Below are 115,343 nucleotides of genomic sequence, written 5' to 3'. Positions count from 1 at the left end.
AGAGTATATTAATATTTCCACCAAATAAAGAGTCAGCTATTGGATTTTTAAATATTATAAATAATAATGAAATTATAAGGCTTGAAGCAAAAACAACAGCTAACATAGAATAAAAAGACTCTTTAATCTTTGATTTATCATTTTCAGCTGATAAAAATCTAACCATTGTATATGGAAGACCTAAATTAGCTATATTTGGAATTAAAGCAATAGTTGTATTTACTTGGGCCCATATTCCATAGTCAAATACTGAAAAGTTTTTAGTTATTATTGGAATAAAAATCAGTCCACTAATTGATATAAGTATGTTTGTTATTCCAACAAGCCCAATCCTCTGGACAAAACGTTTATATTCATTCATTAACTCACCAGTATCAATTACAACTATTAATATATTATTTAATTAGAATTTTTATATCCAATTATCCATTATAATTATTCAAATCAGATGATTATATTACAAATTATATTTAGAAATTATATTTAAAAGTTATATCTAAAAATTAAAAAATTTATCCATTAAAAAATTTATTTATCAAGGAACTATCTATTAAAAAATAATCTATTAAAGATTTATCTATTAAGTAGATATCTATTAAAAGCTTATCTATTAAAAAATTTATCCAAACTTGATTTTTTATATTTTTTAAAGAAAAAATCATTGTCATATTCAGTTATATTAAAATTATCAATAGAATTAATTATTTCATCAACATCATTAACTTTCATAACATAATTTTTATCAACTAAACTATCCATATATTCAGCACCAGGTAAATCCAATATAAATGTCTTACAATTAAATAATAATCCTTCATAAATAGCTGTTGAAAATACTCCAATTTGATACTCGCTTTTTGAGAAAAGTTCATATAATGAAATTTCACTATTGTCAATAACTTGAAAATTATCTAATTTTTGAGCTTTCATTAAGCTATCATAATTAGTTTCCCAGTTTGAATATTCTCCAGGATGTAATTTATAGATAAAGTTATATTGATCACAGCCCTCTATCTTTTCAAACTTTTGAGCTAACTCATATGCAAATTCAGATAAGTATTTTCCTATAACTCCCTGAGAAATAAAAAGTATTTGTTTACACTTTTGATTATTAATATGATATTTTATTGTTTCATCTAAGTAAGGAAATCCAATAGATATGATATTTTTTTCATTAATCGGATAATTAGCTACTTCCTTCCAATAATCTCCAAAACTTAATATTTTATCTGGAAAATATTCCAGACCTTTATCCTCTTTATTTGGATAATTATAACCTAAGTGATATTCACTAATAGTTCCATGTTGTAATTCTACTACTTCAACTCCATTATTATGAGCAGCAGCTATCATAGCTTTATTTTCATAAGCAACAACAACAAAAACATATTTTGGTTTTCTTTTTTTAAATAATTTATCATATTTGTTATATTGATATTTAAAATCTAAAATATGACTTCTAAATATATTAAAAAGATCAATTTCAATATTAAAATTAGATATAAGTTCTCTTTGAAGATTGTATATTTTATTCTTTTCACAAGTTTTAAGTTTTAAATTGGTTTTTTTCTTATGAATATAAGAACCAAAGAGGATTCTATCATTATATTTAGTGAATTTACCTTTTTTTCCATGATGATTATTTAAATAAGGGCTTTCGATTAACTCATAGCTATATCCAAAATCGTTGAGATAATCTTCTAGAAAATAACTGTATATATCTTTATAATCTCCATTATGTTTCACTTTTCGAGGATGGTCAAAGATTATAACATCTTTATCATATTTACCATTTAATGGGTTTGAAAACAAGCTATTTTTAATAAAAGGGAGAAATGAAAATATTTTATTTTTAAGCGTCACTTTTCCTTGTTGAGGTGATCCAAAAACCCCAATTTTTCTAGCTATTTCATAATAAACATAGACTCTAACTAGTTGCCATGCGTAAACCCCTTGAATCTTCATATGATTTAAATCATATTTTTTCTCTAGAGAAAATATAATATCACATACTTCTTTGATAGTTTTTTCTGGCTTTTCTAGTTTTTCTTGTGTAATTTTTGACATGACTGATTTTCCCTTATTTGAATCTATTTATTTTTAAAATTTGTTTGTTTATTTTTAATATGTAATATTAATATTATAATGATATTATAATGATATTTAATATGATATTTAATATTAATATCTGATATAAATTAAAAATATGTAAATAAATATAAAATTAGTTATTTATAAAAGATACTATTAAAAAGATTCCTTTTCATCCAACTTATTCAAATTCTTATTCTAGCATAGAATATTTCAATAAAGTATCTTCTTTAATATCTATTTTTGATTTTTTTCCTAGTATTTTATCTAATTCAATAGGAGATATCCCAGTTCCGGGGCGTTTAAATGTTAACATAGATTCATTTATAACTTCACCAGCCAATATATCCTGATTAGCTACAATAGAACGTCTAGCTTGTTTTCTAGATTCTCCTTCACATTCAAGAGGAACTTTATCATAACGACCATTTATCAATTTTATAAACTCTATATTTTCTTTAAATTTCTTTATATCGTTAGGGTCCATTGCATGATAATGATCATTTCCTTTTAAAGTTTTATCAAGAGTATAATGTTTTTCTATTATATTAGCTCCATATAAATATGCAGTTGTAAGAACAAGCATTTTATCATCAGGACGAGTATGATCAGAAAAGCCAATATCATAATCTTTAAAATTATCTTTAAGATATTTAATCATTAAAAGATTTGAATCTTCATATTCAGTTGGATAGGATAGTACACAATGCATTAAGCCAATTTTTTTATTTCCCTCATTTTCAATAGTTTTGATAGCTAATTTAACTTCTTCAATAGTAGCTGCCCCTGTTGATAATATAACAGGTTTTTGCTTTTTAGCTATGGATCTAATGAAAGGAATATTTGTAAGATCAGATGAAGATATCTTATAAACATCCATTATTTCATCAAGATATTCGATAGAATCAAAATCAAAAGGGGTTGATAAGAATAATATTCCTAGTTCATTACAATATTTTGCAAGCTCTATATATTCCTCTTTTCCAAAGCTATCAAATTTTTTGAATAATTCATATTGAGAAGTGGTTGGTTCTTCATTAGTATCCCAATAAGATGGAGAATTTTTTGAAGCTATAGTATCTGCCTTATAACTTTGAAACTTAACAGCGTCTGCTCCAGCTAATTTAGCTTCTTTAATCATTAATTTAGCTGCATCCATGTTAGAAATATCTTCTTTTTTAGCAATATCATAATAATTTACACCGACTTCAGCTATCAAAAATGGTTTTTTTTGGAATATATTCATTTAAATCTCCTTTTAATATATAAAATCCTATTATTGTTTATATTAGTTATTATTCATACTGATATTATGTTTATACGAGTTATTATTTATAATAATATTATTTATACTCTTTATTAATTAAATTAGTTATTTGATATTTCAAATAGAAATAATATTAGTATATATCAATAAGAAAAAATATCAGTATGAATAATATCCCTCTGAATAACATCAATAAGAAACAATATCTCTATTAATAATATCAGTATGAATAAGAAACAATATCAATATGTTTTTTGTACTTATTTTTAACAATATCCATTATATTTTCAAAACCATGCTTTAAATCAATATTTAGCATTCTTTTATTCATTTCTATTCTTATATTAGTGTTATTAATAAGATTTTCCATAGTATCTATTATTTTCTCTTCATTAATGTCTTTTCCAAGCCCTAAATTTATAAATCCATTTTTAGCATTAGCAAATGTGTGTGTTAATTCTCTATTATTTTGACATAAACAAATACATGGAACTCCAATACTAGCTATTTCATACATCGTTCTTCCAGCAGATGTAAAAATTAAGTCTGCTTTATACATATACTCACTAATATTTTTAACATTCTCAAATATTTCTACATTAGAATGTATATTAAATTCATTTTTTATTTCTTTTTTATCTTTATATCCAAGACCTAATATAATAGTAATAATACCATTGTATTTACTATTTAATATTGCATTTAAAGTTTTACGGGTTAAATCATTAGGATCAGTTCCACCAAAAGTTAGAAGAATTTCATTAACACTATCATGTTTTTTAATTTCTTTTTGTTTTTGAAAATAAAATTCATCTTTTAAAATATAATACTTATAACCAGAATAAACATTTTTTGAAGGAATCTGATGTTCATATAATGCATCAAAAACAATATCTGCAACCTTTGCACCATCACCTATATCTTCAAAATTGACTACAAAATAATTATTTTTCTTCAATAAAGAAATATACTCATAGCTAGTGTTTAAAATATCATTTATTACAATATCTGGATCATATTCTTTTATTTTTTCCATCAAATCATCATTATAATTTCCATCACCCTTATTATCAATAAAAATACCTGAATTAATAATATTATCAATATTAGAATTGGAATTAGAATTGAAATTATTAGAGTTACTATTATCAGATTCAGAATTAATATGATTTTTAGTAGATTTATGAGTTAGATAAGGATAGTTATAGCTTTCAATAATCTCAATTCCTAATTTTTTATCTTCGTCTAAAAGAAAAAGGACTTCATGATTAGGTAACTTTGATGCAATAGCTAATCCTCGATAAATATGCCCAGTGCCAATTTCATTAGTCGCATCAGTTTTTATAACGACTCTTTTCTTATTAATTAATCTTTCAGCTACCCACCAATCTTCATAATTGTCAATATCTATACTCTCATGAGGACTTAATTCAATTAAGTTTATATTTTCCCCCATTCTAGAATTTTCACTCAAAAATTCCCTTTTTGTTGCAAATATTCCACCAGTTTCCTTAAAAGTCTTTGGAAGGTATTGACGATTTACTCTTTCCTCATAAAGAGGATAATATTTTTTTTCTTTATCATCAAAACCCCAGTTAAGATGTCTATCATCTACTACACTAATTATAGTATCATTAGAATTATCAGAAAGTTTTTCTATTGTTTCATCAATTGTTTCAGTTTTTAATAGTGGTGAAGTTGGTTGCACAGTTATAACAAAATCAAAAATAGTTTTACAAGACTTTTCTTCAGTTTTAACAGCATCATATATAACAGGATCTAAAGGTATATCATCAAGAGCTAACTTTCCAGACCTTTTAATGGTTGATGCTCCAAATTTTTCAGCAATAAATTTAATCTCATCATCATCAGTTGTAACAATAACCTTATCTACATATTTCGATTTTAGTGATGTTTCAATTGAATAAGCTATCAAAGGTTTATTAGCTAATAACCTGATATTTTTTCGAGGAATTCCCTTAGAACCTCCTCTTGCAGGAATGATTACAATAATTTTTTTATCATTATACATCTTATTACCTATGTCCTAATTGCCATTATTAAGCTATATCATATTATTATATCTTCTTTATCATCTTTTATCATTACATTAAATTCTGTTCTTTTTTTGTGAAAACTATTGCTGATAATAATATCATCAATATAGCAAAGAATGAAATTACAATCAAGCTTAATTCAATAGGTAATACAGATTCTCCAAGTATTACTCCTCTAAGAGCATCAACTCCATAAGTTAATGGATCTAAATAAACAATAAAATTTAACCAATTTGGTAAATTTGTTACAGGGAATAATGCACCACTTAACAGGAAAATAGGCATTATAACAAAACTCATCACTAAATTAAACCCTTCCATACTATCCATAAATGATGCTATGAGTAATCCAAGCCCAGAAAATCCAATTGAAATTATAATACTAATTATAGTAGCTCCAATGAATATTAAAGGAGTCATAGGAACTCCAACTACAAATGACAATAATAAAAGTAACATAGCCTGGATTATTGCACCAGTACTTATTCCTAATGCTTTTCCTAATATTATAGATGTTCTTGAAAGTGGAGCAACCATTATTTCCTTTAAAAATCCATATTGTTTATCTATTATTATTCCAATTCCAGACATTATACAAGTAAACAATATAGTTTGAGAAATTATTCCTGGATAAATAAATGCCTCATACCCTCCAGTTGTACCTCCAAGCTTGATTGCACTACCCAGACCTACACCAAACACAAGTAACCACAATAGTGGTGTAAAAATAGCTGTAATTATTCTAGATTTATAACGAACATATCTTTTAGCTTCTCTCAACCAAATTGTATATATTCCCTCAAATTCACCCATCTAAACACCCCTTATTTTAACACTATCTCCAATCTTACGCCCAGTATACTTGATAAATACTTCTTCAAGACTTGGATGCTTAAGTTCAATGGAAGTAATCTTAATATTATTATCATTGGCTATTTTAACGATTTTTGGAATTAAATCTTCTCCTTTTTCAACCATTAATCTTATTTCATCATCTTTTTTTATTATATCTTTAACAAAAGGCTGATTCTCCATTATATCACATAATTTAGAAATTTCTGGAGAAACAAGAGTTACAGTATCTGATTTTAATTCAGCTTTAAGATTTTTTGGATTTCCAGATTTAATTATCTCTCCTTGATCTATGATAGATAGATCATCACAAAGATTATCTACTTCTTCAAGATAATGAGTAGTTAAGAGAATAGTAATATCAATACTATTTTTAAGATCCTCGATATACTTCCAAATACTTTCTCTTGTTTGAATATCAAGTCCTAATGTAGGTTCATCTAAAAATAGTAATTTAGGATGATGAACAAGACCTCTTCCTATTTCAAGCCTTCTCCTCATACCTCCAGAATAATTTTTGGTTTCTTCATCAGCTTTACTACCAAGAGCTATTAATTCAAGAACTTCATCAATTCTATCTTGTCTTACATCATTAGGAACTCCGTAAAGAGCAGCATGCATTTCAAGATGTTCCCTTCCAGTTAATATATCATCAAGAGCCCTTGTTTGAAAAACAATACCTATTGATTTTCTAACATCATTAGCTTCTTTTACAATATCATAACCATTTATTTTAGCTGTTCCACTTGTTGGAGCAAGTATAGTACATAACATTGAAATTAAAGTACTTTTACCTGCTCCATTAGGACCTAAAACCCCATAAACACTATTTCTTGGAACTTTCAAATTTATTGAATTAACAGCTCTAAAGTCACCGAAATCCTTTGTTATATTATCTGTTTCAATAATATAGCTCATTAAGACACCTTCCTAATTTTTATTCGAAATATTGTATTATTAATAATATGGTATCATTAATATTAATCCAGAATTAATATTAAATCCAAAAAGTTAACATATAATATAAATTTAATAATAAAGTTAATAATGAATTTAATAATTAAATTAACAATAGTTTAATAATAGCTTAATAATAATTTTAATAGTAAACTTAATAATATATTTACTAATAAATTTAATAATGAATATTTATTACATGTTTTATTCAATCTATTTTTGTTTTAACTATTTATTATAATTATAGTTAAATATTATTATATTCTAAGTGAAGTCAATGATTTTTTTATCAGTACAGATATTTTAATTTTTAAAAAATATTAAAAAATATTAAAAATATTGGAAATATTAGAAATATTGGAAATATTAAAAGTATTAGAAATATATAAAATTATTAAAGTATTAGAAATATTAAAAATTTTAAAAATAATATTAGAAATGTCAAAAATATATATTAAAACAATATGTTGAAGTACTTATATTATTATTTTAATTATATTTTCTGAAAAAGTAATGTTTAATAATGTAGTTCAATATACTATTAAAAAAAATAAGATTTTGCTTAATTATACAAAATAAAATTTAAATTATTATAAAAAAAGTTTAGATTAATATAAATAAATTTAAGAATGTTAAAATTTAAGAATACTATAAATAAACTTTAAATATTATAAATAAACTTTAATAATACTATAAATATCATTTTTATATCATTTTTGTAGGTGTTAGGATGAGTGGGATGAAAGATATTTCTAAAGAACTAATAAAAAGAATTGAAAAATTAAAAACTCCTATTAAAATTATGCATGTTTGCGGTTCTCATGAACACACAATAATGGAAAATGGGCTTAGAACTCTTCTTCCAAAGGAAGTTGAGGTTGTTGCAGGCCCAGGTTGTCCTGTTTGTTGTGTTCCTTCTCGTGAAATCGATGAAAGCCTTGAACTTATTGATAAAGGAGTGACTATAGCTACTTTTGGAGATATGTTAAGAGTTCCAGGATCAAAAAGATCATTAGCTGATGCCAAAGCTGAAGGAGCAGATGTGCGGATTGTTTATGGAATAAATAATGCTGTTGAACTAGCTCAAAAAATTGATAATGAAGTTGTTTTTATTGCAGCAGGATTTGAAACAACAGCTCCAACTACAGCTTCAGAAATACTAAATAAACCTCCAGAAAACTTTTCAGTGCTTTCATCCCATAGAATGATACCTCCAGCTCTTGAATTTTTAATTGAATCTGGACAAACAAACTTAGATGCATTAATAGAACCAGGACACGTTTGTACAATTATAGGTACAAAACCATTTGAAAAATTTTCTACTAAATACAATATTCCACAAGCTGTTGCTGGTTTCAATCCATTAGACATTTTGATGGCAGTTTATATGATACTTAGACAAGTAAATAAGGGAGAAGCTAAAATAGACAATGAATATAACAGAGCAGTTCGTGAAGAAGGAAATTTACTTGCTCAAAAAGTTATTGGTGAAGTATTTGACATTACAAGCCGTGAATGGAGGGGTTTCCCAAAAATTCCAAATTCTGTAATGGAAATTAAAAATGAGTTTTCAGAATATAATGCTAGGGAAAAATTTGATATTGAAGTTAAGGATGTTAAAGAAGCTCCAACAGGTTGTATTTGTGGACCAATTTTAAGAGGTGTTGCAAGACCAGAAGATTGTAAACTATTTAGAACTAAATGTAATCCTATGAATCCAATTGGTGCATGTATGGTTAGTAAAGAGGGTACTTGTAATATAGCCCATAGATATGGTACATTATAATATTAAAATTTGTAAATAATATTAAAATTGCAAATAATCTTAAAACCCATAAACCTCATTAAAATTTATAACTACAATAGAATTATTACAATTTATAATTACAATAGAATTATAATTAATTTCAAATTTTATAAGTATTTTTTTAAAATTTAAATATTTTTAAAATTTATATTTTTAAAAATTATAATTTTAAAATTTATAATTATTCATAATTAAAATTAAAATACTATGCTTATTAATAACATTGGAATGATTTAATGAATAAATCAAAAATAAAAGCTATTGCTGTGGATATTGATGGAACTATTACAGATAGTAATAGAAAAATTTGTATAAGTGCTATTGAAGCTATAAGAGCTGCTGAAAAGATTGGAATTCCTACAATAATTGTTACAGGAAATATTTTCTTTTATGCAACTGCAACTGCAACTCTAATTGGTACTACTGGAGGAATAGTAGCTGAAAATGGAGGAGTAATCTCTGAAGTAGATTCTGAAGGTATTGAAAAAATAAAAGTACTTGGAAATTTTCAAAAAACTGCAAAAGCTTTTAAATATTTAGATTCAGAAGTAAAAAAGAAATATAAAGATTATGAACTTAAAAAAGTTGATGATTCTGAAAGTAGACTCTCTGAAATCGCAATTTATAGAACTATTGATGAAGAAATTCTAAAAAATATACTTAGGGAATCTCCAGAAAAATTTAGTGTTGAAGTTTACGATACTCAATTTGCAATTCATATAACTGATATAAATGTTAATAAGGGATCTTCTTTAGAAAATGTAGCTAAAAAATCTGGTTTCAATGTCGACGAGATAATGGGTATAGGTGATAGTGAAAATGACATTGAATTTTTAAAGGTTTGTGGGCTTAAAGTAGCTGTAGCAAATGCAGATAAGATTTTAAAAGAAACAGCAGACTATGTTTGTAAAAATGAATATGGTGATGGTGTTAAAGAAGCTATTGAAAAATTCATCTTAAAAGGAAATTAATTTATATAGTTAAGTTAATATTTTAGTAATTTATGTATAAATAGGGATTTTTATGTTATTTGAAATATCAGAAAAAGCAGAAAAAGAAATATCAAAATATTCTGATGATTATGAAATTTATTTAGAATTAGAAAAAGTTTTGCAATTAGATGCTCAAAAAAATGATCTTAGTTTTGCTAAAGAAGAAATAAATATCGGAATTGGGATTAGAATAATATCTGAAAATAAATTAGGATTTGCTTATAGTTCAGATATAAATAAAATTGAAGATGTTGCTAAAAAAGCTTATTTAAATTCAAAGCTTAATGAAGCTGATGAAAATTTTTGTTTTGCTCAAAAAACAAAGTTAGATAATGTTAAAAATATTTATGATCCTAAATTTGAAAATTTAGATGTTAGTGAGGCAAGTGAATTTTTAGAATCTATCTTAGAAACTTGTGTAGAAAATAATTGTGAGCCTACATCAGGTAGCTTTGCAGCATCTCTTGAGAATAATCTAATTACTAACTCTAATGGAGTTTCAGCATTTAATAAGTTCACTGATTTTTCAGCTTTTGTATCTATCAATGCTGAAAAAAATGGTGAAAAATCCACTGCTTATGATAGTATCTCTTCCTGTAATTTTGATCTTGATGGTGAAAAATTAGCTAATGAAACATGTAAAGTTGCAAAAGATTCAATTGGAGGAGTTACTGTTGAAACCAAAGATACTAAAGTTATTTTAGATTATCGTGGGGCAGTTGGTCTTCTTAATACTTTTGTAAATGCTTTCAATGCAGATAATGTTCAAAGAGGCAGGTCTATTCTTAAAGATAAGGTTGGAAAACCTATTGTTGATACTAATATTTCCATATATGATGATGGAACTCTTGAAGGAGGATTAAACTCATCTATATCAGACGGTGAAGGAGTCAGAACAGAAAAAACCTGTTTAGTTAAAGATGGAATTTTAAAAGGTTTTATTTATGATATTTACACTGCTAAGAAGGAAAATTCTAATAAAAACACTGATGATGATATAAAAAGCACAGCTAATGGATTTAGAGGATCTTATGCAGGTACTCCTTCGGTTTCCCCTTCAAATATCATATTTGATTTTAAAGAACAAGTTGATATTTCTGAAATTGAGAATGGTTTTTTAGCTACTGATGTTTTAGGTGCTCATACAGCTAATCCTATATCTGGTGATTTTTCAGTTGAAGCCAATAATGCATTTTTGATAGAGAATGGTGAAATTTCAAAACCAGTGAAAAAAGCAATGATTTCTGGAAATATTTTCCAAGCATTATCTGATTGTAATGGAGTTAAAAGTGAGTTGAGACAGTATGGATCTTTTTTAATTCCTAAAATATTATTTAATAATTTGAGAGTGGTTGGATAGTCTAATATTATTAAATAATTTTTTTAATAGATGTTTATTTTAATATCTATTTGTTTTGATAATCTATATTAATGGATATTTATTTTAATAGCTATTTATTTAGTAATTATAATTTTGATAACTATTTATTAATAATTATCTATTTTACTAGTTATTTGTTTTAATAGCTATTTATCTTAACTGTTAATCGACTAACTGAATAGTGTTAAAGGTGAGATGATGGAATGTAATGATTATAATATTACAAGAGATTTAGAAAGAAAAAATCTTAATTTAAATCCTCTTCAAAGAGGAGGTGTTCTTCCAAGAGAAGCTAGAGAGGCATTACACGATTTTGGAGATGGTTATAGTGTTTGTGATTATTGTAGTGGAAGATTAGATGAAATAGCTAAACCTTCAATATCTGGCTTCTTAGAAGATTTGTCTAAATTTTTAAAGGTTGATGATGTTAGAACAACACATGGGGCTCGTGAAAGTAAATTCATAGTTATGCATAGTATATGTGAACCTGGTGATGTTATTGTAGTTGATGGTAATGCTCATTACACAACCCATTTAGCTGCTGAAAGAGCAGGTCTTGAAATTATTGAGGTTCCTAACTCAAGGTATCCTGAATTTAGAGTTGATATGGACGTTTATGAAGAAACTCTTAAAAATTCTATTGATGAATATGGTGAAATAAAACTAGCAGTACTTACTCATGTTGACGGAGATTATGGTAACCTAACCGATGCAAAATCTTTTGGTAATTTTTGTAATAAGTTAAATGTTCCCTCACTTTTAAACTGTGCATATTCTATGGGAAGACTTCCTATAGATGCTAATGGTTGGAACATTGATTTTGTTGTTGGTAGTGGGCATAAAAGTATGGCTGCTTCTGGACCTATAGGTGTGCTTGGAATGAAACATGAGTGGGCAGAAACATTATTAAAACGCTCCCCAAGACATACAAAAAAAGAAATTGAAATGTTAGGATGTACAAGTAGAGGTGCACCAATAGCTACTTTGATGGCATCTCTTCCTCATGTAGTAAGTCGTGTGAACAATTGGAATGAAGAAGTAGAATTATCTAGGTCATTTGTAGCTAAACTTGAAGAAATCGAAGGAATCACACAGCTTGGAATAAGACCAACAAATCATGACCTTGTGAGATTTGATACTCCTATTTTACATGAAATATCAAAAATACATCCAAGAAAAGGATTTTTTTTATATGAAGAATTAAAATCAAGGAATATAGTAGGAATAAAAAGAGGACAGACAGAATGGTTTAAATGTAGTACTTATGGAATGAGTAAAGATCAAAGAGATTATATTACAGATTCTTTTAAGGAAATTGTTGAAAAGTTCGCTAAATAATAATTATATTACTAATAATTATATTACTATTTTTTGAGAAGTGTAATAAAATGTTAACTGAAGAAGATAAATTGGAAATAGGAAAAATAGCTAGAAAAAACATCCGTTTAGGAATGTTTTTCAATGATCTAAGAATGGAATTAATGTCACTTTTAAACAATCCTGATGATGAAAAAGAGAAGTACTATAGCTGGAGTATATTAGCTCATGATTATTTTGTTGATGCTGGAAGTACAAATATGATAGAAGATCTCGTTGAAATACTTGATTCTAAATATAATAATCATGAAATTTGGAAAACTCTAGAAAAAAGCTTTATAGAGAAATATAATTTATAATCTTTTAAAGTTACTTTTTACTAATACTCAACATTTGTACTTTTTTATTCTTATATTATTCTTTATATTCCTTTATATTGTTTTTTATTATATAATTTATTATATTCTTTATAAATTTTTTATAATATTATCTATTAAAGATATATAAATATCTAAACTATTCTCAAAAGCTCCAATCTAAAATATGATACGAGAAATATTCATAACTTTGGATAAAAAATTAAAATAAAAGAAATTTTTCAGCCAATCAGAAAGTCAAATAAATATAAAAAAATAGTTACATCACATACTACTTTTTAAAATAAAATAAAAATTATTAAAAATTTTTATTTATTAATTTATTCTATATACCATGCTTGTATTTCTGGAAGAGTTATTTGATAATTAGCTTGAGAAGTGTAACTATAACTACCAAGAACTTCTCCCCATATAGTAATTGTATCACCCTCATATACATCAACAGTTCCATCATAATTAACATAAACTATATCATTATAGCTACCATCAGTAGCTAATCTGATTTCTGTTATTCCTCCAGTTTCCATAATCTGAACAACTTTACCAGTATAGGTTACATTTTTACCAATCATCGCATCAGGATTTTTATCTAATTTTTTAAATGATATAGATTCACATATATCTTTATATTCTGCTTCAGACAAAGTAGGCTTAAGAGGAACATTAGAAAATTCACCATATCCACTACTTTCTCCACTATTAAAGTATTCAGTGTTATTTGTAGATCCTAATCCTCCGAAAACGATACCAAAAACTAAAGATGCGATTACTAATACTAAGAACCATGTTATTAGTATTTTTCCCCATGAAGGCTTTTTCAATCCTCCTTCATTTTTATGGAATTTTTCACTTACTTTGGCATCTTGTTCATGGAATTGTTCTCTTAATTCTTTAATTCCCATTTAATTAAGCCCCCGGAGTGTAAAAATAGTTCCCATTATTTTCATTTATTCTTTTAGCATTTATATAAGCATCATAACAAACATACACAGCGAACAATAAAAGTAATATTGGGAAAATATAGAATAATATAATCCATATTATAAGAAATACTATTCCTTTAAGAATTTGACCATTATAAAATTGCCCTAAACAAGCTAAAAATAATGATAATATCACTGCAATAATACTACTTTTATGATATCTCCCTATCACTTCTTTATCATCATTAATAGAAGTATTATTCTCATTTTGGGGTTCGATTTTTTCTTCTTGAATGTTTTCTGTTTCGTTATTTATATTTTCATTGCTTTTTATTTCTTTTGATTTAGATATTTGAGTTCCACATTCTTTACAGAATTTAGAATTTTTATCTAAAGGGTTTCCACAATTAGAACAAAATTTGGGGTTTTCTTCGCCCATTCTAAATCACCTCATTTCTTTTTTAAACTTTTCATTAGTTATTAATGATAGTTCTATTCATTTGGTTTGTTAATCATCAATATATAATTCTTTATAAATAAAAACCATAATCAAACACAATATTTATTTTTCATCTAATAATTTTGGTGTTTTAGCATTCTTTTTTATTTACTTTCGATTTACAAATATATTAAAAATATATTTGTACTATAAAATACATATATATTAGTAACTTATGAATCAACTTGAGGTATAAAAATGTTTTTAAAAAGAATTGAAGTAGTTAATAAAAACGATGTAAGGCATTTTATTGTTGGAACCCCTATGGAAACAGTTGTTACTGATGTTAAACTAAAACCAGACCCTAGTAAAATTATTAAAACCATTGAATTAAGTGAAGAATTACTTAAAATTGAGTATGGAGACAATGAAGTTACATGGATCCCTATAAATAAAGCTACTGAATTACACTTTAAAAAAGAAGATTAATACTATAAAATATTTTTATAAATATTTTATTAAATTCAAAGCTAGTGAAACAATATAAAATGTGTAAAAGAATGTTTAAATAATTTTGAAAGAATTGTTAAAATAATTATTAGAATAATTGTTAAAAGAATTATAAAAAATGAGAAAACCAATATTAAAATGGTGATTTTTAAGAAGGGAAACTATTAAAGGTTTGTTTTTAATTTATCCCTTCTTTGGTCATTTTATTATAAAAAAGAGGTTGTCCGGTTGAATTGGGATTCATGATAAATCGCAAAAACTTTTGAGTGTTCATTATAATAAATGACCAAATATAATTTATAATAGATACTATATAAAATTTGTTAAAGTTGAGAAAATTAATAAAAAAAATAGTAAACAAAAATAAATTACAGAAATAAATTATTATTAATTAAATTTAATCATGCTAAATTTTATAAAGAATACGTCTAATTTTCTAGTTTTAGTTATACATATTAATTGATTTATTATATTTTTATTATAATTATTCCTATTTTTTTAAATTATTCATACTATTTTTTCTATTTTAGTTAATATTTAATCTTAATATTATATTTTAAAGTCATAAATATATTAAAAATAATTAAATTATGATCTTATTGAATATGAAAAAGCCATACAAAATATAATAAGAAAGAAATTAAAAAATTAATCAAATGAAAACTACACTATTAGCCATCTTAACAGCTAATTCATCACTTGTAGGAACAGTTAAAAAAATAGCTTTATTCCCTTCATCATTAACAATAATAACCTCTCTAGTATTATAAGGACCAGTATAAGCTTTTGAATTTCCAGAAAGTCCATCTAATTTAATCTCAGTGAAATTATTAGTCTCAACATACTCTTGTATCATAAAATCAATATTTTCCTTAGTCAAATATTCACTATATACTAAGATATATATTCCAACATCAGACTCATAACTCCTTGGAACACTAGAATTTGTAGAATCATTAGACATCCTAAAGGTAATATTTTCTGGAACAGAAATTTTAACATCACCAAAAGTCTCATTCTTCATAACACCATTAGCAAGAGAATCAAAATCATAATCAATACTAACTAAAGAGTTAAGTGAAGAATTAAACAAATAAAATAAACCTCCAAAAACTCCTGCAACAACAACAATCAAAAATATTATTAAAATAGCTATATGCTTATTTTTCATAAAAAGACACTCCCATAGATTATATAATACTAAATTACACTCTATAATTATATAAACATGATGATTTATAATTAAAATTTAACAAAATGATAACCAGTACAATATAAAAATTTTAGAAAAAAATAAAGGTAAGCTCTAATACAATCTACATCACAGAATGATATTTGATATATTAAATACTATAAAAATAAATACTATTCAAATAAAAAAATTTATTTAATATATTAAATAAAAAAGTTCCCTACAACAACAAATTAATTGATAAAGGATTAAAAATAGTAAAAGAATAAATAAGGATATAAAAAATAAATTATCCTTTAAATTATCCTTTAAATTATTCTTTAAATTATCATTTTAAAAAATTATTATTTTTTTCTAGCAATACATCCAATGCTTGCGAGTAGAACTAATAGTATGGCTATTATTGGGACTCCAGTTTGTTTCATTGAAGCGGTTGCTGATTCACTATTATATCCATTAAATCTTTCCCATACTGGTTTTCTCCCCTCCATTTTAGTTAAATCATTAGTATTTGTTGGTATCATATTATTATTGTTATCGATTGGATTGTAAATAGGGTTAATAGGATCTTCAGGATCAATAGGATCTTCAGGATCAGTAGGTTCTTCAGAATCAGGTTTTACATAATTAACTGCATAATTAAAAGATTCTTCACCAATAATTAAAGTTATATTATTTTCACCTTCAAAAAGATCCACATTAATTAAACTGTCATGAAATTCACCAATAAGAATATTATTAATATAAACTAAAACATTCATTGGCAATTTCTCAAAACCAGTTGAATCCTCAGTTCCATTTAAAACAAATTTAACTTTAAAAGACTGAACACCATTTTGATTATCTAAACCATCTTCAAAAACAACAGTATAATAATTACTTGCACTAGCCCCATTGATTTTAAAGTTAGGATTATTATTAGATCCCCACCAATTAAAATCCAAAACAGCATTACCAGTGTTTCCTATTGTGTAATTAAGTTCATCTTTATTGTTTTCAAAATAAGAATAAGAAACATTCAAATCACCCATATGATTAAAAATAGCACCACCATAACTTGCTGTGTTATTAATAAAACTAGAGCCTGTAATATTAACAGTTCCCCCATAATTATCAATAGCACCACCACCATTATTAGCAGTATTATTTATAAAGGTAGAATTAACAACATTAAGATTAGCAAAAACATTATGAATAGCACCACCAGCATCACCAACAGTATTATTTATGAATATACAGTTGATGATAGTAAGATTGGCTCCATTATAGTTTCTAATAGTATCATCTCCATATTCATTGTAACAATTTTTTATTATTAGGTTAATTAAAGTTAAATTACCTTTATTATTAATAAATTGTGAATTACCTCCTAGGTCAATAGTGGATTTTTTATTGGGATTTTTACTTTGTATAATAACATTTTTACCATTATTTATATCTATAACACCATGACCATTATATGTTTTGTTCTCTAAATTAACAGTAACATTATCCTGGTCATTAACTGCATTTTTAATTTCATCATAATCTTTGGCATCAACTTCTGTTGCGGTTGCTGAGTTTATCATGAATAGACTTATTACTCCAATTATTCCTATTATCAAGATATTTTTAATTTCCATTATTTTTCACCCCCTTTTTTTTATTTATTATAATAAAAAATTTTAAAGTATTATTATAATAATACTTAGATAAATATAGTGTATGATTTATTATATAAATATAATAGTTTTAATCATCCTTATAATAGTGAACAATTAAATGAAGAAATTTAAACTGTTATAATCTACAAAGAACCCTAAAGATGATTATTATCATGTTTTATAATATACTAACAAAAAAAATATTAAAAAATTTATAGAAAATTAAAATTAAATTTATTGATAATTTCACAAATATACCTAATTAAGTTAGGGAGAATAATAACATATAAAATGGCTCCTCTTTTTATTAATAGGGAGATTTATAAAAATATAGATAGTGAGAGTGTTTTATATATTTATATAATAATTCAGGGGGGTGAATTATGAAAAAATTATTAAGATAAAAAAGTATTACACAAGTAATATTCTCTCATCATCCATTTTCTATATAATCTCTTTCCTAATAAAAAATAATTAATGATACTATTAATTGTTTAATTGTATATCAATTAATATTACTATTAATTATGCTTAAATTAATTAATTATTTAAATTTATCCATTTGATACTGTTATATTAGTCCCTAATTTTATAAATAATCCATTTTAATTATTGTTTCCTATTTCAATAGCTCTTATTTTGAATAAATAAGAAATCCTGGAAAATTAAAATATCAATATAAGACTAAATTTTATGTTTTCATTTAGTAATCATTCGCTATTTTAATTAATTCCAAAAATCCAATCATAAAAGAAAATAATGAAGATTTTCAAAATGAATGGAATGCAATATTATTTTAAAAGAAAAATATATGATAATTTTTAAAATAACATGATTGAAAGTAATCATATATATTTTTCTTTTTTACAATACCGAATGTTCTTTATGTAATTTATAGTATATAAATTTAACTATGAATAAAGAATATGAAAATAGAATATCTAAATGAAATATTAAGATAGAATATGTAAATAAGAATTATTAAGAATATAATAAATAAAAATTAGAAATAGAATAATAAAAACTATTAAAAATAGAAATTAAAGGTAATAAAGAATTAAAAAAGTAAAATTTATTTAATATGTATAATTATACAAACATATTCTTACTATTATCATTTTTAGATTTATAGCTATTTAATCCTTCTTCAAAGTGTTTTAATTCTATTTTTTCTTTATCATCATATAAAGCTCTATGAAGTGCAGATTTTAATAATTTTTCTTTTATATCTCTTCCAGACATACCTTTAGACATTTGAGCAAGTTTTTTAGTTGAAACTTCAACTTCAAAAGGCATAGTTTCAATGAAATTTTCAATCATGATAATTCTTTCTTCAAATGAAGGCATTACAAATTCAAATTCATCCTCAAATCGACTTCTTATAGCATAATCAAGTTGTTCAGGGTTATTAGTTGCAGCTATAGTAACAACTCCCTCATGATTACTGATTCCATCCATTTCAGTTAAAAGAGCATTTACAATTTCAGACACATCTCCTCTTATTGATTGGAATTTTCTATGTAAAGCAATCGCATCAATTTCATCGATGAAAATTACAGAAGGAGAAGTTTTGTTAGCCATTTCAAAAAGATCATGTATTTGACGTGCACCATCACCAACATGATCACCAATCAATGAAGTTGCTTTAACTAAATATAATGGAACATTAAGCTCATTAGCTAATGACTTAGCTAACATAGTTTTACCAGTACCTGGAACACCATAAAATAAGATATTCTTAGGAGCCCATTCTCCAAAATTTTCAGGATTTTCTAAATATTTCATTACTATTTTACACTTACTTTTTGCTTTTTCCTGACCTATAACATCTTCAAGTGTTAAATTAGTAGAAATAGCTTTAATATCTTTAGAAATATTTTCTTCTGTTTTTAATATAATAGAAGTGTTTTCTCCAATTATTGAATTATCAGGAGACACTTCCAAAACTTTAAACCCATAATCAGGAAGTATCTTTTGATCAAATAGATAAGAGCCTTTATTAACATCACAACCCATCCATTGTTCTTTAGAATAATGTTCAAATAATTTTTCATCTGAAATTTCTAAACTATGAACATCCATAAGAGGAAAATTAAAAGGATAACCAACACTCTGAATTATAACCTTTTTAGCTTCTCTTTTAGATTCTGATTTATTAGTGTTTGATTTGTTATATATTACTTGGGACTCATGTTTTTTATTGTCAGATTTCAAGTATTCACCTATTAAATAATATAATTAGTAGATTATATAATTAAATTAATATTATTGAATAATATTATTAAATTAATATTATATATTAATTTATAATTAAATTTATTATTTTATATTTTCAAATAATAATATATATTGATATTACAACTATAAGAACTTAATCATTATCATTATTTTTAAATATTTTAAATATTTTTAACATTTCAATATATTGTTTAATATATTTTGATATATTAAATAATATATTTTGATATATTTTATTATTTTATATATTTTAATATATGATTAATATCTTTGATATTTAATTTAATATTTGATGAAGTTTATTTAAAATATTTATAATTTAAGATAAGTAAAATAGTTATATTTTAAAATAAGTATATATGAAAAAAATTTATTTAAATAATCAAAAAAAATCATTTGAATCTAAATAAGAAGTAGTATATAATATAAAATTTATTTAATGATATCTTGTAATAATAATTAAAAAAATAAAAAATGAAAGAAAGGTTAAATAATAATCTACTTAACTTTTCTTAAGCTATAAAACTTAACACTTGCAAGAGCTAACAGCTAATTTTACATCTTCAGCTTTAACAGTCTTACGACCAGCATGTTTTGCATAGGAAACAGCTTTTTGAGCAACAGAAGTTGCACATTCTTCTAAAGCTTCAGCTAATGCTTCTTTTGCATCTTCACTAATTCTGTCTGCGCCTGCATTTTTTACTATTCTTGCAACTGGTGCAATTGGTAATTCAGTTTTTTTCATATTAATCAAATCTCCACATTTATATATTTAATTTTCATAATAGACTTAAGCCTATTATAGTCTAATATTCTCTAATTCATAATATATAAATATATCGCTGAAATAATGAAAAAACAAGCAAAAATTTGAATTGTTTTTTGTTTTAATTAGAAAAATTAATCTAAAAAATAAGTGTAAATAATTTCATGCCATATTTCTGAAATTAATAGAATATAAAAAATTTATCAAGTTTATTAAAAATATTATTTTTATTGAATAAAATAATATTGAAAATGATTAAATACAAAAAATAATAAGAAAATAATATAAAAATAAAAAAATAAATAAAATTATTATTTACAACTTTTTATGACAGAACCACCAATCATAGCCACTAATTTCACCAGATTCCCTTTGTTTATTTCTTTCTTTTATTGCATCCATGGTTGGTATTGGTGGAATAATAACTTCATCAGAAACGATTTCATTTTCAGGCCAATTAGCAGGCATGGCTACTTTATTTTTATCACCAGTCTGTAAACCTTCAACGATTCTAAGAATCTCTTCTATATTCCTTCCCATTTCTTGAGGATAATGTAATATAGTTCTGATTTTGCCATTATTATCTACAATAAAAACTGATCTGACAGTTGTAGTTCCTTTTCCAGGATGAATTATTCCTAAAGAACTAGCTACAGCACCAGTGTCTGCAATTATTGGAAATTCTATCCCAACATCAAGGTTTTCTTTTATCCATTCAATCCATTTTATATGTGAAAATACTTGATCAACACTAAGACCAATCAATTCACAGTTAAGCTTTTTAAACTTTTCATAATTTTTTTGAAAAGATACAAACTCTGTAGTACAGACTGGTGTAAAGTCTGATGGATGGCTAAACAAAATAAACCATTTATCTTTAAATGCATCAGGAAGTTTCATCATTCCTTGAGTTGTTTGTACATTCAATTCTGGAAAATCATCCCCTAAAAGAGGAAGAGATTTTTCTTCTGTATTCATTTTTTATCACCTTTTTATAAAAATTTTTATAATAAAATTTTTATCATTACTAATAACTTAGAATATACTAATATATAAATTTTAGGCCAAACTAAATATTAAATATTATAAAAAAATCTCATTCAATACAATAAAACAGATATATGAAAAATAAACACCCATATCATCTTTAATAGTTCTAAAAAACTTTTTAAACAGAACAGCTATCTATTACAATAAAAATCAAGATTTAAAATGAAATGCCGATGTGAAAAGAATCTTATATTAATATTTTTTTGAATAATTATAATACTCTTCAATAGCTCTAAGAAAAATCTAATGTAACTTATAATACTAATATATTTTCAAGAATCTAAAAAAATATATAATTCAATTAATACCATCATTTAATGCATAACCATTTAATCAATGTCTTGCAAAAAGAGGGAGGATATTGCAGGAGATGCTTTTGAAAACTTATAAAAAGAAGTAGGTAGGAAAGTAATAACTAAAACTAATGTTAAAAACCCAAAATTGCTAGATGATAAACTATGAGCCTAATAACAACTATTATCTTAAATACTTTTTTCTTAGTATTTTCGAATTTCATATAAAATAGATTATTAATGCCCAATAAGAGCATCGCTTCAGGTAGGTTTAAAGATTAAAATAAATAATATTAAAATATATATTAATAAAGTGATTAAATGAAGGATAAACAATTTCAATTAACAGAAACATTACTTTACAAAGGAGTGGGTGGTGCAGTTACTGGTGAATTTTTAATAGATGTTGCCAACGAAACACTATGGGCAAGTCGAAAAGTTGTTGCAGACATTTTTGGAACTTCAAGACAAAATATTTCAAAGCATTTTATAAATGTCTTTCAAGAAGGAGAATTGAATGAAAAAGAAGTAAGTATAAATGCTAAAGAACTATTTAAAGACCAATCTGAGTTTAGCAACGAATCCTTGCTAAACTCTAAAAAAGGAGGTAGGCCTGAAAAATGGTATAATTTAGATGCAATAATCTCTGTAGGATATCGTGTTAACTCTAAACAAGCCACACAGTTTAGAATATGGGCTACTAAGGTTTTAAGAGAATATATGATAAAAGGCTTTGTTCTTGATGATGAACTCTTGAAAAATGGAACAAGGTTCGGTAAAGATTACTTTGATGAGTTACTCGAAAGAATAAGGGAAATAAGAGTATCTGAAAGAAGGGCTTATCAAAAAATAACTGATTTGTATGCAATCAGCTATGATTACAATGATAATCCACAAATCACAAGAGACTTCTTTGCTAAAGTTCAAAATAAGGTACTATATGCTGTAACTGGTAAAACAGCTCCTGAAATAATTGTTGAAAGAGCAAATTCAAATGAAATAAATATGGGATTAACAACATGGGAGGGTTCACCAAAAACTAAATTCATGCATCTGATATAGTAATTTCTAAAAACTATCTTTATGAAGATGAGTTAAAAATTGCTGATAGATTAGTTGATGGTTTCTTAACAACCGCAGAAATGAGAATAGAAACTCATAGAAAAAGAGAAAAACCTATACTATTAAAAGATTGGTCAGAATTATTGGATGATTACATAAATCTCAATGACTTTAAAATATTAAAAAATAAAGGAAACATTAGCAAAAAAGAAGCTTATAAAATAGCTAAAAAAGAATACAAAAAATACAGACCAATACAGGATAAAATATATCAATCAGACTATGACAAAAGAATCGAAGAAGTCAAAAAAGCTATGAAAAAAAATAAGGAGCTATAAAGATCATATAAGCAAACTTTCATAAAGTTCTTTCATTTTTAAAGCATCTTTATCAAGCAAAGGGGTTTCACAAATTACCGTAGCTTTCCAATCATTCTCTATGAAAGATTCAAGAAGCCATTTCAATTCAGGGCCATATTCTACCTCATCAAAAGTATGATGTCTTCTTTCACCAGCCTTTGTATATTCAATTTTAGTAAAATGACAATGCAATCTATCAATTTCGAGATTATCCTCTAATTTTGATAAAATACAATTATAATCATCTTTTTTCTGAATATATCCTCTTCCTCTAGCATGAATATGTGCAAAATCAATCGTTGGTTTAACACAATCAAAACTTGAACAAAGCTCGATTATCTCATCAATATTTCCAAGTTGAGATCTTTTACCAGTAGTTTCAGGTGCAAAGGTATAATCATAAATACCTTCATCATCAAGTTTAGAAATTACCCTATTTAATGCACTTTTTGCAATATCTAATGCATCAGAAGGATTATTTTTTAAGTAATAACCAGGATGAAATACAATCCTATAAGCTCCCATCCAATCAGCTACTTGAGCAGTTTTCATTAAAGTTTCAATAGACATATCAAGCTTTTTTTCATCAACAGCAGATAAATTAATATAATATGGAGCATGAATAGATACTAAAATATCCTCTTTAATTGATTCTTCTTTTAATATATTAGCAGATCTTTGACCAATTCTAAGTCCACGGCCTGCTTGATATTCATAAGCCCTCAAGCCTTCCTTAGCTATGTAGCTACAAGCTTTATAAGCAGCTCCCTTATAATCAATAGGCCTTCCAGCAGGACCAAAAATAACATTAGGTTTCATATTTATCACATTAAATAAAATAACATTAGGAACAAACTAAAAATGAACTTTGAAATAATTTTTAAAAGATTCTTAAATAGCTATTAAAAAATAATTATTAAATAATAAAAAATCATAAATGAAAAATAAAAACTTAAAATATAGAATTTAAAATAGAAGATTTAAACAAGAAATGAATTCTAATAAATTTAAAATTATAAAATTCCCATTGCTTTATTAGTTTTAGCTATTGATTTCTCATTATCAGATTCTAATTCAAGCATAGCTCTTATTGCATCAACATTTTCAGGTACAACATCTGATTCCTGGTGAACAGCTTGCATATAGAAAAGTTCTCCATCGACTATGTTAAGAGACTCTTTCCAGATTGGAATTTCAAATAAATCATTTCTACTTCTTCCAAGTTCTTTAGCATATTCCATAAACTCAGCAGTAGAGCCTAAGCCTTCTTTTGCCTCAAGTAAAAGAACTCTTGACCTATTTTCAAGAATATCTATAACATCATCTAAGGCAACATCATTTTCTAATTCAACCATTAAGTTATGTTGGTGCATTAGAGTTGTTGGAACAAGAAGTGCAACTGTAGTAATATTTGCCCCATACATTACAGTTTTCAAATCAGGCCCATGATGAGAAGGAACAGTTGGAGGATTAGGAACAACAGCATTTATAGGGCCTTTATTAACTTGAGAAGGATCTCCTCCTCGTCTTACCATTACAGCCCTAATTTTTTTTACTCCGCAAAGATCATCAATAGGTTTTAAACTACGTGTAAGGCCTGTAGTATTACATGAAACTACACGAGAGTAATCTGCACCATAAGAATCATCATAATTTGAAAATGAATTAAAAGATAGTCCAGTTAAGTCATGGTCTTCTCCACCTTGATATATAGCTTTTACACCAGCTTTTTTATATTTTTCAAGATTTTGAGGACCTATATTTCCAGGAGTACAGTCAACAACTATATCCGCATCAGATATCATTTCATCAACAGTTCCAGCTATTTCAATTCCTGCTTTGTCAAAATGCTTTTCTCTTTCAGGTATAGCTATATATAAATCATAACCTTTTTGAACTGCCATTCTAGCTTCAAAATCAGGTTTAGTTTTACTAACACCAGTAACCTTCATATCATCTTGAACTGAAACAGCATCAGCTACTCTTTTCCCTATTGTTCCATATCCATTTATAACTACCGATTTCATTACAACATTCTCCATTATATATTAAAAGAGTTATAAAAACTCATAGTATTTATTATTTCAATGATTATCAAATTATTATAATTATTTTTAATAATACTTTTTAGCAATAGTATTTAGTAACTGTTTTTAGCAATAATATTTTACTTTTTTAGCACTGATATCTTTTATTAATAATTTAAATAATATTTTAAATAATAATTTTTAATAAGTTTTTAATAGTATTTTTTAATAATATACAATTTAGTATTAAATAGTAAAATTATAAATTATCAAATTAGATTTTAGATAATATTATCTATCAATATTACCTATAAATAGATAACTATTTAAAACTACTTATTATGAACTACTTATTATATTTATTAATAAAATATTAATAAAAAATTAAATTTAGTCAATCAACAATAAACCATAATCATAATAAAATTTTTCACCATTTTCAACACCAATCATCTGATTATATCCATTATTTTTAGCTGTAGTCTGGACATCAATTCCACAAGCTTCCATTGAAGGCCTATGAAGTTTAGGATGAATACATTGACTTAAGTTACATCTTTCACATATTTTACATCTTCCAGCACCTAAAGCAAAAGCTTTAAAAAACTCAATATCCAATGCAAAGTATTCTAAATCAACAACAACTTTATTTATAGTCCCCATATCATCTTTCGTTCGAAGGAGAATTCCAACATCATAACATCTTAAAACTTTCTCCATCTCATCAGCCGTTGGAGTGTAAGGTGGACAACCAAGAGATTTACCATAGTTACTACAACCATATTTACATTTCAACAAAGTCCACATTCCAGTTTCAACAGTTCCAATATTGATTATCTTTGCTTCCATATTTTCAAGGTTGTTTGTGAGTTTTAGTAATTTATCCCATATTTTATCTATATTATCCATAAAATCCCATTTTTATATAATCTCCTATACAATAATCTTTTATACAGGATATTTAGTATAATAATAAATATTTATTATTAATATAATATTTATTATTTTAGAATATTAATAATTATTTAAAAATACAATAAATTCATTATAAATATAAATATTTTTAATATACAAATAAGAAACTAAAAAATAATGGAGATAAAGGATATAATAGAAATAATAGTAAAAGTATGATAGTAAAAATAAAATAAAAGAATAAAAATAAAAGAATAGGAACAACTTATTTTAATAAACTATATACATTAAAAATCATCTGCAAATCCCTATTTTAATAATATAACTACAAAAAAATAAAATTAAACATCCACTATATTAATAAAATATAATAATGCAAATATCTATTTTAATTCAAAAATAGTAAAATTAATAATAACCTATAATATTTAGGATAAATAATTTACAGAATGATTAAATAATAAAAGTATATTTTATATCCTTAATAAAGTTATAGTTAATAAAAATAAGCAAATACATTATTAAATATCAAATATTATACTAAAATATTTGAAAATGATTATATAATAATGCTTTTATAAAAATAAGAATAATATCCTCATTTTCTAAAATATATACTGATTTAAACCATTAAAAAAAATAATAAAAAAATAAAGGGAGAAAAAAAGAATTACAATTTTTTATTGTCTTTTTTTGAATGTTACGTATATTTTAAATTTAACTTGTTTTCCAACACCTAAATTCTTAAATTGAACCTTTAAAATCCTAGACTTAGCACTAAACTGATACTTAACTCCATTATTTTTAGACAATTTTTCCAAATACCAATTTTTAAAGTACTTAGTATACTCTTTAGAACCTACAGCAGATCCCACATTTTTAATGGTGTAAGTTTTACTATAAAGATTAAAACCTTTATACTTACCTACCTTAGCAATCTTAGTAATCTTAACAATCTGTATCTTAGCTTTCCCAATAACATCAAAAGATTTACTAACATTAAAACCAGCAAAAACATCACCACCAGCAAAAGAAACCTTCATAGTAGACTTACCAGCCTTTTTAGGAGTATAAGACAGTTTCCAAACACCATCACCATTAGTAATAACTTTATAAGTTTTACCCTCAACAACAACACTAATAACCCTATTAGCCAATGGTTTACCACCACTAGTCAAAACACCAGAAACAGTAATCGATTTATCTACTTTAACATTACTTGGAATAACAATAGAGGAAGTAGTAGCTAATTTACTAACATTAAAAGCCATATTTTCAACAAAACCAACATACCAATCATCACCCCAATAAACAAGGAATAAATTAAAGACACCAGAATGTTCAGGAGTGAAATTTAAACTCCAACCACCAAAAGAATCAGTAGTCACATAAAAAGACTCACCACCAACAATAACCTCTAAATTAGCATCAGCTATCGGAATAGCATTCTCATCAGTTAAAACACCAGAAATTAAAACAGTTTGATTAACCTTAATATTACCTGGAATGTTTATAGATGAATTACTAGCTAATTTAACAACATCAAAACTTGTACTATTACTAAAACCAGTATAATTACCAGTATCAGATTCAATATACCCAACAATAACATCATGAGTTCCTGTATGATTAGTTAAATGACTCACAGACCAATTACCACCAGTAGAATCCACAACAACATTACTATAAAATATACCATCAACAGTAACATTAACAAAACCAATCACAGTGAAATTAGCTAAAACACCAGTAATAGTAGCATTAGTTCCAACTTGAACATCAACAACACTAATACTAGAATTAGTACTATTTTTCAACACATTAAAACTTGTAGTGTTAGTGAAACTTGTATAATTACTAGTATCAGACTCAGTATAAGAAACTGTCATATTATAAACTCCTGTATGATTAGTCAAATGATTTACAGTCCAATTACCACCAGTAGAATCCACAACAACAGTATACGATTTACCATCAACAGTAACATTAACAAAACCAATCACAGTATAATTAGCTAATTGACCAGTAATAACAGCAGTATCACCAACATGAACACCATCTGGAACCACTATAGTAGAATTAGTAGTTAACTTACTAACATTAAAAGCCTTATTTTCAACAAAACCAGCATACCAATCATCACCCAAATAAACAAGGAATAAATTAAAGACACCAACACGTTCTGGAGTGAAATTTAAACTCCAAACACCAACAGAATCAGTAGTCACATTAAAAGACTCACCACCAACAATAACTTCTAAATTAGCATCAGCTATCGGAATGCTATTTTTATCATTTAAAACACCAGAAATTAAAACTGTTTGACTAACCTTAATATTTTCTGGAATGTTTATAGATGAATTACTAGCTAACCTAACAACAACAAAACTTGTAGTGTTAGTAAATGCTGTGTAACTCTCATTACCATTAAAACTAACAGTCACAGTGATATTACCTATAAGATTAGTCAAATAAGATAAATTCCAACCACCAGTACTATTAATACTAACTGAGTGAGTATTTCTATCAACAATAACAGTTAAAGAATCAGAACCATCACCAGTATAATTACTTAATTGACCACTAATAACAACTGTATCACCAATACTAACATCAGAAACAATGATACTAGAATTAGTATTAAATGCTAGAACTGCATATTGACTATCTAAAGTTGCAGCAACTACTTGAGTCCCGCTAGACATAGTCCAATTACCAGTAAAATTACCAAAATTATCAACAGTAAAATTCTGATTGTTATAAGTACAATTCACCACAAAATAAGGCAAATACTCAACACCACTATTATTCATACTAGTGTTCAGCACTAAAAACGCAAAACTAACATTATCACCAAAACGAAGATCATCCAAACTAGTAAGATTAGTAACATTCAAAATAAAATGATTAACCGTATCAACACCTAACAATAAGTCAGTTATATCATTAACACCCCACCAATTAAAATCAAAACTACTACCATTATCAAAACCAGCCATATTCACACCAGTATTAGCTATAATACGATTATACTCAACATTAACATTAACAAGAGAACCAGTCTTAAGACCACTGAAATTCAAACCAGCATTACTAGCAAAAATATTATTACCCCTGATAACAAAATCAGTCACATTAATAGCACTACTACCATCATTAACAAAATAAAAACCACTACCAACAGTAGCATTTATAGTATTATTCAAAAACAAAACACCACTAACATTACCATCATAAGAATAAACATACACACCATAACTAACTCCAGTAATGTTGTTGTTGGCGAAGGTTATATTGGTGTTGTTGCTGCTGTATGCAACCAGATAAACACCTCGTGATTTTCCTGTGATGTTGTTTCCATCAAAAATCAAATTACTAATACCCTTAGAATTAATACGAACACCACTAGAATTAATAATACCATTACCACGTATACTATTATTAATAAAAGAAACAAAAGAAATAGCCATACCATTACCATTAACAAAAACAGCACCAATATTACTAACAGAAGAAACAATAAAATTATCCTCAATAACAATATTCGATAAATCACCACCAGAACCACTAATACTAATACTAACACCACTAGTAGTAATATTATTACCAGTAACAGTCAAATCACTACTATTACCAACAATAGCACTAGTATAACCAGTAATAGTTAAATTAATAATCTTAACATTAGATGCAGTGATATTAAACAAAGTACCAGACCCATCTATTTTAACATTACCATACTCACCAACAATATTAACAGGTTTATTAATAATTAAATTAGTATTATTCACACCAGTATAATCAGTACCAGTACCAGCAATATGAATAGTTCCACCAGGAACAACAAGTTCAAGAGCTCTTTTGATTGTAGCTACAGCAGTATTCCAGCTATCTCCCACATTATCATCATCTCCACCAGTATTATTAACATAAACATCAGAAACAAAGCTAAAAGTCTGATTATCAATAGTAAAATTAAAAACAAAAGAAGATGTATCACTATCCAATTCCAAACTATTATTATTCCGTGCATCAGCAACAGTATTATTCAATGATGAATTTCCATAAACAAAAAATTCAGGTAAAAGAGAAGCATCAAAGCTTGCTTCAGAATCATTCAAACCAATAGTATAATTAAAAACACCATGACCACCAAACAATGACTGAATTATAACATTCACAACAAAATAATAATTAACAGTAACACCAGAAGGAGGAGAATTATCACCCCACCAATTATAATCAAAACTACTATTACTATAAGAACCATTAAAATTCACACCAACAGGAGACAATATACGATTATACTCAACAATAACATCAAACAATGAAAAATTAGTAGGACTAGAATCTGCAGAACTATCAAAACCCAAAACAGTATTACTAGCAAAAATAGTATTACCTCTGATAATAAAATCAACAACCTTCTTAGGCCTCTGATTAAAAGTAGTATCCACAAAATAAAAACCACTACCACCAGTAGCATTTATAGTATTATTCAAAAACATAAAACCACTAACATTAGTATTATTACCACCCAGATCACCCTGATAACTATTAAAGGAAATATACACACCATGACCCCCTCCTGTGATGTTGTTGTTGGCGAAGATTATATTGGTGTTGTTGTTTGTGTATGCCTCCAGAGAAAGACCATTGCCTGATGTTCCTGTGATGTTATTGTCAGTGCAGATTATATTGGTGTTGTTGCTTCTGTATGCAACCAGATAAACACCACTGCCTGATGTTCCTGTGATGTTATTGTCAGTGAAGGTTATATTGGTGTTGCTGCTGCTGTGTACAGACAGAGAAACACCATAGCCGTATGTTGCTGTGATGTTATTGTCAGTGAAGATTATATTGGTGTTGCTGCTGTTGGATAGCTCCAGATAAGTTTCTCTTCCTGTGATGTTGTTGTTGGCGAAGGTTATATTATTGTTTTTGCTTTTTTTGTCTGCATGCATATAAACACCATAATCTCCTCCTGTGATGTTGTTGTTGGTGAAGGTTATATTGGTGTTGTTGCTGCTGTCTGCCTCCAGACCAATACTATGGCTTGGTCCTCCCGTGATGATGTTGTTGGCGAAGGTTATATTGGTGTTGTTGCTGCTGTGTACAGACAGAGTAATACCAGTGCCTGATGTTCTTGTGATGTTGTTTCCATCAAAAGTCAAATTATTAATACCACGTGAATTAATACGAACACCATTAGAATTACTAGTACCATTACCACGTATACTATTATTAATAAAAGAAACAAAAGAAACAGCCATACCATTACCATTAACAAAAACAGCACCATAATTACCATTACTAACAGAAGAAACAATAACATTATCCTCAATAACAATATTCGATAAATTACCACCAGAACCACTAATACTAATACTAACACCACTAGTAGTAACATTATTACCAATAACAGTCAAATCACCACTATTACCAACAATAGCACTAGTATAACCAGTAATAGTTAAATTAATAATCTTAACATTAGATGATGTGATATTAAACAAAATACCAGACCCAGCTATTTTAACATTACCACTACTATTACCTTGTATAGTAGCATTACGAGTAACATTAATCTGACCCAAAGAATACTCACCATCATCAAGATTAATAATCACTTCATCAGGAGTATTATTATCAATAACACCCTGCAAACTCGCATTTGTAATATTACCACTACTAAAATAATACTCATCCGCACTAACACTAGACAAACCCAACAATAATAAAAAAGCTAATACTAGCACAAACGAAACAAAAAAATTATTCCTAAATATAATACCTTTCATCTCCAATAAAAATTAATACCTTTCATCTACAATAAAAATATAAATAAATACAATGTGAACACTCACTATATATTCAGATATATAAATATAAAAATACTCCTATATAAATATTACTATCAAAAAACAAACAACAATAGCTGCCTTAAATTAAAAATAAAAGAATATTAAAAAGAATTGAAAAAAAATAGAATTAAAAAAGCTTAAATAGATAAAAAAATATGGAATAAAAAGGATATATTAGAAAAAGAGCAATTTAGAACAAAAAATAAGAAATATAAAAAAAGAATAGAAAAGAATAAAAAGAATAAAATAAAAAAGAACAAAAAATTAAATTAAAAGTTAAATTAACTTAATAACTCCAACTTCTCAGGGAAATATGTATCAACAACATATTCAAGACCATACTTGGAAAATGATTGCTGTTCTGCTTTTTTACCAATTTTAAGCATTTTTTTAATTTCAGTTTGCCAAGTTGGATCTCTATATCTCGGATCATTAGCTAACTCTTTCAATCTTAAAACATCAATATCCTTTAAAGGATCGGTTGGAAGTTCATAGTTAACAATGTCACTAGCTGTAACTCCTAAAAATTTAGCATTAGGAGTAGCTAAATCATGATTAACATGTGCAAGTTTAGCACTTCCAGATATAATAACCATAGCTATGTGAAAACCCCAAGGGTCTCCGTCGTTACAAACATAAACTGGGAGATTTAATTCTTCATTAACCCTCTTTAAAAATCTTCTTGTAGCTCTTGCAGCTTGTCCTTTAAGCCCAACAATCAAGGTATTGAATTTTTTATAAGCTTCTTCTTGAACCATCCTATGAAACATCCCCATAGTCTCAACAGCGATGACTCTTTCAACATCATGATCAAGAAATTCTACTTCATCAATAGTAGGAGAAATTGTATATCCAGATTTACCTGATTTTAAAGCATCAATCTCAACATCTCCTTCTTTAAGAGTAATATTTCCATAAACAGATGCCCCATCTTCCTCTGGCATTAAACCTAAATCTTCACGGCTCATTCCTAAAGTTACTTCAATGTCTTCTCCAACAATATTAGATTCTTGCTGGTTATCAAAACCAATATCCCAACCTTCACTAACATAATACATCTCCCTTAAAGTAGCTGTTTTTTCTCTTTGAACAAGATCTTTACAGAAATTAGCTACTTGAACCATTTGCCCAATTTTTTTAATTTGTTTCACATTTCCAAGAGATCTTTTACCATACCTATCTCCTAGAACAAAATAACGCTTAGCATCATCATAAACAATATTAGATGTACCACGAGATGGAACTTTTAAAGAAGGAATATCTTTTTTAATAACATCTTCAATAATCTCTTCACCTAATCCTTTAAGCTTATTATAAGAAACTTCTTTTCTTGATAAATTTTTATTATCTTTAACTTCAGACATAAATAATACCTTACCTTAAAATTATTCCATATTTTCTAATGTTTCTTCTGGTTTATTATCATCATTTTCAATAGCATCATCAAGATCAGATGCAAATTCCACTTCAACCTCTTCTTCAGCCTTATCAGGATTTTCACCTAAGAGTTCTGCAAGCGATCTTCTTGTTACTTTAGCTAAAACCTCTTGAAATTCAGGAACATCAGTTTCAGCAAGTTTAGCAGATTCTCTAATGATAACAGGAACATAATCTTCAAATATTTTAGACCTCATTGCTTCTTCTTTAGCTGCTTTTTTAGCTCTTAAATATTTTTGAAGCTTCCTAGCTACTTTCATTGTAGCTTGTCTTACTTCATGAATGATTTCTGGTTCTGGAGCTATACTTTGTTTACCAGTTGATAGATAAGGAACTTGTGTAGAAATCATATTAACAAATACAGTAATAGGAGTATTTTCCAAATCTCTTAAACCATATCTTTTCCAATCAATACTTTTTAAAGCCTCTGTAATAGCACAACTACCTTGATCAAAAGACAGAGGAACCCTATTTGCAAATCTCATAATTTCAGATTTTCTTTGATCATTTACAAGCCTTCCAGCATCTCCACCATAAGCAATTCCTGCTTCAATGATAAAAGCTACACCCCCTCTGTAAGTAACAGGTTTTCTTGTAGTAGCTGCAATAAACTCAGGTTTAAGAATCTCTTTCATACCATCTTCAATCTGATCATCACCAATAGGAATAAGGCCAGAAGTTGGAGGTGCCATAAAGTCCATTTTAGAGAAAGCATCAACAATTGCCTCAGCTTCTTCCCATTTCATATCTTTTGGTCGTTTATTCAAATCAATTCCAGTTAACTCTTCAATTTCGGCAATTCTCTTATTTGACATTCTTGAAAGAGAACTTGTAAGAAGACTCCTAAATCTCCTTTTATCTGTGTGTTTAGCCATGAAAATTAAATCATCAGCAGTTACTCCCCTTGGATGAGGTAATACTTCTTTAGGAAGTACAGGAACCATATCAGCAGCCCTATTAAATATGTATTTATGGCCAGTTGGGTCTCTAAATATTATCTTTGCATGAGGGTTACCAATCATAGTCCTTCTAATATATTCAAATGCCCCTTGTTCAGCTAAAGAATAAGAAACATCTTTAAACTCAAGTTCTATACAAACACCAGTATGTTTTGGATCATAACTTTTACGATTTAAAAGCATTCCTTTATTTTTCTTAACATCCATCTTAAATTCAAGGTCTGCTCCTTTAAGCTCTCCATCAACTTCCCAGGCAGATTTTACTCTTGCTGGTTCACCAGTAGTCATTTGAGATAATAGAACACAACCACTACATCCTAAACCTTGTTGACCTCTTGACTGAATGTTTCTAAATTTAGAACCTGCAAACATAGTACAATAAACTTTCATTATATAATCTTCAGGGATTCCAGGACCATTATCAGAATGCCTAAGAATATAATGATCTTTATCAACCCTTTTAAGATCAATTTTAATTTCAGGAAGAATACCTGCTTCTTCAGCTGCGTCAAAACTATTAGTTATGAGTTCGTGGAAAACGATTGTTAAAGACCTGATTTTCCCAGTGAAACCTAACATTTGCTTATTTTTTCTAAAGAACTCTGAAGGTGTCAATTCTTGAAAATTGTCAAAGAGTTCTGATGCTTGTTGTGACAAATTAAACCTCCTATTATAAAACTTTTAAATTATTTAATAATCATTATTAATAATAAAAACATAAACCAGTACATAATTAAATAAAAATATTTAACTGAAGTAAAAATGTTTAACTGAAAGTAATAATTAAAAACATATTGTCAAAATATCATATAAATAAATACATATAGTAGAATTTAATAATGTGATTACAAATTTGTAATATTGTTACTTATATACCCTATATGGCTTGTAACCTATATAAGGTTTTTGTAGTATATCATTAAATTTTTATAGATAAAGATAAATTAAACTATATGAAGATATTTTTTATAATATTTAATTTATTGAATTTTTTATATAACCATTAAAACTTATAAAGTAGTAAAAGTCTTTATAAATTAATGCAGTGTGAATCCCAATATGATGTGAATCTTTATAAATTAAAACCTTTATAAATTAATAATAATGAAAATATAAAAATTTTTAAAAAATTAAATTAATTGATTAAAATATAATACAATGATAATCTACTAAATATTACAAACACAATATAATGATTAAAAATAGCACAAAGCTAATTATCAATCATCTAAATCGTCACGAAATTCTATTTTATCATCTTCAATTCCAACCATCGATTTAAATTCTTTCATTTTTCTATCACTTTGTTTAGATTCTAAAAAGCCATAAACAGATTTATGTTGTGAACCATTAAGAATCATTTCAACAGCTTCTTTTGCCACCATGACATTTTCAAGTTCACCAATAAAAGCAACAGTTTTACCATAAATCGCCATGTCCACTTCAGCCATACTGATTATAATCTCTCTAGTTCTACCATCTTTACCAATAATACGCCCTTTTTGTCTAGCTAATGCTTTTTTAGACTTACCTACATATAAGGTTAGTTTTATTATTTCCAAATAAATATCATCTTCATTTAGTTTTAAAGCTATTTCTGGGTTAAAACCTCTTCCAATAGCTTTAACTACATGATTAGTTTTCCAAACTCCAAGAGGATCTTCCATTTCCTCACTTGGAGAAACAATTACAGTTCCTTCCTCTCCATCTATATCTAACCATGTATGAGTAGTTTTTTCAATTTTTTGTTTAGTTTCACCATTTGTTCCTATTAAAACCCCTATTCTATCCTGTGGAATCTTAAGATATTCTGTTGTTGGCAAATTTTCACCTCTGATCTCTCTAATCTCTAATTATTGACATACTCTCCGACTGATTATTTTATGATGTTTCAGTCGGAGATTCTTGCTCTCTAACATTATTATTAATATTTTAAGCTACAGTTTCTTGTTTAGATAGAACTATTGTTCCATAGTGACACAATCTTAAATTCCCACTTATCCAGTGGTACATTCATTATTTATTCGGATAGCTTCGTTGAGAATGTTAATAGATGCATTAATATCCCTATCATGTTTTGTTCTACATTTTGGACATGTCCATTCCCTGATAGCTAATGTTAAATCTTCTTTTTTATATCCACATTTGTTACAAAGCTTTGATGATGGAAAAACTTTACTTATTTGTATACATTTTTTATCATACCATTCAGCCTTGTATTTTATCATATCAACAAGTCTTGACCAAGATATTTGGCTTATACTATGACTTAATCGCTTATTTTTTATCATATTTTTCACTGATAATTTTTCTAAACCGATTAAATCAAAATTTTTGATTAATTCTGTGGATAGTTTCTGATATTCGTCATTACGAATATCAAAGACTTTATTATACAATTTTTGTAATTTTTGAACAATTTTTTTCCAGTTGTTAGAACCTTTTACTTTTCTTGATAAATAATTTTAATTCATAAACAAATAACCATTAAATTATTAAAATCTAAAATTTAATACTAACTCTAAAAACTAATATTAAAATCTAAAATTTAATAATACAGCTTAATAATAATCTAATAATAATTTATTATTAGCAAACAACGATTTAGTTTGATAAAACATTGATTATTACTAATTTAATATAATTTATTATAATAATTTAACTATAATTTAATATAATTAATATAATATCTTTATATCTAGTATATAACTTATACTTATTTATTTCTATTCCATGTTTATTTTATTATTAAATATATTAGACTATTATATTACACAACTAACTATAATTAGCAAAATCTAATATATAAAGTAAATCTAAGAGCAAATGATAAGTAATATACTAAAATAACATGACCAAAATAATTTGACATACTCTCCGACTGATTATTTTATGATGTTTCAGTCGGAGATTCTTGCTCTCTAACATTATTATTAATATGTTAAGCTACAGTTTCTTGTTTAGATAGAACTATTGTTCCATAGTGACACAATCTTAAATTCCCACTTATCCAGTGGTACATTCATTATTTATTCGGATAGCTTCGTTGAGAATGTTAATAGATGCATTAATATCCCTATCATGTTTTGTTCTACATTTTGGACATGTCCATTCCCTGATAGCTAATGTTAAATCTTCTTTTTTATATCCACATTTGTTACAAAGCTTTGATGATGGAAAAACTTTACTTATTTGTATACATTTTTTATCATACCATTCAGCCTTGTATTTTATCATATCAACAAGTCTTGACCAAGATATTTGGCTTATACTATGACTTAATCGCTTATTTTTTATCATATTTTTCACTGATAATTTTTCTAAACCGATTAAATCAAAATTTTTGATTAATTCTGTGGATAGTTTCTGATATTCGTCATTACGAATATCAAAGACTTTATTATACAATTTTTGCAGTTTTTGGAGATTCTTTTTCCAGTTGTTAGAACATTTTACTTTTCTTGATAATTTTTTGTTTAATTTGGCTATTTGTTGTTCTATTTTAGTTAGGCGAGTGATTGGTTTTCTCTTTTCGCCGTTACTAAAAATCATCAAATCTTTTAAGCCTAAATCAATACCAACATTATCTCCAGTTTTTAACATTGGACTTACTGGAACATTTTTACAGTTTAGTACTGCAAACCATCTGTTATTTTCACATTTGACAGTACAAGTAAGTATATCTCCTTTAATCTTTCTATTATCTCTGTATCTAATTAATCCAAATCGTGGTAATTTTAATTTATTGTTTTCAAACCGTATGCTATTGTTATTGTTCTTTAAACGGATGCTTTGTATGGGATTTTTCCGTGATTTGAATCTTGGAAACTTATTTTGGTGCTTGAAAAATCGAACCATACTGTCTTTGAATATATCACAAGTCGATTGTAAGCTGGTACTTTCACTATCTTTTAAGAAAAAATGCTCAGCTTTAAGCACATTCAACCAATTATTAAGTGTCGAACGATTAACTTTAGGTCTATAGTTATAGGGATTGATTCTTGGATTATTAACAACTAAATTAAATATTAACTTGTTATAGTTGAGTAGTTGGTTGAATACAAATCGATTGTATCCAAAATTTTTGTATAATTTATCCTGCAATGATTTATTTGGATATATCCTAATTTTATAGGATTTAACTATTGTTTTCATAGTCTTTTTTGATTTTGTATGTATTTTGTCACTGTTTTTAAGTTAGCTCCAGCCGTTGTAGATATGAAGTACCCTATTTTCCAAAAAGCTTCCTTCCAAAGTTTTTTCTTAATTTCAGGATATTCTTTTTTAATTAAACGACTACTGGCCGATTTATACGCATTTACGAATTTTAATAATTGAGTTTGAGGTTTAGCTTTGAACAACAAATGTACATGATCTGATTCAAAATTAGATTCTTCTAAAACTATATCAAAGTTAGAAGCATTATTATTAAAAATTTCAATCAATCTATTGAAGATTTCAGGAGTGATAACTTGTCTTCTGTATTTAATTACAAGCACCAGATGATATGTCAACCTATATACTGAATGTTGATTCTTATCTAAATCATGACTCATAGCTACTTATATATATTTTAAAGTATTTAAAACCTTTGCTTCAAACAATGCTACTGAAATTCATCTATGACTGAAATATTTTATGATGTTTCAGCCATAGTATTCTTTCAGATCTAAGATAAAACCTAAAAAATTAAGAAATATAAAACTTAAAAAAGTAAGACTTAAAAAATAAAAATTAAGAAATATAAAAATTAAAAAATGTTTAATCTATATCTAAATTAATATCAAATTCTAATTTATTAATAATATCTTCTAACGAATATGAAGATCCCATTTTTTTAAACTCTTTATAAATATTTTTTATGTCTCTAACTAATAATTCATTAGCTATAGGATGATCTCTAACTACTGATTGAGAAACATCAATGATCACAGGGTACTCATCTTTATTTAAAATATTAAATGTTGATAAATCCCCATGAACCAAATTAGCATCATTAACAAATTTTTTTATTTCTAATAACAGTTTACTTAAAAAATCATCAACATCTTTTGGTTTTTGGTTTTTTACAGTTTGGGCTGGATCTCCGTCATCTGAACCAATAAACTCTAAAATAAGTACATTATTTAATGCAATAATCGGTTTTGGAACACTAACCTTTACTTCATAAGCTCTTGTAAGATTTCTAAATTCTTTATTAACCCAATTAGTAATAAGTTGACGTTTATTACTAGAACGAATATTGAATCTTGGATCACCTTGAATATAATACTGCATTTTTTTAAAATCGGAAGTAGCTATCCTATAAATTTTAACAGCAATATAAGAATTATTTATCACTCCTTTTAAAACATTAGCTTCTTTTCCAGTACTAATAGCTCCATTCAAAACATCTAAATGTCCTTGATTAGCTAATTTATAAAGGGTTTCAAGTGTTTGTTTATCAAAAATTTCACTACCAACCCTTCTATCTTCAACACTTTTTTTTCTCTTTTTAGAGATAAGTTTCTGAACTTTTTCATCAGCTTTAGCTATTTTAGGATCCATAGAAAACCTCAAAAAATGAAAATAAAATAATAATAACAATACCCACAATTCTATCAATATAATTAAAAAAATCTAATTTAGAAATCAAAAAAATGCATAAGGCCCTAATCAATTAACACGACAATAAATAAGTCTGAAAATTGTAATAATTTATAAGATGGTATTATAATAATTTATAAAATTGTATTAAATATTATTATAAAAGTATCAAATATATGTTAATTACATAATAATGAAAAAAATAAGATGAAAATAAATAATAAAAATTACATTTTTAAGAATCCTTTTCTTTCAAGCCAATTAGACTCAGTTCTAGTATATCTCCATATAACATCAGCTTTTTCATCTGATTGGAAATCCCATGGTTTTACAAGAACAACATCTCCTTCTCTAATCCATATCCTTTTCTTCATTTTTCCAGGGATTCTTGTCATTCTCACATGTCCATCTGCACATCGAACCTTTAACTTTCCATGACCCATGATTTGTTCTACAATACCAGGAATTTCTCCTTTTCTTGGGGTTCTTACTCTTCTAAATTCTTGTGTTTGTTCTTGTCTTGCCAAAAACTCTCCTCCAAATTAATCTAATTCATATCCTCTAATAAGATCATAATTACAATATATTATAATTACAATATAATAATTATATATTTAAATTATATTTATATAATTAAATTATATTCCTATATTTAAATTATATCTAAATTATATTAAAATACATATAAAATATAAAAAATACCTCTTAAAAATATTTTTCTAAATAATAGTGCTTATAATACTATTCAATAATAAATTTAAGAATATATTATGAGTTATACTATAAATAATATCTAAAATTTAAAATAGAAATTTTACAATACCTTAATATTTAGTATTTCACTAATTATTTTTAGTATGTTACAAATTATAATATTATACTTTATATTTTTTCATATATAATACTTTATAAATAATATAACTTTAAAAGCATCAAATAAAATAAAAAAAAGAAAATTCAAAATAATAAAAAGAAAATTCAGAATAATTATAAGAATTATAAAAATACTCATAAAATAGAAATAAAAAATCAATAGTAAAAGATTGAAGATAAATTATAAAAATACTTAACTAATTATCATTAACGTATCTCCAGCATTTACAGCATCACCCTCAGCTACAAATATTTCTTCAACAATACCATCTTCCTCTGCTTGGATATCGTTTTCCATTTTCATAGCTTCAATAACTGCCAAAATATCTCCTTTTTTGACTTTATCTCCTTCATTAACTTTAAGTTTTAGAATCATTCCTTGCATTGTAGAAGTTAAGCCTCCTTCAACAGGACTAGAAAGAGTTGAAGGGTCTACTTCACCAATTTCCATAAAACCAGTTGGCATTATCCTAACATCAAAAATATCTCCATCTACTTCAACATTATATTCAGTAGGAATAGCAAATTCTGATTCTTCCATGTTTTGTATTTTTTTAGGTTCAATTTTTTCCTCTTCAGCTTCTCCTCTTAAAAATTTAGTAGCTACTTGAGGATAAAGTGCTAAAGTTAAAACATCCTCTTCTTTTTTAATTAAACCCTCTTTTTCTCCTTCTTGTTTGTAATAATCATATTGTGGTTCAAGATCATCAGCTGGGCGATGTGTTATAGGTTTTTCATCTCCAATTATTTTTTTAGCTATTTTAGGATTAACTGGAGCCGGAGGTTGACCATATTTTCCTCTCATATACTCTTTGACCTCATTAGAGACTAATTTATATCTTTTACCACCAAGAACATTCATAACAGCTTGTATACCTACAATCTGACTAGTTGGAGTGACAAGAGGAGGATAGCCCATATCTTTTCTAACTCTTGGCATTTCATCAAGTACATCTTGATATCTATCTAATGCATTTTGCTCTTTTAGCTGTGAAACTAAGTTAGAAAGCATACCTCCAGGTATCTGATAAATAAGAACGTCAGTGTCAATTTTTTCAGTAATCGGATCAAGAAGAGAAGCGTATTTTTCTTTAATATTCTCAAAATACCTTTTAATATGATTCAATCTCTTAAGATCCAGTTTAGTATCATATTCAGTATCTTGTAATGCTGCAACAATACTTTCAGTCGGAGGTTGGGATGTTCCCCAAGATAAAGGAGAAATAGCAGTGTCTAATATATCTACTCCAGCTTCACAAGCAACATAATAACTGATTGGAGTCATTCCACTAGTACAATGGCAATGTAAGTTAACCAAAAGATCAGTTTCCTCTTTCAGCCTGGTTACAAGCTCATGAATATTTTTTGGACTTATCAATCCAGCCATATCTTTTATAGCTATTGAATCACATTCTAATGCTTCTAAATCTTTTGCAAGATCTATAAAATTATCAAGAGTATGTACTGGACTTGTAGTATAACTTAAAGTTCCTTGAACATGAGCACCCTGTTTTTTAGCTGTTTTAATTGCTGTTTCCATATTTTCTATATCATTAAGAGCATCGAAAACACGAAAAACATCAACACCATTCGTATAAGCCTTTTCTACAAATTTTTCTACAATATCATCTGGATAATGTTTATAACCTACTAAATTTTGACCTCTGATCAACATTTGAATAGGTGTCTTAGTGATCTTTTCTTTAAGTAATCTAAGACGTTCCCAAGGATCTTCATTTAAATAACGAATACAGGTATCAAAAGTAGCTCCTCCCCATGCTTCAATTGAGAAAAAACCCACTTTATCCATTTCTTCAGCAATTGGAACCATATCCCTAGTTCTCATCCGAGTAGCTAACAGAGACTGATGAGCATCTCTTAGGGCAGTTTCTGTAATTTTTGTAGTTTTCATAATATTTACCTTCCTTACAATCAGTTTTATACCATTAAAGATAATTTAAACAATGATTTTCATTTTTAAACAGCAAAATTTCATTTAAACCTAAAATTCCAATAAAACAACAAAATTTTATTTTAAAGCATAAAATTTAGATAAAACAGTGAATTTTATTTAAACTGTAAAATTTATCAATGAATAATAAGTATGAAAATCAAAAGTAATTTTCATAGATAATTTTTATAATATAATAATATATTGTTAAAAGTACTAATAATATTTATCTATTTTTATTTTTATATTATTTATTAAATTTTTATATTATTTTCAAATATTCATAATTATTTCTAATATTTACTAAAAGACTAATATTTAAACTAATATTTAATAAAAGTAATAATAATTTGAAAAATAATTTGAAATAATAATACTATTTAATCAAAATATTAACATAATAATTAGAATATTAAGATGAATAATAATTAAAATAGTAATGTAAATAATTAATTAGAATAGTAACATATAACCAAAATAGTATTATGTATATTAGAATATTACTATACTAATGAGAATAATAATAAATTAATTGAAAATGATAAAAATAAGATATAATGAAAAAATAATAAAAGAATATTTAAAATAATTAGAAATACCTAGAAGTATCTAGAAATAATATGAATATCTGGAAATATTTAATGATATTTAAAAATATCTAGGAATATTATGAGTAAATCGGAATATAGAAATACTTATAAATATTAGAAATACTTATGAATATTAGAAATACTTATGAATATTTGAAAATATTATAAATACTAGAAACATTGAAAAAAAAAGTAAAAAGATTTTTTATCTTTCTAATGTCCCATCAATAAAATCATTGACCTTTTTATAAGCTTCATCATCAGTAAACTGTTCTGGAGGATGTTTCATTGTATAAGAAGATATAGAAGTAAGTTTACCTCCAATTCCCCGACCAATAGCTAGCTTACAACACCTAATTGCATCAATTACACAGCCTGCAGAATTTGGAGAATCTTCAACACTTAACCTTAATTCAATGTTCATTGGAACATCACCAAAGGTTTTTCCTTCCATTCTAAGGAAACAAAGTTTATTATCTTTTTGCCAAGGCACATAATCACTTGGACCAATATGTATATCATGAGGATCCATTCTATCAGTAAGTACTGACTGAACAGCCTCTGTTTTTGATTCTTTTTTAGAATCTAACCTTTCTCTACTGAGCATATTAATAAAGTCAGTATTTCCACCAGTATTAATCTGATAAGTATGATCTAATTTTACTCCTCTTTCTTCAAAGAGATTAGCTAAAGTTCTGTGAGTAATAGTTGCCCCTATTTGAGCTTTTATATCATCACCAACTGCAGGAATTCCTTTTTTTCTGAATTTAGCTTCCCATTCATTATCACTTACAATAAAAACAGGCATACAATTAATAAAAGCAACACCCGCATCTAAAGCACATTGAGCATAAAACCTAGCTGCTTTTTCTGAACCTACAGGAAGATAGTTCAAAAGAATTTCCGCACCAGAATCTTTTAAAACCTCTACAATATCTGAAGACTCTTCATCAGAAACAATGAATGTGTATTCGTCTTCAAAATCTTCCATATGTGGAGCCACACCATCTAAAACATTCCCCATAGATACTTTTACACTACTTTTAGGAATATTCTCTTGAAATATAGTAGTACAGTTTGGTTTTGCGAAAATAGCTTCATCAATTGTTTTTCCTACTTTCCTCTTATCTACATCAAATGCAGCTACCACTTCAATATCTGATGGTTCATAATCCCCAATTTTCCAATGCATCAAACCAATAGCATCTTTTTCATCTTTATTTTCATAATAATGAATTCCTTGAATAAGAGAACTAGCACAATTTCCCATACCTACAATAGCTATTTTTATTTTATCCAAATCGAACACCCTTTTGTAACCCTTTTTGTATAAATATTATTGAATATTTAGTGTTTAATTAACTTTAATTAACATTTCTAGTAAATTAATTTTGTAAATCAACATATAAGTATTATAAATCAATTATAAGAATTATTAAAAAAATTAAAACATAGTAATAACAGAAATGCAATGTAATAATAATAGAAATTATTATCCATCCAAAATTGTAAGTTTATAAAATTAAATTTTATAAATATGCCAAATTATACATAATAAAAATTATAAATAATATTCTATATGAATAATATCCTATGAATAATACTCCCCATCATGAATAATATTACTATTGTCTAATCTTATAATCATATTACTATATGTCTTTTATATCATTTAAATATAATTGATAGAATATCTTTTCATATATCTTTTTATACATTCTTAAAAAATATATTAACCGAATATTAAATATATTATTATAAATATCTTCTATTATTATAAATATTTTATATTATTAAATATCTTATATTATTAATAATCATATTTTATTAAATTAATATCATATTATAAGACTATGTTATTATAAGTTAACATTTTATTAGATTAAATATTCAATTAGACTCATTAGACTTTATTAAATTAATATTATGTTAATCATGATGTTTTATTAAAATTAGCATTTATTAACTATAAATAGTAATTATAACAAAAACAATATAATTATAATAAAAATAGTGTAATCATAATGAAAATATTAACAATTAATTATATAATTCTAATTAGCAAAACAATTACTTATTTATGGAATCTTTAATGTTTTATTGAATATTTATTGTTATTAAACTTAATATTTTAAATTATTTTAATATTTTAGATTATATTATTAATAAAATTTATTCTAAAATTAAATTATCAGGTGTATAAATGAAAAAGGTTCTTTTAATAGCCTTCTATTTTAATCAAACTAATGCAATTGCATCAAAACGTTTAAGAGGTATAGCAAAGTACCTGCCACAATTCGGATGGGAACCTATAGTAATAGTACCTAAATCAAATATTAATTATGGAAATTCTTTTGAAAACTCCTTTGAAAGCTCTCTTAAAAATTCTTTTAAAAACTCAAATTTTAAAGTTATTGAAACCGATTATGAATATATGACCGATAGATGGTTTAATAAATTTAAAAATAAAAAGAATACAAAAAATGATACAAAACTCAAATCAAAAAATGAAATAGAAGAAGTAAATGAAAATAATATTAATGATAAAAACAAAATTATTTCAAAAAATAATCCAGAAGAAACTTCAAAACTTGCTTCAAAAACTACTTCAAAAGCTATTTCAAAAGCTATTTCAATTGCAGGTGAAATATTTGCATATCCCGATGGAATGAAATACTGGTATGAACCTGCTATAAAAGTTTCAAAAGAAGCAATTGAAGTTAATAATATTGAAGCAATAATCAGCTCTTCATGGCCAGTGACTTCCCATATAATAGCTAAAGACCTGAAAAAAAAATATAACCTTAAGTGGATTGCTGATTTAAGAGATTTATGGAATTTAAACCCTTATGTTAAACATACATTTATAAGAAATTATTTTGAGAAAAAATTAGAGATTGAAACACTTGAATATGCAGATGTTTTAACCACAACAACAGAATTAGCTTCAAAAAAGCTTAAAGAATTACATCCTCAAAAAAAGATTTGCACGATTATGAGTGGATATGATATTGAAGACATTACTAATAATAACACTCCCAAAAATCAGGAAAAGCTAAATTTTACATATGCTGGTTCTCTTTATGGGGGTAAAAGAGATCCAAAGCTATTATTTAAAGGAATAAGTGAACTTATACGAGAAAATAAGATTAATCCATTGTTATTATCCTTAGATTTTTATGGAGATAACTTTGGGCTTAAAGAAACAGCTGAAAAATATGGAATTGAAGATTTAGTAAATATTCATGGAACAATATCTCATGAAGAAGTATTAAAAAAGCAAAAAGAATCACAAGCACTGCTTTTATTATCTTGGAATAACAAGAAAGAAGAAATATTTTTACCTGGAAAAATTTACGAATATTTAGCTGCAAAAAGACCAATTCTGTCAATTGGATACAAAAAAGGATCTCTTAAAGATTTAATTGAAAAAACAGAGATTGGATATCATGTTTCAACATTAGACGAAACAAAAAATATCATTACGAAATTTTACAATAATTTTAATGAAAGCAAAATTTTAAGGTATAATGGAAATAGTGAAGTAAATAAGTATTCTATAATATCTACAGCTCAAAAGTTTGGAAGTATATTAGACTCAATTAAGTAATGATGATCAAATAATAATAAAATTAGTAATAATATAAAATAGAAATAGTAATAATAATTAAAATAAAAATAAATAAAGAATATAATTATAAAAATAAAAAATTTACAATTATAAATAAAGAGAATTTATATAATAGGTGTAGTTTTATGAATGCATATCTTGAAATAATTCGCCCAGGAAATGCTGTGATGGGAGTAATAGCAGTTGTCTTAATGGCAATCATAGGGGAAAATTATAATCTCCCAATAATATTAGGAGGAATAGCTGTTTTTCTAGCTATGGGAGGAGGTAATGTTATAAATGATTATTTTGATCATAAAATAGATGCTATCAACAAACCAAATCGCCCAATACCTTCAGGCAGGATTTCTCTTAAAAATGCTAAGCTATATGCATACTTATTGTTTTTATTATCAATAATAATGGGATTTGTAATAAGTTACCTAGTAAATAGCTTAATACCTGGAATTATTGTAATAATATCATCATTGCTTATGTATTATTATGCATATACCTTGAAAAAAATTGCTATAATTGGGAATATGAGTATATCTATTTTAACAGGTCTTTGTTTTATCTTTGGAGGATTTATAATAGGTCTAGAAACAATTACAACAAATATAATTATAATTTCATTGTATTTAGGATTTTTTGCATTTATTATGACTATGGCAAGAGAGATTACAAAAGATATGGAAGATATTGAAGGAGATAAAGCAGAAAAAGCAAGAACATTTCCAATATTGTATGGAATGAAAAAATCTTCCTATTTAGCTGGATTTTTAATGATTTTAGCTAGTATTTTAAGCCCTATTTTATATTTCAATGGAATTTTTAGTATTTATTACATATTAATCCTATTTTTTGCTATAATAACCTTTTTTTATGGAGCATATACCATATTAAAAGATCAAACAACCAAAAATGCTAAAAAAGCTTCTAAATTAGTTAAAATTGGTATGATGATTGCATTTATCTCGTTTGCAATAGGATCATTTTAGTAAAAACTTTAAAATAAAAATCACAAGTTATTATAAAAATTACCATTTGTTTCTTTATCTACTATTTCTTTGATAAATAATAACTTCACCAAATTTTTTAACTGGTGAAAAACCTGGAATATTAGTTTCGGGACTTATTGATATGAAATAAGTCGTATTATTCCCAATCATCATCTCAGACAGTTTATTAGGAGAATATTTCCAATTAACATAGAAAACTTCTTGTTTTAAATACCAAGTGAATGTTGGACCTCTTTCTGACCAAATTATTTCATTTTGATAATCTGGAATGTGAATTTTAATCCACTCAACAGCTTCTCGTTCATTATGAACTAAAGGATCATGTTTATTCATATCTAAATAAGTAAATGAAGATATTATAAATAGGATTATTAAAGCTATTGGTACTAAATTCTTTATTAGATTTTTATTAACATTAATGTTAGTGCTAGTATTAATATTAATATTATTGTTAGTATTAATACTAATATTAATATTATTATTTTTATTATTAGTACTATTATTTTCAATATGGTTATTATTTTCAGAATTATAATTATTAATATTATTGTTAGTATTATTATTTTTATTATTAATATTATTATTAATATTATTATTACTATTAAAATTCATTTTATTTAATATATTGGATATATTTATAGAATCAAAAGAATTTAATATTAGATTTAAAGCTAAAACGGATATAAACACAAATCCTGGGGCCATAGTTGTAAAATATCTATCTGCTTTAACAAGGTGAGCTGAAAAAAATATTAAATATGAAAAAAACCATGCAAACATCAATAAATCAAAGCTAAATTTATCATATTTCTGCTCTGAATCAATGTTTTTTATGTTTATAATCTTATTTACTATGTAAGATAAAGTGAATGCAGATATAAAGAAAATCAATTCACTATAAACAAAAGATATTTTACTGGCTGTTAAAAATGAAAGAAAAATGATTATTATATTAACAATGAACAGAATATAAAGGAGCTTGTTTGAAATTTTAATGTTTAAAAGTTTAATGTTTAAAAATTCAAATTTACCATTATTAAACCTATTAGAATCATCATATCTACTTTTTAAAAATTTAGCTGACTTATAAATCCCAATAATAATACCTATTAAAGTAATTATTATTACAACATAGGCTAAAATTTCATTTATACTATAAATAAATCTAGGCATATTTGTAAAATAGAAAAATAAATCATTTCCAACCTTTAAAGTAGAAGTAGTAGTAGCAGTAGTAATAGAACCAGTAGTATGTGAAGCTATATTTTGAGCTTGGTTTAAAAAACCAAAAGGTATATTGTTAATTAAGAAGTAAGCTAAAAAAGGGATGGTTGTTATAAACCCTAAAAATATTCCTAAAACTCCATTTTTCCAATATTTTTTAATGTTTAAAATAATATTGGGTTTAGATAATATATATAAAACCATGAGAGGAATAGCTAACCCTGCTGTGTATTTTGCAAAAAAACCTAATACAGCTAAGGGAAATGCTAAATATAAATATTTTTGGTTCTTTTCAATTCCCAAAACAAAAAAATATATTGATAGTATAGTTATTGAAATACTTGGAATATCAATAGTTCCATTAGCTACCCACAACATGTTGATTGAAATCCCTGCATAGATAATAGATCCTAAAACTGCCATTAGATTTCTAAATCTTAATCTTAAAAGAGAAAAAAATCCCAATACTCCGAGAATATAAAAAATTCCAGTTACTGCAAATATGCTTGTTTCACTAACAAATCCTAATTTAAACAATAATGAAGTTAAAAATGGTATTAGTGGAGATAAATAATTGACGTATTCGTATCCTCCAATTGAATATCCTGAAAATCTAAGAGCCTCAATTAAGTAAAAATAAACATCTCTATAAGAAGTTCCTAAAATCTCTTGAGAAGTATTAATCCATATTAAAAGTATAGTAAGGATAGAAGAAAATATTAGTATAAATAAAAATGAAAGTTTAATTTCATTTGATTTAAAAAAGTTAATTAATGAATTAATTTTTGTGACTTTCAATTGTTTTCCTCCATACTACAGCTGAATACATTAATAGGTTAATTTTAGATAATATTAAATTTAAATACAACATATCTAAATATTTATATAAATGTTTAGTAATTTTAAATGTTTAATAATATCAATATTAGGATATTAGTTATATTAATAGTTAATATATGTTATTAAATAATAGTGCTAATAATGATATTGAATAATTAGTACTAAATGATAGTAATATCTAATAATAATATTATATCGAATAATGATATTAATATAAATAGTTTATATAATATAAAACTGTGTTAAATTAGACACATTTAAATCAATGAAAAAACAATTTGATTAAAGAACATTCTATTACTCATAGTAATTTGATAATTCTTCTAAATTGGAGCTTGTATAAATGTCTGAAAATAATATTCCTGAAAATAATATTATTAATAAAATAAACAAAAATAAAATATATAAATACAAAATATATAAGCATAAAATAGATATACTGTTTATACTAATAATAGCTATTTTCACATCATCGTTAGTTTATTTATTAATAAATGCAAACGATCAGCTTGGAATATATTGTTCTGATGTATTTATTTACTTAACAAACTCATTAAACCTTGCAGGATACCCACTTGGTAAAACATCAAACTTATACTTATCTCCAGTAATATGTGTCATAACCTCTTTGATATTTAAATTAGGATACATTGATCAAATAGCTATATTCACAGTAACTGGTATATTTTTTCCAATATCTAGTATAGGAACATATTTATTATTCAAACTAAAATTAAATAGGATTACTAGTTTGTTTGGAGCCATATTATTTTCAAGCTTTTCATTAAATATACTATGGACAGCCAATGGAACAATGGATATACCAGCAATAGCTATATCAATATGGGTTATATATTTCACAATATTGGCAGTTAACAAAAATCCAAAATATTTTTTATTAGCATTCCCACTTTTTGTGATTGGTTTTTTCACACGTTATACTGTGGGTTTCATATTGCCATTAATGTTTCTGTATATCTTGTTTGAAATAGATATAATTGGGAAAATAAGTGTTTTAAGGTATAAAAACTTTAAAAATTTTAAAAAATCTATTTTAGTCTCTTTAAAAAAACTAATTAAATCAAATAGTTTTAAATATTTTTTAGTTGGAATATTAATAGCATTAGCTATATTTTCTTTGTTTTTAGTTTTTTTAACTAATAAAGGTACAGATTTAACTTTTATAACCCAAACACAAAATGTTGTTTCTGGAGATAAAGGTTCTTTCATCGATCCTGGTTTTAAACCTGAACCTTATTTTTATATAGAAAATTTAGGGAATTTTATATCATCAAATAGTGTAGAATTTCATGATTTAATCCCTGTTATTAAAAATCCCGGAATACTCTCCTATTTCGTGCTAGTTCTAATATCAGGAGGAGCTCTAATATATACTCTAGAATTAGTATTTAGGAGTATTAGAAATCACAGAAATAAAAACAATGATAATAATATAAACGATTATGAGAATAAAAATAATTATGAAAACAAAATCAAAAAATATTCTAATAAAGCCATTTATTTGAAAGTTTTATTAGCTATTATTATTACCATCACAATAATTTTTACATATAAACAGGTTTCTTCAATTATAAGTGAAATTTTATTCTTGATTAATATTTTGTTAATATTTAACATATTAAATTATATATTAAGTTCAAATAATCTAAATAACCTAAATAATTCAAATTCAGAAGATTATAATAATTCAAATAATTCTATTAAACCAATTAAAGATCTAAATTTCAACTTATTGATGATATCTTGGTTTTTTATATATCTAATATTCTTTAGCTTTAGTGATGTTAAAGTAGATAGATATTTTATAACAGTAATGCCTGTCATTGCATATTTTGGAGCATACTGTCTTGATTTTCTAAGTTCAAAGTTTATTAAATTTTTAAAAAGCTATAAAAATAAAAAACAACTTGGAAAAGCTTTTTCAATTAAAAATAATAAAGATAATAATTCTGAAAATAATAACCCTATTGAAAATAATATTAATAATAATAGTAATAAAAATAGTAATAATAATAAGAATAGTAATAATAGCACTAAGAAGAGTAATAATACTAAGAATAATAACAGTACTAAAAATAGTAATAGTATTAACAATAATTATGATAACAGTGATAAAGATTTAGTTCAAAGTTTAATAGCTATTATCCTTATATTAGTTTTTATTGTTTCTGCATTTTCTAGTGTTGGAATAATACCCTCCAAAAACAAAGATATTGACGGCCCTATAATAATTTCAGATTGGCTTAAAAACTATGACCCTAATTATGACAGCAAGGTTATTTGGACTTATAATACAAGATATTACACATGGTATTTGATGATGAATGTAGGGGCAGCATATGAGAAGGATATCCCAAAACTAGAAAAAAATAACGTGACTTATTATATTTCTAGAAATATATCTAAAGAAAATTATACAATTGAAAATTATACTATAATCAAAAAATACAATAATATTAATCTTTATAAAAGGAACACATAACCATAACCATAAAAAAATAATTCATGCAAAAAATAATAGACTATAATTAAAAAATAATAAGTATTATTGGTATTAATTAGAAAATAATAGATTATTATTATAAAACAATAATTAAGATAATTTAAATAAGATTATAATAATTTAAAAAATAATAGGTAAACAATGAAAATTTTACATATAGTACCAACATATTATCCTTGTTTAGAAGCTGGAGGAGTAGTTAATGCAGTTTATAAACTTAGTAAAAAACAAGCAGAAGAAGGAAATGATGTTTCTGTTTTTACAACTGATAGTTGTATTGAACGTATGAAGCTTGATAAGAGATATAATGTTGATATTGAAGGAGTTAAAGTTTATTACTTTAGAAATTTATCAAATTCACTTAAAACAAAATTTTTAATCGATACCCCATACCATTTACCTTTAAAGATAAGAAAAGAGATAAAAAAGTATGATATCGTCCATATACATGAACATAGACATTCTTTAGCTATTGCAGCTAGTCATTATGCTTCTAAAAATAATATACCCTATGTAATTCAAGCTCATGGATCAGTACTTCCTTTTTTCCAAAAAGAGAAACTTAAAGAAATTTTTGACAAATTATGGGGATTTAAAATTCTTAAGAATGCTTCTAAGGTTTTTGCACTAACCAATGTTGAAAAAGAACAATATTTAAAAATGGGAGTAGAAGAAGAAAGAATAGAAATTGTCCCATTGGGTATTGATATTGAAGAATATAGTAAATTACCATCAAAAGGTAATTTTAGAGAAAAATACAATATTAGTGAAAATGATAAATTACTTTTATTTATTGGTAGGATTCACAAAATAAAAGGATTAGACCTACTTGTAAACTCACTTGATGTTTTAAATAGAGAATATATAAAAAAAAATGTTGAAAATTTAAAATTAGCTATTATTGGTCCAGATAATGGGTTTTTAGCTGAATTGAAAAAAGTAATAGCTGATCTTGATCTAGAAGAAAATATAATTATAACAGGTCCTTTATTTAATAAAGATAAAATAGAGGCTATTGTTGACTGCGATATATTTATAATGCCTTCACAATATGAATCATTTACAACAAGTGGTTTAGAAGCTATGGCTTGTGGAAAACCATTAATTTTAACTAAAAATAATCATATTCACACATGGGTAGATAATAATACTGGTTTATCAGCTGAATATGATAAGAATGATCTTGCAGATAAAATCCAAAAACTACTGGCTGATGAAAAATTAATGGAAAAATTTGGAAAAAATGGATTAAAAGAAATAAAAGAGAATTATAATTGGGATTCAATTGAAAAAAAAATAGATTTGATTTATAGAGAATTGATAGAATAAAAATAATTATCTAATTATTTAAGATTCCTATCAAATCCTTTGAATTATTTGTTATGTTTTCAACATCAGTCTTGATGTTTTCAGCTGTTTTATTTAGCTCATCTAATTGTTTATCAATAGAATTGATTTGATTTTGAATATTAGTGTATTCAGCACTTCCAGGTTCATATTTTTTTAATTCTTCAGTTAAATTTGACTTTTCATCTAATAAAGAAGTTATATTATTTTTAGTTTGATTGATTGAATCAATTGTTTCTTGAGCAGGATTTAAATAAGACATCAAAGTACCTGCAGCAAAAATTCCTACAATTGCAACAACTATTATAACAACAAATAGTATTAAATATTTAAACATAGTATTACACCGAGCATAGCTATATTAAATCTAGCATTTTTATTATTAAATCTATGATCATATTACAATTCTGAATATGAATATCATTATTAAATATTTTTAATTATTATTAAAAAATCAAAGATTTCTTAATTTTATAAAAATAAAAATTTTTATAGTCATTAAAAATATTTGTTTTTTGTTCTTTTATTTATTAATTTTTAAACTATAAAAAAATTTCCATATAATAAATTTTTTTCTAAAAATATTAAAATAGTTAAAAAAGATAAAAATAATAAAAATAATAAAAATAATAAAAATAATAAAAATAATAAAAATAATAAAAAATAAATCTCATTTAAAACTATATAAAGTATTTGCTCTACTGATTTCACGTACTCTATATAAAGAGTCCAATCTTATATTTTTAACAAGTTTTAAATATTTTTTAGGTATTTTAAAGAATATTCTAACAGTAGTTGACTTTCCTGGTTTTAAAGCTTTGAGTTTAGCAGATGCAGTGTATTTTTTAAGTTTGGAGTACACTTTCCCAAAATTTTTAGCTCCTGGTTTTTGATACCAAATTTTGATCTTAGTAGCTTTTGAAGTCTTTGAACCAATATTTATAACTTTAATATCTAAATAATCAATATTTTTTTTCTTATAATTTGTGATTGTATTATAACCAGAAGTAACTTTAGATATACTAAGCTGTGGATTGTTTTCAACATAAACAAGATATATTCTGGTTCCATTTACAACATTTCCTGGTAAATCCATACCATACAAATATCCTTTTGTAAATGTAGCATTGAGATTTACTTTAATCAAATACCATCCAAATTTTTTATATTTATGAGATATCCACTTATTACCAATTTTTTTAGTCCCATCTCCAAAACTTACAGTAGCTTTTTTGATTTTTAAGCCACTAATATTAGTAACAACACCATTAGAAGAGCGTGTTATAGCTTTATAATAAATTTTACTTCCTTTAGCTACCTTAAAGGTATAATTTTCATATTTTTTATATTTAGTTGGAATCTTTTTTTTACTTTCAAGTGAATAGATTTTTGCTTTTGTAGTACTTTTTGCAGACAAATCTGTATATGCATCAGCATCAGAGTTAGATATCTCGATATCCCCATTTCCAATATAAATATCTGCAGAAACAGCCCCCATTGAGCAAAAAATACCAAATACGATTATTAATAAAAATAAAATAGAAAATTTTTTATTTATTTTGATTTTACTTGTTTTAATATTTTTTATTTTGATAATACCACCTACTTATTCATTCAAATAAGTTTAATTTTCTTAAGAAATGACCTTAAGAAACAATCTTTATTTGTGATTTTTTAAATCCTTTGAGATTATTCTTATAATTAGATTCTAAAAGCTTTTTATTAAAATTTACATAAACATACTTCTTATATTGACTATTTAAAACTTTTAATATTGTACTTTTTTTAGCTTTATCTGGATATTTAAGTCCATCAAGATTTAGAGTCATACCTGGCTTTATACTAGTATCATAATTTTTTTCCTTTTTAAGATTAACAGTTAATTTTACTGGAGATTTAGGCTTTTTTTGAGACCCAAACCAAAATAAAATGTAAATTTTACCATTAGCTATCTTATTACCATTGTTTTTAATATGAATACTATATCTATTGGTTTTTTTATTAAAAGATAAACCAGTGACAGTTAAATCAGCTTTATATCTAATATAATCAGATTTAAATGAAATTTTATTATTAAAATAATCATATTTACTTGAATAGTTAGAACCAAGCTTACCAACAATGTCATAATCATATTCAGGAACTTTATGATTATAATTAATTACAGCATATTTTTTATATTTTTTATTATTACTATTTAATTTAACAGTTATAGTAGTGTTTTTACCTTTAGCTAAAGCTTTAACTGTAAAATATTTAGAATAATTATGTCCTCCCTTAGTATAATATACTCTAAGCTTAGATTCCTTGGAAGTCACTTCTCCATTGTTTTTTACAGTGATTTTATATTTTGTTGAAGTTATTTTCTTAACATTAGAAACTAAAAGGTCTGCTCTTGGTTTAACATATATATTAATTTCTTTTGAAATTGATTTTATTACAGTAATATTTCCAGAATGATAACCATTATAACTTACTGTTGTTTTTGCCCAGCCAGTTTTTGCAGGATTAAAATAATAAATAGCATAGCCATTTGCATCTGTAGAAGACATGGTCCCAGTAGTTCCTGTTAACCATATCATAAGATACGCTCCACTAATTGGATGCCAAGTCCATACAGGATCTTCATCAATTTTTTTTGTAGGATAATATTCAAGTAATCTAACTTTAACTGTAGATTTACCATATAAATTAATAGGGTTATTTTTCGAAATAACCTCTATTTTAGGAGTATAATTATTAATAAGAATAATAGAACCATTAACAGAGTTTGCAGTATAATTTATTCCATTAATAAAAGCATCAAAACTCATTACATTAATAGGATAAACAGCAGGTTTATTCCACCACTGATAATATTTACCATCGCCATGATTATGATTTAATATAGCTTCACCAGAGGAGTTTGTCTTTACAATTGAAAAACCAGTAGCACCATTAATACTAATAGTAATAGAAACTCCTTCAATAGGATCACCCTTTTCATCAGTTACTTTAACATGTACTTCACTAATATCTCCATTTTTAGCAGGAGGAACTGAATAAATCTTAATAGTAACCTTTTCATTCTTAACTTTAAGTTGATTAAGTATTAATGACAGATTCAAATCATTAGTGCTATTAGCTATAACATTAACAATTTTAGTAACACTTATTTTAACATCCCAATAACCAGAATTAAGACCAGTGATAAACCAAAATTTACTAAAATCATCATAAATAGCTTCACAAAAAGAATTATTTAGATAAAAGATAACATCAGAAGCAATAGGATTACCAAAACCATTAGTAATGTTAAAAACCAAAGTATCATTTCCTTCTAAAATATTGACGGTAGAATTAATAGTTATTGTAACATTACGATCACCAATAGGAACATCAGTTAGATTATATAAAGTACTTGAATTAGTATTCTGACAATCATCAACTGACTGATCACCAGAAGTAATGTTAACATCAAAATAATCTGCACCAATATCATCACTTAAAGTAATATTAGCTGTAATATTACCACCATCATTGCCATTATTATCACTAACATTATCAGAATAATCAGTAGCTGAAACATTATTTAAGCATACAAATAATAAAAATATTATAAAAATGCCAATAATTAATTTATTTGTTTTATTCATACTATAATCCATAATAAATACCATTATTTTATTAATTCAATTAATTATTTACCTTAAACTATCTTAAACTCAATTTAAATTACTTATTTTTTAATAATTCAAATTTTTATATGATCTTTTAAAATTTTAATTTTACAATATTTAAATCGAATAAATATAAATATATCACTTATAAACAGCTAAACACCAAAACAAAATGGAAATAAATGATTTTGAATAACTAATATAATCCAAAAAAAATAATAAATCCAGAAAAAGAATAATTAAAAATAAATCTTAACAATAAGGTGTTTACAAAGTGAACATTTACTATATTATAATAAGATGAACATAGTATATAAACTTAACCATAAAATTAAATTGAAAATCTAATAGAAAAATTAAATAAGAAATTAAATTGAAAATTAAATAATAAAAAATTAAATAATAAAAATAATTAAATAAATTAAATAAATTAAAAATTAAATTTCATTTAAGTTTTATTAAAATAAAAATTAATAATTAAATCTATTAAATTAATATATTATTTAATATTAAATAATTTATTGGTTTTAATCATGAATAAAACAGCTATAATATTTTAATTTATTTTTATACTATCTTAAAATTTTTAAATTAAAAAATACTCAATAATGATGCTTATTGAATAGATAAAAAAATCCAAAAAATATTTAAATGTGTTATGTTTATAATTAAATATAATAAGTTTACTTGTAATATTATTTTAAATATTACAGATTAATAAGGTTCGTTTTATGATAGAAAAGAAAAAATTATTATTAGTATTTTGTTTATTAATAGCATTTAGCTTAGCAATAAGCCATGTATCAGCAGAAAAAATTGAAGATAATCCTGCAAAGTACTTTAACAAAATAAAAACTAAAAATAAGAAAACAACTTATTTTTCCTATAAACCTTTTAAAAAAACTAGTGTTTCTATTGGACAAGAATATACATTAAACACCTCCTCCAACGTTAATTACTATTATAATAAAAATAGTAAATTTAAAAAAGTTTTACCCTTCTATTATACATACACCTCACAAATAAAATACAAAGTAAAGAAAACAGAGAAAACCAAAATCTACAATAAAGGAAAATACAAATTAACTATTAAAACATTGAAAAACTCTAAAGGTAAATTCAGATACTTAATACTGGCAAAGAAAAAGACAAAAAACCATTACACAACAATTACAAATCCTTATTTTACTAATTCAAGAAATATAAACTGGAAAAATTCGGATATACAAAACATTGCAAAACAAATAAAAGCAAATGTTACTAGGTACAATTATACAAATAAAGACTTATATAATACCGAACTCGCAAATTCAGTAGTTAGATACTTATGGATTAATATAAAGTATGACTATAGCTATTCTAAAGATCAATCTGCTTTAACTACGCTTAAAAGAAAGAGTGGAACTTGTTTAGGAAAATCTATGTTAGCAGGAGCTTTACTGCGAGCAGTAGGAATTCCAACATATTTTGAAGGTAGCTTCCCAAAATCAGGGGCAGGACATATATGGCCAGTTTCTTATATTTTCTATAATACAAAATATCAATGGATATGTGCTGAAACAACAAGAGATTATTCAAATAACACTCACAATAATTATTTCGAAATTATAGGAAATCCACAAAAAGAAAGAGAACTATATGAAAAAAGTATAACAACTTTAAATAATCAAATAAAGAATTATGAGATATATTACTATTATAATGATAATAAGGAAAAAATAGAAAAAAATAAGCTGGAAATAACCTATTTAACTTCCTTAATAAATTATAATAATAACTCAGTGCAAAAATATTATTATGCAGTTACTAAAGAATTTTCATCTGATTGTTTGATTTTGATTAATATTTTTAATTGGATTTACCTAAAAACTTATTTTGAATTAAAATATCCATTTCAAAAAAATGCTATCGATTGGTGGATTATTAATGAAAGTGGAAAATATAATTTTTTCAAAGAATACACATTATAAAAATATATATAATATGTAAATAAATTAAAAAATCAAATAAGGTTGTTAGCTATAATATGATAATATATAATATGCTAATAATTAGCTAGAACATTACTAATGAATAAACAATAAAATATTCTATTTTACATTGAATTGAATATAATTAAATAATTAATACTAAAACTTAACACTAATTTTATTTCAACATTAAGTTTCATTTTCAAAATTAATTTTATAAATTAATTTTATAAATTAATTTTATATTAATATTAATTTATGCTAATACTAATTTTACAGCTACTATAATTATTCAAAAATATCTATTTAAAAAAGAATCTCATAAATTATATTCTTAAAATAATTCTTAACATTATATTAACAAGAATATATCATAATATTTAAATTAAAAAAAAGAGATAGTATAAACAATTAATATTAAGATAATCAAAATTTATATTAGTTATTAATAAAAAATATATTATTTAATTAATGTTACAAGAAAGAATGATACTATGAAAGTTGTAGCATGTGAAAACTGTGGAGCTAAATATCAAATCGACGATAATGAACAAGTCGATGATTATGAATGTTCTGTATGTGCAGGAAACTTAAACTCAGTTGAGGAATATCCTTCAAAACACTCCTTGAAAAAGCAAAATCATAGCAATCTTTATAGAGATGATTTTGATTCTAAAATTGTATATTGTAAAGATTGTGGTTTAAAATATACTCTTAAAAGTAATGAAAATCTTAAAGATTATGAATGTTCTAGTTGTTATGGAGATTTAAGATATATTGATGAAAAACTCAATGAAACTATTGATGAACCCCCCAATAATCTTGATAAATTAGAAGAAAGTAAAAACCATAGAAAAGAACAGATTGATGAAGAAAAATATAGAGATGATCTTGAAGATGTTATTTATGTTGAAAAGCCATTTTATGGTTCAAACACTTTAAATAATAAAAATGAAATTGAAGATTCTAATGAATATCAATTTAATAGTCAAGAAAGCTATAAAAAAGATACTGCCTATAAAAATAATGGCACATATAAAGATAATGGCCTGAATAATAATAAATATAAAAATGAGGCATATAAAAAAGATATAGATGATATAGATGATCTAAATAATTCTAATATTGTTTCTAATCCTAAACATAATAACGCTCCTAATTTTGATTCAAATATTATTTATCCAATGACTGAAACTAACCTTAGAAAGTTAGAAAAAAAATTGAGAAATGAAATTAAAAAAGATTTCTCAGAAAGTATATCTAAAAGCTATGGAAAAACACTTGAAAGAAACATAGACATCAATCAATCTTTATATAATGAAAATAAAAATAATGTGTCTATTAATACATATAACTATAAAAATGAAAATAAAACTATTGATGATAACACAAAAGATAATTTAGAAGAAAAGAAAAGTAAAGAATCTGAAGAATCTATATTTGATAAAATTTCAAAAAGAAATACAGAAGAAGAAAAAAAGAAAGGAAGTATTACAGATAAAACACCTAATCAAAAACAAGAATTAATTCCTCACCCAAATACAAAAAACACCTCTTATCATGATGTTTATATTATAGCAGGACTGATTATAGCTTTAATAGGTCTTTTAGACGTTTTATTATCTAAAAGGATTTATAGTGTTATATTTATAGTTATAGGAATTATTATATTTATCATTGGACTAATCAAAAATAATAATTATGTTTCTACAGAAAAAAGAGGTAGATTAATCAGAGAAAAGCTTTTAACACTCCCAGACAACTTTTATGTTCTTTATTATGTGAGAGTTCCAGATTCAAATGAAGGTATAAATCATGTTGTTGTTGGATCTTCAGGAATATTTTCAATTGTAAGTCAAAGTTATAATGAAAAAGAAGATAAAAATAAAACCAAAACTGAAAATGAAAATAAAAACTTAGTAAATAAATCAAATTTAGATGATTTAACTCTTTTAGACGAATCAGAAAATATTGATGTAACTAATAATATAAATAGTAATACAAATAATAAAAGTATGAATAAAAGTAATAATAAAAGTAATAATAAAAATAGAGATAATAAAAATAAAAACAACAAAAATGTGGAATATGATGAATATAATAACAATGAAAACAATAATACAATAAAAAATGTTACAGAAAGTAATATTAAAGAAAATAATCAAAAAAGACCAAATAGATTTAAATTCAAAGAAGCTGAAAATAAATTCCCACACAATAACAAAATAAAACAAAAATCAATCCATTTAAGCGAAGAATTAATCGATTTTTTAAATGAAAGTGGATTTCAAAACTTCTATGTTGAACCGTTAGTAGGTTTTGTAAACAATGAAGTTGCAGTTATAAATATGCCTTTAACTGATGAAGATCTATTTATTGATGAATTATTACAAAAGATAGTTCATGGGAAAAGACAGTTGGATGATAAAACTACTCATAGAGTTGCTGTTTTATTATCACAGTATGCTACAGAATGTTCTTCTTAATTAGATAAAAAAAGATAAAAAACTAGAAAAAGATAAAAAACTAGAAAAAGATAAAAACTAGAAAAAAATAAGAAATTAAAAAATAAGAAATTAATTTCAAATCCAGCAACAGCTTAAAAAATCAATAGATTATTAATTTAAGGTCATTTTATGAGTATAATAACAATTTTCTATAAATATTATCAAAATTTCAAAAAGAGAAAATATTCTAATAAGGTTAAAAAAGTAGCTAATGTTGTGGGAAATGATTTGAAAGTTAATGGCCCAAGTTATGTTACTCCAAAGACAGAATTAGGAAACAATGTTAATTTTAATGGAATTAAAATACAAGGTCATGGTAAAGTTATTATAGGGGACAATTTTCACTCTGGAATTGAGTGTATGCTAATAACTGACATTCATAATTATGATAATGGCAAATCAATACCATATGATGAAACAGTTATATCAAAAGATATCATAATAAAAGATAATGTATGGATTGGAAATAAGGTTACTATATTAGCTGGAGTTACCATTGGAGAAGGAGCTATTATTCAGGCAGGAAGTGTTGTTGTTAAAAATATACCTAAATATGGAATTGCGGGAGGTCATCCAGCTAAAGTCTTTAAATATAGAGATAAAAAACACTATGAACAGTTAAAAAAAGAAAAAAGATTCCATTGAAAAATACTAGAAATTTAAATAAAAATAATATTATGAAAATTTAATTAATTAAAAAAAAAAAAGAGCTATTATATATAAATAGTTGGATCATCAATTCCAGCTTCTATAAAAGCCCTTTTACGACGAACACAAGATTCACAAACACCACAATGATTATTTTCTCCAGTATAACAAGAATAGCTAATATCCATAGGAGCATCAACCCTTTTTCCAAGCTTAACAATTTCAATTTTATCTAAATCAATTAAAGGAGCCTTTATTTCAATTTTATTAGAAGAAATAGTCCCAATATCTATAAGCTCATTAAAGCTATTTAAAAACTCTTTTGAATTATCTGGAAATGTAGCTGCTTCTTCTTTGTCCCAACCAACAATTATTATATCTGCACTTTCACTTTCAGCAAAAGAAGTAGCTATAGCTGTAAAAACAACATTTCTACCTGGAACCCAAACTTTATTAGCTGTTTTTTTACTAACATCCATATTATCAATATCATCGAAATTTACCTCAGGAATATGATTATCATTAGTCAGTGCAGAGTTTCCAAGATTAGCTAACCATCGAATGTCGATTATTGTATGCCTCATACCTAATTTTTTACATATTTTCTTTGAAGCATTAATTTCCTGATTTAAACTTTTTTGGCCATAGTTAAAAGTTATTGCATGAATATCATAATCTTTTGAAAAGAAACTTGTTGCAACGGTTGAATCTAATCCTCCTGAAAGAACAGAAATTGCTTTTTTATTATTACTATTTTTAAACTTCATTTTCCCCAACAACTGATAATTCAATAAAAGCTTTTTTAAAAATAATATATTATTTATTCTTTTATTGATACAATTTATCATTTTATTACTAAAAATAATTAATAAACTAAATATAATTATTAAACTAATATAATTAATAAACTAATATAATTCTAAATATAATTATATATTAAACTAATAATTATTATTAAATATAATTTTTTTAAATATTATTTTTATAGATTTTATTAACTTTATAAATTTTATTAGTTTTATAAATTTTAAATAATGTTCTATTAATTTTAATTATATAATAAAAAAGGAATTATATAATAAAAACTAAAAATATGTAATAAAGAGCAGGAAGTTATATAATGGAAGAAATATTCAAAAGAAGAAGTATTAGGAAATATCGTGAAGGCGAAATCGAGGATGAAAAGATAGATAAATTGTTAAAAGCTGCAATGCAAGCACCAGGATCTAGAATGGGTAAAGAACCTTGGGAATTTATAGTTATTAAAAATAAAGAAACTATAAACAAATTGAGTGAAATGGATCATAATGCAAAGGTTTTAAAAGGAGCTAACTTAGCAATTGTACTTATAGCAAATATGGAAAATTCTCATTTCAAACATGTATGGCAGCAAGATATGGCAGCTGCAGCTACAACTTTACTATTGGAAGCAAGTTATTTAGATTTAGGTGCTGTGTGGGTAAACATTGCACCTAAAGAGGAAAGAATGAATTATATATCTAATTTATTCAACCTTAGTGAAAATTTAAGACCATTCAACATAATAAGTATTGGATATCCTGCAGAAGGTGAAGAAAATAAATTTATCGATAAATATCATGAAGATAGAGTTCATTATGAGAAATACTAAAATAAAATTATAAAATTATAAAATTAAACTAAAGTATAAAAACTAAAGTATAGAATACTAAATTAAAATATTAAATTAAAGTATTAAACTAAAGTGTTAAACTAAAATTACTAAATTTAAGTAATAAATTAATATACTAAATCAAGACTTACTACCCTTTTATTTTTTTCATTATTAATTGTATTACTATGGGTAAACCAGAGATAACAACAATAGCTATTACTAACAATGAAAAATTATCTTTCACTATAAGCAAATTACCAAAAAAGTATCCTATTAAAGTGAAAATTAGTACCCATGCTACACCACCAATTATATTATATGATAAAAATTTTTTGTATGGCATTAATCCAATTCCAGCTACAAATGGGGCAAAAGCTCGTATAATCGGTATGAAACGTGCTAATATAATTGTTTTTCCACCATATTCCTCATAAAAATCATGAGCTTCAATTAAATGATTTTTATTGAAAAGTTTAGAGCCTTCTTTATTGAATATTTTAGGACCTATATACTTTCCAATCTGATAATTAACAGTATCTCCCAAAATAGCTGCTAGTGATAATATAATTATTGAAACTATTAAATTCAGTGCCCCTCCTGCAGATAATGCACCTATTATGAATAATAACGAGTCTCCTGGCAAAAATGAAACAATTATTATCCCAGTTTCGCAAAAAACAACTAAAAATAATATTAAATATGTTAATGAACCAAATAAACTTATTACATATCCTAAGTAAATATCTAAGTTTAAAATAATGTCTATAATTTGATTTGTAAAGTCCATATTTTACCTATTATAGTAAAATCCTATATAAAATTATGTATAATCACCCACATATTCATTAAACTAAATCAATAATTTTTTATTTTAATTTAAATATTCAAATTAAAAACATATATAACCTACTATAACTTCTAAAATAACCTTTAAACTCATTGTTCAATTTCATTTAAATTAAACCAGTTTTTCATAAGCTCCCAATTAAATAATGCGACTCCGTCAGCACCCCCCTCTAATGCAGCTTTAGAATTTTCTTTTATTGTATCAACAGGTAGAGAAGTTTCATTATCGTCACTAACATAGACTTGAATTCCCATAGTTACTTTAGACCACCAAGCTAAACTTTTAAAATAGGATGCTGTTTCTTTAATCCAAGTAGAATTCTGATTATAATTACCAGAATAAGCCATAGGAATTATCACATCAACATACTGAGATAATGTTCTAACATCTTGACCATAATATCTTTCATCTTCTCTTTCAGGCATTACTGTTGCAGACAATGTTACATCCTTATTTTTAAGACTATCACTAACCATTGAAACAAACTTTGAAACAGCATTAGTAGAAGTAATTCCATTAGGATAATTATATTCATAAGCATTACCAGGATAACGAATATAATCTAATTGAATACCACTAATTCCAGGAATCTGAGCAAATTTATTTATCTGATCTATTTTAGCATTAAAATAATCATAATTAAAATCTTTTTTATTAGTATCGATAGGATTTACCCAAGTTCCATTATAAAAACACTGCACCCAAATATGAACTTTAATACCATTTGCATTAGCTTTTTTTGCCCATGAGCTGACATTTTTTTCTCCGAATATATCAACAGCACTAGAATGAATGAAAATATTTTGAACACCGTTTTTAGATAAATTATCTAAATCAACATCATTCATATTTTTTCCTTGAACCCAAACAGCATTATTAACACTATCTTTCAAAGCTACTGTTACAAAGCTACTTAATAAAAGAGCAGATATAAATATAATAAGTATTAATCCAATATGTCTTTTTTTAATGTTTTTAATATTAATTTTTTTCATTAAAGCTACCTAATTTAATTTATAATTCTATTGATTATAATTCTTCTAATAAATATTTATCTTAAAACTATAATAATTTATTGAAAAATCAATTAATAAAAAAATATTAAAAATAAAAAATAGCTAAAAATAAAAATAATTAATAAAAAAATAAATAATATTAATAAAAAATAACTCTACAATAAAAAAATTAAATTTAAAGCCTATATGTACAATCTATTATTGTTTTAAATAAGTTATTAGAAGAAATATCATAATTCTGATTATAATAATCATCATTTTCTTTATCAACAACAAGAAAAGACAATGCATTATTAATAATATCTTCAACATTAGTATATTTAAACATTAAACCCCTATTAATATAATATTGATCAACAGCCAAAGTTTCTCCAGGATAACAAGAAATCACAGGCGTTTTTAAAACTGCCGACTCCCTATTTATAGTACCTCCTGCACCAATAACTAGATCACATTGTTTAATTACACTAGATAAATCAATGGGAGGTTCAAGTATGTTGACATTTTTAATTCCTTCAAAAATATCAGCTTGCTGTTTAAAACGAGGCAAAACAAGAATGTTAGCATAGTCCTTTAAAACATCAATTATTGGAGAAAGAACTGATTTTTCAGAATCAACATCAAGATATGAAGCAAGTGAAGGTTCAGGTCTCATTAATATAGTTTTATTTAAATCAAGTTTAATATTTAAATCTTCAAAGATTTTTTCATTATATTCAAAATTTTTAAAGTGAAGCAGCTCACTAGTACCATCATAGCTTATTATTTTGTTTGGATCTACACCATACCTCATTAACTTCCTTATATCAATAACATTTGGGGCAATAATCCTATCACATAATGGCAATGTCATTTTATTTACTGCTTCTGCATATTCATTATCTATAATATATACATTAGGTATATTAAGACCAAAAGATACACGTGGTAACTCTACTGAATGTTTAGCTAAACAAACATCGATTTTTTCAGGAGCTATTATATCTACAAGCTCATTAACTCTATTTGTACTTTCTTTTAATTTTTTATATAGACCTAATCCTCCATGTTTACCAACAGAAATGAAATCAATATCATGAGTTTCCATTAATCTATGTATATCTCCAAAATCACGAGTAGTTACTATTACATCTTCACCTTGATCTTCAAAATATTTAATTATATCTTTAAAAAACATTACATGAGGAGCATTAGTTATATCTATCCAAATTTTCATGAAAAAACACTCCACTAATTATGTTCCATATTCAGAAATTAGATTTATTAGTTCAACACCATTTATTAGTCGAATATTCTTAATTTCATTGTATTTTTTGTTTTCAAAGTCTGAAGTTGTGATAAAAACCCCGTTTTCTGCATTACAATCATTTAATTTTTTCATGAAATCTTCAACCTCAATTTTAGAGATTATATCTCTGGACTGCCTAGCTTGCAAGTAAATTTTTCTAAACCCTAAAATATCTTCATTTATAACTCCTTCAACAATAATTTTATTATTATCTATTATTTTTAAATTTGTTTGAGTTTGTTTTCTTCCACCACCATAGCCCATTGATACTAATAAATCAGTAATTAATTTTAAAAAATTATCTAAAGGATAATCCACTATATCATTAACCATCACTACATTCTCCAACCTTAATTTTTTTATTATAAATAATATTAGCCATATAAAGTAAAAATCCCAGTAAAAAGTAGCAGAGAACATTAATTTCCATCAAACCAGTTTCGATACATATAATAGCATAGGTTAGAAGTAAACTATAAACAAAAATATAAGAAAAATCTTTTGATATTCTCATTATCTTATATCCTAACCCTAATATAAATCCAATAAGACACATACCGAGAACCACACCTAACCTTCCAAAATCAAGTAACATAGGACCAATAATAGTAGGAGTGATTGATACAGTACCTCTCCAAGCTATTAATTTACCAATAATCATCCTTGTACTAAGACCACTACTTCCGGGAATTGCACTAAGTATTAACTTACCATGAGTAATGCCAAAATTTCCTGAAACACTATCTATAAGATTTAAAACATTCATTGTGAAATTAACTCTAGATCTAAGAGATTCAAAAAGCCCTAAATTATTTGCAGAATTTTCTTCAATAGCTCTGAGATATCCAAAACCTGAAAGAAAGAAAAATCCAACAATTAAAACAATTATAACTTCCCAAATAGAAATTATTCTTCCATAGTACCCCATAATAAGCATCATGAGCATGACAGCACACAAATGTGTTCTATATCCTAGAGCAAATAGAAAAATGAAGCAATAAAAGATAAAACAAGAAATCTAAATCTTACTTGAGAAAAAGTTAGTTTATTATCTTTAAAACGCTGCAAATAAGAACTAGCAACAAGACCTACACCAGGAATCAACAAACTAATAGGCATAGTAAAAATAGGTATCAATTTATATCGCAAAGAAGGATTAAAAATAGGTAATCCTCCCATTGTAATAGTACAAATGAAAAAAGATAAGACACCACTAAGTATACAGACAAAACCAATTGAATAAAAATCATTATAATCAATCTTAATAAACTGATTTTGATTTTTACCTTTAAAAAAACACATTGGTAAAAATAAAACACCACCAATGAAACTAATAAAGGCTAAAAATAATGTAAATTTCAACTCAAAAGATAAATCAATTGTAGAAATCATTAAGAAAATTGAAAAAATAATTAAAAAGCAAAAAGGATGAAATAAATGATTATTTAATATCTTACTTCTTCTTAAAAAACTAATAAAGTCATTACTTGGATAAATGTTCTTAAAATAACTATTAAGAAAGCTTTTTTCAACAGATAACATAATTTTAAAAATTAAAACAAATAATTTAGAATTTTTAAAAGTTTTTTCAATGAAAAATGATACTTTAATTCCTAAAGAATAAAAAAAGCTCATAAAGTTCACTCCAAGATGAATTATAATTTTATGTTTCTAAAAAGTTTGTTTCTAAAAAATCTGTTTTAAAGAGTCTGTTTCTAAAAAGTTTTATTATGTAACTCTATTTACACTTAAAACATCATAACTATTTTCAATTGCATTTATTTGCTCTTGATTTGCATTATATATCCTAATATTAATTGTATCAGATTCACCATTTATATTTCCAAGAATCTTTGATGCTAATCTAATATCAGAATCATCTGCCATTACAAGAGCTAATTGAAGATAAGAGTTTTTAAAAGTAGGCCGAATAGACTCTTTTTTTAAATCATCATACATAATATTTGATAAGTTTTGAAACACATTATTATTCACATTATTAACACTAATTCTTGTTGAAATTGTGTAATTAGTCCCATTAGGAATTCCAGATACTAAATTTTTTAATGTTGATACACTTTGATGCTTGATTTTAATATCAACAACATTTTTATATTTATCACCAGTACTTTTTAATGTTATTTCTTTAATATAGATATCAGCATTATCTGCATCGTATGCTGCCATTATAGGCTTATTTGAATTGTTTGAAAGGATTTCAACTTTTGTATTTCCCCCTTTATAAACATCAACCCAAATAACTGTTCCATTTGCACTAATATCTTTACCTTCCTGATTATAACCTTTGATTTCAGCTTTAACTATTTCACCTTTGTGATATAATGTCGAATACTTATCAGGAAGATCCTTTATGGTCTGAGAATCAAAAATATAAGTCTCAACATCACCAGCATCATTACTAACAATTGTATAAACCGAGAATAATAAAGTTCCTATAATAAAAATTAAAATCACGATATCAATTATCGTAAACTGAGATATAATCGAACTTAACTTTTTCATAGTACTCAAACACCATTTTTTAAAGAATATAATCAAAATTTTAAAATTTATTCTTAAGATTTTATAGTCTAAATTAAAAAATTATAATCCAAAAGAGCTATTTCAATCTAAAATTTTCAATATAAAAATCAGAGCATATAGATTAAGATTTTTAAAATGAGAATAAAATACGATTTTAAAATACAAAATATACTTTAAATAATTATAGTGCAAACTTAAGGCAAATATATAAATAGTAAGTTATAAATAGTAAGTATTTATTTTTAAATTTTATAATATATATATATATATATATATATATATATATATATATATGAATATTAAAAATATATTATATAATAGTTAACATCTTATTATAAAATTTATTATGTATAAAATAATAAAATTTATATATATGTTAATACTAATTATCTTATATTACTAAATATTTATATCTCTGATAATATTCACCATTAAGTGGTGTGTAAATAATAATATATAAAATTTACTAAATTATCAAAAAAATAATGAAAAATATAAAGTCTTTTAATGTTCCTAGCTTTAGAATAACCTTTAAAAACTTTACAAGGCGTATTGTTTTTTAGTATTAAGAACAAAAATTTAAAATATTGATGTTTCTAAATATTTTAATTAAATAAACTTAAAAACACTGAAATAAAGTTATAATACATATAAACACTGATAAAGGAAATAATATTTATCAAAAATTTTTAAAATAGAGAATAATCAAATATATAATCAAAATAATAAGTATAATGTATATAATATTTAAAAAATAGCGAACAAAAAGACATTATCTACATCAAAGATATTAAATCCAAAATAATAACAAAATAATATTAATTATTTCTTAATCATGGAAATATAGAAAAATTTTTAATTTTTTGGTTAAAAATTTAAATACACTAAAATAAATCTTAGATTTCAATTTTTAAAGACTTATAATTTTTAAAGACTTATAAAAATATAATAATATCCTATAAAAACAGAAATGAAAATATCTGAAACATATGAAAACATATTTATAATTAAATTGTTAATAATCATGAAAATTAAGATATTCATGATCTTCATCAGTTAAAAAATCTATTTTATAAGGATATTTATACTTGATATTTTGATAATAGAACTTATTAGAAAAATTTGACTCTTTAAAACCTTGAAATATCTCATTAGGGACATTTTGATGTGCATATTTAGTACCATGTCCATTTCTAAAAATGACAAATAATGTTTTAGAAATACTATCATAATAAACTCTTTGAAAAGCAATATTATTAGAAAAATCCATAATAAACATCTCATTATCACTAAAAAAATACACCATTATTATAAATAATACCTATTACTCATAAAAAATACTTTAGTATCAATAAGGATGATTCCTTATTTATAAAAAATAATTTATTATCTTTAAAAAATACTTTATTATCATAATAAATACTTCAATATAATGATGTATTTTATCTTAAATTAGATATATACTGATTAATTTCAAAATTAGCTAGATTTAAAACTTCATTCAAAGGAATGTTTCTTTTAATAGCAATTTTTCTTATATCTTCATATTCAGGTCTTGAAGATATAATTTCTCCATCAATATAACCTATTTTAAATTTAATAGATTCAATTTCACCTTCAATATTTATATCTAGAGATATAAACTCCCTATTAGCTATTCCCCTATGAAAATTTTGAGAAACTCTTATTCCCAATGTACCAGTTTCTTTAAATATAATAGAAACTAATCTATCAGTATCTTCTTTTCTTGAAATTACCTTAATGATATTTCCTGGTCGATTTTTCTTCATTATAACAGGTATAACCAAAACATCACGAGCACCCTCTTTCATTAATTTATCAAAAAGATAACCTATGCTTTCACCAGATAAATGATCCACATTAGTTTCTATAACATCAATATCTTGAGATTTTATATTTGATTTAGCTCTAATAATCCTTAAAACATTAGGAAAATCAAAATCTTTTTTTCCAGCTCCATAAGCAATTTTATCAACTTTTACAAAAGGTTGAAAATCCATAAATTCATCACAAAGCTCAGCATATAATGCAACCCCTGTTGGAGTAGCTATTTCAGTATTAACTGGCCCTCCAAATGAAGAAATATTTCTCTCACTAATAATTTCAAGAGTAACTGGTGCTGGAACAGGAATCATACCATGAACTGATTTAACTGAACCCCCACCAACAGCAATTGGCAATCCAATAACCTTTTCTTTTTTATTGTTGAATCCAAGTTTACAAAAACCAAAAACAGAACCAAAAATGTCAGCAACTGCATCAGCAGCACCAACTTCATGAAAATTAACATCTTCCAAAGATTTTCCATGAATTTTTGCCTCAGATAAAGCGATCCTTTTAAAAACTTTTCTTGAAATATTGAAAATATCTTTTATCAGCTCCTTTCCAAAAATACTATTCTTTTTTTGAAGTTCAATCTCTTCAATATGGTTTATTTTAGATAAAAGCTCTTTATAAGAAATAGAATGATTATTATGATTATTATTATCAATAGTTTCAACTTCTAAAAAAATAGATTCGATTCCTGCTTTATTAACATTATTTACCTTAACATTAACTCCACCAAAATCATTAGCCATATATTCCATAACTAGCTTCATCTCTTGGGGATTACAACCTAAATCAATGAATGCTCCTCCAATCATATTCCCAGCTATTCCTGCATTTTGAGGATCTATTATTAGTACCATGATCTCCCTTTCCAAAAAATATCATAAATAATTTAGACATTAATTTTATTTATTATAATAAACAAAATTTTTAAAACTTTAAATTAAATATGTTAAACAATATAAATAATATTATTGAAATATTTTAATATAATTGAAATAATTTAATATAAAATAATGGAATCTTATAATAAATAAAAATATAATATAAAAATATAATAATTAAAAATTTAATAAATGAGAATTTAATAAATAAAATTTTAATAGATAAAAATTTATTAATAAATGAGAATTTAAAACATGATTAATACTTATATTATCTAAAACATGATTAATTTTTATAATATTATAACAATAAGTGAAATTAGAATTTATAAAGACATATATAAGATTATCTAAAGAATAAATTAATAAATTTCTGAATTTAACAGTTTATAGCCCTATGAGTGATTATCATGAAAAATAGAAAAAACAAATTTAAGACTAAAAAAAGAACTAAGAAAATCTTTGATAATATAAAACTCCATAGTGACTATGATTATTTTTATATGGAAAATCCAAATTATTTTCTAACATTTTGTGATGGTTTCGATGTTGAAAACCAAATAAATAATGGAATTGATATTGTAGAAAATATAATCATATTATCAACTAATTATAATGTAGAAAACAATTTTAAAACATCTCTTAAACATTTTGAAAAAGAAAAAAAGATTAAAAGTAATTTTAATAGTTATAATGAGTATAATAGCTATATTGCTCAACAATTTCCTGTTAATCAATCAAACCTTAAAAATATTAATATTGAAAATGAAAATAATAAAAATTCTGAAATTAACTCTAACAACAATATAAATTATTTTTTAGAAAATTCAGATAGTTTAACAATTATAAATTTTATGAATAACAATCTTAATCTTATAAAGTTAACTGATTATCTAAAAATAGCTAAAGTTAAAAGAGATTCAAATTCTCTTGAATTAAATTTAAACCAGATAATATATATAGATGAAATTTTAACTATGAGGGAACTTATAAGATTATATAAAATAGCAATTGAAACAAAGATTAAATATTTTGACTATTTAAGGCTACCAGAACATATACATGATGCTTTAAATAATAATGAATCTATAATTTTAGCTTGTAAATCACCAAGTGGATTTGATGAAGGAAAAGAACAAAATTTAATGGAATTAATTAATATACATAGTAATAAAAATATAGAAACTATTGAAAAAGAAGTAGTAAGAACAATGGTTAAAAGTTGCAGTAAATCATTGGACAAGATGGAACTATCTTTTGGAATACTTGATTATATATTAGCTGAAGGAATTACTATTGATTTACTTGTAGATGCTGGAATGGAGCTATGTGTTGGTATTGATGAAACTCCAGAAAAAATAAAAGAATTAAGGCTGAGATTAAAAAATCAAATATTAAAAGCACTCGAAGATATAAATGTTATTGCTCTTTTAATGTCAGCTATCAGATGTGAAGAAGATTTTAAGGCCAATAGAGTTAGAGAAGTCGATGTTAGTGATGATCCTGCTTATTTATATAGTGATGAAGTTTTAGGAATAGCTATATCTAATCAAATAGCTGGAACAAAAGCTACATTTAACTTCAAACGTTATGATGAAAAAAAACCTGGAATATTATCTAAATTAGGTCCAATGGTAGATGATATATTTGCTGGGCTTATAGCAGGTTGTATGTCTAAAATGTTTGAAGAAGAATATTAAACTAAAAAACTAAAAATTTTAAAAAAGAAAATCTAAAAAGAAAAGTTAAAAAATAATATTATATAAAAAATAAACAAATATATTAAAAATATTATTAAAAGTATTATTAAAATTATTATTGGAAGTATTATTGAAAATATTACTAAAATTATTACTAAGACTATTACTAATATTATTATTAAAATTACTAATAAGATATTACTAAAATACTACTAAAAAATCTATTAAAAAATCTATTAAAAAGTTAAGAGATTTATTAAAAGATTTATTAAAAAGTTTAAAAAGGAATTTAAATGACAGAGAAAGACAAACAAAAAGATGATTATTTCAGTAGTGAAAAATCATCAAAAATAAGATCCATAGCAGGTCTTTTAACATTTTCAACAATTTTACCAATAAATATATACACAAGTATTGAAGAGATGGCTAAAATGACTTGGTTTTGGCCAATGATAAGTACTTTAGTTGGTTTTTTCGCTTTAATAATTGGACTATTTTTAAATATACTGAATTTCCCTATTTTCGTTATTTCTGTCATCATTTATAGTTTTTTAATATGGTTTAATGGTTTTCATCACCTTGATGGACTTATAGATATTGGAGATGCTTTAATGGTGCATGGTACTCCTGAAAAAAAAATATCTGTAATGAGAGATTCTATGATTGGAACTGGAGGAATAGCTTTATTTTTCATTGTTGGGATTTTAACAATTGCTTTTTTAAATTCTATACTTTTAATAGGTTTTATATCATCAATCTTAATATGTGAAATGTCAGCGAAAGTTGGTTTAGTTAGCTGTGCAATTTCTTCAAAGCCAGGAAATGATGGAACTGGAAGGTACTTTATAAAATCAATGACAATACCAAAATTTATAGCTACACTAATTATAACATTAGCTATCGGTTATTTCTTTGGAGGAATTATAGGGGCATTTGGAGTTGTTGGAGGAGCATTTGGAGGAGCATTAATTAGTTTAATTGGAAAGAAAAACTTCAAAATAGCTACTGGTGATGTTTTAGGTGCCTCAAATGAGATTGGTAGATTATTTTCGCTTTTATTTATGTTGATAATAATATTATTACCTCAAATAAGAATATTTTAAAATTACCTCAAACTTATATAAAATAATAGATTTAGTAAATAATAAAACAAATATAAAATAATCAGACTCAAATAAACATAATATAATTAAAGTAAATCAATTTAAATAATTACACTAAAATAACTATAAAATAATTAAAGTAAACCAATTATAAATAATTACAGTAAATTAATTATAAATATTACATTGAAAAGGATATATTAGAATAAGAATATAATAAATCATATTTAATAAATAAATTGTGATAATAATGAATATTAATGTTTTAAGATTAGATCATAGATCAAAAAGAGATGCTAGAATAACCACCCACGTCTGTCTAACATCAAGAGCTTTTGGAGCATCAAAAATATATTTAGGTGGAGAAGAAGACGAAAAGCTTATGAAAAATGTTGAAGATGTTGTAAAACGATGGGGAGGAAATTTTGAGATCAAATATAAAAAAAATTATATGAATCTCATAGAAGAGTGGCAAAATAATGGTGGAGAAGTAATTCATCTTACAATGTATGGATCTCAAGTTCAAGATGTTATAGGCGAAATAAGAGAATCTTCAAAAGATAAGTTAATTGTTGTTGGAGGATCAAGAGTACCAACCAAGGTCTATAAAAAATCAGATTATAATGTTTCTGTAACAAAACAACCACACTCTGAAGTTTCTTCACTAGCTGTCTTCCAACACATGTTAATGGATGGAAAAGAATTCAATCTCGATTTTGATGATGCTATCTTTGAAGTAATCCCAACTTCTGAAGGTAAAAGAGTAAACATCAATGAAGAAAAAAAGAAAGAAAATATGATTGATAACTAGAATAAGTATAAACTATATAAAAAAAATTAATAAAAAAATTAATAAATAAAATTAATAAATAAAATAGTTATAATTAATTTGATAATTAAAAAATTATAATTAAAATAATTATGATTAGAATAATTATAATTAGAATAACTATATTAATAAATAAAATAACTAATAAATAGACTTCCCATGAGCAATAGCCACTATTCCTGGAATGTTTTCTACTTTTAACTTAAAAAATGCTTCAATACCCTCATATTCATAATCAACGATCTGTTTTGATTTGACAGAATCAGTTAAAAGAGCTGCTATTGGAGGAGTGACTACAAAAATGGATTTTTGATTTTTAAGAGACTTTACAGTTTTTTCACTTAGAGAACCTTTTCCAATGTGAATTCTAACCCCTGCTTCTGATAATAAATGTATTGATGATTCAATTTCATCTTTATTACTAGTAGTAGGAGCTATACCAGCGTCACTAACAGCAGTGTGCATTATAACACTACCCTCTAAATTAACAAGAATTTTATCTTTGGGTTTATCTTTATTTTCAATTATTTTTCTTTTTAACTTAGGTAATACTGCATCTCTACCTGTAAAGATGTTTCCTGAAATAAGTAATTTATCCCCTACTCTTAAATCATCTATATCTTTAATAGAAATAGGAGTTCTTATTTTTTTTATATCTTTCATAATTATCATTAAAAATTTTATAACCAACATTAATAATTATAATCAAGATTAATAATAAAAAATTAAAAATCAGCTCTCAAAATCCTATGAAATAATCAAAGATAAACTAATTTAAATGAAAGTTATATAGATATTATTATCTTATATTCAAGCTACTTTTAATCTCACGAATACTAGTTAAAAAATCGATTAAGTGAGTATATTTTATATGCCCCATTAGAACAATTCGGATAGCTTTTGGATAAGATGAAACTGAAACCATCCATCCTTTTTCTTCTAACATGTTAGCTAAATCATCGGTAGGTATTTCTGGGTGAGTAAAAGCTACAATATTTAACTCAGGTTCAACTATTAACTCAAAATCCTCTTTAAATAAAGCATCAGCTAAAAACTCACTATTAATCATACATTCATTAGCATTTTTAGCATAGCCTTCTCTACCCATATATTGCATAATTGCCCAAGTAGCTGCAGCTGGAGCACCTAAACGAGTTCCAACAATGGTTGATTGTTCTTTAGAAGTTAAATATGGAGATTTAACCGCCATAACATCTAAATATTTTTTTTCTCTAAAAATTATACCCCCAGAAGGAATAGGAGCAAGACCCATCTTATGAGGATCAACGGTTATAGAAGAAACCCCTTCAAGAGAAAAATCAAAAACAGGCATTTCATAGCCAAAGTCTTTTAAAAATGGAATAGAAAACCCACCAAAAGCAGCATCAACATGAAAATAAATATCATTATCATGAGCTAACTTCGATAAATCTTCAATTGGATCAATCATGCCAAGTTCAGTAGTACCAGCCACTCCTACAATAGCAATTGTATTATCAGAAATGTTTTTTTTAACAGATTCAATATCAACACGATAATTTTCATCTAAATCTGCTTCAATAAGTTTTAAATTAAGTAAATCAGCAGCTTTTTTAAATGAAAAATGAGCAGACTTAGGAACAATGATTTCAGGAATAGAATATCCATTTTCACTATCAATATTTCCAATATCCTTCTCTTCTCTAGCCATATTACGAGCAGCACGTATAGCCATTAAATTAGCTTCAGTTCCCCCAGTAACAACATTACCAAAGGGTTTTTCAAGTGAAAGAAAGGATCCAATATCTTTAATAACTTCATCTTCAAGAGTTTGAGTTCCTTTAAAAAGACCAGGATCTCCAAGGTTTGCATCTAAAAAATCACAAAATACTTCTTTAGCTAAAGGATCAGCACGAGTACACATTGACCCTAAAATTCTTCCATCAGAATATTCTAAATCTTGTTTTTTGAGTTTAGACAATTCTTCTAATATTTTTTCTTTTTCTAATGGTTCTTGATTCATTGAAATACCCTTTAGATATCAATCATTAAAATAATAAACATAATAATGAACATGATAATAAACATGATAATAATTAAATGATTGTATAAATGAATGATTATGTGATTAATTAACTAATTAATAAAATAAATAAAAATTATAGATTAAATTAAAAATAAATAATAAAAAGATAATCAATAAGATTTAATTAAATCTTATTTCTTTTGATTTCTTGCTGCATCTAAAATTAACTTTTGCTCAGACCTAGCTACAGTATGTCTTACATCACTAACAGCATCAGTGTTAGCTGAAACACTACATATTCCAAGTTCAACAAGTTTTTCAACGATATGTGGCTTACTGCCTGCTTGACCACAAATACTTGATGTGACTCCAGCTTCATTACACTTTCTAATAGTTCGCTCAATTAATTTTAAAACTGCAGGATGCTCTTCAGTATAATTTTTAGCCACTAACTCATTATTTCTATCAACTGCAAGAGTGTATTGAGTAAGATCATTTGTTCCTAGGCTTGCAAAATCAATTCCAACATCAATAAAATCTTCAATGATTAAAGCAGCTGCAGGAGTTTCTACCATTATACCAAAATCAACATCTTTATGAGGTCTAAGCCCTACTTCTTCAGCTATTTGTTTAGCTTTTATAAGTTCATCTGGACTTTGTGATAATGGAATCATAATTCCAATATTAGTATAACCTTGCTCATGAAGCTTTTTAATAGCTTTAAATTCTGCTTTAAGTATTTCTGGTTCATCAAGTTCTCTTCTGATACCTCTCCAACCGAGCATTGGATTATGTTCATAAGGTTCATCTTCTCCACCATCAAGAGTTTGGAACTCATCAGTAGGAGCATCTAAAGTTCTATACCAAACAGGTTTTGGATAGAAAACATCAACAACTTTTAAGATATTCTCCATCAATATTTTTACAAGTTCATCCTCTCTACCATCAAGAATAAATTTTTTTGGATGAACACCAGAAGTTAACATCATGTGTTCAGTTCTAAGAAGACCAACACCATCTGCACCAGTAGCAAAAGCTTTTTTAGCTGCTTCAGGCATGCTTACATTAGCTTTAACCTCAGTGACGGTGATAATTGGAGCAGATACTTGAGAAACAGCAGATTCATCTTGTACTTTTTCCTCAGCTATATGGAATTCTCCTTCAAAAACAAGACCTTTTTTGCCATCAATAGTTACTTTACTATTCTCTTTAAGAACTTCAGTAGCATTACCAGTTCCAACAACACAAGGAATTCCAAGTTCACGAGAGATAATAGCTGCATGACAAGTTATTCCACCTTCATCAGTGATTATTCCACTGGATCTTTTCATAGCAGGAACCATGTCAGGAGTGGTCATTGTTGTGACCATTATATCCCCATCTTTAATTTTGTCTAATTCATCAATCTTTTTAATGATTTTTACAGTTCCAGAAGCCATACCTGGACTTGCACCAAGACCTCTTACAATAACTTCCCTATCTTCAATATCAGATCCTTTATCTCCAACTTCAGACCCATTTTCATCTAAAGTAGTGATTGGTCTAGATTGTAACATATAAAGAGTGTTATCATAGAAAGCCCATTCAGTATCTTGAGGAGCATTATAATGATTTTGGATTCTTTTACCCATTTCTGTTAATTCAATAAGTTCTGCTTCTGATAAAACTCTTTCATTTCTTAATTCTTCAGGAACATCAACTTGTTTAGTTTCTCCACTAGGTAATTTTTCAAACATTACCTTTTTATCAGCTATACTAAAGTTTAATATTTCATTAGATTTTTTATCAACATAATAGGTATCTGGTGTTACAGAGCCAGAAACAACAGCTTCTCCAAGTCCCCATGAACCTTCAATAAGAGCTATATCTTCGCCAGTAGAAGGATTAACAGTGAACATTACACCTGCTTTTTCAGACTCAACCATTTCTTGAACAACTACAGCAATATATACTTTGGAATGTTCAAAATTGTTTTCTTCACGATAAAATATTGCTCTAGCTTCAAAAAGAGAAGCCCAACACTTCCTAACATAATCAATTACAGATTCTGCACCATAAATATTTAAAAAAGTATCTTGCTGTCCTGCAAATGACGCTTCAGGCAAATCTTCAGCTGTTGCAGATGACCTAATAGCTACAAGAACATCTTCAATTCCAACTTTTTGGCAGAGTGCATTATAAGCTTCAATAATAAGTGCTGATATATCTTCAGGAATATGAGTTTCAATGATAATTTTTTTAATTTTTTCAGCAGAATTTTGAAGTTCTTTAGTATTATTAATATCAATTCCACTTAATATATTCATGATATTATCAAATATTCCAGTATCATTCATAAATTTATTATAAGTTTCTGCAGTAACTACAAATCCCGGAGGCACTGGTATTCCTGCTTGGGTTAATTCACCTAAATTAGCCCCTTTTCCTCCAGCAATTCCAACATCATCCTTACTTATATTTTCAAATGTTTCAACATACATATTTTTCATCCTTGTTGAGTTTTAAATTTTTAATAATAGTTTTAGCCATTAAAAATGTTATTTTAAAGAATTTAAGCATTAAAATTGTTTTGTAATTTTTTGTAACTTTATATATTTATGAAATCTAAAATATAACTAGATATTACAATAATACAATGAATAATAATAATAAATTAAATTTATAAATATATCTAAATTTTATGAATTATATTTATAAAAATTTCTATCATATTATAATTATTTATACTATAATTATTTGTATTGCATAATTATTTTTATAGTATTATAATTATTTTTATAATAATTATTGTATAATTATTTGTTTTGTATAATTATTTTGTCGATAGTTAAATTTATGAGCTTATTTGACTAATTCTTCACCTTTATCAACTATAATTTTGCAGCTTACAGGTAATTTCATAGCAGCTCTTCTTAAAGATTCTTTAGCATCTTGGAAATTTTTTTTGTTAGTATCAATAGATAAAACTTTTTGATTCTTTTTCACAATAGCTTCTGAGCTGATAGATTTACCAAAAGATTTTCTCATACCATTTTGAACCCTATCTGCACCTGCACCAGTAGCCATTGGATTTTCTCTCACAATTTGATGAGGGAAAACTCTAATTTTCAAATGATAACCCATTCTTCCAGCTTTTCTTTGCATAAATCTGTTAGAAGCAATACGAGCAGCTTCAAGAGCATTATGACTAATATGAGCAGGATCTTTTACAGCTAAACTTACTTTTACTGGAAATTCATCAGTTAAATTTCCCATATCAAATTGAACTACCTTAGAACCAGGAATTTTTCTTATATATTCTCTTCTTGTATAAGCACGAACCATTAATAGTCCTCCATAATAAAATTGAATTATATATAATTATATTTCTATCAATAAATTAATAAAATACTTATTATATCAAATGGACATTGTTAACAACTTTTTAATTCATAATATTGCAATAATATGTGTTATATCCATATAATATAAAGTTTAAAACTTAAAATGTAATATTAAAAGCATAATATCAGCATAAATATTTTTATTTTTAAATTTAATATACATAACTAGATAGAATATGATTATTTATTTTTATAACTATTAATAAATGTTACTATAATAAATGTTAATAAAAAATTTATTCTAAAAATAAAAAATTTAATCATATGAATAATAAAATATTTAAAAGAAATAATAAAAGATTTCTCAGAAACTATATCTAAAATCTATGGAAAAACACTTGAAAGAAACAATAATAGAAATAATAAAAAGAATAATAAAAAATAATAAAAGAATAAAATTATAGTGTTAAAATCATTCCAATATCTTTTTTAATCTTAATAAAATGATTTCTGAATCCGTTCCCCATCTAATTGGAGCTTGGTATGTTCCAACTCCATCACTAACAACCAAATATTTATTATCTTCTTTAAAAATACCTCGAACATATTTAAACATTATTCTTATTAAAAATCTGATTGGATAAAATTGGCCTCCATGTGTATGACCAGAAAGTTGTATATCAACACCCATATTTTTAAATTCATCCCAAAACACAGGAAAATGATTAATAACAATATTAACATCATCAGAATTAATCATTGAAAAATCATTACTATTTTCAATTGAAACACCAGGTTTTAAAATTGAAGAAACAAAAAATCCATGTATAGACAAACCTTTAAACTCTATTTTATCATTAAATAATACTTTCAAGTTAGCATTTTCTGCTGCTTTAATAACATTTTCCAAACCAGGATAATAGTCATGATTTCCAGGAGTGAATATTATAGGAATTTTAGAATCCTTTAAAGGAGAAAAATCATCAACTTCTATTGGTGTTGACCCATCAGCTAAATCACCAGATAAAATAGCTATTTCAGCATCTGTTGAATTGATTTTAGAAACAATATCTTTTAAAAGTTTTTCACCCCTAATTGAACCTATATGAACATCAGAAAAATGAATTATATTTATTTCTTCTTTTAAATTTTTGATAAAAAGATCATATTCTTTTATTTTAATTTTATGCCCTTTCATATATCCATATATAGTAATTATTGGAATTATTAGACTATAAATTATAATTAAATAATTTATAGGTATTTTTACTATTAAATTAAGTAAATAAATAGCTATTGATAAAATCAGATACATTAAAGAAAACCATAAAAGAATCTGAGAAAATTCTGAAAGATATCTTGTAATTTTTCTTGTTTTTTCTTTTTCATAACCAGAAGAGATTGTATTGATTATAGATAATAAAATAGCTATTAGAAATAAATAATAAATATTTATAGATATAAAAAGATTTAAACTAATATAAGCTACAAAAAAGAGAATAAAACCAAAGATCATTGTTTTAAAAACTTCTTGAATTAAAAAATTTAGATTAATTTTCATGTAAATTCCTTTTTATAATTCTTTTTAATAATCCTATTTTAATAATTATTATCTTTTAATTATTATCACTAATAATTATTTTTTAATAATTTCCTTTTAATAATCATTTTTAACAATTTCTTTTTAATTATTAATACAAAAAATCTTATTTTAAAAATTCTTGTTTAAAATTTTAATTCAATTAAATTTAATTATCTAAATTATAATCTATGTTGACTACAGATAAAATTATCTATATGAATAGGTAAACCTTATTCTAAATATATAATTTATATCAAATCTATATTAAATCAATATTAATTTAATATTGACTTATTAAAATTAATTTATTTAATAATATAATAAAAAATAATAATAAAAATAAAAATAGAATAAGAATAGTAAAAAATAGAGATAAAGCAACAATAATTATAATAATAATTATAATAATAACTAATGGAAATAAAATAATAATTAATAGAAAAAATAGAAATAATATAATACATATAGATTACATAATTTATATAAAAAATAGGAATAATGGAAATAAAATAATAGAAAATAAGAATAAATAAGAGGAATATGAAAATAAGAGGGAGAAAATGAAAATAGCTATTACAGGAAAAGGTGGTGTTGGAAAAACAACCATATCTAGTACTTTAGCTTGTATATTATCAGAAAATCATGATGTATTTGCTATTGATGCTGATCCTGATATGAATTTAGCCTCTAGCTTAGGAATAACAGAAAAAATAGAACCTATTTCATCAATGCGAGATTTAATTAGGGAAAGAACAGGCGCAGATAGTGGATCTTCCTTTGGAGAAGTTTTTAAAATCAATCCAAAAATAACCGATCTTCCTGAAAAATTATCTTTTGATTACAAAAAAGATGGATCATTGAAAATAATGGTAATGGGAACTGTTGAAAAAGGTGGAGATGGGTGTGTATGTCCCGCAGCAGTACTTCTCAAAGCATTACTCCGAAATATAGTTGTAAAAAAAGAGGAAATTGTAATATTAGACATGGAAGCTGGAATAGAACACCTTGGAAGAAAAACTGCTGAATCTGTAGATGCCATGATAGTTGTTGTTGAACCTGGTTTAAAATCTATTGAAACTGCAGAAAGGATTAAAAAGTTAGCAACAGACATTGGTATAAAGAAAGTTCTTGCTATTTTAAATAAATGTTCTTCCTCAGAACAAAAGGATTTTGTAGAAAAAAATCTTTTAAAAATTAATATTGAGCTCATAGGAGCTATTCCAATGGATAATGATGTTGTTATGTCTGATATGGAAGGAAAGGCATTAATGAGTTATAAAAATTCAAATGCTCTTAAATCTATAAAAAAAATTGCATCTGAATTGGAAATACTATTAGGATAAAAGCAATATTGTAAAAAATACTATTAAAATAAGTAATACTATTAATAACACTATTAGAATAGTTAATACTATTATAAGGGCCAATATTATTATAAGAAATATTATTAAGATATATAATATTATAAGGAATAATGTTAGGATTATTATAGGAAATAATATTAAAATAATAAACTAAAAATGTGATTAAAATGTCTGAATTATCTGAAACAGAATTATTCGATGAACAATTAGAAAAAGCAAAGAATTTGCATGGAGAAGTTTGTGGAGGAATAGTTTCTGGAACTAAAATGGCGATTCATGCAATGAAAGAATTAAATATGGATTTTAATCAGAAAAAAAACAAAGACTTGATTGTGTTCTTAGAAATTGATAGATGTATGGCTGATGCTATTCAAGCAGTAACAGGATGTAGCTTAGGTAAAAGAACATTGAAACTTAAAAACTATGGAAAGTTTGCAGCAACTTTTTATAAAATATCTACAGGAGAAGCTATTAGAATAGCTAGCAATAAAAATGAAAAAAGTGAATATCCTGAAGAGACGATTGAAGAAAAAATTAAAAGAGTTAAAAGCACCCCTAGTGAGGAATTATTTAATATACAAAAAGTTAAAATTAAAATAGACGAAAATGAACTTCCTGGAAGACCGAGAGATGAAAAATTTTGCTCTATATGTAGTGAACAAATTATGGATAGTAAGCAAAGTCTTGTAAGTGGCAGACCAGTTTGTAAATCCTGCCATGAAGGATCTTATTACGAAATTATTTAAAATATTAAAATTTTAACAATTTTATAGTCATTCCAGTCCAACATTATTTTAAATAATAGCTTATTCAATTTATAGCCTATTCAGCTTAATAAACTATTTAATTTAATAGTTTATCCAATTTTAATCTATTTTAATCTATTTTAATTTATAGCTTATTCAAGTTAATGCTCTATTTTAATTCAACATAATAAACTATAAAATAAGATAGCTATCTTCTTACAACAGCTTTTATTTTATTGTTTGAGATAGTTTTTAATCCAGAAGTCTTAACAACTGAAGGTATAAATTTATAGGCTCCTTTTTTAGCATTAAACCTTAAGATAACTTTTGCTGAGTTTTTTGATCCGACTTTTAAATTTTTTATTTTTAATGTAACTATTCTAGTCTTTTTATTATAAACAACTTTTACTCCCTTACTAACTAGTGGTTTTTTATATGTTAAACCTTTAGAAACTTTATAAGTTACTAAAAATGTCTTTTTATTTGGACCAAGATTATTAAAAACAGATTTTAAATTTAATTTGCCTTTTGAAGTAGAATAGCCATTTTTAACTTTCAAAGAAGTTTTTACAATCTTTTTATCAGAGTTATTTGTAACATTCTTTGTAATATTTTTTGTAATATTTTTATTGTCAGAAGTCGTATTATTTTGATTGTTTGGATTTAGAACATTAAAAGTTGCAATTGCATAACTACCGGAATATTCACTGTCACCTGCAAAACTAACATTAACTGTATTTTTACCTGATTGCTGTACAAAATAGTTATACATAGCACTTACACCATTTTCATCAGATACTATATGGCCATTACAATGGCCGCCATTAATTGAAAAATCTATCATCTTTCCAGATAATGTATTATTACTCTCATCATATATTGTAGCTCTAATATTAACATAACCATTCTCAGTAGTATCAGAAACTTTATCAACTACAATATGAGTACTATTAGCAGCATTTACACTAGAAACTGAAAATAATACCATAAAAATACCAAGTATTATTAAGATACCATATTTTTTTCCTATTCTTTTTTTCATTATTTCAAAACCTATAATTTGAGTATAATTAAAGTATATAGTTAGAGTATAGTAATCTAAATTCTAGTAATCTAAATTTTGATTAAATCATGATAACAATTGTTATAAAAGATAAATCTAAAGTATTCGTTGTGTAAAAAAGTGTTAGTCAAAAGATGTTCTTAAAGATTATAATTGAATTATATTTAATAGGAATATCAGTTCTCTATGTTTTTTTATTGTTTTATTATATGTTTAAATCCTATAATTCTCAATTACCATATCTATTAACTAATTAAATTATTTTTCATATATATACTTTTCTAAAAAATTACTATTAAATAGAATTAAGGAATTTAATAACTGAATTTAATGATAAAATTAAAATTTACTACATTACAATAAACAGTTTTTATAATCTTATCTTAACTTTCTAACTAAGATATGATTAATCTTTCATATCAATAAAGATATATCTTGTAGATATATTTTGTAAGATATATCTTGTACATCAATAAAGATTAATCAATAAAGATATATAATATTAAAAACAAAAATATTTTTGAATATTATAAATTTGTTTAAATATTCTAAATTTAAAACTCTACTAATTTTATTTTAAAAAGATGTTTGATAAAATGAAAATAGATGCCGAAATTAAGATGGAATATAAAAATTCCAAAGATGCTGACATATCTTTAAAATCATTGGATATTGAAAATAAAGGTTATGTTGAATCTAATAAGGAAAATAATATTCTTACTTTTAAGTTAGAATCTGATTCTCTTTCTACATTTCTAGCTACAGCTGATGATTTAATATTTTCTGAAATATTAGTTGAAAAAATAATTGAATCGGCATCGAGTAAATAATAATAAGTAAATAATAATATTAAACATTTATTACTCATTGAACTATATTAGCAATCCATTGTATAATATTCTTATTATTTTATAATGTGTATATTATTCTGTAACATTTATTATTTATTAAATATGTTTTTTAATATATTATTTTATAATATAGGTATTTTATTATATAGCTATTTATAATATATTTATTTTATAATATATTATTGAAAATATACTTATATCTAATATATAGTTCAAATTATAATCGATTGAAACTATTCAATATCTAATTGTTATAACTATTAAAAAATCAAAGCTTCTTAATTTTATAAAAATAAAAAAATTTCATAATTATTAAGTAATACTTATTAAGTATTTTTATAATATTAAATATAATTATAAGTATTTTTTATAAGATCAAGTATAATTATAAGTATTTCGATTAGATATTATATTAAAAATAGACATTATATTGAAAACAAAAGCAAAAATAAGTTATTAAATATTTATAGGTGAAATTATGAAATTTTTACTTAGCGGGACAATAACATTTAATAAAAATGCTGAAGATGCAAAAGAAGATATAGCTAAATTTATTGATGAAGCAAATGAAAATATATTGCTCAAAGGTGTAAAAGAAGGTAATGAAAGTGAAGGAGCAAAAATAACTGATTGGAATATTAAAGATGATAAATTATCTATTAAAATAGAATCTGGTGGTAAAGTAAGATCCCATGATGGATTACTTAGAATTAAAAAACCGTTAACTCAGCTAATTGGTAAAAAATATCATTTAGGGATTAGAAAACTTCATATTGACAATTATCAAGTAATTATCCCTACTGGAGAAGGAAAATATGAAATTAATCACAAATTAGTTAGAAACCTTCCACAAATAGATGATTTTGAAATTAAAGATAAATATGTTATAGTCACTATTAAAGATATCAATGAATCTGAAATTAGAAAACAAGGTGTAAATAGGATTATAAAACATATAAGTACTAAAAAAGAGGATATAGATAAATCTAATAAAGAATATGATAATCAAGATATAAATGCTGCTGGAGAACCATCTGAAGATTTAAGTGAAAAAGATCTTACGTTTACAGTTACTAAAATTACTCCTGGAGAGATAATTGCTCGTAGTGGTGAGTTTCAAACTTATTTTGAAGGAGATGTTACTGAAAAAGCTATTGAGCTTGGTTGGATAAAAACATTCCCTGGAAGAGGTCAATGGTTTTATGGACCTCAAATGACAGCACTTCAAAGAGCTTTTGAAAAAATTTTAATAGATAATATAGTTGAAAAACTTGGTTTTGATGAATGTTTATTCCCTAAACTGATCCCTATTCCTACAATGGATAAAATGAGATATTTAGATGGACTTCCTGAAGGTATGTATTACTGTAGTGCGCCTAAACGTGACCCTGAAGTTTTTAACAAATTTAAAAATGAGTTAGCTATTAATAGAGAAGTTCCAATGGATCTTCTTAAAAGTGGACTTAAAGATCCCGCTTATGTTTTAGCTGCTGCACAATGCGAACCGTTTTATGAATTTCTCTCCCATGAAGTTATAGATGAGAAAGATCTTCCAATAAAGTTTTATGATAAAAGTGGTTGGACATATAGGTGGGAATCTGGAGGAGCTAAAGGAATAGATAGAGTTCATGAATTCCAGCGTATTGAGTTAGTATGGATAGATAAACCTGAAGAAACAAGTAAAATTAGAGATTCTACCCTTGAACTATCTCATGAATTAGCTACCAAACTTGAACTTGAATGGTATACTGAAATTGGAGACGATCCATTTTATCTTGAAGGTAGAAAAGTTGAAAATAGAGGAATTGAATTTCCAGATGTTCCAAAGTATGAAATGAGATTAAAAGTTCCTGGACAGGAAAAAGGAGTAGCTGTTGTTTCTGCTAATGTTCATGGAACTCATTTTACTGAAGGATTTTCTATTAGAGAAGCACACAAACATACACTTTGGACTGGATGTACTGGTTTAGGTTTAACTCGTTGGTTATTTGGATTTTTAGCTCAAAAAGGTTTTGATGAAAATAATTGGCCTGAATTGATTAAAACCCAATACAAAAAAACTAAAATTCCAAAAATATTAACCTGGCCCAAGTCCAAAGAATGATTATACACTGAATAAAACTAAGAATAATAAGGGTAATAATACTAATGACATAATAATATGATAATAAAATAATAAAATGCCAATAATCATAGTAATATAAATAGTGTTAATAATATTATTAATACTAATAAATTATTATTACTTTCTTATCAGTTTTCTATTAATTATTAGTTCTTTATTTGTTATTTATTGATTATTTATTGGTTATTTGATTTTAAACTTTATTTTTAGATTTTATTTTTATCTTTATTTTGGTTTTTATTTAATTTTTTTATTAATTCTTAATATAATTTTTTCATTTTTATTAATTCTTAAATTAATTCTTAAATTAATTACTAATATATAAACTAAAAAAATTATATTAAAAAATCATAGCTAAAAATAGTTAAAAAACATTAAATATAAATAATAAGTAGAACAATCATAATACAATGCTTTAAAAATTAGTAAATATCATAATATTAAGTAAATATCTAAATATTACTTATATAAATAATATTACTTATATAATATTTAAGGACTAAATTTAAAATTTTATAAAAATCAACAAAGGTATAACCATGAGTTGTGAAAAACATCCCAATAGAGATTCTGTAGCTAACTGTCAATTCTGTGGGAAAGAGTTATGTGAAGACTGTACAATAAATATTGCTGGAAAAAATTATTGTGAAGAATGTATGAGTGAACTTATAGGTCCAGAATTAACTAGTATAGCTAGTAATAAAAGTAGTGCCAAAAATGATCAACAAAAAAACAATTTTAACAATGAAAATAACCAAATTCCCAATGAACCAGAGATACTTCCAGTGCAAGAAAGAGTACAAACAGGAGAACAAAACTCTATAAATGATTCAATACCAGAAAAACCTTCTAGATCATATGATGGTCATGATGATCTATATAGTGATGATAGATTATACAATGATACTCATGAGAATAAGCCTATAACCCCTAACAATGAAGTTGAAGATAAATATGAAAAATATTTAGATGATCTCTATTTTGATGAAAAACCTCAAACTGAAATTAACATAAACAATGAAGCTAATTTAAACAATAAAGCTAACATAAACAATGGAAATACAGTTAACCTACAAAATGAACAATTTGAACCTCAATCTCAAAGAGAATTATCTTTAACTGAACAATTAGCTATGGATGAAGCAGAACATGGTTCAATTACTAAAGAACCATTCATTCAAGAAGAACCAAAGGAAAAAGAGGACAATTTCGAAGAAAATGATGCAAAAAATAGAAATGTTCCTATAATGGAAAATTTAAGGAAAACAAATGCAAATAATCCTCAAAAAGACATTAACACAGAATATACTCCTTCTTCACTTCATAGAAGAAATATTCATTATAAAAAAGAGGAGAAAAAACCTTTTTCTTCAGCAGAAACTATATTAACAGTAATATTAATTTTGTTGATAATAATTGTTGTAATATACGTAGTATACCTATTAACATTACATAGTCAATACCCAAATATTTTAGATGCTATAAACTCATTATTTTAGCTTATAATTGTCTAATTATTTTTATTATTTGACTATATTTAATATTTAATTAAATATTGGAAAAGATAACAATTATAAAAATATGATAAAATAATAAAAATATTAAAAATAAACTGAATAATAATACAATAATTAAATAATAAAAAAATAATAGAGCAATAAAATAATAATTAAATAATATTAGAATAATAATTAAAAAATAAAATAGATTATTCTAATAAAATTAATCATTCTTCACTTTCATTATTTTCTTCAGAAGATTGATCTTCACCTTCTTCTACTTTCTTTTCAAATTCATCAACGAATTCTACTTTTTCATAATCCATGTTATCCCAAATATCTTTAGAGATTCTGAATCTTGCAAAAGTAACATCCATGTATGATTTTTGATCAAATCTAGTAATTTCATCTAATTTTATACTAACTTTATCTCCATCAATTTTAATTTCAGTTTTATCAAGATCCATATTTGGATAAGAATAATGAAGTTGAATCATACTTTTAATTTTTTCTTCATCATCTTCAATTATGTCAGAAATAACAATACTGTATTCAAGATTTTTACCAGCTAAATCATGGTTGAAGTCTACTTTAACTCTTCCTCCACTAACAGTTAAAACTCTACCTTTATGACCTTCAGAAGTTAATTCCATTCCAACATGAGGAGTCATGCCTTGTTTTTTAAATTCTTTCATAGGAATTAATTGAATTAAGTTAGAATCCCTTTCTCCAAAACCATCAGCAGGAGAAACTTCGATTTCTTTTGATTCACCTACATCTAAACCAATAACAGCCTCATCAATAGCTTTAAGTAAGTGATTTCCTCCAACAATAATAGGTATTGGACCATATTCTTTATTCTCAACAAGAATTCCTGTTTCTTTAGCTATTTCTTCATTAGTAGTATCAAAAACCTCTCCAGTTTCTTTAATTTTACCAGTAAATTCTAATTTAATAAAATCGCCATTTTTTATTGCCATAATTCGATTCTCCTGTTATTTTCATTAATTTTTTCTTTAAAGTCTTCTAAAACACTTTCATTTTTATAATCTAAAACTCTTATTTTAGAAGGATAGTTATCAATATAATCATAAATTATATCCTTATTTATTTTAGTTTCTAATACACTTAAAACCCTATGGTTGAAGTGAGTAGAAAATCCATAGGATATACAATTTTGAATTTCATCAATTGATTTAAAATCTTTATTTTCCCTTGAATCGACTATTTTTTTAGCTGTTTTATTATCCATTAAATTTAAGTCTAATAATTCACTAAAAGAAAGATTATTAGCAGAATCAAGGATTGAATCAATATCACGAGACATATGTAATGGAGCCCTATTATTCTTTATTTCCTCATTTAATATATCTATTGTGGAAGAAGGCATCATAATAGTTACTTTTGAAAAATCTCCTTTCATAGTAGCTTCGCGGATTAAAGTTCCACTTACTCCCTTAACACGTTTTACAAATAAAAATTTATTTTTAAAGTTAAATCCTATTCGTTTTAATGACTTTGAAAGTGATGCAATAACATAATTGTCTTCTTCAAGTTTGCCTTCATAAAGAACCTCATTAGTATCCATATCAATAATTTTATATGGTTTTGGAGCAACACAGTGCCCTAAATTTATCCTATCAAGAATAATATCATAACCATCAAAAGGACGATATCCTCTTGGAATAAAGTCTGTATTTAATGCTTTGAAAGTTTTAGCTAGGCATAGCGAATATTGTCCAGAGCCCATTATTCCCATAGGAGGACCTTCAACAACAATATCAGCACCAGCATTTATAGCTGTCTTTGCTCTAGCTTGACGAGTCATAATAAAAGGGATTCCTCTTCCACTTCGTTCAAATAAGCCAGGAACAATAGCTACAAATAGTCCATTTGGAATTTTTTCTTTAGCTACTTTCATACAATGATAATGCCCATTATGAAGAGGGTTATACTCTGTAAAATCAGCTATTAACTGAATTTTTGATGAATTAGAAATATTTATATCATCATTGCTATTTGATTTATCATTATGACTTGATAACTTAATAGAATCTTTGTAATCATTAAAAAAGATTTTTCTATCTCTTTTGATTATTTTTTTTATAAATTCTTCTAATGTTTCTAGTTCATATGAAGGCATATTTTTATTTTATTTTTTTAATTATAACTATTTTACTAATATATTTCTAAATTATTGATAAATCTATTATTAATAAAATATTCCCTATATTAATTATTAGTAAAGTATTTCATATTTCTAGTAGGTCTATTATTGACAAAATATTTTCAACATTATAAAATAAAAATCTAAAGATAAAATAAAATAAAATAAAAATCTAAGGATAAAAATATAAATTATTAAAATAAATAAAATAATTAAGAATAATATGAAAAATTTTATTATTAAATAATGAATCTGGTGAATCTGAAAATATAACTTCTAATTAATATAAAGATATAGTTTCTAATTAATATGAAGATATAGTTTCTAAAATATGAAAATATAATTTTTAATTTATATTAACAAAATTTATAATAAATAATATTTGTGAAAAAATGAATGATTTAGTACTTAAAAACTGTAAACTTATAGAAAGTTTAGAAAATCATTACATTGGTATAGATAATGGAAAAATATCTGAAATATCAAGACAACCTTTAAAAACCGATGCAGAAGTGGATATAAATGGGAAAATTATTCTTCCAGGACTTATTGACCCACATGTTCATTTTAGAGACCCTGGTTTAACTTATAAAGAAAGTTTTAAAACTGGTAGCTTTGCAGCAGCTCATGGAGGATTTACAACAATACTAGACATGCCAAATACAATTCCTCCTACAAATACTGTGAAAGAATTTAAAAAAAAGAAAAAAATAGGAGAAAATAAGAGTATTATTAATTTTGGACTTCACAGTGGATTAAATAACCTAAATGAGATTAAAAAAATAGCTAACTTAAATCCTGCATCTTTTAAAATTTTTATGGATTTATATGATGATTTTGAAATTAAGAAGATGTTTGAAGATATTTCTACAGTTAATAAAACAAAAAAAATCCCAATTACACTCCATTGCGAAAATAGAGCTAATATTGAAGAAAATACAAAAAGAATTAAAAATTTAGAATGTACTAGGGGAAGTACAGCTATAGATTATAGTTATGCTCGAAATTCTGAATCAGAATATTTATCTGTTAAATATGCAGTTGATTTAGCTCAAAAATATGGTTTATCAATACATATTTGTCATTTAAGTGCAAAAAAATCATTAGAATACTTAAAATCATTAAAGTTAAAATCAATGAATAATTCTAATATAGAAATTACAACTGAAATAACCCCTCATCATTTACTTCTTGATAATAGCTCTTTTGATAGATTTGGAACCCTTGTTAAAACTAATCCTCCTTTAAGAGAAAAAGGAGAAAATTTAACAATAAAATCACTAATAGACATAAATATGATTGGAACTGACCATGCTCCACACAGAATAGATGAAAAACAAATGGGAGTCTGGGATTCAAGCCCAGGAATCCCAAATTTAGAAACAGTACTTCCACTTTTATTGACAGAAGTAAATAGAGGTAATATTGACTTAAAAATGATACCTAAATTAATGTCAGAAACCCCTGCAAAAAGATTTGGTATTGAGAATAAAGGAAAGATAGAAGTAGGGTATGATGCAGATCTAGTAATAATAGATTTAAAAGAAGAAGGAAAGTTTAATATTGATAATTTTTATACAAAAGCAAAGTATAGTCCATTTGAAAATTTTAATTATAAAGGAATAGCTACTATGACTATCTGTAATGGAAAAATTATAATGAATAAAGATAATATTGAATATGGTTATAATGGTAGTAATAGCATTACTAATAGTAATAGTAATAGTAATAGTAATAGTAATATATACTTGGAATCTGACAATCGAGTTAAGTATGTTTATGATTAAAATAATAAAAAATTCATTTAATAATTATTATAGATTAATTGATAATAGAGGTTATAATTATGTGTGAATCCAATATTTATAATAGTGATGGAGAATTAATAATGGAAGATGTAATGGTTGTTGACATTGAAGATGAAAAAATAACCATGGTCGATATATTAAATGAAAAAAAAATTGTTTATGGTAAATTTATTCGTTTAGAATTAGAAGAACATAAATTAATTATAGAAGAAACTTAAGAAAAAATTGAAAATAAAAAAATAAATTAAAAATAGATCAACCTTAAAATAATATTAAAACAATACTAAATTAATATTAATTAAAAACATAGAAAAATTAAAATATAAAAATGGAATATTATGTTAGAAGCAGTAACTATACAATTACAATCTTTTTTTATTGAATACGGAGCAATAGGAGTATTTCTTGGATGTATAATTGAAGAAATAATAGCTCCAATTCCCTCAACCATAATTATTTTAGGAAGCAGTTTTTTTATATTAGAAGGGCAAGCAATTGGGTTAAATTCAATCACAAATCTTATTTTGAATATATCGATCCCTGCAGCTCTTGGAATGACAATAGGATCCTTGTTTATATATGGTCTTTGTTACTATATTGGAAAACCTTTTATAAATAAATGGGGAAAATATCTAGCTATTAGATGGGAAGATATAGAAAAGACTGATGAAAAACTTCAAAATCAAAATAAAGATGAAATAATATTATTTGGAATACGTGCAATTCCAATAGTTCCAAGTGTTGCAATAAGTGCATTTTGTGGAATAATCAGGTATGATTTAAAAAAATATATTCTAATAACCTTTTTAGGAGGCTTAGTAAGAGCAACTGTTCTTGGATTTTTAGGATGGCAATTTGGAACTATTTATAGAGATATATCTAATCAAATCTCATTTTTAGAAGAGATAGTTGTAATAATTGGAGTTGTAGGAGTTATTGGATATATTTTGTATAATAAAAGAAAAAAAGCTAAAAAATAATTAAATAATAATGAATAAATAAAGTTAAAATAATCGTATAGTACTAAAATAAATAATATTAATATAATGATACTAGAATAAATAATGTTAAAATAAGTATATAATACTAAAATAAGTATATAATGTTAGAATAACTTATAAAGCTAAAATGAGTAATTATAAAACTAATAACTATATAAAATTGAAACAACTATACAACTGAAACAAATATAGAATATAAAAACTGTATAAAAATATAGAATATAACTATATTAAAAATAGAAATATATTAAAAAATAGTAAAAAGATTAGATGGATAAACCACCTAATTTTAAAAAATCTCTTTTTGTTTATTTAAATTCCATTGCATCTTTAGGACATGCCTCGATACATTGTTCACATAAAGTACAGAAACCAACGAGAGGTAAATTACCTTCATCTTTAAGTTTCAACATATCATATGGACAAACATCGATACAATCTCCACACTGATTACATTTAGATGGATTGAAAACAATTCTGTTTCTTTGAACAATTTCACCATTACTTACTTTATCAATAGGTGCTAAAGTTAGAGCCCCTTCAGGACATTTTGCAGCACATGCACCACATCTAACACACATATTGAATGATGGTTCTTTGTTAGTTTGTATTTCCCCAGGAATTTGTACACCGTCTTTTCTGACTACACGAATAGCTTCAGAAGGACAAGAAACAGCACAAGGTCCTAAGAAATCACATTTTTCAGGATTGTTAACAACTCCTTCCTCGTTTGCAGGCTTAGCATCTCCCCATTCGACATCTAAACTAATAGCATCAACTGGACAGAGTTTTTCACATAAACTACAAGCAGCACAAACATCAGGAAGATCTACTGTTAAATTAGATTTAGTTTCAATGAAATTTCCTGGACAAACATCAACACAAGTATTACAACCAATACAAGTATCTTCATTTACAGTAAATGATTTAATTTCTTTAGAACGTTTTTCAGGTCTTTTCTTTGATATAAATACTGCATCCCATGGACAAGTTTGAGAACAAATTCCACACTTAATACAAGTATCTTCATCAATATCTATTACTCCACCAACTTCTGGAAGTGTAATAGCATCAACAGGACATTCTGGAACACAAGTTCCACAACCAACACAATCTTTAATAAAGATAGGCTCAGTAATTTCAATTTCACGAGTTTTAGGTTCTTTAATTCCTGGAATTCCAATTACTTCAACAGGACAAATGTCTACACATTTTTGACACATTACACAAAAACCTTGTAAATTTAAAGCTCCTTCACAATCACAGAGTTTTAATGTTTGAGGAGGGCATATTTCTACACAATCTCCACATTCATTACATTTAGCTGGATTGAAAACAATTCTTGCTTGGGTGTCTCCATTCTCATTAATGAGTAATTCATCCACACTGAGTGCACCTTGTGGGCAAGCTTCGACACATTTAGGTTCTCCACCACAGATATCACAGTAGACGACTTTTTGGTCCTCTAATTCGATAGCTGCAGATGGGCAGGTTCCTTCACATGCTCCACACTTGATGCAGTCTTCTTGATTGACTACGATCATATGTTACACCCCTTAGATTTTGTTAATTAAATTGCCTTCACTATCATAAACTTCTATAGTAGCTAATCTCATTTGACTATCCATTGAGTGAGTAGCACAAGATAAACATGGGTCGTAAGCTCTAATAACCATTTCCATTAAGTTGAAAATACTGTCATCTACTTCAACACCAGGTTTTATGTAGTCTTTAGCTACTTTTTGAATACCCATTTCCATTGCTGGGTTATTTTGGATGGTTGCAACTACAATGTTAACATTAGTCATTAAACCATCATCATCAGTTTTATAATGGTGTATTAAAGTTCCACGAGGAGCTTCTACAATACCTGCACCTTCACCAGCTACTCTTTCAATAGCATCTGGGAATTTTTGAGCAGATAAGTCACCTTCTAAGTGGTCAACAGCAGATTCAGCTGAAGCTAAAATTTCTATTAATCTTGCCCAGTGGAAGAGTAACGGTGCTTGAGCATAGCCAAATTTGTCATGGAATTCTTTAAATCTGTCTTGAGCGAGTGGTGCAGCATCAGGCATTTTGTCAGCTACATTAATTCTTGATAATGGAGCTACTCTGTAAATACCATCAGGATAACCTAATTCTTTGATATAAGGGAATTTTAACCAGGAGTATGGTTTTACATGTTCTGCAACAACATCTAAGTATCCGAGGTTATTATATTCATATTCAATTTTAGAACCATCTTTACTTTTGATTCTTACATCACCATTATAAACATCCCATACACCATCATTAGTTAAACCACAGTGTCTAGTGTCACCAAAGTTACCTAAAGAATCTACTAAATCTAATTTTTCTTCAAATATAGGAATAGCTAAATCTAAAGTTGCTTGAGCTAATTCTACATTTTGTTGTGCTTTACCAAGTAAATCTTTTTGAGTTTCAGCATCGAGTTCAGTGGATATTCCACCAGGAGTTGATGAAGTTGGGTGAATTGGTCTTCCACCAACAGCTTTAACAATATCTAAACCATTTTTCCTCATTTGAATAGCTTGTAATGCTACATCAGGCATATCTTTAATGATTTGGAAAACATTTCTTGTTTTTCTATTTCCATCAGGAATGACTAAATCCGGAGCTGCTAAGAAATAAAAGTGTAAAGCATGAGAATGCATAAATGAACCCCAGTTCATTAATTCTCTCATTTTATAAGCAGCCGGTAAAATATCATTATCTTCAAATCCATAACATTGATCAGCCGCTTTTGCAGCAGCTAAGTGGTGTTGTACATCACAAATACCACAAATTCTAGGAACAATCCTTGGAGCTTCTTCAACAGGACGTCCTTGCATGAATTTTTCAAATCCTCTAAATTCCATTACATGTAATCTTGTATCTTGTACGTTCCCTGCATCGTCAAGTTGGACAGTGATTTTTGCATGCCCTTCAATACGAGTTACAGGTTCCATAGTAAGTTTTACCATTTATTTACCCCCATTTTGCATTTTTGCAGGTATTAAAGCAGCTGGTAAAGTGTAAGTATAGAAAGTACCAACAATATCATCTAATTGATCAGCTACTTGTTCTGGGTCAATAGTTTTATCTTCTTCTACTCCATAATCAGATGCAATAGCACTAATCATTTTAGCACCTTGATCTTTAACTTTAGCAGTAGGTCCATAACAACCTCTACATTGGATAGCTATAGATGGGCATTCTGCACCACATAATGATACAGTAGCTGGTCCCATACAGATTAAACCTTGAGGTATTAAACATAAATCATCTTCAGGTTTTCCAATTTCAAATTGTCTTTTAATGAAATCCATGGATAAACCTTCAGGTGGTTTTTCTCTTGGACAAACTTCACAAAGGTTAGTAGTAGGGAGTTCTACAGTTTCTCCTCTTAATAATGATAGAACAGCTTCAGCTACAACATCAGATCTTGGAGGACAACCTGGGACAATTAAATCCACATCGATTACTTCTCCTAAAGGTCTAAGTCTACTTTCTAATGCTGGTACATCTTCATTAGGAATAATTCCTTCTTCATTAGGAGTACTTGGAGAGTTGATATATGCTTCTTTTTCTAATTCTTCTACAGTATATAAATTACCAAGTCCAGGTATTCCACCATATGTAGAACAAGTTCCGTAACATATAACAAATTTTGCTTTTTCTCTTAATTCTTCAGCTAATTCTCTATTTTCTTCATTACGAATTCCACCTTCAACAATCAATACATCCATTTCAGGTATTTCATCGTATTTTGTATCCATTAAAACTGGTGAGAATTCGAAATCAGCTAATTCTAAAACATCTAATAAAGATTCGTGAAAATCAGCAATAGATAAGTGACAACCAGAGCACCCTCCGAGCCACATAGTTCCTATTTTTGCTTTTTCTGCCATTTTATTTCCTCCGATTAAGCTTCAGCGTCGAGTTGTTCTTTTAAAGGTGCAGGACCTAACTCTTTGATACGATTTACCATCATTTTAACAGTTTCTGCAAATTTTTCACCTTCAGATGCAGAAATCCAATCATGGTATATTCTCTCTTTTCCAATACCCATATCTTCAGCTAACTTATAAACTAATCTCATTCTTCTGTCTAATTTGTAGTTACCTGCATCATAATGGCAGTCTCCGTGATGGCATCCTGCAACTATTACACCATCTGCTCCTTCACGGAATGCTTTCAATATAAACTGAGGTTCAATTCTTCCAGAACACATTACCCTAATAACCCTAATATTCGGTGGGTATTGCATTCTTGCTGTACCTGCAGTGTCTGCTCCTCCATAGGAACACCAGTTGCAACAAAACATTACAATTTTTACGTCATCTTCAGCCATAGAGTTTCCTCCATTTAATATATTTTATCTTATATTTTATTTATATTTATAAATATTTTCTAAATCCAATAATCATCCTAATTAATAATATAATCTATATTACATTATATCCATTGTATAGTATAACCTACATGATAGAAGATTTTATATAATAGGATATTATCTTATTGAATCCAATTTAATTACATATACATGTATATTTAAAAAAACAGCATACAATAAATAGCTAAAAAATAATCTAAAAGATAATTTCAGAAATATTTTCGGCGAAATTTATTAATGTTGAATTTTAAGTGTACCTCAATGAGCTAGCTCAGCTTTACATTAATGTACTGTTAATACATTAGGAATATTATTAATATAAAGGTTACTTAGAAATTAAAGTCGAAAAGTTTATATATGATATTAAGTTTTAACAGAGTAATAATAAAACTAAATAAGTAAGTATTCAATAGCCCTAAAACTAATTGAAAAGTAATTTTAAGTGTTAATTTCAATTTTAATCAGTTTAAATAGATTTAAAATTAATATTAATAATTATAATATCTTATTATAAATAAAAAAAATAGTTTGCAGAATATTAATAAAAAATATCATCATTGTAGGCTTCTTTAACAAATAAAATAATTAGCCATACGTAAAAATAAAAAAATAAATAATAATAATGATAAATATAATATTAAAAAATAAAGTATAATATTAAAAAATAAAAAATAATATATATAGTTTCTAAATAATAAAATAATCTCTTTATATATAGGATAGATTCAATTATGATACACTATTTAATGAAATATTTACTTAATGATAAATTTATTTAATTCTTTATTAAATAAATTCAATGAGCTATAAGTTAATAATATTTATAATTTAAAAGATAAATATATAACTAACTTTTCAATATGATTAATCTATTTAAATTATTAATCTATTTAAATGATTAATTTATTATAAATAAAGTTTTCAATATAATAATATTTTAAAAATAATAGGTGGTGAATTATGTTACTTGAAATAACTGATTTAGCTGTTGAAGTTAATGGAAGGCGAGTTTTAAAAGACATAGATTTAACTATAAAGGAAGGAGAAACTCATGTACTATTAGGACCAAATGGAAGTGGTAAAAGTACATTGTTTATGAGCATTCTTGGATTTCCAAAATATAAGATTGTTAATGGTAGTATATTATTTAAAGGAGAAGATATAACCAATCTTAATACAACAGAAAGAGTAAAAAGAGGAATTGGTGTCAGTTTTCAAAACCCTCCAGCAATTAGAGGAGTGAATTTAAAAGATTTACTTAAAGTAGAAAGTGGGCAGGATATAAAGGATGAAAATCTTACTCCTGAAATGCAGTTACTTGCAGATAAACTTAAATTCGACGAAGATTTTCTTGAAAGGGATGTGAATCTTGGATTTTCTGGAGGAGAAGTCAAAAGATCTGAAATACTTCAATTACTTGCTCAAAAACCAGATTTTACAATGTTTGATGAACCAGATTCTGGTGTTGATATTGAAAATGTAGAATTACTTGCTGAAGAAATAAATGTGTTACTAGATAAAGATAAAAAACCAGGCCAAAGAATGAGATCAGGTTTACTTATTACTCATTTAGGTTACATACTTAACTTCGTTGGAGCAGATATGGCTCATGTATTAATGGATGGAAAAATAGCTTGTTCTGGAAACCCTAATGAAATATTACACGATATAAGGAAAGAAGGATTTAAAGGATGTGTTGAGTGTGCGAAATGTATTACAAAAAGCTGAAAAAGCAAAAAATAAAAAAGCAGCTATTGGATCCGATATTGACATGGAAGAATTTATAAAAGAGGATAAAGAGGAACATGAAACTGTAGATAGTATTCAAGATGTTCCAAGGAAAGTAAAAGATACCTTACTTAAAGTAGGAGTAGATACTTCTGAAAATGAAAGAGCAGGATCTTTTCTCCAGATGGATCAAAGTAATATATATTCTAGTTCAGTTTCAGATTCTATAGAGCTTATGAATCTTGAAATTGCACTTGACAAATATAATTGGCTAAACAAATATATGTGGAATGTTGTATCTCCCGATGCAGATAAATATACCGCTCAAACAGCTCTTAGAGAACATGAAGAAGGGACTAAAAGTGGATACTTTATAAGATCTTTACCTGGTACTAAAGAAGTATTTCCCATGCAAGCATGTATGTTTATTGGTGATGAAACAGTTATGCAAACTGCACACAATATAATAATAGCAGAAGAAAACTCAGAACTACATGTTATTACCGGGTGTGCAACTGGAGAAGATGTTTCATCTGCATTGCATGTGGGAGTTTCAGAATTTTATTTAAAACCAGGAGCAAAAATTACATTTACAATGGTCCATAATTGGGCAGAACAAGTGGAAGTTAGACCTAGAACTGGAATAAAAGTTGATGATGATGCTACTTTTATTAACAATTATGTACTCACAAGTCCTGTTAAAACAATACAATCATATCCAACAGCATACTGTCATGGAAAAAATTCTAAAGCAATATTTCAAAGTATACAAAGTGGTCAAAAAGACTCTATTATTGATGTAGGTTCAAGAGTATTTTTAAATGGAGAAGGTTCAGCTGCAGAAGTTATTTCAAGAGCAGTTTCTAATGATGAGTCAAAAATTTATTCAAGAGGACATTTAGCTGGAACTGTTCCGGGAGTTAAAGGACACCTTGAATGCCATGGATTGGTTCTCTCAGACGATTCTATGATTTACGCTGTTCCAGAACTTGAAGCAAGTTCAGCGAACCTTGAAATGTCTCACGAGGCAGCTGTTGGGAAAATTGATGAAGAAGAAATTTATTATCTTACATCAAGAGGTTTAACTGAAGAAGAAGCTACCTCTATGATTGTTAGAGGGTTCTTAAGTATGGACATAACAGGACTTCCACCAGAATTAGCTAGTGAAACAAAAAGAATGATTGATATGAGTTTAGAAGGTATGTAAATACTTTTAACCATATATTATTATATAAACTCCATATTATCATAATTAAATCCATATCATATATAAAATATCATATATAATATTTTGTATAACATTATATCAGTATATGATATTATTATATCAATATTAGTATTATTATTAGAACTATTATATCAAAAATATATATTATATCAAGATATGATATTATTATATCAAAATTATAATTATTATATAAAATACTATATTAACAAAATATTTATACTATTAAAAATAAAATATACAGTATCATATTTTGTTAAAATTAATATCCTGTTGAAATTATTTTATCAAAATTAAAAATATTAATAAATACTATTAATTTAATACTATTGATTTTTTAACTATTAATTTTTTACATTATTAAGTATATAGTAATATTTATCGACGTTAGGACACATATTATTAACTCCAATATATTTTATTGTACAAAAAGAATATTTTAATATATTAAACTAGCTTCTGTAAAAATATAAAAAGATTTTTTGTTTTTAAGAAAATAATTATCTAGGCTAGAAATTATCTATGCATAAATTGTTATGACTAAAATTATTTATGACTAGAATTTTTTATATTGAGGTTTTATTTTTAAAAAGTATTTTATAAAATTTAGAATATCTATAAAATATTGATATTTGAAAAATAAGAAATAATTTGGAATAAAAGATAATTTAAAATAAATGATAATCTTAAATAAATGATAATTTCAAATAAAGAAGTGAAAATTATTATTAAATTTATTCATAATTTTAAGTTTATTCATAGATTTATTATTCATAGAAAAGTTATTCAATTATAAATGGGGTGGTGAAATGGATACAATTAAAATAGATGACAATCCATTAGAACTAGCTGAAAAAATTGTAGAAGATATTAAATTTTCTAAAGAAAAAGGGCTTTTAAAATGCGTACAATGTGGAATGTGCACATCTATGTGTCCAGGGGCCAGAAATTCAGAATACAATCCTAGAGCTATGATTGAAAAGGTTCTTGAAGGTGATGAGTCAGTGATAGCTGATGAAACAATATGGAATTGTTTTTATTGTTATACTTGTCACAGTATTTGCCCAGTTGGTAATAGTGCATGTGAAGTAAACCAAATACTAAGGCAAATAGCCATATCAAAAGGCATAGCTAATGAAGAAGTAGGTCCATTTGCAGGTTTTGTAGATTTAATGATGGATATAGGTCTTGGAGGCATTCCTGATAATTTTCACAAAGACTTAATAAGAGACATTGGCGAAGAATGGGAAGAAAAAAATATGAATTTAAATAAAATAAGAGAAGAATTAGGTCTTAAACCACTTGAAATGCCAAAAGACTCTATTGAAGAAATAAGAGTTTTACTTAAAAAGACAGGCCTTGATAAAAGAGCCAAAAAGCTTAGAGAATAAAATTAAAGTAGATAGCTTTATATCTAAATACAAGTAATTAAGAATAGAAATAATTAATATTATAGAAGGTAAATCTATGCGAAAAATACCTGATAAAAATATCATGCTCTTTAAAAGTTGTTTAATAAATGGAGAGTATCCAGGAGTTGAATCTTCAACAAAATATGTTTTCGATAAAATTGGTATTGAATATATTGTTGATGATAGGCAATCTTGCTGTACTGGTCTTGGTCATTATTCAGACATATATGATCAGCTTTCAACAACAGTGATTGGAGGAAGAAACTTTAGTGTAGCTAAAAAAACTGATCACACTAACATAGTAATGATGTGTTCCACTTGCTATGCAATTCATAAAAAAGTAGCTAAGCTATTAAATAACAATGAAAAAGTTAGGGATGAAGTAAATACAATATATAATGAAACTAACTTAGATGAAATGAAATATGAAGAAGGAACAATCGATTCCTCAAAAAATATATTTCATGTAGTAGATATCTTTTTTGATAAAAAAGAGGAAATAGCTAAAAATATTAAAATTGATTTATCTGAGTTCAGAATAGCTACCCATCCAGCATGCCATTACTGTAAAGTTCAGTATGAAGATGCAACCGAAGGATTCAGAGATCCGAAAGTTTTAGATGAAATTTTAAAAAGCTGCGGAATAGAAACAATAGGTTGGTATGACCATAAAAGATCCACATGTGGAGCAGGATTTAGGCAGAGGTTTGTTAATAGAGACCTTTCTATGAAAGTTACTTCTGAAAAGTTATTATCATTAAAGGATGAAAATATAGATATTTTAGTCCATATGTGCCCAAATTGCCAAACACAATTTGATAGATACCAACCATTCATCGGGAAAGAATTAAACATTGATTTTAAAATTATACACCTTAATATAGCTCAGTTAGTAGCATTTGTAATGGGTTCAGATCCTTATAAAGTAATGGGAATTCAAACACACACAGTTCCAATAGAACCTTTAATTGAAAAAGTAGAAAAAAGCTTATCAAAAGAAAGAGAAGTAAAAAAAGTTAAAACTGCTAATAAAGCTTAAATCATTATTTTTTAAAAAAAATAAAATTTAAAAAAAAATAAAAATAAAATAAAAAAATATTAAAAAATAAAGATTAATACTATTTAAAATTATTAAAATTAGTTAAAAAATTAAGATTTATTAAAATTATTATAAAGAGATTAAAATATGAAGGGATTAAAATGTATGATAAAAAAACCCTAAATTCTCAAAAATTAGATTTACGTGTTGGAGTGTTTATCTGTAGATGTGGAGGAAACATCTCAGATATTGTTGATATTGATAAACTTAAAAACTCCATAGATGCAGATGTAATTGAAGAATTTGAAAATCTGTGTTCTCTTAATGGTAGAAAAATAATTAGAGATAATATTATCAATAAAGGATTAGATCGTGTTGTAATCGCATCATGTTCACCTATAACCCATGAAAAAACTTTTCAAGATTATATTCAGCCTTTAAACCCATATTTAATGGACATGGCTAATTTACGAGAACAATGTTCATGGGTGCATGATGACATTGACAAAGCTACAGATAAAGCAATTACACTTGTAAATGCTTCAATTGAAAAAGTCAAACAATCCCAAGCTGTAGACCCAATTCTTTGTCAAACACCAGAAAGTGCTGCAGTTATAGGAGGAGGAATATCTGGAATAAGTGCTGCACTTTCATTAGCTAAACAAGGTGTTAAAACATATTTAATTGAAAAAAAACCATCAATTGGAGGAAATATGGTTAAAATTGGAAAAGTATTCTCTCCAGTTAAATTGGCTGAAGAATGTGGGATGTGTTTACTTAACCCAATAATGAATGAAACTGTTTGGCATGAAAATATTGAAATATTAACCAATACTAAAGTTTTAAGTACTGAAAGAAGAGCTGGAAATTTTAGTATTCTTCTTGAAAGCAATCCTCGATATGTAGATGAAGAAAAATGTATATCCTGTGGTAAATGTATAGAAGAATGCCCTGTTGAAGTTCCAAATAGGTGGGATGATGGACTTTCAATGAGAAAAGCAATCTATAAACCATTTTCACAAAGTTATCCAGATGCATATACAATTGATATGGAAAATTGTGAAAAATGTGGTAAATGTATGAAAAAATGTCCAATGGGAGCAATTTATCTTAAAGGAGAAAAAGAGGTAATTCCTTTAAATGTTGGAGCTGTTATATTAGCTACTGGTCATAAAACTTTTGATCCAAACCTTAGACCAGAATATGGATATAATAGATATGAAGATGTTATAACTCAAAGCGAGCTTGGTCGTATTATGGGAGTAAATGGTCCGACTAAAGGTAAATTAAAAATGTTATCTAAGGATAAAGTTCCAAGAAGAATAGTTATGATACAGTGTGTAGGTTCAAGAGATGAAAAGCCAGACGGTCATAAATACTGTTCAAAAGTATGTTGTATGGTAGCTTTAAAAAATGCAAACATAATAAAACATAAATATCCAGATACTGATGTTATAATATGTTATACTGATATGAGAACTCCTGGAATGTATGAAAAATATTATAAACATGGACAAGAAAATGGAATAAGATTATTAAGAGGTAGGCCTGGTGAAGTCAATAAAAAAGGAGATTCATTAGTAGTTAGAGTAGAAGATACTCTTCAAAAGAAATTTACTGAAATTGAAACAGATATGGTTGTTTTATCAACAGCAATTGAACCATCCCAAGGTAGTGAAGAGATAGCTAAAATAATGGATGTTGGTATAACTGAAGATATGTTTATTAAAGAAACACACCCAAAAATTAAGCCAGTTACTACTGATGTTAAAGGAGCCTATGTTTGTGGAACTGCACAAGGTCCAAAAGATATTACAGATAGTATAATGCAAGCTCACGCAGCAGCTTCTAAAGTAGCTGAAATAATGAATGATGGACTTGAAATAGAACCATTTGTAGCTGAAATAGATGATGAAAAATGTAATCTATGTGAAGACTGTATATCTATATGTAAATATAAAGCTATGTCTATTAAAGATGAAATGGTCTATATAGATCCTATGTCTTGTTCAGGATGTGGAAAATGTCTAACTGTTTGTAAACCACGAGCTATAAACATACATGGAAATATTGATGAAAAAATATTTGCAACTATTTCAGGAATGCTAAAAGGCAAAAAGAAAGGAGAAAAAAGAATTCTTGTTTTCCTTGATCAAGTTGGATATACTGCAGCAGATAACATTGGAGTTAATAGAGTAGACTACCCAGAATCAATATATATTATAAAGGTTCATTCTGTAAACAGAGTAATGCCGAAACACATTATTTATGCTCTTAAAAATGGTGCAGACGGAGTATTCATTGGAGAATATCCTGGAGATTTGATGTATCAAGAAGTAGAAAAGAAGATGAATCAAATAAGAGATGAAATAAAAGATCATGGAATGAATCCAGAAAGACTTCAATTTTCAAATGTATACATACCATATTTCAGAGGTCTTGCAAATAAATTTAAAGATTTTGATGAAAAAATTAAAGTTATTTCTGACGAATCATAATCTAAATAATATTATTATAAAAATAATATTAAAGCTATAAAAATAATATTAAAGTAAAAAAGTATAAAAATATAATTACGAAAAATGAAATTTCAAAAATTATTTTTTTTTGCAAGCCATTAAAACAATCAATCAGATTTGAAAAGCATACAAATAAATATATCATTTATATTCTACACAAATTCATATGCACAAAAACCATCAAAATTAAAAACAAAAAAATAGAAAATTATTTGAGTTTATTAATGTATTAATAATTTTTACTTCTTAAAGTTGATATAATTAGCCAGAGACCAATTATTGCACTTAAAATAAAACCAATGATCCCTAAAAAAGGTAAATCCAATATCATGAATCCTTTATTAGATAATATAATAAGAGAAGAACCTATAAGAAGTGCTGATAATATTAAAGACATGGAAATTCTATTAATCATCTTTTCTAAATTTTTATGTTCTAGTTCGATTTTTAGTTCCCCTTCTTCTATTTTATAAAGGACTTTAGAAATATTCATAGGAACTGTCTTTAATATATGTTCAATTTCAAAAATATTCTTTTTTACAAAATCAACAAGTTTAAATGGATTTAATTCTTTTCTTATTATTTTTTTTGCATAAGGTTCCAAAGTATTTATTGTATTAAATTCAGGATCTAATTCTATACCGGTTTCTTCTAACATGGAAAGACCTTTTGAAATTAAAACAAATTCACGAGGCAATATAACATTATACTTTCGCATAATAGTTATTAAATCCAACATTCCTCCATGAATCCCCTTTAATTCTACTCCATAATATTTACCCATTAAATCTATTAAATCATATTTTAAAGCTTTAAGGTCTAAATCATCAGGTAAAATACCCATATATGAAAGTTGATTAATCATTCCATTGATATTTTTTTCAATAAAGTAAATGAATAATTCAGTTAAGTTTTCTTTAAATTCATCATCTAAGACTCCCATCATACCAAAATCAATGTAACAAACAATATTATCTTTTAATATATAAATGTTAGATGGATGGGGATCAGCATGGAAAAAACCATAATCCACAATTTGTTTAAAATAAGATTCAATTCCTCGATTAGCTATAAGTTTCTTATCATAAATTCCCTCTGAGGAAATAACATCGGCAAGTTTTTCTCCATCTATAAACTCCATAGTTAATACTTTCTTAGATGAGAAGTCCCCATAAGCAGTTGGAACATAAACTGAAGGATCATCTTCAAATATAGAACCAAATTTGATCATATTATTAAATTCTTGATTATAATCAATTTCTTTGAGAATAGATCTTTCAAATTCGTTTATCACAATAGGAAAATTATAAGGTTTAGCACTAGGAACATATTTATCAATTTTTTTTGCTAAAAACTTCATTATAGCTAAATCGCTTTTTATAAGTTCATCTGTGTCTGGTTTTTGAATTTTAACCGCGACATTAGGACCATCAAATAATTTAGCCATATGAACTTGTCCAATGGATGCAGTAGATAAAGGAACTTCATTAAATGTTTCAAAAATTTCGTTTATAGGGCCATTTAATTCTTCCTCAACAACTTTTCTTATATAAGAAAATGGTATAGATGGATTATCACCTTGCATTTTAGAAAATTCATTAGCAATATCTTCTCCAACTAAATCTGGGCGAGTACTTATCATTTGTCCTAATTTAATATAAGTAGGCCCTAACTCTTGTAAAGCCATCCTTAAACGTACAGGTAGAGAATTATCTAATTCTTCCAATTCATCTGAATGTTTAAAAAACGAGAATTTATTATTCAAACCTATTTTTTCAGTAACATGACCAAACTCATACTTATTAAAAACCTTTAAAATTTCATTTATTCTTTTTAAGTTTGTGTTATTTCTTCTTTTAATAATTTTCATGATTAAAAAATAGTTTTTAATAATATAAATAACTTTCGTGAAAACAATATAATAAATAAATCACATATTAGAAAATTAAATTAGATTAAAACTAATAATAAAAAAAAATAGCCATATAAAATATTATAAAAAGCATAGAATAAGAACAAAATATTGAAAATAGGTAAAAATAAGATTAACTAACAAATTACAGTATTAATCCAAATCAAAATAATAAAAATGTAAACAATAATAAAAATAAAATGTTAAAAATAAATAATGAAAATGGTTTAAAACATTTATTCTGTAACTATTATAAATTCTCCTACTTTTTCAACTTTTGCAAAAGGAACTAATAATAAATCTCCATTTCTTTTAGCACCTTTAACATGAATATTTCTACCTTGTTCGACTTTAATTGCTATATCCACAATCTTACCACTTTTTTCATTGATGACGAGTTCATCGAGAGAACCAAGAATACGGGCATTATTAGTAGCTACCTGATATCCTTTAACTTCACTCCATAATTTCTCTTCTTTTTTAGGGATGTTTTTATTTTCCATTATTTCACCATAAATTTATTATATTCTATATAGTTTATATAGTTTAGCTTTTATTGACTATATTTGATGTATTTGGTTATTCTTAAATAGATAATAAGCTAATTCAGCATCATCAGTAGTGTTTATATTTAAAGCTAACTCAATTTGAGGAATAATTAATTTTTCCTCATTTTGTACTTCATTTCTACTTAATAATATGTTTAAACCAGCAGGAACTAGATTGTCCAATATTAAAGAAGGTTCAATTCCATACTCCTCAAAAATTGATACAGGAACCAAAACAGACATTGCATCAACATTATTTTTCATATATTTCTCTAAAATATGATCAATAATATCTGTAGAAACAAAAGGTAGATCAGCATTTATAAATAATAATATGTCATCAGAAGATTTTTTTTCAAAGTGAGATAATATAAACGATAAATCTTCAACATAACCATTTCCAGGAGTTTCTAAATAATTAAAAAGCTTTTCAGAATATATATTAGATTTATCATGATAATTCTGATTATATAACTCATCATTGTAATTTTTATTATTGTAATTTTTATTATCAGTATAATTTTTATTATTGTAATTTTTATTATCAGTATAATTTTTATTATTAGAAAACTTTTCAGATATATATTTTTTAGTTTCAGGAGTATGTGGACTTACAGCTATAACAATCTTATCAAGATATTTAGATCCTTTTAAATTATCTAGAACATGATCAATCAAATATTTATCAAAAAATTTAAAGAGAGGTTTTTCAATATTTATATTCATCCTTTTTCCTTTACCTCCAGCCATCAAGACAGCTATTATCATGTGTATCTCCTGAGTAAAAAAATAATAATTTAATTATTAAAGATATATCTATTTTTTTTGTTGTAATTTTTTTCTAGCTGCTAAAATACATGGTCCTCCTTGTTTTCCACCAACAGGAACTTTTATAGTTCCCATTGAATTCATACACCTGGCCATTATAGCAGAACCTAAAGCTAATCCATCTGAAACAAATACACAGTCTTTAAACTTATCTTTAGTATATTCAAGTATTAATTCAGGTTTCTTACCAGTAATCCCTGCCCTACCAGTTATTCCCAAAGCAGATCCAGGAGCTATAATATTCTCATTAAATGCAACATCCAAAAGTCTTTTAACAATAATTGCACTTACATGATCCATAGTAGCAAATAATGTAGGTAAACCATCGTTTTTATAAAGTTCTTCTCCTAATGAAATTAAATCAGGAATTCTATCACCATTTTCACCAACATCACAACCAATCAAACAAGTCCCTGCCTTTTGAGCAGCTTCTGGTTTAACAGGAACAGTTCCAAACCTATTTCTATCCATTGGAATCTTTCTAATATCAATAATTTTATGAACTTTTTCTGCATTAACTTTAGCATGTTTCCAGTCAGCTTTTTTAAGTATATCTTTAGAATATAAATCAATTGCAGCTCCACCCTTTTTATCCACCTTATCAGTTCCACGAACAAGTGAATCCGCTATAACTCCTGCAAGACCTAAAAAATTCCCAACAGTATGTGCATAAGGTTCATCATCATTAACTACCCTACCAGCTAAGGTTGATCCAAAATCAATTGAAACACAAGGATTTCTATAATCAACTTTCGTCCATTTAGCTCCAAGTTTTATACCCGCTGTAACAAGTTCACCTTCCATTTCATTAGACACAACTTCTTCTCCTTTAGGTGGAAGAACACTAACAACAGCACCGTCAAACATTACTTTATCAAGAAGAGTATAATCTTTTAATCTATCTGGAAAATTATCAATAGACATAGCTGGAGCCATTTTTCTTGGAGCAACCCCTGCATCTAAACATCCATTAGCTAGAGCGATTATAAGTTTCCCACTCTCTTCAGGAGTTGCAAAACCTGCTGTTACACCAGTTGAACGGACTACAAAATCTAAATCATCTTCAATATTAATATGGGCTTCCTTTGCAGCTTCAATAACAGTATCACGAACTAACTCAGATACAGATTCTTTTGAAAGTTCAATACCCCACACAGTTTTACCAAAAACTTCTTCTTTTGGTTTTGGTGGCCTAATATCTCTTGTCATATTAACAACTTTACTTAAAAGATAGCTTTCACTTGTATTTAAATTAGTTGCACAAATGATACACTTTGTAGTTGTATTCCCAAGTTCAACAGAAGCTGTAATATAATATTCATCAGGCCTCATCTTATAACCAGAACCGGCGGTTTTGGCTGAAAAAGGAGATGATTTTAAAGATTCAAATTTTTTAAATTTACTTTTAGCTATTACAGGTTTAGGACCTAAACCAAAAATTTTACTTATAAAAGACATGTATTTTTCCCTCAAAACATCTTTTTATTTTATAATACTCACTCAAAAGCATTTAAATTAAATTATTAATTATTAATATAATAATTAAATTAATAATATAAAAATATACTATTTTTATATATTAAAAGTAAAGTTTATAAAGATTTTTAAAATTTTTTAAGAATGATTAAAAAATTATAAAATAAAAGTTAAAGATAAAAAAGAAAAATAAAAAGCTACAAACTATAATTTAAAATTGAAAGTTAGAAATAAAAATAAAATAAAAATAAATTAAAAAATAATTAAAAAATAAATTAAATAATAAATTAAATATTAATCCAATTTACAGCTATCTATTTCAATTGTTCTTACTAAATGTATTGTACATGGAGCAAAATGGACAACTTCCTCAGAAACACTTCCTAAAAGATGTTTGTCAACTATACTCTTTCCAGTACCCATTACAATAACATCAACACAGTTATCTTCAGCTGTTTTAACAATTACCTCTGCGGGTTTACCTTTAGATAATTTTTTTATAACAGATATATTTTTATTATTATCTAAATCCAATAACTGTTCAAATTCCTCTAAAAATATTTTTCCTTTGGAATTGAGCTCAACAACCATAGCTTCCTTTATTTTTTTAGGAGTTAAAAAAGGAACAGAGTCATCAACAACATATAAACCTATAATCTCAACTTCTCTATCCCCAATTAAATCAAGCGTACTATCTACTAATTCTTTAGTATAATTACCCATTATTGGAACTAAAACTTTACTATACATACAAATTCTCCAATTATTTCTAATTTCTTAACCTAATACGAATATCCTTAAAAAGGCATACAATACATAAACTATCATGAGAATAATACCCGAAAATCTATTTAATTTATTCCCATTAAACTTCATCAAAAGTAATGTTCCAGCAGTCACACCTATCATTACTGGAGCATCAAAATAAAGAGATAAATAATCAATTGGAATAGCTACTAATAATGCAGGAATACCTATACCAATTAGAATATTAAAGGTCACACTTCCAAAAACAGTTCCCATAGAAATATCATGCAATCCTTTAATAGCAGAAGACAAAGTAACAACCAATTCAGGAATACTAGTACCAATAGATAGAGTAAATAAACCCATTATAGCAGGAGGTATTCCAAAAGTAGATGCTAAAGAACTAGCACTTGTAATTAACAATTGACAACCTATAGCTAAGCCAATAATCCCTAGTATTGTAAATAAAATGCTTTTTTTCTTAATTGATTTTCTCTTTTCTAAAGTTTTATTAGAAATATCATCAATCTTTTCAATATCTTTAGACTTTATAATATCTTCTTCACTATTAGGTAATTTTTTAATCTTATCTTTTTGAGCTTTTTCTTGATCCTTTATAAGAATTCTCATATAATAAATATAAAAAACAATCATCACTATAGAACCAAAACCAGATATGAAAAGCTGACCAGTAAAGTATCCAAATAACATAAAAGCTAACAATACAACTCCAGTTACTATAGCCATAAGTCCATCCCGATTAATAGATTTTTTATCAGCCTGTACTAAACCAGTAACAGTAGCAGTTATACCAAGAATTCCAGCAACATTCCATATATTAGAACCTATAACAACACCTACACCCATATCAGCATTACCTCCTAAAGAAGCAATTAGTGCAGATCCAAATTCTGGAAGAGAAGTTCCAATTGCAGCAGCAGTCACACCAAGAAGAATCTGAGATACACCCAAAGCAGTCCCTATTTCAACAATGTGATCTACAAACAAATCTGCTGCCTTTATAACAATTAATAAAGACACCACAAGCAAAATACACATCAATATAATCTCAAACATCCAATTTTCCCCATATAAATTAAAAATAAATAAATATTAGAACATCCTCATATATTTAACCCTAAATACAATCAATATACA

The 115,343-nt window shown here is 25.7% G+C and carries 90 protein-coding genes and 1 pseudogene (1 of these 91 cut by a window edge); 32 read left to right on the top strand and 59 right to left on the bottom strand.

All coding sequences use genetic code 11. From position 1 onward, the window contains the following. The 6 genes from MarbSA_RS08150 to MarbSA_RS08125 all read right to left on the bottom strand — a co-directional run. Window positions 1-361 carry the start of an oligosaccharide flippase family protein gene (locus MarbSA_RS08150; protein WP_054834792.1) on the bottom strand. 1,088 nt of this gene lie to the left of the window's left edge, so 361 of the gene's 1,449 nt are visible here — the first part of the coding sequence; its start codon is at window positions 359-361; the stop codon falls past the left edge of the window. 242 nt (window positions 362-603) lie between these two features. Then, window positions 604-2,067: a sialyltransferase gene (locus MarbSA_RS08145; RefSeq protein WP_221061374.1), complete on the bottom strand. Its 1,464-nt coding sequence runs from the start codon at window positions 2,065-2,067 to the stop codon at window positions 604-606. Between the two features lie 217 nt (window positions 2,068-2,284). Next, window positions 2,285-3,337: an N-acetylneuraminate synthase family protein gene (locus tag MarbSA_RS08140; protein ID WP_221061373.1), complete on the bottom strand. Its 1,053-nt coding sequence runs from the start codon at window positions 3,335-3,337 to the stop codon at window positions 2,285-2,287. A gap of 241 nt (window positions 3,338-3,578) precedes the next feature. Next, window positions 3,579-5,390, bottom strand: a complete 1,812-nt coding sequence (locus MarbSA_RS08135) for a cytidylyltransferase domain-containing protein (RefSeq protein ID WP_221061372.1) — start codon at window positions 5,388-5,390, stop codon at window positions 3,579-3,581. 73 nt (window positions 5,391-5,463) lie between these two features. Next, on the bottom strand, window positions 5,464-6,228 hold the full coding sequence (locus MarbSA_RS08130) for an ABC transporter permease (RefSeq protein ID WP_221061371.1): 765 nt from the start codon (window positions 6,226-6,228) through the stop codon (window positions 5,464-5,466). Next, window positions 6,229-7,185 (bottom strand): ATP-binding cassette domain-containing protein, encoded by a 957-nt coding sequence (locus MarbSA_RS08125; protein ID WP_221061370.1) that lies wholly within the window; start codon window positions 7,183-7,185, stop codon window positions 6,229-6,231. Window positions 7,186-7,963: 778 nt separating this feature from the next. On the opposite strand from MarbSA_RS08125, the gene hypD reads away from it, so the two are divergent. The 5 genes from hypD (at window position 7,964) to MarbSA_RS08100 (ending at window position 13,080) form a co-directional block, all read left to right on the top strand. Next, window positions 7,964-9,010, top strand: a complete 1,047-nt coding sequence (gene hypD / locus MarbSA_RS08120) for a hydrogenase formation protein HypD (RefSeq protein WP_042704524.1) — start codon at window positions 7,964-7,966, stop codon at window positions 9,008-9,010. Window positions 9,011-9,267: 257 nt separating this feature from the next. Beyond that, the gene (locus MarbSA_RS08115; protein WP_054835271.1) at window positions 9,268-10,002 is read left to right on the top strand and encodes a phosphoglycolate phosphatase; all 735 of its coding nucleotides are present in this window, start codon (window positions 9,268-9,270) and stop codon (window positions 10,000-10,002) included. Window positions 10,003-10,054: 52 nt separating this feature from the next. Next, window positions 10,055-11,383 (top strand): TldD/PmbA family protein, encoded by a 1,329-nt coding sequence (locus MarbSA_RS08110; RefSeq protein WP_221061369.1) that lies wholly within the window; start codon window positions 10,055-10,057, stop codon window positions 11,381-11,383. A 219-nt stretch (window positions 11,384-11,602) separates the two neighbouring features. Beyond that, entirely contained in the window at window positions 11,603-12,742 is a 1,140-nt protein-coding gene (gene pscS / locus MarbSA_RS08105) for an O-phospho-L-seryl-tRNA:Cys-tRNA synthase (RefSeq protein WP_221061368.1), read from the top strand. Between the two features lie 50 nt (window positions 12,743-12,792). Then, window positions 12,793-13,080, top strand: coding sequence for a hypothetical protein (locus MarbSA_RS08100; RefSeq protein ID WP_054835269.1), 288 nt, complete (start codon window positions 12,793-12,795; stop codon window positions 13,078-13,080). Window positions 13,081-13,418: 338 nt separating this feature from the next. Here MarbSA_RS08100 and MarbSA_RS08095 read toward each other — a convergent pair whose 3' ends face one another. Together MarbSA_RS08095 and MarbSA_RS08090 are read right to left on the bottom strand one after the other, a co-directional pair. Continuing rightward, window positions 13,419-14,000, bottom strand: a complete 582-nt coding sequence (locus tag MarbSA_RS08095; protein WP_221061367.1) for a hypothetical protein — start codon at window positions 13,998-14,000, stop codon at window positions 13,419-13,421. 4 nt (window positions 14,001-14,004) lie between these two features. Further along, complete coding sequence (locus MarbSA_RS08090) at window positions 14,005-14,460, bottom strand: zinc-ribbon domain-containing protein (protein ID WP_221061366.1); 456 nt, start codon at window positions 14,458-14,460, stop codon at window positions 14,005-14,007. 258 nt (window positions 14,461-14,718) lie between these two features. Between MarbSA_RS08090 and MarbSA_RS08085 the strand changes: the two genes are divergently transcribed. Then, window positions 14,719-14,949 carry a hypothetical protein gene (locus MarbSA_RS08085; protein ID WP_054835438.1) on the top strand — a complete coding sequence of 77 codons (231 nt, stop codon included), beginning with the start codon at window positions 14,719-14,721 and terminating at the stop codon, window positions 14,947-14,949. A gap of 673 nt (window positions 14,950-15,622) precedes the next feature. Here the strand turns inward: MarbSA_RS08085 and MarbSA_RS08080 are convergent. From MarbSA_RS08080 to MarbSA_RS08060, 5 genes are all read right to left on the bottom strand, one after another. Next, a complete protein-coding gene (locus MarbSA_RS08080; protein WP_054835437.1) occupies window positions 15,623-16,141 on the bottom strand; it encodes a hypothetical protein in 519 nt (172 codons plus the stop codon). Window positions 16,142-16,506: 365 nt separating this feature from the next. After that, window positions 16,507-17,784 (bottom strand): hypothetical protein, encoded by a 1,278-nt coding sequence (locus MarbSA_RS08075; RefSeq protein ID WP_221061365.1) that lies wholly within the window; start codon window positions 17,782-17,784, stop codon window positions 16,507-16,509. A gap of 1,110 nt (window positions 17,785-18,894) precedes the next feature. Next, the gene (locus MarbSA_RS08070) at window positions 18,895-20,019 is read right to left on the bottom strand and encodes an AAA family ATPase (RefSeq protein ID WP_054835785.1); all 1,125 of its coding nucleotides are present in this window, start codon (window positions 20,017-20,019) and stop codon (window positions 18,895-18,897) included. A gap of 550 nt (window positions 20,020-20,569) precedes the next feature. Then, window positions 20,570-20,788 carry a histone family protein gene (locus MarbSA_RS08065; protein ID WP_042703161.1) on the bottom strand — a complete coding sequence of 73 codons (219 nt, stop codon included), beginning with the start codon at window positions 20,786-20,788 and terminating at the stop codon, window positions 20,570-20,572. Between the two features lie 336 nt (window positions 20,789-21,124). After that, a complete protein-coding gene (locus MarbSA_RS08060) occupies window positions 21,125-21,787 on the bottom strand; it encodes a peroxiredoxin (RefSeq protein ID WP_221061364.1) in 663 nt (220 codons plus the stop codon). A gap of 686 nt (window positions 21,788-22,473) precedes the next feature. Between MarbSA_RS08060 and rhuM (MarbSA_RS08055) the strand changes: the two genes are divergently transcribed. Beyond that, window positions 22,474-23,214: a RhuM family protein gene (rhuM, locus tag MarbSA_RS08055; RefSeq protein ID WP_269432310.1), complete on the top strand. Its 741-nt coding sequence runs from the start codon at window positions 22,474-22,476 to the stop codon at window positions 23,212-23,214. After that, a complete protein-coding gene (rhuM, locus tag MarbSA_RS10445; RefSeq protein WP_331456227.1) occupies window positions 23,196-23,552 on the top strand; it encodes a RhuM family protein in 357 nt (118 codons plus the stop codon). Before rhuM (MarbSA_RS08055) ends, rhuM (MarbSA_RS10445) begins: the two co-directional genes overlap by 19 nt. Window positions 23,553-23,555: 3 nt before the next feature. Here rhuM (MarbSA_RS10445) and MarbSA_RS08050 read toward each other — a convergent pair whose 3' ends face one another. The 14 genes and pseudogenes from MarbSA_RS08050 to MarbSA_RS07985 all read right to left on the bottom strand — a co-directional run bounded on the left by MarbSA_RS08050 (window position 23,556) and on the right by MarbSA_RS07985 (window position 45,075). After that, window positions 23,556-24,392 carry a TIM barrel protein gene (locus MarbSA_RS08050; protein WP_221061363.1) on the bottom strand — a complete coding sequence of 279 codons (837 nt, stop codon included), beginning with the start codon at window positions 24,390-24,392 and terminating at the stop codon, window positions 23,556-23,558. A gap of 194 nt (window positions 24,393-24,586) precedes the next feature. Further along, window positions 24,587-25,600 carry a phosphorylating glyceraldehyde-3-phosphate dehydrogenase gene (locus MarbSA_RS08045; RefSeq protein ID WP_221061362.1) on the bottom strand — a complete coding sequence of 338 codons (1,014 nt, stop codon included), beginning with the start codon at window positions 25,598-25,600 and terminating at the stop codon, window positions 24,587-24,589. Between the two features lie 390 nt (window positions 25,601-25,990). After that, window positions 25,991-26,509 (bottom strand): DUF2284 domain-containing protein, encoded by a 519-nt coding sequence (locus MarbSA_RS08040; protein WP_221061361.1) that lies wholly within the window; start codon window positions 26,507-26,509, stop codon window positions 25,991-25,993. A gap of 686 nt (window positions 26,510-27,195) precedes the next feature. After that, window positions 27,196-32,316 carry a beta strand repeat-containing protein gene (locus MarbSA_RS08035; protein ID WP_221061360.1) on the bottom strand — a complete coding sequence of 1,707 codons (5,121 nt, stop codon included), beginning with the start codon at window positions 32,314-32,316 and terminating at the stop codon, window positions 27,196-27,198. Between the two features lie 344 nt (window positions 32,317-32,660). Then, the gene (locus tag MarbSA_RS08030) at window positions 32,661-33,743 is read right to left on the bottom strand and encodes a DNA topoisomerase IV subunit A (RefSeq protein ID WP_042703152.1); all 1,083 of its coding nucleotides are present in this window, start codon (window positions 33,741-33,743) and stop codon (window positions 32,661-32,663) included. A 21-nt stretch (window positions 33,744-33,764) separates the two neighbouring features. Next, complete coding sequence (gene top6B, locus MarbSA_RS08025; protein ID WP_042703151.1) at window positions 33,765-35,432, bottom strand: DNA topoisomerase VI subunit B; 1,668 nt, start codon at window positions 35,430-35,432, stop codon at window positions 33,765-33,767. Between the two features lie 563 nt (window positions 35,433-35,995). Continuing rightward, on the bottom strand, window positions 35,996-36,598 hold the full coding sequence (locus MarbSA_RS08020) for a KH domain-containing protein (RefSeq protein ID WP_042703149.1): 603 nt from the start codon (window positions 36,596-36,598) through the stop codon (window positions 35,996-35,998). A gap of 174 nt (window positions 36,599-36,772) precedes the next feature. Beyond that, window positions 36,773-37,225 (bottom strand): annotated as a pseudogene (locus MarbSA_RS08015) (RNA-guided endonuclease TnpB family protein); the annotation flags it as partial. 556 nt (window positions 37,226-37,781) lie between these two features. Continuing rightward, the gene (locus MarbSA_RS08010; RefSeq protein WP_221061358.1) at window positions 37,782-38,930 is read right to left on the bottom strand and encodes an RNA-guided endonuclease TnpB family protein; all 1,149 of its coding nucleotides are present in this window, start codon (window positions 38,928-38,930) and stop codon (window positions 37,782-37,784) included. Further along, complete coding sequence (gene tnpA, locus MarbSA_RS08005; RefSeq protein WP_221061357.1) at window positions 38,927-39,331, bottom strand: IS200/IS605 family transposase; 405 nt, start codon at window positions 39,329-39,331, stop codon at window positions 38,927-38,929. The genes MarbSA_RS08010 and tnpA overlap by 4 nt, the downstream gene beginning before the upstream one ends. Before the next feature lie 205 nt (window positions 39,332-39,536). Then, complete coding sequence (locus MarbSA_RS08000; RefSeq protein WP_042703147.1) at window positions 39,537-40,322, bottom strand: serine protein kinase RIO; 786 nt, start codon at window positions 40,320-40,322, stop codon at window positions 39,537-39,539. A gap of 266 nt (window positions 40,323-40,588) precedes the next feature. Continuing rightward, the gene (eif1A, locus tag MarbSA_RS07995; RefSeq protein ID WP_042703145.1) at window positions 40,589-40,888 is read right to left on the bottom strand and encodes a translation initiation factor eIF-1A; all 300 of its coding nucleotides are present in this window, start codon (window positions 40,886-40,888) and stop codon (window positions 40,589-40,591) included. 539 nt (window positions 40,889-41,427) lie between these two features. Continuing rightward, window positions 41,428-43,146: a sodium-extruding oxaloacetate decarboxylase subunit alpha gene (gene oadA, locus MarbSA_RS07990; protein WP_221061356.1), complete on the bottom strand. Its 1,719-nt coding sequence runs from the start codon at window positions 43,144-43,146 to the stop codon at window positions 41,428-41,430. An 834-nt stretch (window positions 43,147-43,980) separates the two neighbouring features. Beyond that, window positions 43,981-45,075, bottom strand: coding sequence for an inositol-3-phosphate synthase (locus MarbSA_RS07985; protein WP_221061355.1), 1,095 nt, complete (start codon window positions 45,073-45,075; stop codon window positions 43,981-43,983). A 903-nt stretch (window positions 45,076-45,978) separates the two neighbouring features. Here MarbSA_RS07985 and MarbSA_RS07980 point away from each other — a divergent pair. Together MarbSA_RS07980 and MarbSA_RS07975 are read left to right on the top strand one after the other, a co-directional pair. Continuing rightward, on the top strand, window positions 45,979-47,385 hold the full coding sequence (locus tag MarbSA_RS07980; protein WP_221061354.1) for a glycosyltransferase family protein: 1,407 nt from the start codon (window positions 45,979-45,981) through the stop codon (window positions 47,383-47,385). 146 nt (window positions 47,386-47,531) lie between these two features. Next, a complete protein-coding gene (locus MarbSA_RS07975) occupies window positions 47,532-48,386 on the top strand; it encodes a UbiA family prenyltransferase (protein WP_054835878.1) in 855 nt (284 codons plus the stop codon). A gap of 54 nt (window positions 48,387-48,440) precedes the next feature. Here the strand turns inward: MarbSA_RS07975 and MarbSA_RS07970 are convergent, their stop codons facing one another. Beyond that, window positions 48,441-50,429, bottom strand: coding sequence for a glycosyltransferase family 39 protein (locus MarbSA_RS07970; protein ID WP_221061353.1), 1,989 nt, complete (start codon window positions 50,427-50,429; stop codon window positions 48,441-48,443). Window positions 50,430-50,814: 385 nt separating this feature from the next. On the opposite strand from MarbSA_RS07970, the gene MarbSA_RS07965 reads away from it, so the two are divergent. Together MarbSA_RS07965 and MarbSA_RS07960 are read left to right on the top strand one after the other, a co-directional pair. Beyond that, the gene (locus tag MarbSA_RS07965; RefSeq protein ID WP_221061352.1) at window positions 50,815-52,974 is read left to right on the top strand and encodes a glycosyltransferase family 39 protein; all 2,160 of its coding nucleotides are present in this window, start codon (window positions 50,815-50,817) and stop codon (window positions 52,972-52,974) included. A 162-nt stretch (window positions 52,975-53,136) separates the two neighbouring features. Further along, the gene (locus MarbSA_RS07960) at window positions 53,137-54,324 is read left to right on the top strand and encodes a glycosyltransferase (RefSeq protein WP_221061351.1); all 1,188 of its coding nucleotides are present in this window, start codon (window positions 53,137-53,139) and stop codon (window positions 54,322-54,324) included. A 10-nt stretch (window positions 54,325-54,334) separates the two neighbouring features. Here MarbSA_RS07960 and MarbSA_RS07955 read toward each other — a convergent pair whose 3' ends face one another. The 3 genes from MarbSA_RS07955 to MarbSA_RS07945 all read right to left on the bottom strand — a co-directional run bounded on the left by MarbSA_RS07955 (window position 54,335) and on the right by MarbSA_RS07945 (window position 57,989). Next, the gene (locus MarbSA_RS07955; RefSeq protein WP_042703130.1) at window positions 54,335-54,679 is read right to left on the bottom strand and encodes a hypothetical protein; all 345 of its coding nucleotides are present in this window, start codon (window positions 54,677-54,679) and stop codon (window positions 54,335-54,337) included. 333 nt (window positions 54,680-55,012) lie between these two features. Further along, window positions 55,013-55,840, bottom strand: coding sequence for a hypothetical protein (locus MarbSA_RS07950; protein ID WP_221061350.1), 828 nt, complete (start codon window positions 55,838-55,840; stop codon window positions 55,013-55,015). Window positions 55,841-55,988: 148 nt separating this feature from the next. Continuing rightward, complete coding sequence (locus MarbSA_RS07945; protein ID WP_221061349.1) at window positions 55,989-57,989, bottom strand: Ig-like domain-containing protein; 2,001 nt, start codon at window positions 57,987-57,989, stop codon at window positions 55,989-55,991. 743 nt (window positions 57,990-58,732) lie between these two features. On the opposite strand from MarbSA_RS07945, the gene MarbSA_RS07940 reads away from it, so the two are divergent. The 3 genes from MarbSA_RS07940 (at window position 58,733) to MarbSA_RS07930 (ending at window position 63,123) form a co-directional block, all read left to right on the top strand. Further along, window positions 58,733-59,971, top strand: a complete 1,239-nt coding sequence (locus tag MarbSA_RS07940) for a transglutaminase-like domain-containing protein (protein ID WP_221061348.1) — start codon at window positions 58,733-58,735, stop codon at window positions 59,969-59,971. A gap of 494 nt (window positions 59,972-60,465) precedes the next feature. Further along, window positions 60,466-62,457: a hypothetical protein gene (locus MarbSA_RS07935; RefSeq protein ID WP_221061347.1), complete on the top strand. Its 1,992-nt coding sequence runs from the start codon at window positions 60,466-60,468 to the stop codon at window positions 62,455-62,457. A gap of 150 nt (window positions 62,458-62,607) precedes the next feature. Continuing rightward, complete coding sequence (locus MarbSA_RS07930) at window positions 62,608-63,123, top strand: acyltransferase (RefSeq protein WP_221061346.1); 516 nt, start codon at window positions 62,608-62,610, stop codon at window positions 63,121-63,123. Window positions 63,124-63,191: 68 nt separating this feature from the next. Here the strand turns inward: MarbSA_RS07930 and queC are convergent, their stop codons facing one another. Continuing rightward, window positions 63,192-63,893 (bottom strand): 7-cyano-7-deazaguanine synthase QueC, encoded by a 702-nt coding sequence (gene queC, locus MarbSA_RS07925; RefSeq protein ID WP_054835295.1) that lies wholly within the window; start codon window positions 63,891-63,893, stop codon window positions 63,192-63,194. A 353-nt stretch (window positions 63,894-64,246) separates the two neighbouring features. Here queC and MarbSA_RS07920 point away from each other — a divergent pair, with 353 nt between their 5' ends. After that, window positions 64,247-64,756: a nitroreductase family protein gene (locus tag MarbSA_RS07920; RefSeq protein WP_054835193.1), complete on the top strand. Its 510-nt coding sequence runs from the start codon at window positions 64,247-64,249 to the stop codon at window positions 64,754-64,756. Window positions 64,757-64,907: 151 nt separating this feature from the next. Here MarbSA_RS07920 and MarbSA_RS07915 read toward each other — a convergent pair whose 3' ends face one another. The 9 genes from MarbSA_RS07915 to larC form a co-directional block, all read right to left on the bottom strand. Further along, entirely contained in the window at window positions 64,908-65,546 is a 639-nt protein-coding gene (locus MarbSA_RS07915) for a DedA family protein (protein ID WP_221061345.1), read from the bottom strand. Window positions 65,547-65,695: 149 nt separating this feature from the next. Next, entirely contained in the window at window positions 65,696-66,601 is a 906-nt protein-coding gene (locus MarbSA_RS07910; RefSeq protein ID WP_221061344.1) for a putative glycoside hydrolase, read from the bottom strand. Window positions 66,602-66,797: 196 nt separating this feature from the next. Next, window positions 66,798-67,838 carry a DUF354 domain-containing protein gene (locus MarbSA_RS07905; RefSeq protein ID WP_221061343.1) on the bottom strand — a complete coding sequence of 347 codons (1,041 nt, stop codon included), beginning with the start codon at window positions 67,836-67,838 and terminating at the stop codon, window positions 66,798-66,800. Between the two features lie 18 nt (window positions 67,839-67,856). Beyond that, a complete protein-coding gene (locus tag MarbSA_RS07900; RefSeq protein ID WP_052332133.1) occupies window positions 67,857-68,243 on the bottom strand; it encodes a restriction endonuclease in 387 nt (128 codons plus the stop codon). Further along, entirely contained in the window at window positions 68,236-68,868 is a 633-nt protein-coding gene (locus tag MarbSA_RS10510; protein ID WP_502306557.1) for an oligosaccharide repeat unit polymerase, read from the bottom strand. Before MarbSA_RS10510 ends, MarbSA_RS07900 begins: the two co-directional genes overlap by 8 nt. Before the next feature lie 14 nt (window positions 68,869-68,882). Continuing rightward, complete coding sequence (locus MarbSA_RS10505) at window positions 68,883-69,545, bottom strand: hypothetical protein (RefSeq protein WP_054835188.1); 663 nt, start codon at window positions 69,543-69,545, stop codon at window positions 68,883-68,885. A gap of 93 nt (window positions 69,546-69,638) precedes the next feature. Beyond that, window positions 69,639-70,433, bottom strand: coding sequence for a hypothetical protein (locus MarbSA_RS07885; protein WP_221061342.1), 795 nt, complete (start codon window positions 70,431-70,433; stop codon window positions 69,639-69,641). 1,036 nt (window positions 70,434-71,469) lie between these two features. Then, a complete protein-coding gene (locus MarbSA_RS07880; RefSeq protein ID WP_197272561.1) occupies window positions 71,470-71,724 on the bottom strand; it encodes a KTSC domain-containing protein in 255 nt (84 codons plus the stop codon). Between the two features lie 172 nt (window positions 71,725-71,896). Continuing rightward, window positions 71,897-73,165, bottom strand: coding sequence for a nickel pincer cofactor biosynthesis protein LarC (gene larC / locus MarbSA_RS07875; RefSeq protein WP_221061341.1), 1,269 nt, complete (start codon window positions 73,163-73,165; stop codon window positions 71,897-71,899). A gap of 434 nt (window positions 73,166-73,599) precedes the next feature. Here larC and MarbSA_RS10360 point away from each other — a divergent pair, with 434 nt between their 5' ends. The 3 genes from MarbSA_RS10360 (at window position 73,600) to MarbSA_RS07860 (ending at window position 76,803) form a co-directional block, all read left to right on the top strand. Then, window positions 73,600-74,889 (top strand): phosphatidylglycerophosphatase A, encoded by a 1,290-nt coding sequence (locus MarbSA_RS10360; RefSeq protein ID WP_231624318.1) that lies wholly within the window; start codon window positions 73,600-73,602, stop codon window positions 74,887-74,889. A 293-nt stretch (window positions 74,890-75,182) separates the two neighbouring features. Next, window positions 75,183-75,992 carry an adenosylcobinamide-GDP ribazoletransferase gene (gene cobS, locus MarbSA_RS07865; protein WP_221061340.1) on the top strand — a complete coding sequence of 270 codons (810 nt, stop codon included), beginning with the start codon at window positions 75,183-75,185 and terminating at the stop codon, window positions 75,990-75,992. Window positions 75,993-76,239: 247 nt separating this feature from the next. Continuing rightward, the gene (locus MarbSA_RS07860) at window positions 76,240-76,803 is read left to right on the top strand and encodes a tRNA (cytidine(56)-2'-O)-methyltransferase (protein WP_221062077.1); all 564 of its coding nucleotides are present in this window, start codon (window positions 76,240-76,242) and stop codon (window positions 76,801-76,803) included. Window positions 76,804-76,962: 159 nt separating this feature from the next. Here MarbSA_RS07860 and MarbSA_RS07855 read toward each other — a convergent pair whose 3' ends face one another. The 5 genes from MarbSA_RS07855 to MarbSA_RS07835 form a co-directional block, all read right to left on the bottom strand. After that, entirely contained in the window at window positions 76,963-77,475 is a 513-nt protein-coding gene (locus tag MarbSA_RS07855) for a fumarate hydratase C-terminal domain-containing protein (protein ID WP_221062076.1), read from the bottom strand. A 145-nt stretch (window positions 77,476-77,620) separates the two neighbouring features. Beyond that, a complete protein-coding gene (gene mfnA / locus MarbSA_RS07850; RefSeq protein WP_221061339.1) occupies window positions 77,621-78,823 on the bottom strand; it encodes a tyrosine decarboxylase MfnA in 1,203 nt (400 codons plus the stop codon). A gap of 194 nt (window positions 78,824-79,017) precedes the next feature. Further along, window positions 79,018-81,306: a phosphoenolpyruvate synthase gene (gene ppsA / locus MarbSA_RS07845; RefSeq protein WP_280636254.1), complete on the bottom strand. Its 2,289-nt coding sequence runs from the start codon at window positions 81,304-81,306 to the stop codon at window positions 79,018-79,020. 361 nt (window positions 81,307-81,667) lie between these two features. After that, window positions 81,668-82,150, bottom strand: a complete 483-nt coding sequence (gene rplJ, locus MarbSA_RS07840; RefSeq protein ID WP_042703098.1) for a 50S ribosomal protein L16 — start codon at window positions 82,148-82,150, stop codon at window positions 81,668-81,670. A gap of 471 nt (window positions 82,151-82,621) precedes the next feature. Next, window positions 82,622-83,710 (bottom strand): metallophosphoesterase, encoded by a 1,089-nt coding sequence (locus tag MarbSA_RS07835; protein ID WP_221061337.1) that lies wholly within the window; start codon window positions 83,708-83,710, stop codon window positions 82,622-82,624. 581 nt (window positions 83,711-84,291) lie between these two features. Between MarbSA_RS07835 and MarbSA_RS07830 the strand changes: the two genes are divergently transcribed. Both MarbSA_RS07830 and MarbSA_RS07825 read left to right on the top strand, forming a co-directional pair. Beyond that, window positions 84,292-85,074: an ATP-binding protein gene (locus tag MarbSA_RS07830; RefSeq protein ID WP_042703096.1), complete on the top strand. Its 783-nt coding sequence runs from the start codon at window positions 84,292-84,294 to the stop codon at window positions 85,072-85,074. Window positions 85,075-85,262: 188 nt separating this feature from the next. Beyond that, window positions 85,263-85,841 (top strand): FmdE family protein, encoded by a 579-nt coding sequence (locus MarbSA_RS07825; RefSeq protein WP_221061336.1) that lies wholly within the window; start codon window positions 85,263-85,265, stop codon window positions 85,839-85,841. A 208-nt stretch (window positions 85,842-86,049) separates the two neighbouring features. Here the strand turns inward: MarbSA_RS07825 and MarbSA_RS07820 are convergent, their stop codons facing one another. Next, the gene (locus MarbSA_RS07820; RefSeq protein ID WP_054835559.1) at window positions 86,050-86,883 is read right to left on the bottom strand and encodes a hypothetical protein; all 834 of its coding nucleotides are present in this window, start codon (window positions 86,881-86,883) and stop codon (window positions 86,050-86,052) included. A 617-nt stretch (window positions 86,884-87,500) separates the two neighbouring features. On the opposite strand from MarbSA_RS07820, the gene MarbSA_RS07815 reads away from it, so the two are divergent. The 3 genes from MarbSA_RS07815 (at window position 87,501) to MarbSA_RS07805 (ending at window position 91,379) form a co-directional block, all read left to right on the top strand. Next, window positions 87,501-87,734 carry a KEOPS complex subunit Pcc1 gene (locus MarbSA_RS07815; RefSeq protein WP_054835558.1) on the top strand — a complete coding sequence of 78 codons (234 nt, stop codon included), beginning with the start codon at window positions 87,501-87,503 and terminating at the stop codon, window positions 87,732-87,734. Window positions 87,735-88,233: 499 nt separating this feature from the next. Next, complete coding sequence (gene serS, locus MarbSA_RS07810; protein ID WP_054835802.1) at window positions 88,234-89,859, top strand: serine--tRNA ligase; 1,626 nt, start codon at window positions 88,234-88,236, stop codon at window positions 89,857-89,859. A 560-nt stretch (window positions 89,860-90,419) separates the two neighbouring features. Further along, window positions 90,420-91,379, top strand: coding sequence for a hypothetical protein (locus tag MarbSA_RS07805; RefSeq protein WP_221061335.1), 960 nt, complete (start codon window positions 90,420-90,422; stop codon window positions 91,377-91,379). A gap of 227 nt (window positions 91,380-91,606) precedes the next feature. Here MarbSA_RS07805 and MarbSA_RS07800 read toward each other — a convergent pair whose 3' ends face one another. Both MarbSA_RS07800 and MarbSA_RS07795 read right to left on the bottom strand, forming a co-directional pair. Continuing rightward, complete coding sequence (locus MarbSA_RS07800; protein WP_042703087.1) at window positions 91,607-92,359, bottom strand: peptidylprolyl isomerase; 753 nt, start codon at window positions 92,357-92,359, stop codon at window positions 91,607-91,609. Beyond that, on the bottom strand, window positions 92,350-93,522 hold the full coding sequence (locus MarbSA_RS07795) for a nucleotidyltransferase family protein (RefSeq protein ID WP_221061334.1): 1,173 nt from the start codon (window positions 93,520-93,522) through the stop codon (window positions 92,350-92,352). The genes MarbSA_RS07800 and MarbSA_RS07795 overlap by 10 nt, the downstream gene beginning before the upstream one ends. 416 nt (window positions 93,523-93,938) lie before the next feature. Between MarbSA_RS07795 and pyrC the strand changes: the two genes are divergently transcribed. The 3 genes from pyrC (at window position 93,939) to MarbSA_RS07780 (ending at window position 96,334) form a co-directional block, all read left to right on the top strand. Further along, complete coding sequence (gene pyrC, locus MarbSA_RS07790) at window positions 93,939-95,333, top strand: dihydroorotase (protein ID WP_082397988.1); 1,395 nt, start codon at window positions 93,939-93,941, stop codon at window positions 95,331-95,333. 59 nt (window positions 95,334-95,392) lie between these two features. Then, a complete protein-coding gene (locus tag MarbSA_RS07785) occupies window positions 95,393-95,572 on the top strand; it encodes a CooT family nickel-binding protein (RefSeq protein WP_054835005.1) in 180 nt (59 codons plus the stop codon). Between the two features lie 120 nt (window positions 95,573-95,692). Then, on the top strand, window positions 95,693-96,334 hold the full coding sequence (locus tag MarbSA_RS07780) for a DedA family protein (RefSeq protein WP_221061333.1): 642 nt from the start codon (window positions 95,693-95,695) through the stop codon (window positions 96,332-96,334). 329 nt (window positions 96,335-96,663) lie between these two features. On the opposite strand, the gene MarbSA_RS07775 is transcribed toward MarbSA_RS07780, so the two are convergent. From MarbSA_RS07775 to MarbSA_RS07760, 4 genes are read right to left on the bottom strand one after another with little or no spacing between them, the layout of a single operon-like run. Continuing rightward, window positions 96,664-97,899 carry a 4Fe-4S binding protein gene (locus tag MarbSA_RS07775; protein WP_042703081.1) on the bottom strand — a complete coding sequence of 412 codons (1,236 nt, stop codon included), beginning with the start codon at window positions 97,897-97,899 and terminating at the stop codon, window positions 96,664-96,666. A gap of 12 nt (window positions 97,900-97,911) precedes the next feature. Continuing rightward, on the bottom strand, window positions 97,912-99,339 hold the full coding sequence (locus MarbSA_RS07770) for a Ni/Fe hydrogenase subunit alpha (RefSeq protein WP_042703080.1): 1,428 nt from the start codon (window positions 99,337-99,339) through the stop codon (window positions 97,912-97,914). Next, window positions 99,340-100,266 carry a F420-non-reducing hydrogenase subunit MvhG gene (mvhG, locus tag MarbSA_RS07765; protein WP_042703078.1) on the bottom strand — a complete coding sequence of 309 codons (927 nt, stop codon included), beginning with the start codon at window positions 100,264-100,266 and terminating at the stop codon, window positions 99,340-99,342. 14 nt (window positions 100,267-100,280) lie between these two features. Beyond that, window positions 100,281-100,709, bottom strand: coding sequence for a hydrogenase iron-sulfur subunit (locus MarbSA_RS07760; RefSeq protein WP_042703076.1), 429 nt, complete (start codon window positions 100,707-100,709; stop codon window positions 100,281-100,283). A 1,002-nt stretch (window positions 100,710-101,711) separates the two neighbouring features. On the opposite strand from MarbSA_RS07760, the gene sufC reads away from it, so the two are divergent. From sufC to hdrA, 5 genes are all read left to right on the top strand, one after another. Then, the gene (gene sufC / locus MarbSA_RS07755) at window positions 101,712-102,479 is read left to right on the top strand and encodes a Fe-S cluster assembly ATPase SufC (RefSeq protein WP_042703074.1); all 768 of its coding nucleotides are present in this window, start codon (window positions 101,712-101,714) and stop codon (window positions 102,477-102,479) included. Then, the gene (locus tag MarbSA_RS07750) at window positions 102,445-103,686 is read left to right on the top strand and encodes a SufB/SufD family protein (protein WP_042703073.1); all 1,242 of its coding nucleotides are present in this window, start codon (window positions 102,445-102,447) and stop codon (window positions 103,684-103,686) included. The genes sufC and MarbSA_RS07750 overlap by 35 nt, the downstream gene beginning before the upstream one ends. A gap of 827 nt (window positions 103,687-104,513) precedes the next feature. Then, window positions 104,514-105,095, top strand: coding sequence for a ferredoxin:CoB-CoM heterodisulfide reductase subunit HdrC (gene hdrC, locus MarbSA_RS07745; RefSeq protein WP_042703072.1), 582 nt, complete (start codon window positions 104,514-104,516; stop codon window positions 105,093-105,095). 76 nt (window positions 105,096-105,171) lie between these two features. Then, the gene (gene hdrB / locus MarbSA_RS07740; RefSeq protein ID WP_221061332.1) at window positions 105,172-106,155 is read left to right on the top strand and encodes a ferredoxin:CoB-CoM heterodisulfide reductase subunit HdrB; all 984 of its coding nucleotides are present in this window, start codon (window positions 105,172-105,174) and stop codon (window positions 106,153-106,155) included. A gap of 161 nt (window positions 106,156-106,316) precedes the next feature. Continuing rightward, window positions 106,317-108,653, top strand: coding sequence for a ferredoxin:CoB-CoM heterodisulfide reductase subunit HdrA (gene hdrA, locus MarbSA_RS07735; RefSeq protein ID WP_221061331.1), 2,337 nt, complete (start codon window positions 106,317-106,319; stop codon window positions 108,651-108,653). A gap of 250 nt (window positions 108,654-108,903) precedes the next feature. Here hdrA and MarbSA_RS07730 read toward each other — a convergent pair whose 3' ends face one another. From MarbSA_RS07730 to MarbSA_RS07705, 6 genes are all read right to left on the bottom strand, one after another. Continuing rightward, window positions 108,904-110,544 carry an ABC1 kinase family protein gene (locus MarbSA_RS07730; protein WP_221061330.1) on the bottom strand — a complete coding sequence of 547 codons (1,641 nt, stop codon included), beginning with the start codon at window positions 110,542-110,544 and terminating at the stop codon, window positions 108,904-108,906. 278 nt (window positions 110,545-110,822) lie between these two features. Continuing rightward, window positions 110,823-111,089 carry a PRC-barrel domain-containing protein gene (locus MarbSA_RS07725; protein ID WP_042703065.1) on the bottom strand — a complete coding sequence of 89 codons (267 nt, stop codon included), beginning with the start codon at window positions 111,087-111,089 and terminating at the stop codon, window positions 110,823-110,825. Window positions 111,090-111,146: 57 nt separating this feature from the next. Continuing rightward, a complete protein-coding gene (locus MarbSA_RS07720; protein WP_082397986.1) occupies window positions 111,147-111,902 on the bottom strand; it encodes an NTP transferase domain-containing protein in 756 nt (251 codons plus the stop codon). A 48-nt stretch (window positions 111,903-111,950) separates the two neighbouring features. Further along, window positions 111,951-113,420, bottom strand: coding sequence for a methanogenesis marker 14 protein (locus tag MarbSA_RS07715; RefSeq protein ID WP_221061329.1), 1,470 nt, complete (start codon window positions 113,418-113,420; stop codon window positions 111,951-111,953). Window positions 113,421-113,732: 312 nt separating this feature from the next. Continuing rightward, complete coding sequence (locus MarbSA_RS07710; protein ID WP_042703059.1) at window positions 113,733-114,188, bottom strand: universal stress protein; 456 nt, start codon at window positions 114,186-114,188, stop codon at window positions 113,733-113,735. Between the two features lie 27 nt (window positions 114,189-114,215). Continuing rightward, window positions 114,216-115,262, bottom strand: coding sequence for a calcium/sodium antiporter (locus tag MarbSA_RS07705; RefSeq protein ID WP_054834877.1), 1,047 nt, complete (start codon window positions 115,260-115,262; stop codon window positions 114,216-114,218). Window positions 115,263-115,343 lie beyond the last annotated feature (81 nt).

Source organism: Methanobrevibacter arboriphilus (assembly GCF_019669925.1).
GTDB lineage: Archaea > Methanobacteriota > Methanobacteria > Methanobacteriales > Methanobacteriaceae > Methanobinarius > Methanobinarius arboriphilus_A.
Note: the sequence above shows the minus strand (reverse complement) of the source record. Positions and strands in the feature narration are given on the sequence as shown.

Bases quoted from the DNA above. Each gene is read 5' to 3' on its own strand.
- rhuM (WP_269432310.1), top strand. From the start codon at position 22,474: ATGAAGGATAAACAATTTCAATTAACAGAAACATTACTTTACAAAGGA.
- serS (WP_054835802.1), top strand. From the start codon at position 88,234: ATGAAATTTTTACTTAGCGGGACAATAACATTTAATAAAAATGCTGAA.
- MarbSA_RS07705 (WP_054834877.1), bottom strand. From the start codon at position 115,262: ATGTTTGAGATTATATTGATGTGTATTTTGCTTGTGGTGTCTTTATTA.
- MarbSA_RS07905 (WP_221061343.1), bottom strand. From the start codon at position 67,838: ATGAAAATTTGGATAGATATAACTAATGCTCCTCATGTAATGTTTTTT.
- pyrC (WP_082397988.1), top strand. From the start codon at position 93,939: ATGAATGATTTAGTACTTAAAAACTGTAAACTTATAGAAAGTTTAGAA.
- MarbSA_RS07910 (WP_221061344.1), bottom strand. From the start codon at position 66,601: ATGAAAAAAATTAATATTAAAAACATTAAAAAAAGACATATTGGATTA.
- queC (WP_054835295.1), bottom strand. From the start codon at position 63,893: ATGAAGTTTAAAAATAGTAATAATAAAAAAGCAATTTCTGTTCTTTCA.
- MarbSA_RS07780 (WP_221061333.1), top strand. From the start codon at position 95,693: ATGTTAGAAGCAGTAACTATACAATTACAATCTTTTTTTATTGAATAC.
- larC (WP_221061341.1), bottom strand. From the start codon at position 73,165: ATGGTACTAATAATAGATCCTCAAAATGCAGGAATAGCTGGGAATATG.
- hdrA (WP_221061331.1), top strand. From the start codon at position 106,317: ATGTATGATAAAAAAACCCTAAATTCTCAAAAATTAGATTTACGTGTT.
- hdrB (WP_221061332.1), top strand. From the start codon at position 105,172: ATGCGAAAAATACCTGATAAAAATATCATGCTCTTTAAAAGTTGTTTA.
- MarbSA_RS07830 (WP_042703096.1), top strand. From the start codon at position 84,292: ATGAAAATAGCTATTACAGGAAAAGGTGGTGTTGGAAAAACAACCATA.
- MarbSA_RS07940 (WP_221061348.1), top strand. From the start codon at position 58,733: ATGATAGAAAAGAAAAAATTATTATTAGTATTTTGTTTATTAATAGCA.
- rplJ (WP_042703098.1), bottom strand. From the start codon at position 82,150: ATGGTTCGTGCTTATACAAGAAGAGAATATATAAGAAAAATTCCTGGT.
- MarbSA_RS07815 (WP_054835558.1), top strand. From the start codon at position 87,501: ATGAAAATAGATGCCGAAATTAAGATGGAATATAAAAATTCCAAAGAT.
- tnpA (WP_221061357.1), bottom strand. From the start codon at position 39,331: ATGAGTCATGATTTAGATAAGAATCAACATTCAGTATATAGGTTGACA.
- MarbSA_RS07945 (WP_221061349.1), bottom strand. From the start codon at position 57,989: ATGGATTATAGTATGAATAAAACAAATAAATTAATTATTGGCATTTTT.
- MarbSA_RS07975 (WP_054835878.1), top strand. From the start codon at position 47,532: ATGAATGCATATCTTGAAATAATTCGCCCAGGAAATGCTGTGATGGGA.
- MarbSA_RS07805 (WP_221061335.1), top strand. From the start codon at position 90,420: ATGAGTTGTGAAAAACATCCCAATAGAGATTCTGTAGCTAACTGTCAA.
- MarbSA_RS07730 (WP_221061330.1), bottom strand. From the start codon at position 110,544: ATGAAAATTATTAAAAGAAGAAATAACACAAACTTAAAAAGAATAAAT.
- MarbSA_RS08145 (WP_221061374.1), bottom strand. From the start codon at position 2,067: ATGTCAAAAATTACACAAGAAAAACTAGAAAAGCCAGAAAAAACTATC.
- MarbSA_RS08035 (WP_221061360.1), bottom strand. From the start codon at position 32,316: ATGAAAGGTATTATATTTAGGAATAATTTTTTTGTTTCGTTTGTGCTA.
- MarbSA_RS08135 (WP_221061372.1), bottom strand. From the start codon at position 5,390: ATGTATAATGATAAAAAAATTATTGTAATCATTCCTGCAAGAGGAGGT.
- MarbSA_RS10360 (WP_231624318.1), top strand. From the start codon at position 73,600: ATGAAAAATAGAAAAAACAAATTTAAGACTAAAAAAAGAACTAAGAAA.
- MarbSA_RS07835 (WP_221061337.1), bottom strand. From the start codon at position 83,710: ATGAAAATTAATCTAAATTTTTTAATTCAAGAAGTTTTTAAAACAATG.
- MarbSA_RS07710 (WP_042703059.1), bottom strand. From the start codon at position 114,188: ATGTATAGTAAAGTTTTAGTTCCAATAATGGGTAATTATACTAAAGAA.
- MarbSA_RS08080 (WP_054835437.1), bottom strand. From the start codon at position 16,141: ATGAAAAATAAGCATATAGCTATTTTAATAATATTTTTGATTGTTGTT.
- MarbSA_RS07760 (WP_042703076.1), bottom strand. From the start codon at position 100,709: ATGGCTGAAGATGACGTAAAAATTGTAATGTTTTGTTGCAACTGGTGT.
- MarbSA_RS07980 (WP_221061354.1), top strand. From the start codon at position 45,979: ATGAAAAAGGTTCTTTTAATAGCCTTCTATTTTAATCAAACTAATGCA.
- MarbSA_RS07920 (WP_054835193.1), top strand. From the start codon at position 64,247: ATGGAAGAAATATTCAAAAGAAGAAGTATTAGGAAATATCGTGAAGGC.
- MarbSA_RS07770 (WP_042703080.1), bottom strand. From the start codon at position 99,339: ATGGTAAAACTTACTATGGAACCTGTAACTCGTATTGAAGGGCATGCA.
- MarbSA_RS07715 (WP_221061329.1), bottom strand. From the start codon at position 113,420: ATGTCTTTTATAAGTAAAATTTTTGGTTTAGGTCCTAAACCTGTAATA.
- MarbSA_RS08040 (WP_221061361.1), bottom strand. From the start codon at position 26,509: ATGGATAATATAGATAAAATATGGGATAAATTACTAAAACTCACAAAC.
- MarbSA_RS10505 (WP_054835188.1), bottom strand. From the start codon at position 69,545: ATGAGCTTTTTTTATTCTTTAGGAATTAAAGTATCATTTTTCATTGAA.
- MarbSA_RS07795 (WP_221061334.1), bottom strand. From the start codon at position 93,522: ATGCCTTCATATGAACTAGAAACATTAGAAGAATTTATAAAAAAAATA.
- ppsA (WP_280636254.1), bottom strand. From the start codon at position 81,306: ATGTATGTTGAAACATTTGAAAATATAAGTAAGGATGATGTTGGAATT.
- oadA (WP_221061356.1), bottom strand. From the start codon at position 43,146: ATGAAAACTACAAAAATTACAGAAACTGCCCTAAGAGATGCTCATCAG.
- mfnA (WP_221061339.1), bottom strand. From the start codon at position 78,823: ATGAATCAAGAACCATTAGAAAAAGAAAAAATATTAGAAGAATTGTCT.
- MarbSA_RS07900 (WP_052332133.1), bottom strand. From the start codon at position 68,243: ATGGTTAATGATATAGTGGATTATCCTTTAGATAATTTTTTAAAATTA.
- hdrC (WP_042703072.1), top strand. From the start codon at position 104,514: ATGGATACAATTAAAATAGATGACAATCCATTAGAACTAGCTGAAAAA.
- MarbSA_RS07885 (WP_221061342.1), bottom strand. From the start codon at position 70,433: ATGAAAAAGTTAAGTTCGATTATATCTCAGTTTACGATAATTGATATC.
- MarbSA_RS08130 (WP_221061371.1), bottom strand. From the start codon at position 6,228: ATGGGTGAATTTGAGGGAATATATACAATTTGGTTGAGAGAAGCTAAA.
- pscS (WP_221061368.1), top strand. From the start codon at position 11,603: ATGGAATGTAATGATTATAATATTACAAGAGATTTAGAAAGAAAAAAT.
- MarbSA_RS07965 (WP_221061352.1), top strand. From the start codon at position 50,815: ATGTCTGAAAATAATATTCCTGAAAATAATATTATTAATAAAATAAAC.
- MarbSA_RS07725 (WP_042703065.1), bottom strand. From the start codon at position 111,089: ATGGAAAATAAAAACATCCCTAAAAAAGAAGAGAAATTATGGAGTGAA.
- MarbSA_RS07930 (WP_221061346.1), top strand. From the start codon at position 62,608: ATGAGTATAATAACAATTTTCTATAAATATTATCAAAATTTCAAAAAG.
- MarbSA_RS08000 (WP_042703147.1), bottom strand. From the start codon at position 40,322: ATGGATCCTAAAATAGCTAAAGCTGATGAAAAAGTTCAGAAACTTATC.
- MarbSA_RS08125 (WP_221061370.1), bottom strand. From the start codon at position 7,185: ATGAGCTATATTATTGAAACAGATAATATAACAAAGGATTTCGGTGAC.
- MarbSA_RS08100 (WP_054835269.1), top strand. From the start codon at position 12,793: ATGTTAACTGAAGAAGATAAATTGGAAATAGGAAAAATAGCTAGAAAA.
- MarbSA_RS08090 (WP_221061366.1), bottom strand. From the start codon at position 14,460: ATGGGCGAAGAAAACCCCAAATTTTGTTCTAATTGTGGAAACCCTTTA.
- MarbSA_RS07950 (WP_221061350.1), bottom strand. From the start codon at position 55,840: ATGGGGGCTGTTTCTGCAGATATTTATATTGGAAATGGGGATATCGAG.
- MarbSA_RS08140 (WP_221061373.1), bottom strand. From the start codon at position 3,337: ATGAATATATTCCAAAAAAAACCATTTTTGATAGCTGAAGTCGGTGTA.
- MarbSA_RS07960 (WP_221061351.1), top strand. From the start codon at position 53,137: ATGAAAATTTTACATATAGTACCAACATATTATCCTTGTTTAGAAGCT.
- MarbSA_RS07775 (WP_042703081.1), bottom strand. From the start codon at position 97,899: ATGATCGTAGTCAATCAAGAAGACTGCATCAAGTGTGGAGCATGTGAA.
- MarbSA_RS08065 (WP_042703161.1), bottom strand. From the start codon at position 20,788: ATGAAAAAAACTGAATTACCAATTGCACCAGTTGCAAGAATAGTAAAA.
- hypD (WP_042704524.1), top strand. From the start codon at position 7,964: ATGAAAGATATTTCTAAAGAACTAATAAAAAGAATTGAAAAATTAAAA.
- MarbSA_RS07935 (WP_221061347.1), top strand. From the start codon at position 60,466: ATGAAAGTTGTAGCATGTGAAAACTGTGGAGCTAAATATCAAATCGAC.
- MarbSA_RS08110 (WP_221061369.1), top strand. From the start codon at position 10,055: ATGTTATTTGAAATATCAGAAAAAGCAGAAAAAGAAATATCAAAATAT.
- MarbSA_RS07785 (WP_054835005.1), top strand. From the start codon at position 95,393: ATGTGTGAATCCAATATTTATAATAGTGATGGAGAATTAATAATGGAA.
- MarbSA_RS08115 (WP_054835271.1), top strand. From the start codon at position 9,268: ATGAATAAATCAAAAATAAAAGCTATTGCTGTGGATATTGATGGAACT.
- mvhG (WP_042703078.1), bottom strand. From the start codon at position 100,266: ATGGCAGAAAAAGCAAAAATAGGAACTATGTGGCTCGGAGGGTGCTCT.
- MarbSA_RS07820 (WP_054835559.1), bottom strand. From the start codon at position 86,883: ATGAAAAAAAGAATAGGAAAAAAATATGGTATCTTAATAATACTTGGT.
- cobS (WP_221061340.1), top strand. From the start codon at position 75,183: ATGACAGAGAAAGACAAACAAAAAGATGATTATTTCAGTAGTGAAAAA.
- MarbSA_RS08050 (WP_221061363.1), bottom strand. From the start codon at position 24,392: ATGAAACCTAATGTTATTTTTGGTCCTGCTGGAAGGCCTATTGATTAT.
- MarbSA_RS07955 (WP_042703130.1), bottom strand. From the start codon at position 54,679: ATGTTTAAATATTTAATACTATTTGTTGTTATAATAGTTGTTGCAATT.
- MarbSA_RS07825 (WP_221061336.1), top strand. From the start codon at position 85,263: ATGTCTGAATTATCTGAAACAGAATTATTCGATGAACAATTAGAAAAA.
- MarbSA_RS07880 (WP_197272561.1), bottom strand. From the start codon at position 71,724: ATGGATTTTTCTAATAATATTGCTTTTCAAAGAGTTTATTATGATAGT.
- sufC (WP_042703074.1), top strand. From the start codon at position 101,712: ATGTTACTTGAAATAACTGATTTAGCTGTTGAAGTTAATGGAAGGCGA.
- MarbSA_RS08045 (WP_221061362.1), bottom strand. From the start codon at position 25,600: ATGAAATCGGTAGTTATAAATGGATATGGAACAATAGGGAAAAGAGTA.
- MarbSA_RS08030 (WP_042703152.1), bottom strand. From the start codon at position 33,743: ATGTCTGAAGTTAAAGATAATAAAAATTTATCAAGAAAAGAAGTTTCT.
- MarbSA_RS08085 (WP_054835438.1), top strand. From the start codon at position 14,719: ATGTTTTTAAAAAGAATTGAAGTAGTTAATAAAAACGATGTAAGGCAT.
- MarbSA_RS08010 (WP_221061358.1), bottom strand. From the start codon at position 38,930: ATGAAAACAATAGTTAAATCCTATAAAATTAGGATATATCCAAATAAA.
- MarbSA_RS08075 (WP_221061365.1), bottom strand. From the start codon at position 17,784: ATGGAAATTAAAAATATCTTGATAATAGGAATAATTGGAGTAATAAGT.
- MarbSA_RS07720 (WP_082397986.1), bottom strand. From the start codon at position 111,902: ATGATAATAGCTGTCTTGATGGCTGGAGGTAAAGGAAAAAGGATGAAT.
- MarbSA_RS07915 (WP_221061345.1), bottom strand. From the start codon at position 65,546: ATGGACTTTACAAATCAAATTATAGACATTATTTTAAACTTAGATATT.
- MarbSA_RS08060 (WP_221061364.1), bottom strand. From the start codon at position 21,787: ATGAATACAGAAGAAAAATCTCTTCCTCTTTTAGGGGATGATTTTCCA.
- MarbSA_RS08095 (WP_221061367.1), bottom strand. From the start codon at position 14,000: ATGGGAATTAAAGAATTAAGAGAACAATTCCATGAACAAGATGCCAAA.
- MarbSA_RS07800 (WP_042703087.1), bottom strand. From the start codon at position 92,359: ATGGCAATAAAAAATGGCGATTTTATTAAATTAGAATTTACTGGTAAA.